We start from the raw sequence: 112,697 nt of genomic DNA, 5'->3' as shown, positions 1-112,697 counted from the left end.
GATCTTCATCATCACCGACATGCTCTGCGCCACGGATATCTTCAGCTTCGTCAAATGCGTGCGCTGAGGCCCGGCTACCTTGCTCTGGCGGGCCTGGCCCTGCTGCTGGTCGGCTGTGCCGGGCCGGTTCGTCTGCCGCCGCAGAGCGAGCGCCTGCCCGAGCGGGTGGAGCTGCATGAGGTGCCGTTCTTTGCTCAGGACGACTACCAGTGCGGCCCCGCGGCGCTGGCCACCCTGCTGGTGCAGCGCGGGGTGAACACCTCGCCCGAGGCCCTGCGCCCGCAGGTCTACCTGCCGGGGCGCAAGGGCAGCCTGAAGCTGGAGCTGGTCGCCGCCGCGCGCCAGCACGGGCTGCTGGTGTACCCGCTGCAGCCGCAGCTGGATGCCCTGCTGGCCCAGGTGGCGGCGGGCAACCCGGTGCTGGTGATGCAGAACCTGGGCTTCGACTGGTACCCGCAGTGGCATTTCGCCGTGCTGGTCGGCTATGACCGGCCGCGCGGCGAACTGATCCTGCGCTCGGCGACGGTCAAGCGCTGGACCACCGACTTCAGCAGCTTCGACAGGACCTGGGCGCGCGCCGAGCGCTGGGCGGTGGTCACCCTGCCGGTGGAGCGGCTGCCGGCAGAGGCCCGCCTGCCGGCCTGGCTGCAGGCGGCCAGCGACCTGGAGGAAACCGGCCAGCGCGCTCTCGCCGAGCGGGCCTACCGCACGGCGGCGGCGCACTGGCCGAGCGAGCCGCTGCCGGCCTTCGCCCTGGGCAATGCGCGCTACGCCGCCGGCGATCGGGACGGCGCCGAGGCGGCGCTGCGCGACAGCCTGCGTCGCCAGGGGGATTTTGCCGTGGGCTGGTTCAACCTGAGCGAGCTGCTCAACGAGCGCGGTTGCCCGCAGCAGGCCAGTGCCGCGCGGGCCTGCGTGCGGCGCCTGGCGCCGGACGATCCGCGCTTCGCGGTGCCGCTGGCACCGGCTCAGGCAGGCACTGGTCGCTGCGCCAGCCCGCCGAGTTGCCCGCCGCGCTGAGTCGAGTGGTCTGGCTTCCCCAGGCGGCGGGCTTGGCGCAGGTCGCCTTACAGCGCGACGTCGAGGCCGAAGCGTTTCTTCAGGGTGGCCTCCAGCCAGCGCCGCGGCAGCCAGCGCGCCAGCAGCGGCAGGCTGTGGCAGCCATGGCCGAGGCGCAGCAGGGCGGGGCGCCTGGGGCGTTGCACGGCGGCCAGCAGGTCGGCGGCGAACTGGTTGGCCGGGGTCGGTTTGTCCTGGGAGGCATTGGCGCGGGCGCGGATGCCGTCGCGCAGCGGCCACCAGGGCGAGCGCTCGCTGAGCAGCTGTTCGGCGGCCTGGCTGGCGTTGCTGCCGAAGCTGGAGGCGATGGCCCCCGGCTGCACTTCCATGACCTCGATGGCAAAGGGTGCCAGCTCCATGCGCAGGGCATCGGACAGCGCGTGCACGGCTGCCTTGGAGGCGCAGTAGGTGCCGGCGAAGGGGGTCACCAGCACGCTGGAGATGCTGCCGATATTCACCACCAGGCCCCGGCTGGCGCGCAGCAGCGGGAAACAGGCGCGGGTCAGTTCGACCAGGCTGAACACGTTGGTCTCGAACTGCTGGCGCATGCCCTCGGCGCCGCCGTCGAGCAGCGGACCCATGGCGCCGTAGCCGGCATTGTTGATCAGCACATCGAGGCGCCCGGCGTCCTGTTGCAGGCGCGTGGCCGCCTGCTGCACGGCCGCGGCATCGTTGACGTCCAGCTGTACCGCGACGAAGCCGGCGACGCTCAGCGCGCTCAGGTCGGCGGCTTTGCGCGCACAGGCCCAGACCCGGTAACCGGCGCCGTGGAAGGCGTCGGCCAGGGCGCGGCCAATGCCGCTGGAACATCCGGTGATCAGTACGACGGGCTGGCTCATGCTGGCTCCTTGTTGTTATAGGCGGGCGTTCTGCCATGCCGGCATCCTACACAAGGGCCTTGCCGTCTGTACTTGCCTTGCGGGCCAGAGTGAGTGGCCTGGCGTGCCGGCGCGGGCACCGCGGCACCATTGATGTCTCGGGACATCTGGTGCGCATGGCGCACCCTACGGCCTTGCTCCGGCGATTATTCCGGCGGCTGGTCGCGCAGGAATACCAGGCTGTCGGGCTTGGACTGCTCGGCGCTGTAGCGGTAGCCGGCGTAGGCGAAGTCCTTGAGGCCGGCCGGGTCGCGCAGGCGTTCCTTGATCACGTAGCGGGCCATCAGGCCGCGGGCCTTCTTGGCGTAGAAGCTGATGATCTTGTACTGGCCGTTCTTCAGGTCCTTGAACTCGGTGTCGATGACCCGCGCATTCAGGGTCTTGCGCTTGACCGCGCCGAAATACTCGTTGGAGGCCAGGTTGAGCAGTACCTCGTCGCCCTGTTCGGCCAGGGCGTCATTGAGCCAGGCGCTGATGCGCTCACCCCAGAAGTCGTAGAGGTTGTTGCCGCGGGCGTTGGCCAGTTTGGTGCCCATCTCCAGGCGGTACGGCTGCATCAGGTCGAGCGGGCGCAGCACGCCGTACAGGCCGGAGAGCATGCGCAGGTGGCTTTGTGCGAAGTCGAAGTCGGCCTCGCTGAAGTCCTCGGCATTGAGCCCGGTGTACACGTCGCCCTTGAACGCCAGCAGCGCCTGCTTGGCGTTGGCCGGGGTGAAGTCCGGGTGCCAGCTGCCGTAGCGCGCCACGTTGAGGGCGGCGAGCTTGTCCGACAGGTGCATCAGTTCGCCGATCTGCTGCGGGCTCATCTCGCGCAGCTGGCCGATCAGCTCCTGGGCATGGTCGAGGAACTGCGGCTGGGTGAAGCGCGCGGTGGCCGGCGGCGTCTCGTAGTCCAGGGTCTTGGCGGGGGAAATCACCATCAGCATCGGAGCGTCTCCATAAAACGTGGCGGCGATTCTAGGGGCTGAGGCCGATGGGCACCACCTATGGGTGCGATTGGCGATGGGTCACAGACGGTTCACCGGGCAGCGGTTATAGTACTCGCCGCGCGGCTGATCGGCCGCGCCTTCCATTCATCGCTCTGACAAGGAGGTCGCAGTGAGTTATCTCCCTCGCGCCATCGCATCCCTGCTGTTCGCATCCACCGCTGCCCTAGCCCAGGCCGAGCAGCTGCCCATCGAAGTACTGAGTGCCGTGGTCAAGGACCAGCGCATCGCCGACGCCGAAGTACTGGTGCAGAAGAACGGCGCGCAGAGCGTGGTCGGCAAGACCAACGCCCAGGGCCAGGTCAGCCTGACCACGGCCTTCCCCGATGACGCCGCCAGCTTGCTGATCATCAAGAAGGCCGGCTACTCCAACCTGGTCGCCAAGTGCCCGTGCAAGGGCATGACCTACGCCATCAGCCCGGTGATGCAGAGCCTCGATGGCATGCGCGTGGTGCTCAGCTGGGGGCAGGCGCCCGCCGACCTCGATTCGCATATCGCCTACCCGGGCAACCATGTCTTCTTCGGCGAGAAGCTGGGCGAGCAGGCCAACCTGGATGTCGACGACACCAACAGCTACGGCCCGGAAACCATCACCCTGCAGAAGAAGCGCTTCGGCGAGACCTACGTGTACGCCGTGCATGACTTCATCAACAGCACCACCCCGTCGGCCAATGCCCTGAGCGCCAGCCAGGCCAAGGTGTTCGTCTATGTCGGCCAGTCGCTGGTGCGCACCTACTACGTGCCGCAGGGCCAGCGCGGCAACCTGTGGACGGTGTTCCGCATCACCGGCAACGGCGACTTCCAGGACATCAACCAGCTGCAGGGCATCAGCGGCGAAAGCGCCGCCATCGGCGGCATCCTCCAGCCGCTGCAGAACGAAGGCCAGAGCATCGCCAGCCTGACCGCCACGCAAGCCGCCCAGGGCGACGCCAAGGCGCTCAACCGCCAGGGCGAGACGGCCTACCATGCCGGCCAGCTGGATCAGGCCATCGACTTCTACCGCCAGGCCATCGAACTGGACGCCAACTACGGCCAGGCCTACGGCAACCTCGGCCTGGCCTACCAGAAGGCCGGGCGCACCGCCGAGGCGATCTGGGCCAACCGCAAGGCCATCGCCCTGGCCAGCGGCGCCAGCGCGGCCACCGTGCGGGCCGGCTCCTACTACAACATCGCGCGCATCTACGAGGCGGCCGAGCAGTTCGACGACGCCCTGCGCCACTACCACCTGGCCAAGGAACAGAAGGCCAACCCGGTGTACGACAAGGCCATCCTGCGGGTGCAGGATCGCAGTTGATCCATCGCCGATCCGGACAACGCGCTCCTCAGGGGCGCGTTTTTCATTCAAGGAAGACAATTTATGTTGATCAGAACTCTTTTCCTCGGGCTCGGTCTGCTGGTCGGCAGCGTCCAGGCCGCCGGCCCCGCGACCTTCGCCACCCTCGACCGCGGCACCTGGCCCGAAGCGCTGCACAGCCAGGCCGCCTTCGATAGCGCTTCGCGGGCGGAAATCCTCATGTTCGCCCAGGCCCTGCAGGCCAGCGAAGGGCTCGACGAAACCGCCTGGAAATCCCGTCTGGGGCTGAAATCGGCCAATCTGCAGTCGATCGCCCAGGTGCGCGAACGCTTCTGGCAGCGCCTGCTGGAGAACTACCGCTTCGCCCGGCAGAGCTGCACGCCGGCCAGCGATTTCTGCGCACCGGTCGAGGATGTCGCCGGTCTGCGCGAGCAGGCCCGGCAGCTGGTGATCGCTCCCGACTCGCGCTACTTCGCCTGGGCCGAGGCCAGCCAGCGTTTCCACCTCGGCTACCTCAACGAGCAGATGCGCCTGGCCGCGCTGTTCCCGCGGATCAGCAGCGAGATCGCGCTGTTCTCCAGCCGGGAGCGCAACGGCGACGAACTGGCCGATATGCAGTTCCTGCTGACCTTCGACGACGGCCCCACGGCGCCCGGCGGCAACAGTGACAAGCTGGCCACCTGGCTGCGCCAGCAGGGGCTCAACGGCACTTTCTACGTGCTCGGCAGCAACCTGCAGCAGCGCCTGCAGAAGACGTCGGCCGCGTCCCTCAACCAGCTGTATGCCGGCCAGTGCGTGGCCTCCCACGGCTGGGAGCACAAGTCCCACGCCGGCTGGGCCGACTGGCAGGGCTCGGTGAGCCGCACCCGTGAGCTGCTGCAGCGTGAACTGCCGGATCTTTACGTGCCGTTGTTCCGCCCGCCCTATGGCCAGCGCCAGGCCGACAGCCAGGCATTCTTCGCCGGCCAGGGCCTGCAGGTCGCGCTGTGGCAGATCGACTCCCAGGACTGGAGCAGCAAGGTCGGCGCCGAAGCGGCCGGCCAGCGCGTGCTGACCCTGATGCTGCTGTGGCGTCGTGGCGTCGTGCTGTTCCACGACATCCACAACAAGGCGGCCGGCGCCTTGCCCTGGCTGCTGCAGGCCAGCAGCGGGGCCGGGGTGAACTGGCTGGATTGCCGCGACTATCGCTGAGTCGGGCGCCGCATCGAGGGCGTGTTCGGGGGTGTGTCGCGGGGGCTTGGCGAGCGGGGCGGAGCGGGCTCGCCGAGGGGCATGACTTCCGACTTTAACGGTGGCTTTCGGGTACGCCAAGGGTTATTCGTCGAACCGATAAAAAAGTCTGGCCACGATGAAAAAGTTCTTTTTTCTGTCATCCCGAATGGAGTATTAACGAAGACAGACCGTCGAACCCTGCAGCACAGGTGGCGGCTTCAGGCCATCACCTTTGCGCGCACTTTTCCGGCTCTGGCCGGGAGGCCGACGGCCCTTCGACGGAGCGCTTTGCCGGCTCCGCATGGCCCGCAGATAAGGTGACCGAGTATGGATGATCACGGACACAGCCGTTCCACCCAGCCCACTCTCTACGTCCTCGACACCAACGTCCTGATCCACGATCCCAACGCGCTGCTGAACTTCCAGGAACACCACGTCACCATCCCCATGACCGTGCTCGAGGAGCTGGACAAGCTCAAGGCCGGCAAGCATTCCGTCGCTGCCGAATGTCGCCAGGCCATCCGCCTGATCGACCAGGTGCTGGGCGAGGCCAGCCCGGAGGAAGTGGAAAAAGGCGTACCGATCCAGCGTGGCAAGAGCGGGCCTTGCGGCAGCCTGTCGATCCTCATGAGCAAGCGTGCCGAGCCGCTGACCTGGCTGCCGGAAGACCTCAACGACAACAAGATCATCAACCAGCTGGTCGACCTGCGCAGCCGCAATCCGGGCGTGCGCGTGGTGCTGGTGACCAAGGACATCAACATGCGCCTGAAGGCGCGCGCCTGTGGCATCGCCTCGGAGGACTACCACACCGACCAGCTGGTCGACGACGTCAACCTGCTGTCGCGTGGCTACCACACCATGACGGGCTCGTTCTGGGACCGGGTGAACAAGGTCGAGACCCGCCAGGGCCATGGCCGTACTTGGCACCAGGTGCAGCTCACCGACAACCTGCCGGCCGTGCACGTCAACGAGTTCATCATCGACGAGCAGGGCTTCGTCGGCTGGGTCAAGGGCATCGACGGACGCACCCTGACCATCCTCGACCTGCACCAGGAGCCGCTGCTGCACCAGGAAGCCTGGGGCCTCAAGCCGCGCGACATCTACCAGTCGCTGGCGCTGTTCGCCCTGCTCGATCCCGACATCCACCTGGTCAACCTGTCCGGCGCCGCCGGCTCGGGCAAGACCATCCTGGCGCTGGCCGCGGCCATTGAGCAGACCATGGTCAGCAAGCGCTACCGGCGGATCATCGCCACCCGCAGCGTGCAGGGGCTGGACGAGGACATCGGCTTCCTGCCGGGTACCGAAGCAGAGAAGATGGAGCCCTGGCTGGGCGCCATCACCGACAACCTGGAAGCGCTGCACATGGACGACGAGAGCACCCACGGCAGCGTCGACTACATCCTGCAGAAGGTGCCGCTGCAGTTCAAATCGCTCAACTACATCCGCGGGCGCAGTTTCCAGCACAGCCTGATCCTGATCGACGAGTGCCAGAACCTCACCCCGCACCAGATGAAGACCATCATCACCCGCGCCGGTAGCGGCTCCAAGGTGATCTGCCTGGGCAACCTGGCGCAGATCGATACGCCTTACCTGTCCGCCACCAGTTCGGGCCTGACCTACCTCACCGAGCGCTTCAAGGACTTCGAGCACGGCGTGCATATCACCCTGCAGGGTGTGCCGCGTTCGCTGCTGGCCGAGTACGCGGAAACCCACATGTAAATCACGCGGTATTCCCCTCTCCCATTCGGGGGAGGGGATGCGCGCTGCGGCTGCGAGCGGCGTTACAATGGCCGCATCTCTTCCGGAGCAAGACCGTGCTGACCCATCTCGATTCCCAAGGCCGCGCCAACATGGTGGATGTCACCGACAAGTCGGTGACCTCCCGCGAGGCCGTGGCCGAAGCCCGCGTACGCATGCTGCCCGCCACCCTGCAGCTGATTGCCAGCGGCGGCCATCCGAAAGGCGACGTGTTTGCCGTGGCGCGTATCGCCGGCATCCAGGCGGCGAAGAAGACCTCCGACCTGATTCCGCTGTGCCACCCGCTGCTGCTGACCAGCGTCAAGGTCGAGCTGGAGGCCTGCGGCGACGATTGCGTGCGCATCCAGGCGCGCTGCAAGCTGGCCGGGCAGACCGGGGTGGAAATGGAAGCCCTGACCGCCGCCAGCGTCGCCGCGCTGACGATCTACGACATGTGCAAGGCGGTGGACCGCGGCATGGTCATCGAGTCGGTGCGCCTGCTGGAGAAACTCGGTGGCAAGAGTGGTCACTTCGTTGCAGGGGAACAGGCATGATCCGCGTGCAGTATTTCGCCCGTTACCGCGAGGTGCTGGGCATCGATGGCGAGCAGTTGCAGCTCGCTGCACTGAACAGCCTCGAACAGCTGCGCCAGCACCTGCTCAGCCGTGGCGGCGTGTGGCAGGTGCTGGCCGAGCCGAACCTGATGTGCGCGCGCAACCAGGAGCTGTGCAGTCTGGACAGCGAGCTGGCCGATGGCGATGAAGTGGCCTTCTTTCCTACCGTAACGGGAGGGTAGAGGATGGCCGTTCGCGTCGAACCCGCAGCTTTCGACCCCGGCGCCGAGCTGAACGCCCTGCATGCCGCCCAGCTGGGCATCGGCGCGGTGGTCGGTTTCGTCGGCTATGTGCGTGATTTCAATGACGGCCAGGACGTGCGCGGCATGTTCCTCGAACACTACCCGGGCATGACCGAAAAGGCCCTGGAGAAGATCGTGGTGGAAGCCGAACAGCGCTGGCCGCTGCTGCGGGTGGAAATCGTCCACCGCGTCGGCCAGCTGCCGCCGGGCGAGCCGATCGTCTTCGTCGGCACCGCCAGCGCCCATCGCCAGGCGGCCTTCGACGCCTGCAACTTCATCATGGACTACCTCAAGACCCGCGCGCCGTTCTGGAAGAAGGAAGACACCCCAGAAGGTGCGCGCTGGGTGGAAGGGCGCTGCAGCGACCAGGATGCGGCCGGGCGCTGGGCCAAGTCCTGAGCGCCGCTTGGCGATCATTCGATCTGGTCGGCGGCGAGGCAGCCGTTACCTGTTGCATCCGTCATCGAGCTTTTGGTGGGAGCGGATTTATCCGCGATAAACAGGCCATCCGGAGCGGGCCCTGATCGCGAATGAATTCGCTCCCACGCACAGCCAGAGCTGCCGCACGCCCCTACGGCATCAGGCCTGGGCGGCTTCTTCCGCGGCCAGGCGCTGGATATAGCGGGCGAAGCCTGCGTCCTCGCCGCGCAGCAGTTCCGGCAGGCGCTGGCGGAAGTCTTCGCGGCGGCTCCATTCGCGCATGTAGTCCTCCCAGGAGTGCCAGCGGCGCAGCTTCTTCTTGTCCATGTTGTCTTCGTAGACCAGCAGGTAGGCGCGTTCGAACAGCGAGATGAGCATGTCGAAGATCACCCACATGCGTTCGCGCTGCTCGTCGCTGAGGTCGGAGGTGGCGCGCTGGCTGCGCAGGCGCAGGTCCGGATTGTTCAGCACCACTTCGAGAAAATCGATGTAGGCATCGGAGATCTGCTGCCAGGTGGCTTCTTCCTCGTTCTCGCGCTCCTTGCGCTGCTCGAAGATGAACACCGCGATGGCGAAGGGCAGGGCCACCACGGTGACGATGTAGGACAGCAGTTCCCAGGTTTCGGTAGACATGGCGGACTCGCGGGGCTGTGTGGCGCGGGTAGGCAGCGGCGCTCGGCTGGTGCGTGGCTGCTGCGCCCATGGGCTGAGGCTGGCGAGTGTGCCGCAAGTTAACGCGGGCGGGAAGGCGCGAGCATCACGGCGCCCAGGCCGGCGGCGGCGAACCGCTGCGCCGTTTAGGGGCAGCGTTTTTGGCGAGCTCATACATAGCCATGGAGTATGCATAACATAATAAATATGCATTTGATAAATGCCTGGGGCGGGCGGATTCTTGGATCGCGGCGGTGACCGGGTGGTCATCCAGTGCGATGTGAAGTGGCTTGCGGCTGACGGCCAGCTTCACAGCGAACCCCGATTCCAGAGGAAAACAAAATGTATAAGACTCTCCGCTCCCTGTTGCTCTGCGCCAGCCTCGGTGCCCTGCCGTTCGCTGCCGCCCAGGCCGCCGAAGGCCCGACCCTGCGCATCGCCACCGAAGGCGCCTACCCACCCTTCAACTACTACACCGCCGACGGCCAGCTGGCCGGCTTCGATATCGAGATCGGCCAGGCCCTGTGCCAGCGCATGCAGGCCAAGTGCAGCCTGGTGGCCCAGGACTGGGACGGCATCATCCCCGGGCTGCTGGGGGGCAAGTACGATGTGGTGATTGCCTCCATGTTCATCACCGAGGAGCGCAAGCAGAAGGTCGCCTTCAGCAACCCCTACCAGAAGTCGGCGATGACCTTCGTGGTATCCAAGGATTCCGAACTCAAGGATTTCAGCCCGGCCGCGATGGCCGGCAAGACCATCGGTGCCCAGGGCGCGACCACCCAGGCCGACTACCTGATGGCCATGTTCCCCGAGTCCGACGTGCGCCTGTATCCGACCCAGGATGCGGTGAACCTGGACATGGCTTCCGGGCGCCTGGATGCCCAGGTCGGCGACATGATTCCGATGCTCGACTGGACCCTGAAATCCGAGGACGGCAGCTGCTGTCGCCTGGCCGGCGAGCCGATCAGTGACCCCAAGTACAGCGGCGAGGGTGTCGGCATCGCCCTGCGCAAGGAAGACGAGCAGCTGCGCCAGCAGCTGAACGAGGCGCTGGCGGCGATCATCGCCGATGGCACCTACAAGGCCATCAACGACAAGTTCTTCTCGGTCAATCTGCTGACCCTGGAACGCTGAGCCGCATGCGGTCGATCTGCTGAGCGAGAAGAGGAACTGTTATGGACTGGCTCACCTACCTGAGTTTCGGTAGTGGTGGCTGGGGCGACGAGTTGCTGCAGGGCCTGGGTGTCACCCTGGCCCTGGCGCTGACCACTCTGCCGGTCGGGCTGCTGCTCGGCCTGCTGGTGGCGGCGCTGGCACTGTTCGGCGGGCGCCCGGCGCGCGCCCTGGCCCTGGCCTTCAGCACCACCCTGCGCGGCCTGCCCGAGCTGCTGACCCTGTTTATCATCTACCACGGCGTGGGCATGGGCCTGAACGCCCTGCTGCGCTGGTACAACCCGGCGGCTGCTCATCTTGAACTGAGCCCCTTCATTGCCGGGGTGCTGGCCCTGGGCCTGGTCTTCGCCGCCTATTCCAGCGAAGTCTGGCGCGGCGCCTGGCAGGCCCTGGACGGCGGCCAGCGCGAGGCGGGGCAGGCCATGGGCCTGCGCCGGCTGACCATCTTCCGGGTGATCGAGCTGCCGCAACTGCTGCGCCTGGCCCTGCCGGGCCTGGGCAACCTGTGGGTCAACCTGCTCAAGGACACCGCCCTGGTCTCGGTGATCGCCTTGAGTGACCTGATGCGCATGGCCAATATCGCCGTGGGCACCACCAAGAAGCCGTTTCTGTTCTTCCTCGTGGTGTGCCTGGCCTACTGGCTGGTGTGTCTGCTCTGCGAATGCCTGCTGGGGCGCATGGAGCGCCGTGCCGGCCGCGGTTACCGCACGGGAGGGCAGGCAGCATGATGGATATCCTCACGCGGTTTTCCGCCCAGCTGCTCTCCGGTGCCGGCCTGACCCTGCAACTCACCGCGATCGCCGCGCTGCTGGCCTGCGCCCTGGCGCTGCCCCTGGCCATCGGCCGTTGCAGCGAGTGCGTTGCCCTGCGCTGGCCGATCCGCCTGTTCGTCTCGTTCTTCCGTGGCACGCCGCTGCTGGCCCAGCTGTTCCTGGTCTACTACGGCTCCGGCCAGTTCCGTGCCGAGCTGAACCAGCTGGGGCTGTGGTGGTTCTTCCGCGACCCCTACTACTGTGCGCTGCTGACCTTCGTCCTCAACTCCACGGCCTACCAGGTGGAAATCCTCCGCGGCGGCCTGCGCGCGGTGCCTTACGGGCAGATCGAGGCGGGCGTGGCCATGGGCCTGTCGCGCCTCGACCAGTACCGCAAGATCATCCTGCCCAATGCCTACCGCATCGCTTTTCCGGCCCTGGGCAACGAGATCATCCTGCTGCTCAAGGGCAGTGCGGTGGTCAGCGTGATCACCCTGTTCGATGTGATGGGGCAGACCCGGCGCATCTTCTCGCAGACCTTCGACCTGTCCGTGTACCTGTGGGCGGCCGTGCTCTACCTGCTGATGACCAGCGTTTTCGTCTGGCTCTGGCGTCGCCTGGAGCTGTGCCTGACCCGCCACCAGCGGGCACGCCAAGCCCCATCCACCGCTACCTTGCCCGCCGCCAAGCGGGTCTCCGCCGGAGTGTCGCCATGACTGCACGCAACCCCCAGACCGCTGCCCTGCAGGTGGAAGACCTGCACAAGACCTTCGCCGGTATCGAGGTGCTCAAGGGCGTCTCGCTGACCGCCGAGAAGCACGACGTGATCAGCATCATCGGCTCCAGCGGCTCGGGCAAGAGCACCTTGCTGCGCTGCATGAACCTGCTGGAGTTCCCCGACAGCGGCCGCCTGCGGGTGCACGGCGAGGAGCTGGAGCTGACCCCCAACCACCGCGGCGTGCGCTCGCGGCGTTTCCAGCGGCAGATCGAGCGGGTGCGTTCGCGCCTGGCCATGGTCTTCCAGTCGTTCAACCTGTGGTCGCACATGACCGTGCTGGAGAACGTGATGCTCGGCCCCTGCCTGGTACACAAGCGCAACCGCACGGATGTGGAGGCCCAGGCGAAGAAGCTGCTGGCCCGGGTCGGCATGCTGGACAAGTGCCAGATGTACCCCGAGTGCCTGTCCGGCGGGCAGAAGCAGCGGGTGGCCATCGCCCGCGCCCTGGCCATGGACCCCGAGGTGATGCTGTTCGACGAGCCCACCTCGGCCCTGGACCCGGAGCTGGTGGGCGAGGTGCTCAAGGTCATCCGCGAGCTGGCCGAGGAGGGCCGCACCATGATCATGGTCACCCACGAGATGCGCTTCGCCCGCGAGGTGTCATCCAAGCTGGTGTACCTGCACCGGGGCCGCATCGAGGAGCAGGGCAGCCCCGAGCAGCTGTTCAGCGCCCCGCAATCGGACAACCTGCGCCGCCTGCTGGCCAGCCAATACTGATTTTGTTGGGTGCGCCCTGCGCACCACCGGCAATGACGCGATGGTGCGTACGGCGCACCCGACCTGTTAATTGAGAGAACAATACCCATGAGCCAAGTCGTCTCCCTGTCCCCCTGGAAAAGACCGCAGCACCTCGAGAGTGCCGACAACCAGCTGCTGATCGATGGGGTGAGCGCCCTCGAACTGGTCGAGCGTTATGGATCACCGCTGTTCGTCTACTCGGAAAGCCGGCTGCGGGAAAACGCCCGGGATATCCTGGACAACTTCCGCCGCGTGCATGCCAATACCCGGGTCTGCTTCGCCAGCAAGGCCTGCGCCAACCTGGCGGTGCTCAAGGTGTTCAAGGACTGCGGTCTAGATCTGGAGGTCAACTCTGGCGGCGAGTTCTACAAGGCGCAGGTCGCCGGCTTCGTCCCGGCGCAGCTGGTGTTCAACGGCGTGGCCAAGCAGGTGAACGAGCTGCGCGAAGTGATAGGCGCCGGGATCAAGGCGATCAACGTCGACTCGCTGTCGGAGCTGGCGCGCATTCTCGCGGTGGCGACCGAGCTGGGCCAGCAGGCGCGGGTCAGCCTGCGCATCATCCCGGAGATCCAGGGCGGCGCCGCTGCCGGCTGGCAGACCGGTACCTCCACCTCCAAGTTCGGCATGACCGCCGCCGAGCAGAGTGATGCCATCGAACTGATCCTTGAGCACCCGCAGGCACTCAAGCTGGTCGGCGTGCATGCCCATATCGGCACCCAGATCACCGATATCGCGGTGTACCAGGCCGAGGCGCAGTTTCTGATCGACTACGTGCGCCAGGTGGCCGAGCGTCTGCCTTATGCCCTGGAGCATGTGAACCTGGGCGGCGGCTTCCCGAAGAACTACAGCAGCGCCGAGGCCAACTTCGACACGGTGGCGCCGCACTACCGCGCCAACTACCGCACCACGGTCGACTTCAGCCTGCTCGCCGAACAGCTGATCAAGCCCATGGCCCAGGCCCTGGGCGAGCAGGTCGAGCTGATCGTCGAGCCGGGGCGCAGCATGGTCAGCGACAGCGCCATCCTGCTGACCCGCATCGAGGCCCGCAAGGAGCGCCAGGGGCGCCCGGTGTTCTACCTGGACGCCGGCTACAGCGTGCTGTTCGACCTGTACAACGGCTGGTACTTCCACATGCTCAACGCCTCCCGCGCCGATGACCGGGACACCCGCCACTGCCGCATGGCCGGGCCGCTGTGCGACAGCAGCGACACCTACTACGACATCGAGGGCGAGGGCGCGGTGGCGGACCTGATCGCCGAGGAACCGGCCCTGGCCCAGCATCGCGCGGTGCTGGAGCAGGTGCTGGTGCACCAGCCCAACCTGCGCGAGCTGCCGGCGGCCACTGACCTGGGCGATGTGATCGCCCTGCTGGACGTGGGTGCCTATGCCCTGGAGATGATGAGCCAGTATTGCGGCCGCCAGTCCGCCGCCGCGGCACTGGTGGATCTGCAGCAGGGCAGCCGGCTGATCCGTCGCCGTGGCGAGTATGCCGACCTGCTCAGCCACGATGTCGACTGAGCGCAACGGCGTGTCGCCTCAGGGGCAGTCCCGCACTGCCCCTTGGGTGGGCGGCAATGCTAAGGTCTGCCCGGAGCCGTCACCATGACGGCCTGTCTGGGAGAGCTATCGATCATGCTGTCGCCCCGCGAGCGCCTGTTGCGCAACCTGGACTGGAACCTGCTGTACACCTTCCTGGTGATAGTCGAGGAAAGCAGCATCACCGGCGCGGCGCGCAAGCTGTCGCTCAGCCAGCCCAGCGTCAGCAATGCGCTCAAGCGTCTGGAAGAACACCTGGGCATGCGCCTGATCCAGCGCAAGAAGGGCATGTTCTCCCTGACCGAGCAGGGCTTGCGGGTCTACGAGTACATTTCCTCGGCCGGCAGCATCATCGGCAAGATGGCCGAGCAGTACGCCGGCGAGGCCGGCGCGGTGCTCGGCGAGCTGCATATCCAGGTCGCCAGCCATGTCAGCTGTCAGCCCTTCGACGACAGCCTGGCCGAGTTTCACCGCCTCTACCCCAATGTGCTGATCAGCCTCAGCTCCCAGCCCAGCGCCGATATCGTCGACGCGGTGGCTAGGGGTGACCTGCATATCGGCATCAGCAACAAGAAAACCGCCCAGACCGGCCTGCACTTCGACCTGCTCGGCTACGAGCAGATGGCCTTCTACTGCGGCCCGCGCCACCCGCTGTTCGGCCGCCAGGAGCTGACTGCCGCGGACCTGCGCGGCCTGGCCTATGTCTCCTTCGAGAGCGACCAGCCCGGCGAAGGCCTCAGCGCGGTCAACTCGGTGCGCACCGCACAACAGTTCTGGGGCCGCCTGGTGGCGGTGTCGCCCAACGAAGAGGAGGTGCGCCGCCTGATCCTCGCCGGCCTTGGCTTCGGCGCCCTGACCGTGGAGGGGGCCAAGCCCTTCGTGGCGCAGAAGCTGCTGTTCCAGCTGCCGCCCTATGACCAGTTGCCGGTCAACGAGGTCTACCTGGTCACCCCGGAAAACCAGCTGCTGAGTGACGTGGAGCAGTTGTTTATCGGCCTGCTGCGCGAGGCCACCGTGGCGGCGGTCCGCGAGCGCTATTTCAAATAGGGTACGCCCTGCGCAGCAGACTTTGCGCAGGTTCTCAGATCGCCTTGTCGCGGCGCAGCTGGGCAATCTGCTCGGCGCTGTAGCCGAGGCGGCCGAGCACCGCCGCGTTGTGCTCGCCCAGGGTCGGGCCGGTCCATTCCACGCCACCCGGCGTGTCGGAGAGCTTGGGCACTATGCCGGGCATCTTGAACGGCTTGCCGTCCGGCAGCTTGGCCGAGAGGAACATCTCGCGGGCGAGGAATTGCGGGTCCCTGAACATGTCCTCGGCCGAGTAGATGCGACTGGCCGGCACCTCGGCACTCATCAGGGTCGCCTCCACTTCGCTCAGCGGCAGGCTGGCGGCCCAGCGGTCGATCACTCCGTACAGCTCGTCGCGGCGCGCATCGCGGCCGGCGTTGTCGACCAGGTCCGGCGCATCGGCCAGATCCGCACGGTCTATCGCGCGCATAAAGCGCTGGAAGATCGCATCGCCATTGGCGCCGATCTGGATGTGCTTGCCGTCGGCGCAGGTGTGGATGGAGGAGGGCGTGATGCCGGGCATGATGTTGCCGGTGCGCTCGCGGATGAAACCGAACACGTCGAACTCCGGCACCATGCTCTCCATCATGGCGAAGATCGCCTCGTACAGCGCCACGTCCACCACCTGGCCCTGGCCGCCGTTGACCTCGCGGTGCCGTAGCGCCATCAGCGCGCCTATCACCCCCCACAGTGCGGCGATCGAGTCGCCGATGCTGATGCCGGTGCGCACCGGCGGACGGTCCTCGAAACCGGTGATGTAGCGCAGCCCGCCCATGGATTCGCCCACCGCGCCGAAGCCCGGCTGGTCCTGCATCGGCCCGGTCTGGCCGAAGCCAGACAGGCGCACCATCACCAGCTTCGGGTTCAGTGCATGCAGCACGTCCCAGCCGAGGCCGAGCTTTTCCAGCACACCGGGGCGGAAGTTCTCGATCAGGATGTCCGCCTCGGCCAGCAGCTTCTTCAGCACCTCGCGGCCGGCCTCGTGCTTGAGGTTGAGGGTGATCGACTGCTTGTTGCGCGCCTGCACGAACCACCACAGCGAGGTGCCCTCGTACAGCTTGCGCCACTTGCGCAGCGGGTCGCCGCCATCCGGCGACTCGACCTTGACCACCTCGGCGCCGAATTCGGCGCAGATGCGCGAGGCGAAGGGGCCGGCGATCAGGGTGCCGAGCTCGACCACTTTCAGGCCGGCGAGGGGTTTGCTGGGGATCATGATGGCTCCGGGGCAGAAGGGCAGCGCATAAGCCTATGCCATTGTGGGCCGGCTGGGGAGCGCGGGGCGGCTGACCAGGCTGTTGTGCGCCGGCATTGTGCGGTTAAATCGCCGGCGCACGCACAGATTGACTGGATCATGGAGCACAACGGAAGGTGAAAGCCTGGATAGTCCCGCGCCTGCAGCTACTGCTCGGCATCGCCGCCCTGATGCTGGCGCTGCAGCTGGTCAACAGCCTCAGCGGCAATGCCCTGAATGCCTGGGGCGTGCTGCCGCGCGATCCGGCCAGCCTGCCGGGCATCCTCGCCGCGCCCTGGCTGCATGCCGGCTGGCTGCACCTGCTGAACAACCTGCCGGGGCTGCTGGTGCTGGGCTGGCTGGTCAGCCTGGGCTCGTTACGGCGTTTGGTCGGCGCCAGCGCCTTCATCATCCTCGGCAGCGGCCTGCTGGTCTGGCTGTTCGCCCGCCCGGGCATGCACCTGGGCGCCAGTGGCTGGCTGTTCGGCCTGTGGGGCCTGCTGCTGGCCCAGGCCTGGTTCCAGCGCAGCCTGGGCAACCTGCTGGTCGCCGTGCTGGTGCTGTTCTACTACGGCGGCTGGTGGTTCGGCCTGTTGCCGAGCCAGGGCGTGTCCTTCGAATACCACCTGTTCGGCGCGCTGTGCGGGGTGCTGTATGCGGCCCTGCAGCAGCGCCTGGCCAGCCGTGGCGAGGAACCCTAGGCGGCGGAGCCGCGGCCATGCTGACCGATTGCTCAGGTCTTTTGTTACAGTGCTGGCTAAGTAGCACTACCACCGAGTCCGCCGCTCAGGGAGCAGAGCCTTTCCCCATGTTGCAGTTGCACATTCCGACCCTGCTGCTGGCCAATGCCTGTGTGGTCATTCTCTGCGGCCTGCTGATGCTGTTCAGCTGGTGGCGCGGCCGCCATGAACGCACCCTGCTGTGGGGCGGTGGCATGTTGCTGCTGGCCGCGGTCGGGCTGGTGCTGAACTCGCTACGCGGGATGGGGCTGGACTGGCTGTCGATTATCCTCGGCAATATGGTTCTGCAGTTCTGCGTGGCGATGAACTGGGCGGCGGTGCGCGCCTTCTGCGGTCGTGCCACGGCATGGCCCTGGATGTTCCTGGGCCCCCTGCTGTGGCTGCTGCTGTGCCTGTGGCCGGCGTTCTATGGCGAAATCCGCTGGCGGCTGCTCGCCTATACCCTGTTGATGACCCTGTACATGCTGGCGTCCATGGCCGAGCTGTGGCGCAGCCGCCACGCGCTGGGTGTGTCCAGCCTGCCCGCATTGCTGCTGATGGGCGCCCACACCCTGTTTTACCTGGTGCGCATGCTGGTCGATCCCGCGCCGTCGGCAGGCGCTGCGGGCGCCGCGCCCAGCCCGCTCTTCGCCATGCTGCTGGTCGAGAGCATGCTGTATGCGGTGGGCATTGCTTTCCTCTTGCTGTCCATGGTCAAGGAACGGGCCGAGCAGCAGTACCGGGTGGCCGCCTATTCCGACCCGCTGACCGGCATCGGCAACCGCCGCGCCTTCCTCCGCGCCGGCGAGCGCCTGCTGCGCCTGTGCGCCGAGCAGCACCAGCCGGTGGCCCTGCTGCTGTGCGACCTCGACCATTTCAAGGCGATCAACGATAGGTACGGCCATTCGGCAGGCGACCTGGTGCTGCAGCAGTTCAGCGCCGGGGTGGCGGTGCAGTTGCGCAAGAGCGATGTGTTCGGCCGCATCGGCGGCGAGGAGTTCGCCTGCCTGCTGGTGGGCACCCAGGCCGATGCCCTGGCCCTGGCCGAGCGCATCCGCCTGGCGTTCGCCGCCGCGGCACCGGCCCATCGCCCGCAGAGCGTGAGCATCGGCGTGGCGAGCAGCCTGCAGGCCGGGTATGACCTGACGCGCCTGCTGTCACTGGCCGACCAGGCGCTGTACCAGGCCAAGGGCGGCGGGCGCAACCGGGTGCAGGCCTATGCCGAGGGGTGCCAGGCGCTGCCCGATTGAACGGCCCGGCGACCGGAAGCCGCCCCAGGCCGGCGCTATTCGCGCTAGACCTGCGCTCCTGCCGACCTGCAAGCTGCACCGTACAGCGTCGATCCGAACCTTGCTGACCTCGGCGCGCAACGCCTACGAAAAACTGGCTTGATCGCCGCGAGCATGTTGGGAAACCGAGCCCCGTTCGTGTGTGCGGCTGATCGCCTATGCACTGCAGGGCGTTGACGAGTCGGCGCTCTGGTACGGCACGTCAGCGGATGTTTGCACCACCTTGCAGCGACTGGGTGCCGGCCTTATCCGGCGGCCTGTTGCGGCAGCAGGCCGTTGCTCAGGGTATCGAGCAGTTGCTCATGCAGCTCGCGAGCGCGTGCTGGTGCTTGTTGTTCGATGGCCTGGCGCAGAGGCGTCAGGAGGTTGCGACCGCCGAGCAGAAGGCTGCAGTCAAGCGCACCGATCGCCTCGGCCAGGCGCTGGTGGCGAATGTGGTTAAGCAAGATGCCTTGTGACAACTCATGGCTGCAGGCCCCCTGGGTGTTCAGCTCATTGCGCAGGGCAATGGCGGGCAGGTGCTGGTCGATACTCAGATAGCTGTGTGCGACATCTTTCAGGTTCAGCTGATGGTCGTATTCATCGTCATCCTCGTCGGGATGATCCTTGAGTTGTTGCACCAGCTCGTCCAGCAGTTTCCCGGCCGCCGTATTCTGGCCGAGGGCATGCAGCAGCTTGGCCTGGGCGCTGTAGCGCAGCAGTTTGTCTGACGTGCTCAGTTGGCTGTTGAACCGGGTGATCTGTTCCAGGCTAGTACGGATCAGCGTCTGGTCGCGGCGGGGCGCAGATAGCTGGGTTTGAGCTTGCAGTCGGGCCTCCAGGGTCAGCAGCTGATACCAGCCCTCGTGCTCCTTGCCACGTAGTTGCTTCAGATGGTGCTCGGCCTGCTGCAGCTGCGCTGCACTCCAGCTCGGTTGATGCTCATGGCTGTGGGCAAATAGCTGGAGTCGCAACTCGATGTGCTGCTCGGAGCTCTGCACTCGTTTCTGCAACAAGGCATCGACCGCCGCAGTTTCGCTATGTTGCAGGTGCCAGCGCATAAGACTCAGGAGTAATTCGTCGGCGGCATGGGTGGCCACGAAGTCAATCAGGTGCAAGGCCTTGTCTGGCTGATTGGCGTTGAGGGCAATGTTCAGCAGTTGGTCGTAGGTGTCGACGGGGATGTCACTGCCGCTTTCGCTCAGCAGAGCAAAGGCCGGCTCCAGCTCACCGGCCTCGAACAGCACGCTGGCGGCGCTGGTTTTGTAGGATGCGGGCAGTTGTTCGGCCAGCTCTATGACCCGGTCGCTGCCGTCCTGCTGGAAAAACTCCTGGAGAATGGCGCGTAGCTCATCCCGCGACAATTCACCGTCCGCTCCCAGAGTGGCCCAGGCCCAGGCAATGCTCAGGGCGGCGGCCTCTTTCATGTTGAAGCGGCGCTGCAGGCGGGCAACCTCCAGGCTGTCGGCTCGGGAAAGCGTGTAGACACCCGCGACTGCCTGCAGTTCGCAGACGTCTTTGAGGGATTTCAGGGCTTCCTGCTCTTTGCCATTAGCCAGATCCAGTTGGATGCTGACGACATGCCCGTCGATCGGCAGCTGTGCATTGGCATTTTGCAGCAGCGTTTGGGCCGCCTGCGATTCGCCCTGTTGCAGCATCACTTCCAGGATGGTTTTCAGCGGCTCGGATTTGTTGGCTTTGCTCAGCTCGGCGAAGGCTTGCTCGCCTGCCGAGCGGTGGCCTGCCTTGATCAGCTCCGGTGCCACGATTTGCATGGCCAGTTGCCGCGCGTGACCGTCCAGGTGCTGGGCCATCTCCAGCGCCAGCCGGGGCTCGCTCATGGCGACCAGGGTGACACGGTTGATCTGCGCAGACTCTTGCGGGGTCAGCCGCAATGCCAGGGCTTTCCTGTAACGATAAAAGAGGTAGATCGCCAGTACGGCGACCCCGATGACCATCCCTGCATACACTTCCATGGGCTTCCTTTCCATTCGTCGCTGGCCGGTCCGCGGGTTGCGCACCGCCCTGGATCGCGCGGGTTATAAGTGCCAGGCGTGGGTGTGGCAACCCTGATGGGCAGTTTGTGGGACTCCTGCCGCAGTCGCCGATGTGCCGAACGGGCGCATGGCAGCCGGGCAGGGCGAGAGGTTTCGGGGTAGACTTGGCGGCTTTCCAGAACATCAAGAAGCCCGCCCATGGCCCTGCAAGCCACGCCCTACAAAGTCGACCTGAACCTCACCGATATCGATCGCAGCATCTACGAGAGCCTGCGTTTCACCGTGGCCAAGCACCCCTCGGAAACCGAGGAGCGCCTGTGCGTGCGGCTGATCGCCTATGCGCTGTGGTACCACGAGCAGCTGGCCTTCGGCCGCGGCCTGTCGGATATCGACGAGCCGGCGCTGTGGGAGAAGAGCCTGGACGACCGCGTGCTGCACTGGATTGAAGTCGGCCAGCCGGATGCCGAGCGCATCACCTGGTGCTCGCGGCGCACCGAGAAGTTCAGCCTGGTGGCCTACGGCAACCTGCGCGTGTGGCAGAGCAAGGTGCTCGACAGCGTGCGCAACCTGAAGAACATCAACGTGGTCGGCGTGGACCAGGAAGCCCTGGAAAACCTCGCCCGCGACCTGCCGCGCACGGTGAGCTGGAGCGTGATGATCAGCGACGGCGAGCTGTTCGTCACCGACGAGCGCGGCCAGCACGAGATTCCCCTGGAGTGGCTGGTCGGCGAACGCTGATCGCCCTGCAGGCTGGATGTCGCCTTGCCCATCCAGCGCTCCCGGTGGAAAACGCTTCGTGGTTTTCCACGGGCTGGCTTCCACTCTATGGGTCGCCCCCTGGCCCGCCTAGAAGAACGACCGGAATACCCATGCGCATCGACCCCCGCCCGCTTCCCGCCAACCTGCCCGACCTCGGCGACCTGCCGCCGCTGCTGACCCGCCTGTACGCGGCGCGCGGCGTGCAGTCCGCTGCCGAGCTGGACAAGGGCCTGGCGCGGCTGCTCCCGTACCAGCGGCTGAAGGGCATCGACGCCGCGGTCGAGCTGCTGGTGCAGGCCCTGCAGCAGCGCCAGCGCATCCTCATCGTCGGCGACTTCGATGCCGACGGCGCCACCGCCAGTTCGGTGGGGGTGCTCGGCCTGCGCATGCTCGGTGCGGCGCATGTCGATTACCTGGTGCCCAACCGTTTCGAATACGGCTACGGCCTGACCCCGGAAATCGTCGCCGTGGCCCTGCAGCGCCAGCCCGACCTGCTGCTGACCGTGGACAACGGCATCTCCAGCGTCGAGGGCGTGGCCGCAGCCAAGGCCGCCGGGCTGACCGTGCTGGTCACCGACCACCACCTGCCGGGCCCGGAATTGCCGGCGGCGGATGCCATCGTCAATCCCAACCAGCCGGGCTGCGAATTCCCGAGCAAGGCGCTGGCCGGGGTCGGGGTGATGTTCTACGTGCTGCTGGCCCTGCGCGCCAAGCTGCGCGAAATCGGCTGGTTCGCCAGCAGCGGCGTGGCCGAACCCAACCTGGGCGAACTGCTCGACCTGGTGGCCCTGGGCAGCGTCGCCGACGTGGTGCCGCTGGACGCCAACAACCGCATCCTGGTGCACCAGGGCCTGGCGCGCATCCGCGCCGGCCGCGCCCGTCCGGGCCTGCGTGCGGTGCTGGAAGTGGCGGGGCGCCAGCACGGGCGGATCACCTCCACCGACCTCGGCTTTATCCTCGGCCCCAGGCTCAATGCTGCGGGGCGTCTGGACGACATGAGCCTGGGCATCGAATGCCTGCTGTGTGACGACGAGGGCCTGGCCCGCGACATGGCCCAGCAGCTCGACGAACTGAACAAGGACCGCAAGGCCATCGAACAGGGCATGCAGCGCGAGGCGCTGGCCCAGCTCAAGGACCTGCCGCTGGACAGCCTGCCGTTCGGCCTGTGCCTGTTCGAGCCAGACTGGCACCAGGGGGTGATCGGCATCCTCGCCTCGCGCCTGAAGGAGCGTTACCACCGCCCGGCCATCGCCTTTGCCGATGCCGGCGACGGCCTGCTCAAGGGCTCGGCGCGTTCGGTTCCGGGCCTGCATATCCGCGATGCGCTGGACGCGGTGGCGGCCAAGCATCCGGGGCTGATCAGCAAGTTCGGCGGGCACGCCATGGCCGCCGGCCTGTCGCTGCCCCAGGAAAACTACGGCGCCTTCGCCGCGGCCTTCGATGCCGAAGTGCGCCGCCAGCTGACGGAAGACGACCTGACCGGGCGCCTGCTGTCCGACGGCCAGCTGGGCGTGGAGGAATTCCACCTGGAACTGGCCAAGGCCCTGCGCCACTCCGGGCCTTGGGGCCAGCATTTCCCCGAGCCGCTGTTCCATGGCGTGTTCCAGATCGTCCAGCAGCGCCTGGTCGGCGACAAGCACCTCAAGCTGGTGCTGAAGACCGAGTGCGGCGGACAGACCCTGGACGGCATCGCCTTCAATATCGACCGCGAGGTCTGGCCCAATCCCAATGTGCGCTGGGTCGAGCTGGCCTACAAGCTGGACGTCAACGAGTACCAGGGCCGCGAGAGCGTGCAGCTGATGGTGGCGCATATCGCGCCGCGCTGAGGCCCGGCTTGCTTCTGCTTGGTTATGTACCTGTTACGCGTTGCTCTGGCTGTTCGTGGGAGCGAATTCATTCGCGATCGGGGCCTGCGCCGAGCGGCCTGTTTATCGCGGATAAATCCGCTCCCACTCAAGCTCGAAGGCCTGTGCAACACGGAACCGGCACATAGCCTTCTGCTTAGCCCTGCGGTGCCGGCTGCGTCGAGCCATCGACCAGGGCGCGGGCGCTGACCTCCTGCCAGCGCGACAAGAGCTGCGGCGACTGGCTTGACTGGCGCTGCGGCGCGCTGCCGAGAAAGATCCCGTGGTTGTTGAAGGCATACACCGGCAGCAGGTCGCGGCGCTGGCTGGCCGGGCGGATCTGCTGTTGCAGGTTGTCGAGCAGCAGCGGTTCGGCACTCGGGCTGGGGTAATAGGCCAGCACCATGTGTGCGCGGTTGAGCCGCAGGGCCTTGACGAAGGTCAGGCGCAGCTTGGCGCTGGGCACGCCCAGGCGAACCAGGCTGAAGTACTTGGCGATGGCGATGTCTTCGCAGTCGCCGCGCCCCTGGCTGAGGGTTTCCAGGGGCGTGGCCCAGTAGTCGGCGCTGCCCCAGAGCTGCTGGTCCTCGGTGTAGACGATGCTGCGGTTGATGAAGCGGTTGACCGATTCCAGGCGGGCCTGCTCGTCGCTGCCGGCCGATTGCCGCAGCAGCTGCTGCCAGCTGCTCAGGCGCGTCTCGCGCAGGGCCTCGGCCAGGGCCGTCGGCGCGCGGCTGTCCGCGGCATGGCCCGGGGTGCCGGCCAGGCACAACAGCAGGCTGCTGGCGCAGAGCAACAGGCGGCGCAGGGCAGGCGCACCGCGGAGGGGCTGTTCGGGCATGGTGGCTGGGTCGCTTCTGGCTTATTGGCTGGCCGGGGTGGCCGCCGTTTATCGTTATGCCGCCATGCTATCGACGCCCACTCGCCAGCGCCTAGGCCCGCGTTGTGACGCCGGCCGCCTTTTGCACAAGATTCCGCCGACAAAGCGGCGAGCTATCACGCATAAACGCACAACCCCGGCGCCGGGCCGGGGTTGTTTGCTGCAGACGAGGCTTACCAGCCGAGCTGCTTGTTGAAGCCGAGGGCGTCGTAGTAGTCGCCCTGGTAGGCGATCTTGCCGTCCTTGATGCGCACGAAGCTGACCCCTTCGAACTTCACCGGTTTGCCGGTGGCCGGGGTTTCCGCGCTCCAGGCGCCCGTGTTGGTACCGCTGAAGACCCACTGGAAGGCGATGCCGTCGGCGCTGACGATGGGGGCGCCGGTCATTTCCCACTTGAGATCGGGGATCGCCCCGACAAACACCTTGATCACGTTGTCGCGGGCAGCGGCGCGGCCTTTCTGCGGGGTGCCGACGGTCACGTCGTAGTACTCGGCGTCTTCGGCGAGAAACTCCCCGGCCTTGTTGGCATCGTGGGCGTTCCACGCCGCCATGTAGCCGTCGACTATGGCCTTGGCGTCATCCGCCGCCTGGGCCAGGCCGGCGAGGGCGAACAGGGCGAGAAAACCGATATTGCGCAGTGCATTTTTCATTGTTATTGCTCCAGCTCGTTGTGGGGATTCGTAGGGTAGATGTCGTTTTTTACATCCACCATGAGCGCGCCGAGGTGGATCGATGAAGCGCGATCCACCCTACTCATGACTCCGTTAGTGCTTGAACATCACATGGCGGATCGCCGTGTAGTCTTCCAGGCCGTACATCGACATGTCCTTGCCATAGCCGGACAGCTTCATGCCGCCGTGGGGCATCTCGCTGACCAGCATGAAGTGGGTGTTGACCCAGGTGCAGCCGTACTGCAGGCGCGCGGCCATGCGGTGGGCGCGGCCGACGTCGCGGGTCCACACCGAACTGGCCAGGCCGTAGTCGGAGGCGTTGGCCCAGGCCAGGGCCTGCGCCTCGTCGTCGAACGGGGTGACCGAGACCACCGGGCCGAACACCTCGCGCTGGACGATCTCGTCGCTCTGCCGGGCACCGGCCAGCACGGTCGGCAGGAAGAAGAAGCCGTTGCCGGCTGGCGCCTTGCCGCCGGTGACCACTTCGATGTGCGGCACGGCGCTGGCGCGCTCGACGAAGCCGGCCACGCGCTGGCGGTGCACCTCGGTGATCAGCGGGCCGAGCTCGGTGCCGGCGTCGTCCTGCAGGCCGTGCTTGATGCTGCCCACGGCGGCGCCGAGGGCGGCGACGAACTTCTCGTAGACGCCTTTCTGCGCGTAGATGCGGCAGGCGGCGGTGCAGTCTTGCCCGGCGTTGTAGAAGCCGAAGGTGCGGATGCCTTCCACGGCGGCGTCGATGTCGGCGTCGTCGAAGATGATCACCGGGGCCTTGCCGCCCAGTTCCATGTGCATGCGTTTAACCGAGGCGGCGGTGCTGGAAATGATGTTGGCGCCGGTGGGAATGGAGCCGGTCAGCGACACCATGCGTACCTTGGGGTGGGTCACCAGCGGCTCGCCGACGCTGGCGCCGCGGCCGAACACGATGTTGACCACGCCGGCCGGGAAGATCCCGGCGATCAGCTGGCCCAGGCGCAGGGCGGTCAGCGGGGTCTGCTCGGAGGGCTTGAGCACCACGCAGTTGCCGGCGGCCAGGGCCGGGGCCAGCTTCCAGGCGGTCATCATCAGCGGGTAGTTCCACGGCGCGATGGAGGCGACCACGCCGATCGGGTCGCGGCGGATCATCGAGGTGTGGCCGGGCAGGTACTCGCCGGCGGCCGAGCCCTGCAGGCAGCGCGCAGCGCCGGCGAAGAAGCGGAACACGTCGGCGATCGCCGGCAGCTCGTCGCCCCGCGCGGCGGCGTAGGGCTTGCCGCAGTTCTGCGACTCCAGGCGGGCCAGTTCGTCGGCGTTGGCGTCGATGGCGTCGGCCAGGGCCAGCAGCAGGGCGGAGCGCTGCCCCGGGGTGGTCTGCGACCAGCCGTCGAAGGCGGCGTCGGCGGCACGCACGGCGGCGTCGATCTGCTCCGGGGTGGCTTCCGGGATCTGCACCAGTACCGTGCCCAGGGACGGGTTGAGCACCGGCTGCGCGGCGCCGAGGCCGTCGACCAGTTCGCCGTTGATCAGCAGTTTGCTTTGCATCGCTTTTCCCTCGTCATTTAGGTGTAGGTGTTGAGGTGTGTATCGAGCCTGTGGGGCGAACTTACTTGCCGCTGCCGGCCACGCCTTCGCCGCCCTTGGTCAGGTAGTAGGCGCCGAGGATCGGCAGCATGGTCACCAGCATCACCAGCATCGCCACCACGTTGGTCACCGGCACGTCGCGCGGGCGGGCCAGCTGGTTGAGCAGCCACAGCGGCAGGGTGCGTTCGTGGCCGGCGGTGAAGGTGGTGACGATGATCTCGTCGAACGACAGGGCGAAGGCCAGCATGCCGCCGGCCAGCAGGGCCGAGCCGAGGTTGGGCAGGACGATGTAGCGGAAGGTCTGCCAGCCGTCGGCACCCAGGTCCATGCTGGCCTCGATCAGGCTGTGGCTGGTGCGGCGGAAACGGGCGATGACGTTGTTGTAGACGATCACCACGCAGAAGGTGGCGTGGCCGATGACGATGGTCAGGAAGCCCGGCTCGATGCCGAAACTCTTGAACGCCGCCAGCAGCGCCAGGCCGGTGATGATGCCGGGCAGGGCGATCGGCAGGATCAGCAGCATGGAGATGCTTTCCTTGCCGAAGAAGTCGCGACGGTACAGCGCGGCGGCGGCCAGGGTACCGAGGATCATGGCGACCAGGGTGGCCAGGCAGGCGATCTGCGCCGACAGCTTGATCGCCTCCAGCACATCCGGGCGCGCCAGGGCGATGCTGAACCAATGCAGGGTGAAGCCCTGGGGCGGGAAGCTGAAACCCGAACTCTCGGTGTTGAAGGCGTACAGGAGGATGATCAGGATCGGGAAGTGGAGGAACAGCAGCCCGCCCCAGGCCGCCAGCTTCAGGCCCCAGGAGGCTTGATCCCCGTGTTTTTCGGCTTTAGAGCGCATCGAAGGCCCCCAGGCGTTTGACGATGGACAGGTAGATGGCGATCAGCACGATCGGCACCAGGGTGAAGGCGGCGGCCATCGGCATGTTGCCGATCGAGCCCTGCTGGGAATACACCATGTTGCCGATGAAGAAGCCGGGCGGCCCCACCAGCTGCGGCACGATGAAGTCGCCCAGGGTCAGGCTGAAGGTGAAGATCGAGCCGGCGGCGATGCCCGGCACCGACAGCGGCAGGATCACCTGCATGAAGGTCTGCCGCGGCTTGGCGCCCAGGTCGGCCGAGGCCTGCAGCAGCGACGGCGGCAGGCGTTCCAACGACGCCTGGATCGGCAGGATCATGAACGGCAGCCAGATGTAGACGAACACCAGGAAGCGCCCCAGGTGCGAGGTCGACAGGGTATTGCCGCCCACGCCCGGCACTTCGAGGATCAGTTGCAGCAGCGGCTGCAGGTGCAGCGCCTGGATGAACCACATGGCCACCCCGCCCTTGGCCAGCAGCAGGGTCCAGGCATAGGCCTTGACGATGTAGCTGGCCCACATCGGCAGCATCACCGCGATGTAGAAGAACGCCTTGGTCTTGCCGGTGGTGTAGCGCGCCATGTAGTAGGCGATGGGGAAGGCCACCAGGGCGCTGGCGATCGACACCGCCACGGCCATGCCGACGGTGCGCAGGATGATGTCGAAATTGGCGGCCTGGAACAGTGCGGCGAAGTTGGCCAGGGTGAGGTCCGGGGTGACCGTCATGCTGAAGTCGTCGAAGGTGTAGAAACCTTGCCACAGCAGGGTCAGCAGCGAGCCCAGGTACACCGCGCCGAACCACAGCAGCGGCGGGATCAGCAGCAGCGACAGGTACAGCGTCGGCTTGCGGTAGAGCAGGTCGGACAGCCGGCGCATCGGGCCGCCGCCGGCGCTGGCGAGGGTGAGAGTCTGGCTGCTCATGTCACACGTCCTCGCGCAGGCCGACCATGGCGCCGCGGGCCCAGCGCGCGCTGACCCGCTGGCCCGGCTGCAGCGGCGCTTCGCCCAGTTGCCATTGGTTGTTGGCCTGGCTGACGGAGAAGTTCTGGCCGTTGTCCAGCTGGATCTCGAAGCGGGTGGCGGCGCCCTGGTACTGGATGTCGTGGAGCAGGCCGCTGATTTCCACCTCGTCGCTGCCCAGCGCCTCGCCATTGCCCAGGCGGGTGTGCTCGGGGCGGATCGACACCGGCAGCGGCGAGCCGGTGATCTGCGCGGCCAGTTCGCCCTTGAGCACGTTGGAGGTGCCGACGAATTCGGCGACGAACGGCGTGGCCGGCTTCATGTACAGGTTGCGCGGGGTGTCGACCTGCTCGATGCGGCCCTTGTTGAACACCGCCACGCGGTCCGACATGGACAGCGCTTCGCTCTGGTCGTGGGTGACGAAGATGAAGGTGATGCCGAGCTGGCGCTGCAGTTTTTTAAGCTCGCTCTGCATCTGCTCGCGCAGCTTGAGGTCGAGGGCACCGAGTGGCTCGTCGAGCAGCAGCACCCGCGGGCGGTTGACCAGGGCGCGGGCCAGGGCCACGCGCTGGCGCTGGCCGCCGGACAGCTGCACCGGCTTGCGCGCGCCGTAGCTGCCGAGGGCGACCATGCCCAGGGCATCCTCGGCACGGGCCAGGCGCTCGGCCTTGCCCACGCCCTTGACCTTGAGGCCGTAGGCCACGTTGTTGAGGACGTCCATGTGCGGGAACAGGGCGTAGTCCTGGAACACCGTGTTGACGTCACGGCGGTAGGGCGGCAGACCGGCGGCCTCCACGCCATGAATACGGATGGAGCCGGCGCTGGGCTGCTCGAAGCCGGCAATCAGGCGCAGGCAGGTGGTCTTGCCCGAGCCGGAAGGGCCGAGCATGGAGAAGAATTCGCCATCCTGGATGTCGATGGACACCCGGTCGACGGCTTTGACGTCGCCGAACGCGCGGGACACATCGGTAAACTGCACTGCAAGGGTCATGGCAAAGCTCCAGGATATAAGCCATCCACCACCGACTCGTCCGGGTTGGGTTTGCCGACACAAGACGGGCGAGTCGGTGGTGGATGTACAACGGTTAACCGCTGCGGCGTGCCGCAGCGCAGGGTGGATGGCGCTCTGGCCATCCACCGGCGGTGTCGGTTGGTGGGCGAATAGGCGTCGTCCACCCTGCAAACTGTTGCCGGGGCGTGCCGGCGTACGCAGCACCCGTGGGAGCGGCTTCAGCCGCGAAACTGGCGTTTCGCGGTGCATCGCGGCTGAAGCCGCTCCTACAAGGCGGCTCGATGCCCGGGTATGGGGCTACTCGGCCCGGTTACCTGCCGCCCATGATGGCGATGTAGTCCTGGGTCCAGCGGCTGTAGGGCACGTACTTGCCACCCTCGGCCTGCGGGGTTTTCCAGAAGGCGATCTTGGCGAAGTTGTCGAAGCCGTTGGTCTTGCAGCCTTCGGCGCCGAGCAGTTCGTTGCCCTGGCAGGCGGCCGGCACGGCCGGCACCGAGCCGAACCAGGCGGCCAGGTCGCCCTGCACCTTGGGTTGCAGCGACCAGTCCATCCACTTGTAGGCGCACACCGGGTGCTTGGCCTCGGCGTGCAGCATGGTGGTGTCGGCCCAGCCGGTGGCCCCTTCGACCGGTACGGTGGAGGCGATCGGCTGCTTCTCCAGCTGCAGGGCGTTGACCTGATACGGCCAGGAGCCGGAAGCCATCACGCCTTCGTTCTTGAAGTCGCTCATCTGCACGGTCGCGTCGTGCCAGTAGCGGTGGATCAGCGGCTGCTGGGCGCGCAGCAGCTCCAGCACGGCGGCGTACTGTGCCTCGCTCAGCAGGTAGGGGTCGGTGATGCCCAGCTCCGGCTGGGTGGCCTTCAGGTACAGCGCGGCGTCGGCGATGTAGATCGGGCCGTCATAGGCCTGCACGCGGCCCTTGTTGCTCTTGCCGTCCGGCAGGTTCTGTTCCTTGAACACCACCGACCAGCTGGTCGGGGCTTGCTTGAACACGTTGCTGTTGTACATCAGCACGTTCGGGCCCCACTGGTAGGGCGTGCCGTAGTGCTGGCCGGCCACGGTGTGCCAGGCGGCATCCTTGAGGCGGTCGTCGACGTTCTTCCAGCTGGGGATCAGGTCGATGTTGACCGGCTGCACGCGCTTGCCGGCGATCAGGCGCAGGGAGGCGTCGCCGGAGGCGGTGACCAGGTCGTAGCCGCCCTTGGCCATCAGGCTGACCATCTCGTCGGAGGTGGCGGCGGTCTTGACGTTGACCTTGCAGCCGCTGTCCTTCTCGAACTGGGTCACCCAGTCGTAGTTCTTGTCGGTCTCGCCGCGCTCGATGTAGCCGGGCCAGGCGATGATGTCGAGTTGGCCTTCGGCGGCGCCGAGGGTCTTGAGTGGTTCGGCGGCCTGGGCGGCGCCTGCGGCGAGCAGAGCGGTGGCCAGTGCGCTGAGCGCTGCGGTTTTGTGCGCGGACATCGGGATTCCCTCTTCTTTTGGACTGTTATTGGGGCAGCAAAATGTCGGCGATACCGCTGCCGAACGGGTGTAATCAGTCAGTCTAGTTGTAGTCCGTGGCGCGCCATGATGTGGCGCACCACGCTGTAGTCCTGCAACGAGTCGCTGGACAGGTCCTTGCCGTAGCCGGAGCGCTTGAGGCCGCCGTGGGGCATCTCGCTGGCCAGCATGAAATGGGTGTTGATCCAGGTGCAGCCGTACTGCAGGCGCGCGGCCACCTGCATGGCCTTGTCCAGGTTCTGCGTCCACACCGAGCTGGCCAGGCCGTACTCGGAGTCGTTGGCCCAGTCCACGGCCTGGCTCAGCTGGTCGAAACGGGTGACGGTGACCACCGGGCCGAACACTTCGCGCTGGACGATCTCGTCGCCCTGCTTGCAGCCGGCCAGCAGGGTCGGCTGGTAATAGAAGCCGGCGCCGGAGTGCACGGCGGCGCCGGTGACCCGCTCAATATGCGGCTGGCCGAGGGCGCGCTCGACGAAGCTGGCCACGCGGTCGCGCTGGCGGGCGCTGATCAGCGGGCCGATCTCGTTGTCGGCGTCCTTCTTGCGGGCGAAGCGCAGGCTGGCCACCGCGTCGCCCAGCTCCGCCACCAGGCGGTCGTGGATGCCGGCCTGGGCATAGATGCGGCAGGCGGCGGTGCAGTCCTGGCCGGCGTTGTAGTAGCCGTGGGTACGGATGCCCTGGACCACGGCGTCGAGGTCGGCGTCGTTGCAGACGATCACCGGGGCCTTGCCGCCCAGTTCCAGGTGGGTGCGTTTCAGGGTGCGGGCCGCGCTTTGCAGGATCTTCTGCCCGGTGACGATATCGCCGGTCAGCGACACCATGCGCACCCGTGGGTGGCCGACCAGCTGGCTGCCGACGCCTTCGCCGCCGCCACAGACGATGTTCAGCACACCTGGCGGGAGGATCTGCGCCAGCGCCGGGGCCAGGGCCAGAATCGACAGCGGCGTGTGTTCCGAGGGTTTGAAGATCAGCGTGTTGCCGGCCGCCAGGGCCGGGGCGATCTTCCAGGCGGCCATCATCAGCGGGTAGTTCCACGGCGCGATGGAGGCGACCACGCCGACCGGATCGCGGCGCACCATGCTGGTGTGGCCGGGTACGTATTCGCCGGCCAGCTGGCCCTGCTGGCAGCGCACGGCGCCGGCGAAGAAGCGGAACACGTCGGCGGTGGCGGGAATGTCGTCCTGGCGCGCCAGGTGCAGCGGCTTGCCGCAGTTCAGCGACTCCAGGCGGGCCAGCTGCTCGGCGTTCTGCTCGATGGCGTCGGCGATGGCCAACAGGACCGTGGCGCGCTGTGCCGGGGTAGTCCGAGACCAGCCGGCGAAGGCGCGGTAGGCGGCCTGCACGGCGGCCTCGACTTGCTCCAGCGAGGCTTCGGCGATGGCGGTGAGCACCTCGCCGCAGGCCGGATTGATGATGGCTTCGGCCAAACCTTCCCCGGCGACCAACTGGCCGTCGATCAGCAATGCGCTGTACAGGGTGGGTTCGGACATCTTCGGACTTCTTCTTTTGCTTTCTGCCTGCATGGCGGCTCCAGTACTGCGCGGAACGCCTGCGTCCATAAGGAACTGAGACTAGGCCCCGGCACAGAGGTCGACAAATTCTAAATATTGAAAGCTGCGTTCGATTAAATCGAAACCTTGCGGTTGTGGGGCTGTTCGCGCGCCACGCTGAGGAACGGATCGACCAGCGCAGGCCGCGCCGTACCCCGGCGCCAGGCCAGGCCGACATCCAGCGGCTCGCTCAGGTCGGCCAGCGGCAGGGCCTCGATGATGTCGCCTTCCAGCGACCAGGGGCGGTAGGTCATGTCCGGCTGGATCGACAGGCCGAGGCCGGCAGCCACCAGGCTGCGCACCGCTTCCACCGAGGCGGTGCGCAGGGTGACGTGCGGCGTCAGGCCGGCGCGGCTCCAGATGCGCTGGGTGTGCAGGCCCATCTCGTCGGCGTTGAGCTGGATCAGCGGCTCGCCGGCCACATCGGCCAGGCTGATGCTGTCGCGCTCCAGCAGCGGATGCCGCGCCGGCAGCCACAGGCGGTGCGGCGAGTGGGTCAGCACCTCGGTCTGCAGGGCGTGGCGGTCTTCCAGGTTGGACAGGATCAGCACGCCGACATCGATCTCGCCGCTGACCAGCAGGTGCTCGATATAGGGGCGCTCGTCCTCCACCACGCGGGTCTGCACATTGGGGTAGGCGCGCTGGAAGCGGGTGATCAGGTCGGCCAGGTAGTAGCCGGCAACCAGGCTGGTGACGCCGATGGTCAGGCTGCCGGCAACCTGGTCGGTGCTCTGCTGCAGGCTGCGCTTGGCGTTGTCCACGGTGGCCAGGATCAGGTGCGCCTGGCGCAGGAACTGGTGGCCCTGGTGGGTCAGGCTCATGCCCTTGGCATGGCGGTTGAACAGGCTGACGCCGATCTCCTCCTCCAGCTGCTGGATGGCCAGGGTCAGGGTCGACTGGGAGATGAATACCGCCTGGGCGGCGGCGGAGATCGAGCCGGTTTCGGCGACGGCGATGAAATGGCGGATCTGGCGCAGGGTCATCATGGCGGGGCATCCGGTGCGGGGCAGTCAGCATTATGGTTAGTCGATAATGGAGGAAAGCCTTCTTTTTTATCGAATTTACAGGGCAATCCCCCGTGAGTGCCGGGCCGCTGGCGCTGCGCCGCCCGGTCGCAATATCTCGAAGCACTCTGCCGGCCGCGGCCCGGCAACCCGTCTGGTTAGAATCGGTCAGTAGCCAGGAACGGCAACAACTCACAGGAGATGCTCATGAATACCCGCGGTTTGCTCGATCAACTGCTGAAATCCGGCCAGGACCTGCTGCAACAGAAGTCCGGCGGCTCATCTGCCGGCGGCCTGGGTGATGCGCTGGGTGGTCTGCTCGGCGCTGGCAAAAATGCCGGCAAGGGCGGGCAGGGCGGCGGTGATCTCGGCACCCTGCTCAAGGGCGCCGGCGGCGGGGCGCTGGCCGCCGGCGCGCTGGCCCTGCTGCTGGGCAACAAGAGTGCGCGCAAGGTCGGCAGCCAGGTGATTACCTACGGTGGCCTGGCCGCCCTCGGAGCAATCGCCTACAAGGCCTATGGCAACTGGCAGGCCCAGCAACAGCAGGGTGGCACGCCGCAGCCGGCCCACGAGCCGCAGACCGTGGATCGCCTGCCGGCGCCACAGGTCGAGTTGCACAGCCAGGCCATCCTCAAGGCGCTGGTGGCGGCGGCCAAGGCCGATGGCCATGTCGATGCCAAGGAGCGCCAGCTGATCGAGGAACAGATCGGCCAACTGGCGGGCGACCCGCAACTGATGCGCTGGCTGGATGCCGAGCTGAACAAGCCGCTCGATCCGGCCGAGGTGGCGCGGGCGGCGACTACTCCGGAAATGGCGGCGGAGATGTATATCGCCAGCGTGCTGATGGTCGACGAGGAGCACTTCATGGAGCGCGCCTACCTGGAAGAGCTGGCCCGCCAGCTCAAGCTCGATCCGGCGCTCAAGGTCGAGCTGGAAGCCCAGGTGCGCCAGACCGTGGCGGTCAACTGATGGAGTGCGCCAGCCGCTGACAAGTCCCGGCTGGCTACTCTTGCGTAGGGTGCGCCATGCGCACCGCCAGCTGCGCATAGGCCCTTGGTGCGCGCGGCGCACCCTACGCAAGCGCTATTCAATTGCTGCTCAGGGCGTCCAGTCGACCTGGTAATCGGCCAGGTAGGCGTCGACCGCGGCGCCGACGGTGGGGTGGATGCGCTGTTCCTCTTCCGGCTTGAGCAGGCCGAAGCGGCGCAGCTTGTCCTTGACCGGCCCCTTGACCTCGGCGAAGTGGAAGTCGATGCCGGCAGTGGCTAGGGTCTGCCCCAGCTCGGCCAGCATATCGGCCGAGGTGATGTCGATGCTGGTCACCGGTTCGGCCGCCACCACCAGGCGGCGCACGCGGGTGGGCGATTGCGCCAGGGTCCTGAGCACGCATTGCTGGAACAGCTCGGCGTTGGCGAAGAACAGCGGGGCATCCCAGCGCAGCAGCACCAGGCCGGGCACCAGGCGGGCATCGGGATGCCGGGCGATATCGTGGAAACCGCGGATGCCCTCGACCCGGCCGAGCACGGCGTAGTAGGGGCGCCAGCCGTCCCAGAGAAATTCGATCACCGCCAGCACCACGGCGATGCCGATGCCGGGGATGGCGCCGAACACCGCGACGCCGGCGAAGCAGGTCATCGACAGCCAGAACTCCCATTGCTGCACCTTGAAGATGCGTTTGAGGTCGGCGAACTCGAACAGGCCGATGGCGGCGGCGATCACCACGGCGGCCAGGGCGCTGTTGGGCAGGAACTCCATCAGGTTGGGCGCCACCAGCAGCAGGATGGCCACGCAGAGGGCGCCGACCACACCGGTGAGCTGGGTCTGCGAGCCGGCGGCTTCGGCCACCGGGGTGCGCGAGGAACTGCTGCTGATCGGGAAGCCCTGGAACAGGCCGCCGATCAGGTTGGCCGCGCCCAGGCCGAGCATTTCCTGGTTGGGATCGACATAGCTGCGCGTGCGTGCGGCATAGGTGCGCGACAGCACGCTGGTATCGGCGAAGGCCACCAGCGCCGCCGCCACGCCGCCGAGGGCCACGGCAGCCAGGTCGACGCCGCTGAGCCAGGGCAGGACGAAGCTGGGCAGGCCCTGGGGCAGTTCGCCGAGGACCTTCACCCCCTGCGCGCCGAGGTCGAACAGACCGACGGCGACGGTGGCCAGAACCACGGCGATGAGGATGGTCGGCAACTGCTGGAAACGCTTGAAGGCGAGGATCAGCGCGAGGGTGCCGCCGCCGACGGCGAAGCTGTACCAGTTGGCCTGGCCATCCAGCAGCGCCTGGCCGAGCAGCCAGACATCGCGGATCGGGCCGTCGCCGTCGACGGAAATGCCGAACAGCTTGGGTGCCTGGCTGATCAGTACGGTGAGGGCGATGCCGTTCATGTAGCCGTAGCGGATCGGCTTGGACAGCAGTTCGGTGATGAAGCCCAGGCGCAGCAGGCCGGCGAGGATGCACACCAGGCCGGCGACCACCGCCATCATGCTGGCCAGGATCACCGCGCGCAGCGGGTCGCCACCGGACAGCGGCAGCACCACGGCGAGGATCAGCGCCGCCAGTGCCGAATCCGGGCCGAGTACCAGGATGCGGCTGGGGCCGAACAGGGCATAGGCCAGCAGCGGCACGATGGTCGCGTACAGGCCGTAGATGCCGGGCACGCCCGAAGCCTCGGCATAGGCGATGCCCACCGGCACCAGCATGGTGGTCAGCACCAGGCCGGCGGCGATGTCCTTGGGCAGCCAGGCCAGTTGATAGTTTTTCAGCATCAGCAGGCCCGGCAGCCAGCGCAGCCAGCCGCTCGGCGGGGTGACGATGGGCAGGTCGGGGTTCTGCGGGCTTGGCGATTCAGTCTGCATAGACGAGCGCTCGCGGGTCAGGGTGCGGAAGTGACGGGGATGAAGAAGAAGGCCATGCCGAACACCAGGTAGACGGCCAGCAGCTGCACGCCCTTGAGCCAGTCGGAACGGCCATCGCCGGCCACCTGGCCGGTGATCAGCACGGACAGCATCACGGTCAGGGTCAGGCCGGCGGTGAAGGCCAGGTCCATCGGTTCCGGGCCGATCACCAGGCTGGCCAGCACCAGTACCGGAGCGACGAACAGGGCCACCTGCAGGCTGGAACCGATGGCGATCGACAGGGCCAGGTCCATGCGGTTCTTCATGGCGGCGGTGATGGCCGTGGCGTGTTCGGCGGCGTTGCCGAGGATGGCCACGACGAACACGCCGATGAACAGGTTGCTCAGGCCGAAGGCCTCGGCGCTGGGCTCGATGGCGCCGACCAGGATCTCGCTGACCCAGGCGATCAGGCCGGTGGCCACCGCCAATACGCCGATGGCCTTGCCCATCGGCCAGATATCCGTCGCTTCGCTCTCGTTCTCGCGACTGCCGGCGAACAGCGCCTTGTGGGTGACCAGCGAGTAGTAGAGGAACAGGCCGTAGGCGAGCAGCAGCACCACCGAGATCGCGTTGCTCAGGTGCTGCACCTTGCCCAGCAGCTCCGGCACTTCCTGGGCCCGCGTCATGTACACCGCCGGCAGCACCAGGGCGATGGCGGCCAGGGTTAGCAGGCTGGCTTCGGCCCGCGCGCCCTCGGAGTTGAAGTGTTGCTCCTTGAAGCGCAGGCCGCCGCAGAGCATGGCGGCGCCCAGCACCAGGAGGATGTTGCCGATGATCGAGCCGGCCAGCGAAGCCTTGACCACGTCATGCAGGCCGGCACGCAGGGCGGCGATGGCGATGATCAGCTCGGTGGCATTGCCGAAGGTGGCGTTGAGCAGACCGCCGACGCCCTCGCCGCAACGCTCGGCCAGCTGCTCGGTGGCTTTGCCCAGCCAGCCGGCCAGGGGAATGATCGACACGGCGGCGGCGATGAAGATCGCCAGATGCTGCTGGGGAGCCAGGTATTCCAGCGCCAGGGTCAGTGGCACACACAGTAGAAGCCAGTTGAGCATGGGGTTGCCATCCCTAGGCAAGTGACAGGAATTACACTCTGTCAGCATGGCTTATCGGCTGGAAACGGCAATTGACTGGAGTCTATGTTTGCCAGGCTGCCGCTATCCGTAAGAACCGGGCTGCCGGGGCGATACAGGCCTGCTCGGCCAGCTCCAGAGCTTCGTCGAGACGACATGGTCCGGTGGCGCAGTATGCGCCGACAGTTTCTGGCGTCTGTACGGGTTTAGAATCCGCGGATCGTAAAGGGAGCCTGCAGGCATGCAAGCCAGTTCCAGTATTGCTCTGTCAATTTTTCTGCTGTCCGTGGCTGGAGCCGGTGCGCAGGCGGCCGAATTGCCGCTCAGCCAGCGCAGCCTGCTGCTCGACGACAGCCGCCTGCCGCGCGAGGCGGCGCTGGATCGCATGCAGCAGATCCGCTTCGCCTTCCGCGAGCGGCCGGCGCCGGCCGGCCAGCTGCAGGGCTGGACCCGCGCCTCCGGCGGCCATGGCTCCTGGGATGGCAGCAGCGACTCGGCGCGCCTGGAACGGCGCAGCGCGGCGTGGCTGGTCGGTGTCGACCGGCCGCTGACGGGCATGTGGATGGCGGGCGCGCTGGCCGGGGTCAGTCGCAGCGAGCTGCAGGCGGATGAGGGTGGCGACAGCGATGTCGACAGCTATCACCTGGCGGCCTATGCGACGACCCGCTATTACCAGCTGGGCTTCAAGCTCGGTGCCGCCTACAGCTGGCACGAGCTGGACAGCCGGCGCCGCAGTGCCGGGCAACGCCTGCGCGGCGACAGCCAGGCCGCCAGCACCCAGTTGTTCGGCGAAGCCAGCTACCCCCTGGATTTCCGTGAGTTCACCCTGGAACCCTTCGCCGGCCTGGCCTACATCCATCTGGATGCTGACAGCCTGCACGAGACCGGCGGTGCCGACGCCCTGCAGCTGAGCGGCGAACAGCAGGATGGCGCCTACCTGACCCTGGGCTGGCGCCTGGCCAGTGCCTGGCAGGTGCGCGAGCGGCGCCTGGTCGGGCGTGCCAGTCTGGCCGCGCGGCATGGCTTCCTCGATGACCGAGCCACGGCGCAGGCCTGGCTGCCGGCGACCGGGCAGAGTTTCGAGCTGCGCGGCCGCGAATTCGAGCGCGATCAACTGCGCCTGGACCTGAGCCTGGACTACCAGTTGAGCGAGCAGTTGTACCTGGGCCTGACCTACGCCGGCCAGTACGCCGACGATGCCCGCGACAACCAGCTGGGTGCTCGTTTCAGCCTGCAATTCTGAGGTTTCCGCCGGTCAGGCCGGGCCTCGCCAGCCGCCTTGGCGGGCTGCCCGCACGGCGCGGACTCGGGTATACTCGCCGGCTTTTCTGCAACTTCGGGGTCACGGCCTGTCGCCGTGCCCGGTCAGCGGCCGTCCAGGCTGGCTCGCCGGGCCGCACGGGGCCGCTGCGTCCCTCTTTCGCCTGCGAGTGCTGACAGCCATGGAAATCAACCCGATCCTCAACAGCATCAAGGACCTGTCCGAGCGGACCCAGACCATTCGGGGGTATCTTTGACTACGATCACAAGCATGATCGTCTGGTCGAAGTAAACCGCGAACTCGAAGACGCCAGCGTCTGGAACAACCCCGAATACGCGCAGAACCTGGGGCGCGAGCGCGCCATGCTGGCGCAGATCGTCGAAACCATCGACGACCTCACCGGCAGCCTGGCCGATTCCCGCGACCTGCTCGACATGGCCGTCGAGGAGAATGACGAAGGCGCGGTGAGCGACATCGTCAGCGAAGTCGAACGCCTGCGTGGCATCCTCGAGCAGCTGGAATTCCGTCGCATGTTCAGCGGCGAAATGGACATGAACAACGCCTATCTGGATATCCAGGCCGGCTCCGGCGGTACCGAGGCCCAGGACTGGGCCAACATCCTGCTGCGCATGTACCTGCGCTGGGCCGACAAACGCGGCTTCAGTGCCGAGATCGTCGAGCTGTCCGCCGGCGAAGTCGCCGGGATCAAGGGCGCCACCGTGCACATCAAGGGCGAATACGCCTTCGGCTGGCTGCGTACCGAGATCGGTGTGCACCGCCTGGTGCGCAAGAGCCCGTTCGACTCCGGCAACCGGCGCCACACCTCGTTCTCCGCGGTGTTCGTCTCGCCGGAAATCGATGACAACATCGAGATCGAGATCAACCCGGCCGACCTGCGCATCGACACCTACCGCTCCTCCGGTGCCGGTGGTCAGCACGTCAACACCACCGACTCGGCGGTGCGTATCACCCACGTGCCGACCAACACTGTGGTGGCCTGCCAGAACGAACGCTCGCAGCACGCCAACAAAGACACCGCGATGAAGATGCTGCGTGCCCGTCTGTACGAGCAGGAAGTGCAGAAGCGCAACGCCGCGTCCCAGGCGCTGGAAGAGACCAAGTCGGATATCGGCTGGGGTCACCAGATCCGCTCCTACGTACTGGATGCCTCGCGGATCAAGGATCTGCGCACCAACATCGAACGCAGCGACTGCGACAAGGTGCTCGACGGTGATATCGACGAATACCTCGAAGCCAGCCTCAAGCAAGGCCTGTAATACCTTTCGATTCCGCTCTCCAGAGGAGGGCGGCAACGACCCCGTGACGGAAACCGATGACCATGAGCGACCAACAACTCGACCACCACGAACTGCTGCAGGAAGAAAACAAGCTGATTGCCCAGCGCAAGGAAAAGCTTGCAGCCATCCGTGAGCAGGGCAATGCTTTCCCCAACGACTTCCGCCGCGACAGCTACTGCGCCGACCTGCAGAAACAGTACGCCGAGAAGACCAAGGAAGAGCTGGAAGCGGCCGCGATTCCGGTCAAGGTGGCCGGGCGCATCATGCTCAACCGTGGTTCGTTCATGGTGATCCAGGACATGACCGGGCGCATCCAGGTCTACGTCAACCGCAAGACCCTGGCGGAAGAGAAACTCGCCGAGGTCAAGCACTGGGACATGGGCGACATCATTTCCGCAGTCGGCACCCTGGCCCGCTCCGGCAAGGGCGACCTGTACGTGGAAATGACCGACGTGCGCCTGCTGACCAAGTCGCTGCGCCCGCTGCCGGACAAGCACCACGGCCTGACCGACACCGAGCAGCGCTACCGCCAGCGCTACGTCGACCTGATGGTCAACGAGGAGGTGCGCGAGACCTTCCGCGTGCGCTCGCAGGTCATCGCCCATATCCGCAGTTTCCTGATGAAGCGCGACTTCCTCGAAGTGGAAACGCCGATGCTGCAGACCATTCCCGGCGGCGCCGCGGCCAAGCCGTTCGAGACCCACCACAACGCCCTGGACATGCAGATGTTCCTGCGTATCGCCCCGGAGCTGTACCTCAAGCGCCTGGTGGTCGGCGGCTTCGAGAAGGTCTTCGAAATCAACCGCAACTTCCGTAACGAAGGCGTTTCGACCCGGCACAACCCCGAGTTCACCATGCTCGAGTTCTACCAGGCCTACGCCGACTACGAAGACAACATGGACCTGACCGAGGAACTGTTCCGCGAGCTGGCCCAGCTGGTTCTGGGGACCACCGACGTGCCCTACGGCGACAAGGTGTTCCACTTCGGCGAGCCGTTCGTGCGCCTGTCGGTGTTCGACTCGATCCTCAAGTACAACCCTGAACTGACCGCCGCCGACCTGACCGACATCGACAAGGCCCGCGAAATCGCCAAGAAGGCCGGCGCCAAGGTGCTCGGCTTCGAAGGCCTGGGCAAACTGCAGGTGATGATTTTCGAGGAGCTGGTCGAGCACAAGCTGGAGCAGCCGCACTTCATCACCCGCTACCCGTTCGAAGTCTCGCCGCTGGCCCGCCGCAGCGACGATGATCCGAGCGTCACCGACCGCTTCGAGCTGTTTATCGGCGGCAGGGAGATTGCGAATGCCTACTCCGAGCTCAACGACGCCGAAGACCAGGCCGCGCGCTTCATGCAGCAGGTGGCCGACAAGGACGCCGGTGACGACGAGGCCATGCACTACGACGCCGACTTCGTCCGCGCCCTGGAGTACGGCATGCCGCCGACCGCCGGCGAGGGTATCGGTATCGACCGCCTGGTCATGCTGCTGACCAACTCGCCATCGATCCGCGATGTGATTCTGTTCCCGCATATGCGTCCGCACGCTTGATTGCAGTGCCCGCAACGGGCACTGTGCGGAACTCGCGGCATGGCACATGGCTATCACTGTGTGCCGGTGTCGAAAAAGGAGGGTCTGCCCATGGCAGGCCCTGTTTTTTGTCCGCAATTCGTGGGGGATTCAGCCGTAGTGACTCTCAGCTCCGTCCTTGCCTGCCCGGCCCAGCTGGCCGGTGAACTCGCCGACAGTGTCCAGTACCAGGGCCGCAAGGCCAGCCGCCAGGGCAGCGAGCAGCGCCGCCTGAGCATCCTCGATGCGGCCCTGCGCATCATCGTGCGCGACGGCCTGCGCGGCGTGCGCCACCGCGCCGTGGCCGCCGAGGCCGGCGTGCCGCTGTCGGCCACCACCTACTACTTCAAGGACATCCGGGACCTGATCAGCGACAGCTTCGTGCTGTTCGTCGAGCGCAGCTCGGCCAGCCTGGCGCTGCTCTGGGCCGATATCGCCCGCGACTTCCAGCGCATGGCCGGGGAGGTCGACGCCAATCCGCTGCTGCGCCAGCAGATGGCCGAACAGCTGATCGAGCTGACCGTCGCCCATGTCCAGGCCAAGGTCCGCGACGGCAATGCCGAGCTGCTCGCCGAACTGGCCTTCCGCCAGGAGGCGCTGACCAACCCGACCCTGACCCCGCTGGCCATGGCCCACCAGCAGCTGCGCCTGCAGTTCGCCGAGCTGGCCTTGCGCGCCCTGGGCTCGGCGGCACCGGTCGAGGATGCGCAGGTGTTGACTACGCTTATTTTGCGGATGGAATATCATGCCCTCGTCTATGGCGCGGATCAGCTGGACATGCCGGGCCAGAGCGCCGTGCTGCGGCGCTTTCTGAACCTGGCCAGCGGGCTGTAGGATTGGCAGGTAGTTTCTCAACCGCCTGTTAGAACAGGCCAGGCCCCGCTGTTGCGGGGCTCGCTGTTTCTGCAGCCGGCAAAGCCGCTGCCGACCTTGGCCCAACGGATCTCACAAGGAGTGCGTAATGAATGCCTGGCGCTTTGCGGTAGCTGCCTTCGCCTGTCTGCTGGTGAGTGGCTGTCTGGTCACCTTCAAGGACCCGATTCCGGCCAACGAGGCCGCGCCGATACCGCTGCTCGGCGACTGGGAGCGCCAGGACGAGTGGGGCGAGCGCCAGTTCCTGGCGATCAGCCGCGCCGGCGCCAATGTCTACAAGGCGCGCACCTGGGTCGACAGCGAGGACAACCTCAAGAGCCTCGAGGAGTACGGCTTCACCGTGGCCCACCATGGCCGCCGCTGGTACATCTCCGCCGGGCTGCCCAAGCGCCTGGGTGCGAACTTCGCGATTGCCGGCTTCGAACTGACCGCCGACAACGAGCTGGTGATCTACAACCTGGATGTCGAGCGCATCCTGCAGGACATGCAGAGCGGCACCCTGCAGGGCCAGCCGGTGGAAACCCCGGAAGGCGAGGGCGTGCTGGTCAGCAGTTCGCTGGATCAGGTGTTCCGCTACCTGGATGACCAGGCCAATGCCGACGTGTTCGTCGAAGTCGCGCGCTACCAGCGCAGCAGCGGGCAGTAACGGAGCAGGCCGATGAGCAGACGCAAGACGCCGGACGACTACCACGCCACCATTCGCGCCCTGTCCGATCGCCTGGTCGAGGCGCAGACACCGATTCGCGTGCTCGATGCGATCAAGTGGGACGACAGCATCCGCCAGGGCTTCATCAAGGCCAAGGGCAAGGCCATGCCGGCGGTCGACCGCAGCTACTACGACAGCCGCCCGCTGAGCTTCGACTCGACGGCGAAGAAGCTGGAATTCCAGAACATCGAGCGCGACATCACCCGCCAGCTCGGCCAGTTCAACCCGGTCGGGCAGATCATGCGGCGCATGTGCAAGGAATACCGCATGGTCATCCGCATGCTCGAAGCACGCGGCACCGCGGATTTCGGCCTGATCTCCCAGGAACTGTACGGCGCCACGTCCGACGCCTTCCATGCCGGCGATCCGACCCTGGCCGACCTCGGCCTGATGCTCTCCGACTACCTGAACAACATCGCCGCCCGCGGTGATCTGGAAGACGAAGCCAAGACCCTCACCGCCAAGGACGCCGTGGCGATCCTGCAGGAACGCCTGGCCGCGGTGTTCGGCGACGACACCATCCGCGTGTTCGAGTCCGACGGCATAGTTGCCGATGCGGCGGCCGGTGCCGACTACATCAAGGTGCGTGCCGATGCGCTGTTCAACCAGCGCGATGTGCGCGCCCTGGAAGTGCACGAGGGCATGGTGCATGTCGGCACCACGCTGAACGGCCTGAGCCAGCCGATCTGCACCTTCCTGGCCAAGGGGCCGCCCTCGTCGACGGTGACCCAGGAAGGCCTGGCGATCCTCATGGAAGTGATCGCCTTCGCCTCCTACCCGACCCGTCTGCGTAAGCTGACCAACCGCACCCGCGCCATCCACATGGCCGAGGAGGGCGCCGACTTCCTGCAGGTCCACGAGTTCTACCGCGAGCAGGGCTTCAGCCTGGAAGAAAGCTACGGCAACGCCAGCCGCGCCTTCCGCGGCTCGACCCCGGACGGCCTGCCGTTCACCAAGGACCTGTCCTATCTCAAGGGCTTCATCCTGATCTACAACTACATCCAGCTGGCCGTGCGCAAGGGCAAGCTGGAGCAGATCCCCCTGCTGTTCTGCGGCAAGACCACCCTGGAAGACATGCGCACCCTGCGCCAGCTGGTCGACGAAGGCCTGGTCACACCGCCCAAGTACCTGCCGCCGCAGTTCCGCGACCTCAACGCGCTGTCGGCCTGGATGTGCTTCTCCAACTTCCTCAATCACCTCAGCCTGGACCGTATCGAAGCGGACTACGCCAACATTCTCTGACCTTCGCGTTGGGCTTCGCTGCGCTCAACCGCAACCTACGGAGGTTTGTCCAATTGTAGGTTGGGTTGAGCCGCGCAGCGGCGAAGCCCAACACCGCCAGCCAAGGAGCCCCGCATGCCCAGCCACACACTCGACTACGAAATCCTCGGCGCCTCGGCGCAGACCGTGGAAATCATCCTCGATCCGGGCGAGACGGTGATCGCCGAGGCCGGGGTGATGAACTACATGACCGAAGGCATCCGCTTCGAGACGCGCATGGGCGATGGCTCGGCCAGCGGCGTGCTGGGCAAGCTGTGGGGCGCCGGCAAGCGCCTGCTCACCGGCGAGTCGCTGTTCATGACTCACTTCAGCAATGAAGGCAAAGGCCCGCAGCGGGTCGGCTTCGCCGCGCCCTATCCGGGCAGCGTGGTGCCCATCGAGCTGAGCCAGGTCGGCGGCAAGCTGATCTGCCAGAAGGACGCCTTCCTCTGCGCGGCCCACGGCACCGAGATCGGCATCAGCTTCAACAAGCGCATCGGCGCCGGCTTCTTCGGCGGCGAGGGCTTCATCCTGCAGAAGCTGGAGGGCGATGGCCTGGCCTTCGTGCATGCCGGCGGCACGGTGATCCGCAAGGAGCTGAACAACGAAACCCTGCGCCTGGACACCGGCTGCCTGGTGGCCTTCACCAGCGGCATCGACTACGACATCGGCCTGGCCGGCGGCCTGAAGAGCATGCTGTTCGGCGGCGAGGGTATCCTCCTGGCCACCCTCAAGGGCAGCGGCACGGTGTGGATCCAGAGCCTGCCGTTCTCGCGCCTGGCCGAACGCATCTACGATGCGACCTTCAGGGCCCGCGAGGAAGTCCGCGCCGGCGGCAAGTCCTGAGAACCTGTTTACGATCTGCTGCGCGTCGGCCATCCGGCGTTAAAAACAGCCTCGGAAAGCCGCTTGCGGCTAACGCGCTTCAGCGCGACCCGAAGGGCGAGTGAAACGAGTCATGCTCATTTACAGCTCGTAAACTCCGCTTCCTCGGCGTTTTGACCAGCCGGAGGCTGTTACTGACGTAGCGCCTTGTCTGGCTCTAGCTCGCGAGATCGTAAACAGGTTCTGAGCCTCTGCCACAGGTCTGTGTGGCGGAGCACCCCGTGGCAATGCTGCACTGGCCGCAGCGGCTTTCGGTCGCGCCCTCTTGCCAATGGCGTACGCCTGTATCAGGCTGCGCCGCCATTGGCTGCCGGCAGCCAAGTCCCCTTTCAGTCAGTTCGAGCAGTGAACAACGCCATGAGTGAAGAACGCAACGCCATCCCCCTGATCCTCACCGGTATCGCCAGCATCGTCGGCACCATCGCGGTGCTGTGGTTCTACGGCTACCTGCATTTCGCCAAGGAAGAGGACGCCCTGCTGCTGGCCGAGTTCACCATGCTCAAGACCATTCCGGGCGAGGACTACAAGCTCTCGGTGAAACCGGCCAACCAGGTGGCGCACTGCATCGATGGTGTGCTGGTGCTGTTCGATACCCAGCAGAAGGGCCTGACCGGCGTGCTGGTGGACGACAAGAAGCAGGCCGTGCGCTGCATGGGCGAGGAAACCCCGCCGGCCGCGGCGGCCCAGTAAGACCGGGCACAGCCATGCAGCTAGAGGTCTGGCAGGGCGACATCACCCGTCTGGCGATGGATGCCATCGTCAATGCGGCGAATGGCTCGCTGCTCGGCGGCGCCGGCGTGGATGGCGCGATTCATCGCGCCGCCGGCCCGCAGCTGCTGGCCTTCTGCCGCGGCCTGGGCGGTTGCCCGACCGGCGCGGCAAAGCTTTCCCCCGGTTTTCGCCTGCCCGCGCCGCATGTGATCCATACGGTCGGGCCGATCTGGCAGGGTGGCAACGCGGGCGAGGCCCGGCTGCTGGCGGACTGTTACCGCAACAGCCTGGCCCTGGCCGAAGGCGCCGGGTTGCGCAGCATCGCCTTCCCGGCGATCAGTTGCGGCGTCTACGGCTATCCCCGCGAGGCCGCCGCGCAGGTCGCCGTCGGCGAGCTGCGCCGTCCGCGTGCGGCCGGCAGCAGCCTGCAACGGGTCGTGCTGGTGGCCTTTTCGGCCGAGATGGCTGCGCTGTACCGCAGTCTGCTCGGCCAGCCCTAATGCTTGGCGCCGTCCTGTGCGGCGCTGAGCGTCTGCAGGTAGCGGCGCGACAGGGCGAGAAAGCGCGGCGTCGGGCCGATGTCCTCGTACAGCGGGTCGCCCTGTTCGTCGGTGGCCACCACCTTGCTGCCCTTGACGTAGGGCAGGCTGGCTTCCAGTTCTTCCAGGGCGGCGCTGATCAGTTCGCCGATCAGCTCCTCGCTGCTGCGCTTCGGATACATCTCGGCCAGCGCGGCCAGGCGCGCGGCGGACTCCAGGTCCAGGTGGATCTGATAGTGGCTGGGAGTCAGGCGGCCCTTGGCGTTCTGCTCCCAGTGGCGGGCAAGCTCACGGATTTTCATAAACACCTCTACAGGCCCATTCGTGGTGGGCGACGGTACTGGCCGGGCACGGCACGGGTCCGACCGGCGGGCGCTTTTGACGACCGTTATGTTCAGCCTAGCTCGCGCTCGCCGGCCGTATCGCCATTCGTCGTGGACTTGTCAGAAATCGCCATGCTGGGCAAGCTGAAGCCTCTACCCCTGGGGAGTGCTCGGCCATGGCGGAAATCGATGCGCGCCTGCGCGAAGAAGTGCACCTGCTCGGCGAGTTGCTCGGCGACACCATACGCAGCCAGCGCGGCGAGGCGTTCGTCGACAAGATCGAGCTGATCCGCCAGGGCGCCAAGGCCGGACGCCAGGGCTCGGCCGCCGGCGAGCAGCAGCTGCGCGCCACCCTCGACGGCCTCAGCGACGACGAGCTGCTGCCGGTGGCGCGGGCCTTCAACCAGTTCCTCAACCTGGCCAATATCGCCGAGCAGTACCACCGCATCCGCCGGCGCCGGCCGGGCGAGGCCGAGCCGTTCGAGAATCGCGTGCTGGCCGAGCTGTTGCAGCGCCTGCAGGGCGACGGGCACAAGCCCGAGCAGCTGGCCCGCCAGCTGGCGCGGCTGGACATCGAGCTGGTGTTGACCGCCCACCCGACCGAAGTGGCGCGGCGCACCCTGATCCAGAAATACGATGCGATCACCGCGCAGCTGGCGGCGCTGGATCACACCGACCTGTCCGCCAGCGAGCGCGGCCTGCTGCAGCAGAAACTGCGCCGGCTGATTGCCGAGGCCTGGCACACCGAGGAAATCCGCCGCAGCCGGCCGACCCCGGTGGACGAGGCCAAGTGGGGCTTCGCCGTCATCGAGCATTCCCTGTGGCAGGCCGTGCCGAGCTTCCTGCGCCGCGCCGACCAGGCCCTGCAGGCCGCCACCGGGCTGCGCCTGCCGCTGGAGGCGGCGCCGATCCGCTTCGCCTCGTGGATGGGCGGCGACCGCGACGGCAACCCCAACGTCACCGCCCAGGTCTCGCGTGAGGTGCTGCTGCTGGCGCGCTGGATGGCGGCCGACCTGTACCTGCGCGACATCGAGCAACTGGCCGGCGAACTGTCCATGCAGCAGGCCAGCGACGAGCTGCGCCGGGTGGTCGGCGTGCATCCGGAACCCTACCGGGCCCTGCTCAAGCAACTGCGCGAGCGCCTGCGCGCCACCCGCACCTGGACCGAGGCGGCGCTGGCCGGCGAAGTCGCCCCCGGCCCCGAGGTGCTGCACGACAACCGCGAGCTGCTCGAACCCCTGGAGCTGTGCTACCACTCGCTGCACGCCTGCGGCATGGGCGTGGTCGCCGAGGGCGCGCTGCTCGACAGCCTGCGCCGCGCGGCCACCTTCGGCCTGTTCCTGCTGCGCCTGGACATCCGCCAGGATGCCGCGCGACATACCGCCGCGCTCAGCGAGATCACCGATTACCTGGGGCTGGGCCGTTATGCCGAGTGGGACGAGGACACCCGCCTCGGTTTTCTCCTGCGCGAGCTGGACAACCGCCGCCCGCTGCTGCCGCCGCAGCACCGGCCCTCGGCGGAGACTGCCGAGGTGCTGGCCACCTGCAGGGTGGTGGCCGGCGCGCCGGCGGCGGCGCTGGGCTCCTACGTGATCTCCATGGCCGGCGCGCCCTCGGACGTGCTGGCCGTGCAACTGCTGCTCAAGGAAGCCGGCCTGCAGCGGCCGATCCGCGTGGTGCCGCTGTTCGAGACCCTGGCCGACCTGGACAATGCCGCGCCGGCCATCGACCGCCTGCTCGGCCTGCATGGCTACCGCGCGCGCCTGCACGGCCCGCAGGAGGTGATGATCGGCTATTCCGACTCGGCCAAGGACGCCGGTACCCTGGCCGCCGCCTGGGCCCAGTACCGCGCCCAGGAGGCGCTGGTCGAGGTGTGTCGCCGGCACGAAGTCGAGCTGCTGCTGTTCCACGGGCGCGGCGGCACGGTCGGCCGCGGCGGCGGCCCGGCCCATGCGGCGATCCTTTCGCAGCCGCCGGGCTCGGTGGCCGGGCGCTTCCGCACCACCGAGCAGGGCGAGATGATCCGCTTCAAGTTCGGCCTGCCGGACCTGGCCGAGCAGAACCTCAACCTGTATCTGGCGGCTGTGCTGGAAGCCACCCTGCAACCGCCGCCGGCGCCCGAGCCGGCCTGGCGCGCGGCCATGGATCGGCTGGCCGCCGACGGCCTGGCCGCCTACCGCGCGGTGGTGCGCGAGCACCCGCAGTTCGTCGAATACTTCAGCCAAGCCACCCCGGAACAGGAGCTCGGCCGCCTGCCGCTGGGCAGTCGCCCGGCCAAGCGTCGGGCCGGCGGGGTGGAGAGCCTGCGGGCGATCCCGTGGATCTTCGCCTGGACCCAGACCCGCCTGATGCTGCCGGCCTGGCTGGGCTGGGAAACGGCGCTGGGCCAGGCCCTGCAGCGCGGCGAAAAACCGCTGCTGGCGCAGATGCGCGAGCAGTGGCCGTTCTTCCGCACGCGCATCGACATGCTCGAGATGGTCCTGGCCAAGGCGGACAGCAGCATCGCCGCGCTCTACGACCAGCGCCTGGTTGGTGACGATTTGCGACCGCTGGGCGCACATTTACGCGACTTATTGTCGCAGTCGTGCGCCATCGTCCTCGGCCTGACCGCTCAGTCGGAGCTGCTCGCCCACAGTCCGGAGACCCGCGAGGCGATCACCGTGCGCAACATCTACCTGGACCCGCTGCACCTGCTGCAGGCCGAGCTCCTGGCCCGTTCCAGGCAGCGCCAGGGGCCGGTGGACAGCCCTCTGGAACAGGCTTTACTGGTGACTGTCGCAGGCATTGCCGCGGGCCTGCGCAACACCGGCTGAGGCCTTTCGGACTGCTACTTTGGGTGGCTTGTGTGGCAGGGGGCTGCTGTGTATCTTGGTCAACCTTTTGGCCGCTCAGTGACGCCGAAACCCGAATATTGAGATTGGCCCCACGAGGCGAATCCGACGATTTCTAGTCATTTCTTGAGGAGCACATCGATGCGCGTGATTCTGCTGGGGGCGCCCGGTGCCGGCAAAGGTACCCAGGCTGGTTTCATTACCAAAAAATTTGGTATTCCACAGATCTCCACCGGCGACATGCTGCGTGCAGCGGTCAAGGCCGGCACCGAGCTGGGTCTGAAGGCCAAGAGCATCATGGAAAGCGGTGGTCTGGTCTCCGATGACCTGATCATCAACCTGGTCAAGGAGCGTATCGCCGAGGCCGACTGCGCCAAGGGTTTCCTCTTCGACGGGTTCCCGCGCACCATTCCCCAGGCCGAAGCCCTGAAGGAAGCCGGCGTGGTCATCGACAACGTGCTCGAAATCGCCGTCGACGACGAAGAAATCGTCCAGCGCATCGCCGGTCGTCGGGTGCACGAGGCCAGCGGCCGCGTCTACCACATCGTCTACAACCCGCCGAAAGTCGAGGGCAAGGACGATGTCACCGGCGACGACCTGGTGCAGCGCAAGGACGACACCGAAGAGACCGTGCGTCACCGCCTGTCCGTGTATCACTCGCAGACCAAGCCGCTGGTGGATTTCTACCAGAAGCTGGCGGCCGTCGACGGCACGCCGAAGTACAGCGCCATCGCCGGCGTCGGCTCGGTGGACGAGATCACCGCCAAGGTGCTGGCCGCTCTGAGCTGAGCCAGCCACCCTGGATGAACCAACGGCCCGCTTGCGGGCCGTTGGCGTTTATACTGCCCACCCATTTTTGCCTGACCGGATTGCCCCGATGACCACCCTGCTGGCCCTGGATACCGCCACCGAAGCCTGCTCCGTTGCCCTGCTGCACGAGGGCAGGGTGCTCAGCCATTACGAGGTGATCCCGCGCCTGCACGCCCAGCGCCTGCTGCCGATGATCCGCAGCCTGCTCGACGAGGCCGGGGTCGAGCTGGCGGCGCTGGATGCCATCGCCTTTGGCCGCGGGCCGGGCGCGTTCACCGGCATCCGCATCGCCATCGGCGTGGTCCAGGGCCTGGCATTCGCCCTGGACAAGCCGGTGCTGCCGGTGTCCAACCTGGCCGTGCTGGCCCAGCGCGCACTGCGCGAACAGGGTGCGCGGCAGGTGGCCGCGGCCATCGATGCGCGCATGGATGAGGTGTACTGGGGCTGCTACCGCGAGGAACAGGGGGAAATGCGCCTGCAGGGCGTCGAGGCGGTGCTGGCGCCGGAGCAGGTCAGCCTGCCACGCGGCGCCACGGGCGACTGGTTCGGCGCCGGTACCGGCTGGGGCAGCTACGCCGCGCGCCTGGCGGTGACGCCGGCCGGCCAGGACGCTGGCATGCTGCCGCACGCCGAGGATCTGCTGCAGCTGGCTCGCTTCGCCTGGGCCCGCGGCGAGGCGCTGCCGGCCGACCAGGCGCTGCCGGTCTACCTGCGCGACAAGGTGGCGACCCCCAAGGCGGCGCCGTAACCCGGCGCCCGCCGGCAATTGCCAATTGCCGGCGGCGTCGTTAAATTGCCCCTATGTAGTTCGAGCAGTAACCGATGCGCATCGATGGCTTCACCTCCTCTTATTCGCTGGACCGCACGCCCCGCCCGGGCAGTGCGGTAACGCCCTATCGCGAAAGCCAGCGCGAAGTCGAGGTGCGCCGCGAGCTGCCGGCCAGCCCGGCCAGCAGCCAGGGCTTCGAGCAGACGCCGCAGCTGCGCCGGGTGCAGTCCAGCAGCGCCAGCAGCGACAGCTTGCCGGCGCGCAGCCAGGACGTGCTCAGTCAGCAGCGCCCGCCGAATGCCAGGGCCAGCCAGGCCCTGGCCGCCTATGGCAGTACCGCCAGCTTCACCAGCGAGCGGGATGCCGCCGAAGTGCTCGGCCTCGATCTCTACGCCTGACCCCGTGCTGCCCTATTTCCTCGGCTGCCCGTCCTGGAGCGAGCCGGCCTGGCGCGACTCGCTGTATCCCGATAGCGCCCGCAGCGGCGACTTCCTCGCGAACTATGCGCAGCTGTTCAATGCCGTGGAAGGCAACACCACCTTCTATGCGCGGCCTTCCAGCGAGACCGTGGCGCGCTGGGCGCAGCAGATGCCGGCCGGCTTCCGCTTCTGCGCCAAGTTGCCGCGCGATATCAGCCATGGCGGCGATCTGCGCGAGCAACTGAGCGCCGCCGAGGCCTTCGTGGGCCTGCTGCGGCCGCTGGGCGCGCGCTGTTCGCCGTTCTGGCTGCAATTGCCGGCCAGCTTCGGCCCCGCGCGCCTGGCCGAGCTGCCGGCGCTGCTCGACACGCTGCAGGGCAAGGTGGCGGTGGAAGTGCGCCACCCGGCGTTCTTCGCCAGGGGCGAGGAGGAGCGGGCGCTCAATCGCCTGCTCCACGCGCGCCAGGTGGAGCGCATCTGCCTGGACTCGCGGGCCCTGTTCAGCTGCGTCTCCAGCGATCCGGCGGTGCTGCACGCGCAGGCCAAGAAACCGCGCCTGCCGCCACGCCCCACCGCCTTCAGCGGGCAGCCGCAGCTGCGCTTCATCGGCCACCCGGAGCTGGCGGCCAACGATGCGTTCATGGCGCCCTGGCTGGACAAGGTGGCGGTCTGGATCGAGGCGGGGTTGCAGCCGTTCGTGTTCCTGCATACCCCGGATAACCTGCGGGCGCCGCACCTGGCGCTGCGTTTTCACCAGCAGCTGGGCGAGCGCCTGCCGGGCCTGCCGGCGCTGGCGTTTGCCGACCTGCAGGCGCAGGAGATGCAGCTGGGGTTGCTCTAGCAGGCCTTTGCCAAGGCTATGTCTCAGTAGCGTGTTGCAAAGGCGATGAATCGTAGGTTGGGTTGAGGCGCAGCGCGACGAAGCCCAACGACCCTGCCCCGGTCGTTGGGCTTCGCTGTGCTCAACGCCAACCTACCCACCCAGGCGCGCCGCGCAATACAGGGCAATCCTCGTTCGCCACCCGATACAACACATAAGAAGCCTGCCAGAGGCTGGCTTCAGCGCTGCGCCAGGAGCAGGTCGGCGGCCTGGCCGCGGCGCCCGTCGGCGAAATCGAAACTGCCGAGCTGGGCGATTTCGTCATAGGCGCCGAGGGCCTGCCGGACGTCGCGGGCCTGCAGCTGGATGGCACCGACCCCGGCCTCACCCAGGCTCTGTTGCTGCTGCCGACCACTGGCGTCGAAGCGCAGCAGGCGCAGGCGTTCGAAGATGGCGTCCTGGGCGTCGATGCGCCCATCACGGTTATCGTCGTACCTGGCCAGCTCGGCGAAGCCGTTGGCGGCGCCATGCTGGTCGCCGAACAGCTCGCGGCCATCGTCGATGCGGCCATTGCCGTTGCGGTCCAGGGCCAGCAGGGCGTCGTCGCCGCTGGGCGCGCTGATGCGGTCGGTGCGGCCGTCGGCATCCAGGTCGAAGCGCACGGCATCGTTCAGGCCGCGGGTGCTGAAGCCGTTGCCGGCCAGATCCAGGGCCAGCGGGTCGCTCTTCTGCGGCGGCGGATTGGCGGTGACGTTCAGCTCCAGCTCGCGCTGCTGCAGGACCTGCTGGAAGCTGGCGAGCTGCGCGCCGGCCTCGACCGGCGGCGTCGCCGCACTGGCCTGGGCGCTGTCGGGCTCGTTGGCGGCGCTGGCTGCTGGCGGTGCGGCCGGTAGCGGCTCGTCGGGCATCAGGGTGCGCCGCAGGATTTGGTAATCCAGCGAGTCGCGCAGGCCGGCCTCCAGGCTTTCGTCCAGATTGTCGCGGCGCGGCGGGTGGGCGGCGCCATGGGGCGCGGAAACTACGGCAAACATGATCAACTCGATGCGGCTTGCGGCCACGGCGTCTGGCAAAATGCGGCGTCATGCCTGTATCGGCTGCCAAGCGGTCGATTTGAACAATTTTTGAGCATATTTCTCGATGAGCGACGAGCGGCATATGGCCAGAATCCGCGCCGAGGCCCTGGCGCCAACCTACCAGGCGGCCTGTGCCGAGTGGGCGCAGCGCCTGGGCTTGCCCCTGGATGGCGAGGCCGAGTTCGCCTTGCAGCTGGGCGGCGAAGGCCTGCAGCTGGCGGAGCTGGGGCCGCAGGCGCCGGGGCCGGTGCGGGTCGACTTCGTCGAAGGGGCGGTGGCGCACCGGCGTCTGTTCGGCGGCGGCAGCGGGCAGATGATCGCCAAGGCGGTCGGCGTGCAGCCCGGGGTGCGTCCCGTGGTGCTGGATGCCACGGCGGGTCTGGGCCGTGATGCCTTCGTCCTGGCCAGCCTGGGCTGCCAGGTGAGCCTGATCGAGCGCCAGCCGATCATCGCCGCCCTGCTCGAAGACGGCCTGGCGCGCGCCAGACAGGATGCCGAGGTGGCGCCGATCGCCGCGCAGATGCGCCTGCTCGGTGGCAATGCCATCGAGCTGATGGGGCAGTGGCAGGGCGAGCCGCCGCAGGTGATCTACCTCGACCCGATGTTTCCCCATCGCGACAAGAGCGCCCTGGTGAAGAAGGAGATGCGCCTGTTCCGCCCGCTGGTGGGCGACGACCTGGATGCCCCGGCGCTGCTGCAGGCCGCGCTGGCCCTGGCCAGCCACCGGGTGGTGGTCAAGCGCCCGCGCAAGGCGCCGGTGATCGAGGGGGCCAAGCCCAGCTACGCCCTGGAAGGCAAGTCCAGCCGCTATGACATCTACCCGAAGAAGGCGCTGAAACCTTGAGTGGTTGCTTGCTCCCCAGCCCACTCCCGTAAACGCGAGTGGGGGCAGAAGCCGTGCTGCCTGCGCTCAGGCCCGATAGGCGCGCAGGAACAGGCTGACGATCTCGCGCACATGCTGCTCGGCCGCCGCCTCGTCGGCAAAGCTGGCGCCGCAGCCGATCAGCTGGCGGAAGTTGCAGCCGCCCTTGATCAGGCTGAAGAAGTGCTCGGCGGCGTGTTGCGGGTTGTCCACGCGCAGCTGCTGGTGGGCATTGGCCTGTTCCAGCAGGTGCTGCATGGCGTCCAGCATGCGCTGCGGCCCGGCGTTGTAGAACAGCTCAGACAGGCGCCGGTTCTGGGTGGCCTGGGCGATCATCAGGCGCAGCATGGCCACCGATTCCTCGTTGTTGACCAGGCTGTTGAGGCCGCGGCCGATGGCCAGCAGGGCCGCCTCGATGGGGGTGTCCGGCTGCAGGGTGAAGAACAGCTGGGGCAGCTGTTCCTCGCATTTCGATTCCACCGCGCAGGCGAACAGCGTCTCCTTGTCGGTGAAGTGGCTGTACACCGTGAGCTTGGAAACCCGCGCCTCGGCGGCTATCGCATCCATGCTGCTGCCGTCATAGCCGTGGCGCATGAACAGGCGCTTGGCGGCTTCGAGTATGGCCAGACGTTTGGCCGGGTCCTTGGGCCGTCCGGGGCCGCTGGATGACTGCAACAGTTTGTCGGACATTTCGCGTTTTAATACTGGACTGGTGAGTTTGCTATTTTTACTATACCGCTCAGTATAAGTATTCCAAGCGTTTCTTTGCGAAAGGTCACTCACCATGTTCCGCCATGCCTTGTCCCTCGCTGTGCCCGTATGCCTGATTCCCCTGCTGGTTGCCTGTGGCAACGGTGAGCCCGTCGAGGCGCCGGCGCGTCCGGCCATGGTGGTGCAGCCACAGCCGGCCGGGGACGCCGTGGAGACCTACCCGGGCGAGGTGCGCGCGCGCTTCGAGCCGGAGCTGGCCTTCCGCATCGGCGGCAAGATCAGCAAGCGCCTGGTGGATGCCGGGGCGCGGGTGAAGAAGGATCAGCCGCTGGCCGAACTGGACCCCGAGGACGTCAAGCTGCAGCTGGAAGCCGCGCGCGCCCAGGTGGCGGCGGCGGAGGCCAACCTCAAGCTGGTGCGCACCGAGCGTGATCGCTACAAGACCCTGCTGGCCCGCCAGCTGATCAGCCAGTCGCAGTACGACAACGTGGAAAACCAGTACCGCGCCGGCGAGGCGCGGGTCAAACAGATCCAGGCCGAGTTCAACGTGGCCAACAACCAGGCCGGCTACTCGGTGCTGCGCGCCTCCCAGGATGGCGTGGTGGCGCGGCGCCTGGCCGAGGTCGGGCAGGTGGTGGCCGCCGGGCAGACGGTGTTCACCCTGGCCACCGATGGCGAGCGCGAAGTGCTGATCAGCGTGCCGGAACATGCCTTCGAGCGGTTCCGCATCGGCCAGGAGGTCAGCGTCGAGCTGTGGTCGCAGCCGGGCAAGCGTTTCCCCGGACGCATCCGCGAGCTGTCGCCGGCCGCCGACGCGCAGTCGCGCACCTTCGCCGCGCGGGTGGCCTTTGCCGGCGGCGCGATGAAAGCCGAGCTGGGGCAGAGCGCCCGCGTGGCGATCAAGGCCGAGGGCGAGGTGCCGCTGTCGGTGCCGATGTCGGCGCTCAGTGCCGAGAAGGACGTGCCCTTCGTCTGGGTGGTCGATCCCAAGGAATCCAAGGTGGTGCGCACCGCCGTGCGTATCGGCCGCTATGGCCAGGAGCGGGTGTCGGTGCTCGAAGGGCTGAAGGAGGGCGACTGGGTGGTCGCCGCCGGCGTGCAGATGCTGCGTGACGGGCAGAAGGTCAAACCGGTGGACCGCGACAATCGCACCGTCCAGCTGGTCGCCGGGGAGTAAGCGCATGTCCTTCAACCTCTCCGAATGGGCGCTGCGCAATCGCGCGGTGGTCCTCTACTTCATGCTGGTGATCGCCGTGGTCGGCGCCATCTCCTACACCAAGCTGGGGCAGAGCGAGGACCCGCCCTTCACCTTCAAGGCCATGGTCATCCGCACCGACTGGCCGGGCGCCACCGCCGAGCAGATCTCGCGCCAGGTCACCGAGCGCATCGAGCGCAAGGTCATGGAAACCGGCGACTACCAGATGGTCATGTCCTACTCGCGTCCCGGCGAGTCGGTGGTCACCTTCATGGCCCGCGACAACATCCTGTCGAAGAACATTCCCGATCTCTGGTACCAGATCCGCAAGAAGGTCGGCGACATCCGCCACACCCTGCCGCCGGACGTCCGTGGGCCGTTCTTCAACGACGAATTCGGCACCACCTTCGGCAACATCTACGCCCTCACCGGCGAAGGCTTCGACTATGCCGTGCTCAAGGACTACGCCGACCGCCTGCAACTGCAGCTGCAGCGGGTCAAGGACGTGGGCAAGGTCGAGCTGATCGGCCTGCAGGACGAGAAGATCTGGATCGAGCTGTCCAACGTCAAGCTGGCCACCCTCGGCCTGCCGCTGGCAGTCGTGCAGCAGGCGCTGGAAGAGCAGAACGCGGTGGCTTCCTCGGGATTCTTCGAAGCCACCACCGACCGCGTGCAGCTTCGCGTGTCCGGCAGCTTCGAGACGGTCGACGAGATCCGCGACTTCCCCATCCGCGTCGGCGACCGCACCTTCCGCATCGGCGATGTGGCCGAGGTGCATCGCGGCTTCAATGACCCACCCGCGCCGCGCATGCGCTTCATGGATCAGAACGCGATCGGCCTGGCCGTGTCGATGAAGGCCGGTGGCGACATCCTGGTCCTCGGCGAGGCGCTGGAGCAGGAGTTCGCCCGCCTGCAGCAGACCCTGCCGGTCGGCATGGAGCTGAGCAAGGTCTCCGACCAGCCGGCGGCGGTGAAAACCGGGGTTGGCGAGTTCATCCGAGTGCTGGTCGAGGCACTGATCATCGTACTGTTGGTGAGTTTCTTCTCCCTCGGCCTGCGTACCGGCCTGGTGGTGGCGTTTTCGATTCCGCTGGTGCTGGCGATGACCTTCGCCGTGATGCACTACTTCGGCATCGGCCTGCACAAGATTTCCCTCGGCGCCCTGGTGTTGGCCCTCGGCCTGATGGTGGACGACGCGATCATTGCCGTGGAGATGATGGCGATCAAAATGGAGCAGGGCTACGACCGGCTCAAGGCGGCCAGCTTCGCCTGGACCAGCACGGCCTTCCCGATGCTCACCGGCACCCTGATCACCGCCGCCGGCTTCCTGCCGATCGCCACCGCGCAATCCGGCACCGGCGAGTACACCCGCTCGATCTTCCAGGTGGTGACCATTGCCCTGGTGGTGTCCTGGGTCGCCGCCGTGGTGTTCGTGCCGTACCTGGGCGATCGGTTGCTGCCGGACCTGGCCAAGCTGCATGCGAAGAAGCACGGCGGCAGCGCCAGCGGCCATGATCCCTACTCGACCACCTTCTACCAGACGGTACGCGAAGTGGTGGAGTGGTGCGTGCGCCGCCGGCGCACGGTGATCCTGGTCACCGTCGGCCTGTTCGTCGCCTCGGTGGTGCTGTTCCGCTTCGTGCCGCAGCAGTTCTTCCCGGCATCCGGCCGCCTCGAACTGATGATCGACCTCAAGCTCACCGAGGGCTCGTCGCTCAAGGCCACCGAGGAGCAGGTCAAGCGCCTGGAGGCGCGCCTCAAGGAACACGACGGCATCGAGAACTACGTGGCCTATGTCGGCACCGGTTCGCCGCGCTTCTACCTGCCGCTGGACCAGCAGCTGCCGGCGACCCGTTTCGCCCAGGTGGTGGTGCTGGCCAAGTCGATCGAGGACCGCGAGGCGCTGCGTGTCTGGCTGATCGACGTGCTCAACGACGAGTTCCCGACCCTGCGCACCCGCGTCTCGCGCCTGGAGAACGGCCCGCCGGTGGGCTACCCGATCCAGTTCCGCGTCTCCGGCGAGCATATCGACGAGGTGCGTGCGATTGCCCGCCAGGTGGCCGACAAGGTGCGCGAGAACAGCCAGGTGTCCAACGTGCACCTGAACTGGGAAGAGCCGAGCAAGGTGATCTACCTGAACATCGACCAGGAGCGCGCCCGGGCCCTGGGGGTGAGCACCGCCGATGTCTCGCGCTTCCTGCAGAGTTCGCTGTCCGGTTCCAGCGTCAGCCAGTTCCGCGAAGGCAACGAGCTGATCGAGATCCTCCTGCGCGGCACCGTGCGCGAGCGCCAGCAACTGGAGCTGCTGCCGAGCCTGGCGGTGCCGATCAGCAACGGCAAGAGCGTGGCGCTGTCGCAGATCGCCACCCTGGAGTACGGTTTCGAGGAAGGCGTGATCTGGCACCGCGACCGCCTGCCGACCGTCACCGTGCTGGGCGACATCTACGGCGGCGAGCAGCCGGCCGGCCTGGTCAAGCAGATCCTGCCGACCCTGCAGCCGATCCGCGATGCGCTGCCCAGCGGCTACCTGCTGGAGGTCGGCGGCACGGTCGAGGACTCGGCGCGCGGGCAGAAGTCGGTTAACGCCGGGGTGCCGCTGTTCATCCTGGTGGTGATGACCCTGCTGGTGCTGCAACTGAAGAGCATCTCGCGCTCGGTGATGGTGTTCCTCACCGCGCCGCTGGGGCTGATCGGCGTGACCCTGTTCCTGCTGGTGTTCCAGCAGCCGTTCGGCTTCGTCGCCATGCTCGGCACCATCGCCCTGGCGGGGATGATCATGCGCAACTCGGTGATCCTCATCGACCAGATCGAGCAGGACATCGCCGCCGGCCAGGACCGCTGGCACGCCATCATCGAGGCCACGGTGCGGCGCTTCCGGCCGATCGTGCTGACCGCCCTGGCGGCGGTGCTGGCGATGATCCCGCTGTCGCGCAGCGTGTTCTTCGGGCCGATGGCGGTGGCCATCATGGGCGGCCTGATCGTCGCCACGGCACTGACCCTGCTGTTCCTGCCGGCGCTGTACGCGGCCTGGTTCAAGGTCAAGGAAGTCGAGGCGTAAGCCTGATCAGGCAAGAAAAAGCCCCGCCAGAGTGCGGGGCTTTTTGTTGGGGCTTAAACGATCAGAGCGCGCCAAATACCTTCTTGGCCAGGCTGGTCGCCGCTTCGGCCGGGTTCTCGCGGATGCTCGCTTCCTGTTCGGCGATCATCTTGAACAGGCCGTCCAGCGCCTGCTCGGTGACGTAGTTCTCGACGTTGGCGCTCTTCGCATCGACCACGCCGAAGGCGGCTGCCTGGCCGGCGAAGCTGTTGTACTGCTGGACCAGGCCGACCTGGTCGGTGGCCCGCTTGACGATCGGCAGGAACTTGGCGCGGATCTGCTCGCGGCTGGTCTTGTTCAGGTACTGGGTGGCGGCATCGTTCGGCCCGGCGAGGATGCTTTTGGCGTCGCTGACCGTCATCTTCTTCACCGCATCCACCAGCAGCGCCTGGGCCTGCGGCACGGCCGCCTCGGCGGCCTGGTTCATGCTGGCTTCGAGCTGGTCGACCTGCTCGCCCATGCCCATCATCTTCATGGTCTTGGCCGCCTTGCCGAGCTTGCCCGGCAGTTCGATGCGCACCTCCTCGTTGTCGCTGAAGCCGCCGGGCTTGCCCAGTTGCTGCACGGCGACCTGCGCGCCCTGGGTCAGGGCATCCTTGAGCCCGCTGCTGGCGTCGGTCTGGCTGAGGTCGGCGAGGGACAGGGCGAAGGCATTGGCGGACAACAGCAGGCCGGCAGCCAGGGCGGTGAGGCGGAGCATGGGGCTTTCCTTATGGCGGTGGGAATCAGGCGAGCTTAGCGGACTGGGGCGGCGGCGCCAAACCGCCAGGCTCAGGGGGCGGCGGCCTCGGCAGGCGGCAGGTGGGTGAAGACCAGGACCTTCAGGGCGCTGTCGGCGCTGATGTCGGCGAACTCCGGCGGGTTGTCCAGGCGTTCGACGAAGCGCAGGCCCGGCGCCTCGCTGGCCATGCCGTCGATCAGGAACTCGGGGCCGATGCTCGGGTCGTTGAAACAGGCCAGTACGCTGCCGCTGGCGCCGAGCAGATCCGGCAGGCGGCGCAGGATCTTCTGGTAGTCCTTGCTCAGGACGAAGCTGCCCTTTTGGAACGAGGGCGGGTCGATGATGATCAGGTCGTAGGGCGCGTACTTCTTCAGCTTGCTCCAGGACTTGAACAGCTCGTGGCCGAGGAAGCTGACGCGGCTGAGGTCATGCCGGTTCAGCCGGTGATTGTCCCGGCCGCGGCTGAGGGCCGCCTTGGCCATGTCCAGGTTGACCACCTGCTCGGCGCCGCCGGCGATGGCGGCGACGGAGAAGCCGCAGGTGTAGGCGAAGAGGTTGAGCACGCGCTTGCCCGCCGCCTGTTCCTGGACCCAGCGCCGGCCATGGCGCATGTCGAGGAACAGTCCGGTGTTCTGCCAACGGCCCAGGTCCAGCTGGAAGCGCAGGCCGTTCTCGACCACCACGCAGCCCGCCAGCGGCTCGCCCAGCAGCCATTGCGCGCCGTTGTCCTGGCGGTAGCGGTGCTGCAGCAGCAGGCTGTGCGCCCCGCACTGTTGCCAGGCGGGGGCGGCGCTCAGCGCCAGCAGCATGGCCTCCAGGGCGCTCAGCTCGTCCGCTTCGGGCTGGCGAAACAGCGCCACCAGCAGCACGCCCTGCAGCCAGTCGACGGTCAGCTGTTCGAGCCCCGGCCAGCAGCGGCCGCGGCCGTGGAACAGGCGCCGCACTTCGGCGGGCGGCGGGCTCAAGGCCGAGAGCAGGTGCTGGTGCAGGGTGGCGAGGGCGGCTGGGTTCATTGCTGATCGTTACCGGTGTCTGAGGTGAGGGGGCTGTAGAAGCGACAAGGGCCGCAGCGGCGGCCCTTGTTTCTGGCAGTGGCGGATCAGGCCGCGTCGTCGCCATCCTCGCCGCGCTCCAGCGCCACCTGGCGGATCGACAGGCGGATCTCCGCCGGTAGCACGCGCTTGGCCGCGCCTTCGGCCAGTTCGGCCAGCTGCGGGTGGTGGCTGAGCTTGCCGGCGCTGTCCTGGCGCAGCACGCCTTCGTCCAGCAGGGTCTGGATGAAGTGGCGGAATAGGCTCTTGTCGAAGAACTCCGGGGCATTCAGGCCATGCAGGATAGACAGGCGCTGGGCCATGACCACGCAGAGGTTCTCCAGCTCCTCGGCCGACAGCACGTTCTGCCCGGCGTTGCTCAGCAGGGCGGTGGCCATGTAGAAGCGCTGCAGGGTCTGCACGATGGCGCGGGCCAGCAGGGTGAGCAGGACGAACTGGCGCGAGCTCGGCGCCGGGCGGATGTACACATCCTCTTCCTGGCGCAGCAGGCCCTGTTCGACGAAGGCCGCCAGCCACCGGTCGACCACGCCTTCCAGCTCCTCGCGCGACCAGCGAATGAACAGCTCGGACTGCAGGTAGGGATACAGCGCCGTGGTGTAGCGCAGGATCTGTTCGCGGCTCATCCGCGAGCTGCTCTGGAAGAAGCTGGCCAGCAGCGCCGGCAGGGCGAAGATGTGCAGCACGTTGTTGCGGTAGTAGGTCATCAGGACAGCATTCTGCTCGTCCAGATAGAGGATCTTGCCCAGCGCATCCTTCTGCTCGGCCAGCAGGTCCATGCTCTGCACGTAGCGGATCAGCGCGGCGCCATCGCCTTCCGGCAGGGTCGCGTGGGGCGAGTAGGGCACCTGGCGCAGCAGGGCCAGGTACAGGTCGAGCACCCGCACCAGGCTCTTCTCGTCCAGCGCCAGCTTGGCTGTCGAGAGCAGGGCTAGGCCGACCAGGTTGACCGGGTTGACCGCCGCCGCCTCGTTGAGGTGTTGCGCCACGCGCTCGCCGAGGCGGTTGGTGGTGCTGTTCAGCCAGTCCGGGCGGAACTGCGGGCCATGGTCCTGGCTGCGCCAGTCCGGCTGCTCGGCGTCGAGGAACTCGGCTAGCTTGATCGGCTCGCCGAAGTTGACCCAGACGCTGCCAAAGCGCTGTTTGCGGATGGCGCTGATGACCTTGAAGATGTCGAAGATCGACTCCTTCTTCTTCGCCGCGCCGCGCAGCTCGCCGAGGTAGGTGCGGCCTTCGAGCACCCGCTCGTAGCCGATGTAGACCGGCACGAACACCACCGGCAGGCGGCTGGAACGCAGGAAGCTGCGCAGGGTGATGGCCAGCATGCCGGTCTTCGGCTGCAGCATGCGCCCGGTACGCGAGCGCCCTCCCTCGACGAAGTACTCCACCGGGAAGCCGCGGCTGAACAGGGTGTGCAGGTATTCGTTGAACACCGCGGTGTACAGCGGGTTGCCCTTGAAGGTGCGGCGCATGAAGAAGGCGCCGCCGCGGCGCAGCAGGCCGCCGATCACCGGCATATTGAGGTTGATCCCGGCGGCGATATGCGGCGGGGTCAGGCCGTTGCGGAACAGCAGGTAGGACAGCAGCAGGTAGTCGATGTGGCTGCGGTGGCAGGGCACATAGATCACCTCGTGGCCGTGGGCCACTTCGCGCACGGCGTCGATATGGTTGACCTGGATGCCTTCATACAGCTTGTTCCAGAACCAGCTCAGCACCAGTTCGAGGAAGCGGATGGCGGTGTAGGTGTAGTCCGAGGCGATCTCGTTGCCGTAGCGCAGCGCCTGGGCCTCGGCCTTCTCCACGCTGATCTTCTCGCGCTCGACTTCGTCCTGGATCGCCTGGCGTACCTGCGGGCCATGCACCAGGCCCTTGACCAGGTTGCGTCGGTGCGACACGTCCGGGCCGATCACCGCCGCCTTCTGGTTGCGGAAGTGCACGCGCAGAATGCGCTGGGCCATGCGCTGGGTGCGCTGCAGGCCCTTGTCCTGGGCCAGCAACTCGCGCAGGTGGATCGGCGCGGAGAACTGCACGCGGGTCTTGCGGCCGAGGATCAGGATGCTGACCAGCTTGCGCAGACGCCCGGTAACCGCCCAGCTGTCGGCGAACAGCAGTTTCCACGGGCTGGTCTCGCGGTCCGGCGACTGGCCCCAGAACACGCTGACCGGGACGATCTGTGCGTCGTCCACCGCGTTGCGTTCGAGGGCGGCCAGGGTGCGCACCAGCGCCGGCGGCGCGCCGCGCTTGTCATGCCCGCCGAACCAGCCCGGCTCGGGGGTCAGGTAGAAGAAAGCGGCCGGTTCGATCTGCTCGCCGATCGCCACCGGCAGCACCGGGCGTGGCAGGCCGGCCTTGCGGCATTCCGTGTCGACCACCGCCAGGTCGCTCGCCGAGGGCTGCTGCAGCACGTAGAACACCGGCTTGCTGCGGTCCAGCTTGAGGGTGAAGGCGGACTGGTTGATGGTTTCCGAGCGCACCCACAGATAGAGGACGCGGCGCAGGGCACCAAAGGCGAGACGGCGGAAGGGCGAGCGGGTCATACGGACTCTGCGGGGCAATCAAGCGAGCATTTGCTCGGGGGCGCTAGTTTGCCGCATCACCCGCCCCGCGGCAAAACCGATATGGCGCCGGCAGGCGGGAAAAAACCGGCAACTTTTCGCGAACAATGCGGTCTTGCATTGCCGACGACCGACTCCTTATAGTCCGGCCGGCATTTATCGGGCCCGTTTCCCGCGCGGCGTGGCGCGGCGGGCCTTTATCGCGATGGTGAGAGGCCATGATCGAAATAAGAAACCTGACCAAGCGTTTTGCGGGACACACGGCCGTCGACGGCCTGTCGTTCAACGTCCAGCAGGGGGAAGTGCTGGGCTTTCTCGGCCCCAACGGGGCCGGCAAATCCACCACCATGAAGATGTTGACCGGCTTTCTCGCACCGACTTCCGGCACGGCGAGCGTCCTTGGTTACGACATCCAGCGCCAGACCCTCAAGGCCCAGCAGCAGATCGGCTACCTGCCGGAAGGCGCGCCGTGCTACGGCGACATGACGGTGCGTGGCTTCCTCGAATTCATCGCCGAAGTCCGCGGCTATCGCGGCGCCGAGAAGCGTTCGCGGGTCGCGCGCGCGGTCGGCCAGGTGGAGCTGGACAAGGTCCTCGGCCAGTCCATCGACACCCTGTCCAAGGGCTTCAAGCGCCGTGTCGGCCTGGCCCAGGCGATCCTGCATGACCCCAAGGTGCTGATCCTCGACGAGCCCACCGACGGCCTCGACCCGAACCAGAAACACCAGGTGCGCGGGCTGATCCAGAGCCTGGCCCAGGACAAGATCGTCATCATTTCCACCCATATCCTCGAAGAAGTCAGCGCCGTGTGCACCCGCGCCGTGGTGATCGCGGCCGGCAAGCTGGTCGCCGACGGCACGCCGCTGGAGCTGGAAAGCCGCTCGCGCTACCACCAGGCCGTCACCCTGGTCAGCCGCGGCGAGCTGGACCAGGCCGCGCTGGCGGCCCTGCCGGGCGTGGCCGGGGTCGAGGAGAATCGCAGCGAGCACAGCCTCACCGTGCTGGCCCAGCCGGGCCAGGTGATCTTCCCGCAGGTCAACGCGCTGATTCACCAGCGTGGCTGGCACGTCGAGGAGCTGGACGTGGAACGTGGTCGCCTCGATGAAGTATTCCGCAGCCTGACCCGGGGAGAAGCGGCATGAAGCAGCTACCGGTAGTCTTCAAGCGCGAGCTGGCCAGCTACTTCGCTACCCCTCTTGCGTACGTGTTCATCCTGATCTTCCTGGTCCTGTCCGGGGTCTTCACCTTCTACCTGGGCGGCTTCTACGAAGGCGGCCAGGCCGACCTCAAGGCCTTCTTCGGCTTCCACCCCTGGCTCTACCTGTTCCTGGTGCCGGCCCTGGCCATGCGCCTGTGGGCCGAGGAGCGCAAGTCCGGCTCCATCGAGCTGCTGATGACCCTGCCGATCACCCGTTTCGACGCGGTCACCGGCAAGTTCCTCGCCGCCTGGGTGTTCGCCGGCATCGCCCTGCTGCTGACCTTCCCGATGGTGCTCACGGTCAACTACCTGGGTGAGCCGGACAACGGCGCCATCGTCACCGCCTACCTGGGCAGCTGGCTGCTGGCCGGGTCGTATCTGGCCATCGGCTCGTGCATGTCGGCCCTGGCGAAGAACCAGGTGATCGCCTTCATCCTCGCCGTCAGCGCCTGCTTCCTGTTCATCGTCAGCGGCTTCCCCATGGTGCTGGATGCCTTCACCGGCTGGGCGCCGCAGTGGCTGCTGGATGCGGTGGCCTCGCTGAGCTTCCTGACCCGCTTCGACGCGATCAGCAAGGGCGTGATCGACCTGCGCGACCTGCTCTATTTCATCACCCTGATGGCCGCCTGGCTCGCCGCCACCGCCATCGTGGTCGATCTGAAGAAGGCTGACTGAAGATGAAAAAACTGATGTATTCCGGCGCCGGCCTGCTGCTGATCGCCGCGGCCTTCCTGGCGTTCAACCTGTTCGCCGGGCTGACCCTGAACAACGCCCGTCTCGACCTCACCGAGCAGAAGCTCTACACCATCTCCGCCGGCACCGAGCAGATCCTCGGCGAGCTGGAAGAGCCGATCGACCTGTACTTCTTCTATTCCGACAAGTCGGCCCGCGACCTGGCCGTGCTGCGCAACTACGCCACCCGCGTACAAGAGCTGCTCGAGGCCTACGAGCGCGCGGCCAAGGGCAAGATCACCCTGCACGTGGTCGACCCCGAGCCGTTCTCCGAGGACGAGGACAAGGCCGCCAGCTTCGGCCTGCAGGCCGTGCCGGCGAACCAGGACGGCGCGCAGATCTACTTCGGCCTGGCCGGCACCAACAGCCAGGATGGCAAGCAGATCATCCCGTTCTTCCCGCTGGACCAGGAAGAGCTGCTCGAATACCAGGTCAGCCAGCTGGTGCAGACCCTGGCCGCCCCGCAGCGGCCGGTGGTCGGCGTGCTTTCCGGGCTGCAGATCAATGGCGGCTTCGACATGGCCAGCCGGCAGCCGACGGCGCCCTGGATGGTGATGGAGGAAGTGCGCCAGCTGTTCCAGATCGAGAGCCTGAAGATCGGCGTCGACCAAATCCCGGAGAAGGTCTCGGTGCTGTTGCTGGTGCACCCCAAGCAGCTGCCGGAGCAGACCCTGTACGCCATCGACCAGTTCGTCCTGCGCGGCGGCAAGCTGATGGTGTTCGTCGACCCCTACAGCGAGGCCGACACCGGCATGCCGATGCTGCCGGGCGATGGCGCCGAGAAGTCCTCGGATCTCGAGCCGCTGTTCAAGGCCTGGGGCCTGCGCCTGCAGCCGGGCAAGGTGCTCGGCGACGGTTCCTACGCCATGGCGGTGGGCATGGGGCAGGGCCAGCGTCCGGTGCGCCATGCCGGCTGGCTGGGTCTGCAGGCCCGGGCGCTGAACCAGGACGACGTCAGTACCGCCGGCCTGGAAAGCATCAACGTCGCCACCAGCGGCATTCTCGAGCCGCTCGAAGGCGCCAAGACCCAGTTCCTGCCGCTGCTGCAGAGCTCGGAATACGCCATGCCGTTCGACGCCGAGCGCTTCGCCATGCTCAACAACCCGGAGGAGCTGCTGCGCGATCTGCAGCCGACCGGCGAGCGCTATGCCATCGCCGCGCGCATCAGCGGCCCGGTGCAGAGCGCCTACCCGAACGGCATCGAAGGGCGCAAGGACGGCCTCAAGGCGGCGGACAACATCAACGTCATCGCCGTGGCCGACACCGACCTGCTGACCGACCGCATGTGGGTGCAGGTGCAGGACTTCTTCGGCCAGCGCGTGCCGCAGCCGTTCGCCGACAACGCCGGTTTCGCCATAAATGCCCTGGATAACCTGTCCGGCAGCGACGCGCTGATCAGCGTGCGTTCGCGCGGCCGCTTCAGTCGCCCGTTCGAGGTGGTCGAGGCGCTGCAGCGCGAGGCCGAGGCACAGTTCCGGGTCAAGGAAGAAGACCTGCAGAAGCGCCTGGGCGAGACCGAGCAGAAGCTCGCCGCCCTGCAGCAGAACCAGGACCCGAGCAAGGCCATGGAACTGACCCCGGAACAGCAGGCCACCGTGCAGCAGTTCCTCGCCGAGAAGGTGCGCATCCGCAAGGAGCTGCGCGAGGTGCGTTTCCAGCTCAACTCGAAGATCGAGGAACTGGGTGGTGTGCTCAAGTTCGTCAACATCGCCCTGGTGCCGCTGCTGCTGACCCTCGGCGTGCTGGCCCTGTGGTTGTGGCGCCGGCGCAAGGCCGCCTGACAGACCGTTCGGGGTTCGTGAGCCGGGCGCCTGGCCTGGCTCAACGGTGAATAACGCTGTGCTTATCCACCCTAGGGGCTGTTCGGGCTCTGCCGCGCAGAGTCCGAGCCGTCGCGGCTGCTGGCGAATAAACCTGACCGATCCGCTGGCTGCTTACTCTCGGTAAAGCGCTGCAGGCCATGTGCTGCGTGCCCTGCAGGCTGTTCTGAATTATTTCTTGGCAGACAAAACCCTTGTTTTATACTCGGTTGGCGGTTGCACCAGGTACTCCTTCAGCACTCCGTCCCATGCTTGTCTGGTGTGTGGACGCAGAGCGTGAGAGGGCGCCAGTGGCACCGGCACAGTCCATCCGGGCAATAACAATAATGTGAGTCGAGGGAAGTACGAATGGCAGATCGTGAGACCGGAACCGTCAAATGGTTCAATGATTCCAAGGGCTATGGCTTCATCCAGCGTGGCAGCGGGCCGGATGTGTTCGTCCACTACCGCGCGATCCGTGGCGAGGGCCATCGCTCGCTGGTCGAGGGCCAGCAGGTCGAGTTTTCCGTGATCCAGGGCCAGAAGGGTCTGCAGGCGGAAGACGTCTCCCAGCTCTGATCCAGGCAACTCACCGCATGCAAAAGGCCCGTCAGTGACGGGCCTTTTGCTTTTCCGGGGCGGCGTGGTCGATGGCTCGTGGTTGCCTGTCTATCGCGGATAAATCCGCTCCCACGGGATTTGTGCGGGGCTGGTGGCAGCGGTGCTGGAGCTGGCAGTGTGTGGGAGCGAATTCATTCGCGATTGGGATGGCTCGTGGTTGCCTGGCTATCGCGGATAAATCCGCTCCCACGGGATTGGAGTGGGGCTGGTGGCCGGGGTGCTGGAGCTGGCTGTGTGGGAGCGAATTCATTCGCGATGGGCTGATCGCTCCCACAGAAGAGTCAGGGGCTGTTAAGCCGCGCTATTGCGCGGGTGTTTCAGTCGGTGCGCCAGATGATCTCTTCTTCGCCATCGCTGCTGATGCGGATCCAGCGGTCGGCAGTTTCGACACTTTCCTCCTCGTCCCAGCCGCCCGGGGCGCAGCGCACTTCCACGTTCAGCGCGGCGAAGGCGGCGCGGGCGCAGGCCAGGTCGTCGTCCCAAGGCGTGGCGTCGCTTTCCAGGTACAGGCTGTGCCACTTGCCCACCGCCTTCGGCAGCCAGGTCACCGGCACGTCGCCGGCGCGGCACTTGAAGGTCTGGCCCTGCTGGCGCCATTCGCTGACCGGGCCGATGGCCTGGCCCAGCCAGGCGGCGATGGCCTTGTGGTCGGCGTCCTTGAGGTAGATCTCGATATCGGGTTGGCGCATGAGTGTGTCCCTAGAGTTTCTCGATCCAATCGTAGCGAATGGCGACGGTAACTTCGAAGTCTTCGGCGATCACCGCGGCGCGGCGTTCGGCGCTGGCGCGCCAGCCGTGCGGGGTCATAGCCAGCAGGTCGGCGCGGGCCTGGCTGCTGGTCAGGTTCAGGGCAAAGCGCAGGGTTTCGCTGTGGGCCAGGCGCATGCCCGGCGGAATCAGGCCGAGGTGCTTCTGCTCATCATAGTCGCGCACCTCGTCGTAGAGCTTCTGCCGCAGCTGCATCAGGTGCTCGCCGGTCGGGCCCATGCGCAGCAGGCCGCCGTCGGGGGCGAGCAGGCGCTGCGCTTCCTGCCAGTCCAGCGGGCTGAACACGCTGGCCAGCAGGTTGCAGCTGGCATCGCTCAGCGGCACGCGGGCCATGCTCGCCACCAGCCAGGTCAGCTGCGGCGCACGTTTGCAGGCACGCTTGACCGCCTCGCGGGAGATGTCCAGGGCATAGCCGTCGGCATCCGCCAGCCGCTCGGCGAGCTGCGCGGTGTAGTAACCCTCGCCGCAGCCGATATCCAGCCAGCGCTGCGGAGCGCGCTCGGCGGCCAGCTCGGCCAGGCGCCGGGCCAGCGGCGCGTAGTGGCCACCATCGAGGAAACGCCGGCGGGCCTCGACCATGGCGGCGTTGTCGCCCGGGTCGCGGCTGTTCTTGTGCTGCACCGGCAGCAGGTTCAGGTAGCCCTGGCGCGCGCGGTCGAAGCGGTGGTTGGCCGCGCAGGCCACGCCGTTGTCGACGATGCTCAGCGGCTGCTGGCAGATCGGGCAGATCAGACTCATGCGAGCAGGTTGACCAGGGTCTGATAGTAGATTTCGGTCAGCACATCCAGGTCGCTGGCCAGCACGCGCTCGTCGATCTGATGGATGGTGGCGTTGACCGGGCCCAGCTCGACCACCTGGGTACCCAGGGTGGCGATGAAGCGGCCGTCCGAGGTGCCGCCGGAGGTGGAGGGGGTGGTCTCGCGGCCGGTGACCGTCCTGATGCTGGCGGCCACGCCATCGAGCAGCTCGCCCGGCTGGGTGAGGAACGGCAGGCCAGACAGCGCCCAGTCCAGCGTGTAGTCCAGGCCATGCTTGTCGAGGATGGCGGCGACGCGCTGCTGCAGGCCCTCGACCGTGGATTCGGTGGAGAAGCGGAAGTTGAACACCGCCCTCAGTTCGCCGGGGATCACGTTGGTGGCGCCGGTGCCGGCGTTGAGGTTGGAGACCTGGAAACTGGTCGGCGGGAAGTAGGCATTGCCGTTGTCCCAGTGCTCGGCGGCCAGTTCGGCCAGGGCCGGGGCGGCCAGGTGGATGGGGTTGCGGGCCAGGTGCGGGTAGGCCACGTGACCCTGCTTGCCGCGTACCGTGAGGGTGCAGCCGAGGGAGCCGCGGCGGCCGTTCTTGACCACGTCGCCGACCAGGGTGGTGCTCGACGGCTCGCCGACGATGCACCAGTCCAGGCGCTCGCCGCGCGCGCGCAGGCGCTCGACCACGGCCTTGGTGCCGTGCTGGGCCGGGCCTTCCTCGTCGCTGGTGATGAGGAAGGCGATCGCGCCCTTGTGCTGGGGGTAGTCGGCGACGAAACGCTCGACGGCGATGATCATCGACGCCAGGCTGCCCTTCATGTCCGCCGCGCCACGCCCACAGAGCATGCCCTGCTCGTCGATCAGCGCATCGAACGGCTGGTGCTGCCAGGACTGCAGCGGGCCGGTCGGCACCACGTCGGTATGCCCGGCGAAGCACAGTACCGGGCCGTCGCCACCGCGGCGCGCCCAGAAGTTGTCCACCTCCTCGATGCGCATCGGCTCCAGGGCGAAGCCGGCGGCGGCCAGGCGGCGCATCATCAGCTCCTGGCAGCCTTCGTCGACCGGGGTGACGGACGGGCGGCGGATCAGGTCGCAGGCAAGCTCGAGGGTGGGGGAGAGGGGGGTCATTGCAGCTCCGGAACAGCGGAATTCAGAAAGGCCGCCATCTTAAAGCAAAACGGCGGCCCGAGGCCGCCGTTTCGACAGGCAGAGCCCACTCAGACCGGGGCCGTGGCCTCGTCTTCGGTCGCTTCCACTGGCTTGGGCAGGGACGACAGCAGGGCCATGATCAGCGCCGCCAGGTACGGCAGCGACTGCACCAGGAGCATGGCCACCCAGAACTTCACGTCGGCGCTGGGCAGGCCCTGGACGATGCCGATGCCCAGGGCCGCGCCCCACAGCAGGAGCATGATGAACACTTCCTCGCGGGCCTCGGCCAGGGCCACCAGGATGCCGTGGTTGCTGGCCATTTTCGGCGTGCGGAAGAACGGGATGGTCTTGGTGAACGCCCCGTACAGCACGGCCTTGGCGATGGTGTGCGACAGCGCCAGGCCGGCGATGGCCGCCTGGAACGAGCGCACCAGATCGACGCCCACCGCGCGGCGGTAGAGGAACAGGATCTTGCCGAACTTGAAGAAGAACAGCGCCAGCGGCGGGATGGCGAAGATCATCAGCGGCGGGTCGACCCGCTGCGGCACGATGATCATGGCCGCCGACCAGAGCAGGGCGCCGATGGTGAAGAAGATGTTCAGGCCGTCGGCGATCCACGGCAGCCAGCCGGCGATGAAGTGGTAGCGCTGGCCCGGCTGCAGCTCGGAGTCCTTGCCGAGGAACAGGCTGCGCGCATGGCCCTTCATGATCTGGATGGCGCCGTAGGCCCAGCGGAAGCGCTGCTTCTTGTAGTCGATGAAGGTGTCCGGCATCAGCCCCCGGCCGAAGCTCTGGTGGGCGTAGGCGGCGGCGTAGCCCTTCTCGAACACGCGCAGGCCGAGCTCGGCGTCTTCGCAGATGGTCCAGTCGGCCCACTGCAGCTCGTCCATCACCGTGCGGCGGATCATGGTCATGGTGCCGTGCTGGATGATCGCGTTGCGGTCGTTGCGGGTGACCATGCCGATATGGAAGAAGCCCTTGTACTCGGCGTAGCAGAGCTTCTTGAAGGTGCTCTCGTTGCCGTCGCGGTAGTCCTGGGGTGACTGCACCACGGCGATCTTCGGGTCACTGAAGTGCGGCACCATGTGCTTGAGCCAGTTCTTGTCGACGCAGTAGTCGGAGTCGATCACCGCCACCACTTCGGCATCCGGCGCGGTGTGCGGCAGGATGTAGTTCAGCGCGCCGCCCTTGAAACCGTGCAGCGGCGCCACGTGGAAGAAGCGGAAGCGCGGGCCGAGTTGCTCGCAGTAGGCCTGCACCGGCTCCCACACGGCCGGGTCCTTGGTGTTGTTGTCGATGATCAGGACTTCGTAGTCCGGATAGTCGAGGGCGGCCAGGGCGTCGAGGGTCTGCTTCACCATCTCCGGCGGCTCGTTGTAGCAGGGCACGTGGATCGACACCTTGGGCCGGTAGGCGGTGTCGGTCAGCACCGGCAGGAAGGGGCGGCGGCGGGTGCGGGTCCAGGCGGTCTCGGCCAGTTCATGGGCCTCGGTGATCAGCACGATGAACACGCCGAAGGCGCCGATGCCCAGCAGCAGGCCGACTATGGTGCTGAACCAGGTGCTGTACTGCTGGCTGTAGTCGTAGCCGATCCACACCAGCACCGAGCCGCCGGCGAAGGCGACGAAGGTCAGGAAGGTGCGCCCGCGCTGGCGCAGGGCGCTGCCGTCGATCAGCATCAGGGCCAGGGTCAACAGGGCCAGGACCACCGAGGCGATGGCCAGCAGGCGCCACTGCGGAATGGCCACCACCGGCCCTTCGAAGGCGAACTTGGCCTGGCGGTCGAGGTTGTACACGCCCCAGTAGGCGCCGACCGAGCCTTCGTCGCTGGCCTTCCACGGCTGGTCGAAGGCTTCGATGACGAAGTAGTTGTAGCCCTTGGCGTTCAGCGCGTTGACCAGGGTGCGCAGGTAGATGGCCTGGTCCGCCTGGGAGGCGTCGGCGCCGCCGCGCATGCGGCCGTTGCTCGGCCAGCCCACTTCGGAGAGCAGCAGGGGCTTCTTCGGGAACAGTTTCTTCAGGTCCTTGGCGCGTTCGAGGACGAACTCGGTGGAGTCCTCCATCGGCACGAACTCCCAGTAGGGCAGCACGTGGGCGGCGATCAGGTCGGTGTGCTTGGCCAGCTGCGGGTATTCCTGCCAGATGTGCCACTGCTCGGAGGTGGTCACCGGCACCTTGACCGCGGCGCGCACCCGGTCGAGGTAGGCGATCAGGTTCTCCGGGGTCACTTCGCGGCGGAACAGGGCTTCGTTGCCGACCACCACGCGGACCACGCTGCGCGAGTCGTTGGCGATCTCGATGGCCTTGGCGATCTCGCGCTCGTTGCGTTCCAGGTCCGGGCTGATCCAGATGCCGAGGGTCACGCGCAGGCCGAATTCTTCGGCCAGGTAGGGGATCTTGGCCAGCTCGCCATCCACCGAGTAGGTGCGGATGTTGTCGGTCTGGCTGCTCAGCAGTTCCAGGTCGGCGCGGATCTGCGCATCGCTCGGGTAGGTGTTCTGCTGGGGGTTCTGCCCGGCACGGAAGGGCGAGAAGGAATAGCCGGAGATCTGTTCGGGCCAGTCCGGGGCGCTGACCGGGCGGTTGTAGAGCGCCCAGATGCCAGTGAACAGGGCGGCGACCGCCACGAAGACTGCCAGATTGAGTCCGAATTTACGCGTTGGCATAGCTGTTTTCAGGTTCCGCAGGGTGGAACAGGGGAGTTTCCGGCGAACGCCGGTCGGCGCGCATGCTACTCCGCCGCCTGTTAGCTGTATAGCACCGGCCGGGCCCGCTGTTGGCGGGGCTTTGCCGTTGGGCAACAGCCGTCCGGAAATGTTCGCTGGGCACGGCGCGCAACGCACTCGCACAGTGCGCGGCGCAGGTGAGTCTGGCGCCCGGGGCCCTTATAATGCCGGCCGGTTTGCGAGGGTGGTGGCATGGCGACAGATGATCAGCGTTTCGGTGGGATTGCCCGCCTTTATGGGCACGAGGGCCTGCAACGCCTGCAGGCGGCGCATGTGGCCGTGGTCGGTATCGGCGGCGTGGGCTCCTGGGCGGCCGAGGCGCTGGCGCGTTCGGGGGTCGGCGAGATTTCCCTGTTCGACCTGGACGACGTCTGCCTCACCAACACCAACCGCCAGGTACATGCCCTGACCGGCGCGGTGGGCAAGGCCAAGGTCGAGGTGATGGCCGAGCGCATCCGCGCCATCAATCCGGCCTGCGTGGTGCATGCGGTGGCCGATTTCGTCACCCGCGAGACCATGGCCGAGTACATCACCGAGGAACTGGATGCGGTGATCGACTGCATCGACAGCGTGGCGGCCAAGGCGGCGCTGATTTCCTGGTGCAAGCGGCGCAAGATCCAGATCGTCGCCACCGGCGGCGCCGGCGGCCAGGTCGACCCGACCAAGATCGAGATCGCCGACCTCAACAAGACGGTCAACGACCCGCTGATCGCCAAGGTGCGCTCGCTGCTGCGCCGCGACTACAACTTCTCGCGCACCCCGGGACGTACCTACAGCATCACCTGCGTCTACTCGCGCGAGCAGCTGCGCTACCCCTTGCCCGACGGCAGCGTGTGCCTGAGCAAGGTCATGCCCGGCGACGGCACCCGTCTGGACTGCGCCGGGGGCTTCGGTTCGGCGATGATGGTGACCGCCAGTTTCGGCATGGTCGCCGCGGCGAAAATCATCGACAAGCTGGTGGCCGGGGCGCGGCGTCCGGCGGAGCGGGCGGGAAAACCCGCGTAACGCGCGGTTTTTCTGCCGCGCGGGGCGACGCCAGGCCCTATAATCGCCGCTTGCCCGCCTGCCGGATTCCCCGCGCCCAGCCTACCTATGTGGCTGCGGCCTGAACGAGATGCTCCCATGATCAACAACGATGTGCTGCGCAGCCTGCGCTACCTGCTGGATGTCAGCGACGCCAAGCTGGTGGAAATCTGCCAGCTGGCCGACTACCCGCTGAGCGAGGCCGATGTGGCGGCCTTCCTGCTCAAGGATGACGAAGAGGGCCATGTGCCGTGCAGCGACGAGGTGCTGGCGCATTTCCTCGATGGCCTGGTGTTCTTCAAGCGCGGCAAGGACGACAGCCGCCCGGCGTTGCCGGTGGAGAAGCGCCTGACCAACAACACCATCCTGAAGAAGCTGCGGGTGGCCTTCGAGCTGAAGGACGACGACATGCACGCCATCCTCCAGGCCGCCGACCTGCCGATGACCAAGGCCGAGCTCAGCGCCCTGTTCCGCAAGCCGGGCCACAAGAACTTCCGCCTGTGCGGCGACCAGGTGCTGCGCAACTTCCTGCGTGGCCTGACCCAGCGCCAGCGCGGCTGAGAGCCTGCTTGAAGGTGGATAAGCACAGCCTTGTCCACCAATGGTTCTGAGGCGTGGCTCTAACTTTGCGTCAGCTCGCGCATGCGCTGCAGCACGGCGTTGAGGCCGTTGCTGCGTGACGGCGACAGCTGGCGGGCCAGGCCCAGCTGGTTGAACCAGTCGGCCAGGTCGACGCCCTGCAGTTCGCCGCCGTCCAGGCCATTGACTCGCGCCAGCAGCACGGCCAGCAGGCCGCGGATCAGCCGGGCGTCGCTGGCGGCGCGGAACTGCCAGCCCCCATCACGGCATTCGCCGACCAGCCAGACCTGGCTGTCGCAGCCATGCACGCGGTTGGCTTCATTTCTTTCGCTGTCGTTCAGGGCTGGCAGGCCTTCGCCCCACTGCATCAGCAGGCGCGCGCGCTGTTCCCAGCCGGGGCACTGGCCGAAGGCGTCCAGCGCTTCGCGGGCGGCGGCGGGCAGGCTCATCGCAGCAGCTCCAGGCTTTTGTCCAGGGCGGCAAACAGGCGTTCCAGGTCGCCACCGTCGTTGTACAGGCCCAGGGACACGCGGATCGCCCCGGGCAGGCCGAGGCTTTTCAGCAGCGGCATGGCGCAGTGATGGCCGGCGCGCACGGCGACGCCCTGTTCGCTGAGCAGGTGGGCCAGGTCGGCGCTGTGCACGCCGTCCACCACGAAACTGGCCAGGGCCACCTGGGGCGTGCCGAGCAGGCGCACGCCCGCGCGGGCGGCCAGGCCGGCCAGAAGCTCGGCGTGCAGGGCCGCCTCGTGGCCGGCGACGGCTGCCTGATCCAGGCCGGCCAGGTAATCCAGGCTGGCGCCAAGGGCGATGATGCTGGAGATCGCCGGGGTGCCGGCCTCGAAGCCCAGCGGTGCGGGGCGGAACCGGGCGTGCCGGTAGTCGGCCTCCAGCACCATTTCGCCGCCGAACTGCCAGTGGTGCAGCTGCGCCAGGGCCTCGCGGCGGCCGTAGAGCAGGCCGACGCCGTCCGGGCCATAGAGCTTGTGGCTGGAGCAGGCGTAGAAGTCGCAGCCCAGGGCCTGCACGTCATGGCGGCCATGCACCACGCCCTGGGCGCCGTCGACCACCGTCAGCGCGCCTTGCGCCTGGGCCAGGGCGATCAGCTCAAACACGGGCTGCCAGCGGCCGAGCACGTTGGACAGTTGCGATACGGCCAGCAGGCGGGTGCGCGGGCCGATCAGCGTGGCGGCCTGCGCCAGGTCGATCCGGCCCAGCTCGTCCAGGGGCAGTACCACCAGCTTGAGGCCGCGGCGCAGCGCCAGTTGCTGCCAGGGCAGCAGGTTGGCGTGGTGCTCCAGGGCGCTGATGGCGATTTCGTCGCCGGCGGCGAACCGGTGCTCCAGGCCATAGGCCAGCAGGTTGAGGGATTCTGTGCTGCCGCGGGTGAAGACGATCTCCTCGCTGCTGGCCGCGTTGAGCCAGTGCGCCGCCTGGCTGCGGCTGGCCTCGAAGGCGCGGGTGGCGCGCTCGCCCGGCAGGTGCTGGGCGCGGTGCACGTTGGCCGCGCCGCCGGCGTAGTAGCCCAGCAGACTGTCGAGCATGGCCTGCGGCTTCTGCGCGGTGGCAGCGCTGTCCAGGTAGGTCTGGCCTGCGCCGTCGAGGGCCAGGATGCCCGGAAAATCGGCGCGCCAGGGGGAAATCAGTGACATGGGCTTCGGCACCGCTGAAATGTCTGCTGAGTATAAATAGACAGGCCGGGCATGGGCCCGGCCTGTTCACTATCACGCGGCCGAAAATCGGAGCTGAAGCGTTGCGAGCGACGGCCAGGCAAGGCGAAATCAGGCGAGGGCGCGGAGTTTACTGAGTGTAAATGAGCAGCCCGAGCCTGATTTCAACGCCGCATGGCCTAGCGCAGCAGCTTCAGACCGATTTTCAGTTGTGGGCGTGCAGCGCCTCGTTCAGCTCGATGGCCGTTTTGTTGGTCTTGCACTCCACCGCGCCGGTCTGCGAGTTGCGGCGGAACAGCAGGTCCGCCTGGCCGGCCAGTTCGCGGGCCTTGATCACCTTGACCAGATTGTTGGCGTCGTCGAGCAGGGCGACCTTGGTGCCGGCGGTGATGTACAGGCCGGACTCCACGGTGCTGCGGTCGCCCAGCGGGATGCCGATGCCGGCGTTGGCGCCGATCAGGCAGCCTTCGCCGACGCTGATGATGATGTTGCCGCCGCCGGACAGGGTGCCCATGGTCGAGCAGCCGCCGCCCAGATCCGAGCCCTTGCCGACGAACACGCCGGCGGACACGCGGCCTTCGATCATGCCCGGGCCGGCGGTGCCGGCGTTGAAGTTGACGAAGCCTTCGTGCATCACCGTGGTGCCTTCACCGATGTAGGCGCCCAGGCGCACGCGGGCGCTGTCGGCGATGCGCACGCCGGCCGGCACCACGTAGTCGGTCATTTTCGGGAACTTGTCCACCGAGAACACTTCCAGCAGCTCGCCCTTCAGGCGCGCTTCCAGCTGCAGTTCGGCCAGCTCGGCCAGGTCCACGGCGCCCTGGCTGGTCCAGGCCACGTTGGGCAGCAGCGGGAAGATGCCGGTCAGGTTCAGGCCGTGCGGCTTGACCAGGCGGTGCGACAGCAGGTGCAGCTTGAGGTAGGCCTCGGGCGTGCTGCTCAGGGCGATGTCGGCATCGAGGAAGGTCGCCACCAGCGGCTTGTGGCTCTCGGCCAGACGGGTGAGCAGGGCGGCCTGGGCGGCGTCGATGCCTTTCAGGGCTTCGGCCAGTTCGGCGGCCTGCTGGGTGGTGAAGGCGATGGCCTGGTTGCCGCCGGTGTAGCCGAGCTTCTGCGCAACCTTGTCGGACAGGGCCGCGGCCGGGTGCAGCAGCGGCTGGGCGTAGAAGACTTCCAGCCAGTTGCCCTGGCGGTTCTGGGTGCCGACACCGAAGGCGATGCTGAACAGTTGGGTAGACATGGCAATTCCTCTTGCTGAATCGGGTTGATGCCGGCGCATCAGCAGCCAGGCGAATTCGTGGGTGGATCAGTTCAGGGCGGCGGCGTACAGCTCGGGCTTGAAGCCGACCAGGGTCTTGCCGCCCAGGTCGAGGACCGGGCGCTTGATCATCGACGGTTGCGCCAGCATCAGTTCGATGGCGCGGGCCTGGTCGAGATCGGCCTTGCGCGCCTCGTCGAGCTTGCGGAAGGTGGTGCCGGCACGGTTGAGGACGGTTTCCCAGCCGTGTTCGGCACACCATTGCTGTAGGCTGGCGCGGTCGATGGCGGCGGCCTTGTAGTCGTGGAAGGCATAGCTTACGCCGTGCTCGTCGAGCCAGGTACGGGCCTTCTTCATGGTGTCGCAGGCCTTGATGCCGTACAGGGTGATGCTCATGGTTAGAGTCCTTTGACGAAGGCGCGGATGCGTTCGGCCGCTTCCACACATTCGGCCAGCGGCGCGACCAGGGCCAGGCGCACGCGGCCGGCGCCAGGGTTCTCGCCGCCCACTTCGCGCGACAGGTAGGAGCCGGGCACCACGGTCACGTGCTGCTGGGCGAACAGTTCGCGGGTGAAGCTCTGGTCGTCGCCCGGGGTTCTGGCCCACAGGTAGAAGCCGCCGTCGGGGCGCTGCACGTCGAGCACCGGGCCGAGGATGTCGAGCACGGCGGCGAACTTCTCGCGGTACAGGTCGCGGTTGGCGCGTACGTGGGCCTCGTCGTTCCAGGCGGCGACGCTGGCCAGCTGGGTCTGCACCGGCATGGCGCAGCCGTGGTAGGTACGGTACAGCAGGAAAGATTTCAGAATGTCGGCATCGCCGGCGACGAAGCCGGAGCGTAGGCCCGGCAGGTTGGATCGCTTGGACAGGCTGTGGAACACCACGCAGCGCGCAAAATCGCTGCGGCCCAGTTCGGCGCAGGCGCTGAGCAGGCCCGGCGGCGGATTGTCTTCGTCGAAGTACAGCTCGCTGTAGCACTCGTCGGCGGCGATGACGAAATCGAATTTGTCGGCCAGGGCGATCAGCTGCTTCAGGGTTTCCAGCGGGATCAGGGCGCCGGTGGGGTTGCCCGGCGAGCAGAGGAAGAGGATCTGGCAGCGCTGCCAGACATCGTCGCTGACCGCGGCGAAATCCGGGTTGAAGCCATGTTCCTGCAGGCACGGCAGATAGTGCGGGGTGGCGCCGGCGAGCAGGGCCGCGCCTTCGTAGATCTGGTAGAAGGGGTTGGGGCTGACCACCAGGCCGCCGACATCACGCTGCACCACGGCCTGGGTGAAGGCGAACAGTGCCTCGCGGGTGCCGTTGACCGGCAGCACGTGGCGGGCGGCATCCAGCCAGCCGCTGGGCACGCCGAAGCGGCGCTCGCACCAGGCGGCGATGGCTTCGCGCAGGGCCGGCAGCCCCAGGGTGGTGGGGTACACGGCCAGCTGGTCGAGGTTGTCCGCCAGGGCCCGGGCGACGAAATCCGGCGACTTGTGCTTGGGTTCGCCGATGGACAGGGCGATCGGTCGCTTGTCGGCCGGCGGCTGGGCGCCGGCCAGCAGGGCGCGCAGTTTCTCGAAGGGGTAGGGCTGCAGTTGGGTCAGGGCGTGGTTCATAACGTCTCTTGGTCGCGTGCGGGCCGGGCGGCGCGGGGCCCGGCCGGGTTCATATGCTGATCGAGCCGAGGCCGACGGTTTCCCCGTTGGCCTGCGACAGCTGCTGGACGATGGCGTCCTGCAGGCGCGCGCACAGCTCGGGGTCGGACAGCGGCTGGTTGTGGGCGTCGGTGATGAAGAACACGTCTTCCACCCGCTCGCCCAGGGTGGCGATCTTGGCGTTCTGCAGGGACAGGTCGAAGTCCAGGAAGATCTTGCCGATCCGCGCCAGCAGGCCGGGGCGGTCCGGCGCGGTGATGTCGAGCACGGTCACCGGGCGCTGGGCATCGTTGTGGATGGTCACCTGCGGGGCGAAGGCGAAGTGCTTGAGCTGGCGCGGCACGCGGCGCTGGATGATCGCCGGGTACTCGTCCGGGTTTTTCAGCGCTTCGACCAGGCCGTCGCGGATCTGCTTGATCCGTGCCGGGCTGTCGCCGATGCGCCCGCCGTCGGCATCCAGGACGATGTAGGTGTCGAGGGTGAACTGGCTGGTGGAGGTGATCACCCGGGCGTCGTGGATGTTCAGGTTGAGCTGGTCCATGGCCGCCACGGTCACGGCGAAGAAGTCGTGCTGGTCCGGGGCGTAGATGAAGATCTGGGTGGCGCCCTCGAACTCGCGCTGGGCGGTTTCTCTGATCAGCACCAGCGGGTCCTTGCCGGCCGGGTGCTGGAGGATCGCCTCGGTGTGCCAGGCCACGTCGGCCGCGGTGTGGCGCAGGAAGTAGTCGTCGCCCAGTTGCGACCAGAGCTGTTCGGCGTCGTCCTGGTCGGTACCGCCGCGCACCAAGATGTCGATGGCCGAGCTCTGGGTCTGGCGGATCTGCTCCTCGCGGTCCAGCGGGTTTTCCAGGCCGCGGCGCAGGGCGCGCTTGGTCTCGGTGTACAGCTGGCGCAGCAGGCTGGCGCGCCAGGAGTTCCACAGGCTGGGGTTGGTGGCGTTGATATCGGCCACGGTCAGCACGTAGAGGTAGTCCAGGCGGGTCTGGTCGCCGACCTGCTGGGCGAAGTCGAAGATCACCTGCGGGTCGGAGAGGTCCTTGCGCTGGGCGGTGGTCGACATCACCAGGTGGTTCTGCACCAGCCAGGTGATCAGCCGGCTGTCCCAGTTGGGTAGCTGATGGCGGGCGCAGAAGGCTTCGGCATCCACCGCGCCGAGCTCGGAGTGGTCGCCGCCGCGGCCCTTGCCGATGTCGTGGTAGAGCCCGGCCAGGTAGATCAGCTCGGGCTTGGGCAGCTTGTCGATCAGCTTGCTGGCCAGCGGGAATTTCTCCGCCAGCTCCGGGCGCTTGAGCTTGCGCAGGTGCTTGATCAGGTTGAGGGTGTGCGCATCGACCGTATAGATGTGGAACAGGTCGTGCTGCATCTGCCCGACTATATGGCCGAACTCCGGCAGGTAGCGGCCGAGAATGCCGTAGCGGTTCATCCGCCGCAGGTTGCGGTGGATGCCCTGGGTCGACTTGAACAGCTCGATGAACAGGCTGGTGTTGCGGATGTCGCGGCGGAAGTCGTCGTCGATCAGGTGCCGGCTGTCGCGCAGCAGGCGGATGGTGTCGGCGCGCACGCCCTTGATCTCCGGGTGCTGGGCCATCAGCACGAAGACTTCGAGGATGGCGAACGGGGTGCGCTGGAACACCTTGGCATGGGTGACTTCGAGGTAGCCGTCGCGCAGCTGGAAGCGGCTGTTCAGCGGTTGTGCCGGGCCCGGTTCGCCGGCGCGCAGGATCACTTCCTCGAAGTGCTGGTTGATCAGGTCGCTGAGTTCGGCGACGCCCATCACCACCCGGTAGTACTTCTGCATGAAGTTTTCCACCGCCAGCTTGCCGTCGCCGTCCTTGAAGCCGAGCAATGCGGCGATCTTGCCCTGGTGGTCGAACAGCAGGCGGTCTTCGGCGCGCCCGGCCAGCATGTGCAGGGCGTAGCGCACCTTCCAGAGGAACTCCTGGCTGGAGGCGAGCATGCCGTACTCGCTGTCGACCAGGAAACCCTGCTGCACCAGCGAGTGCAGGTTGAGGCTGCCGAACTGGCGGCGCGCCACCCAGAGGATGGTCTGGATGTCGCGCAGGCCGCCGGGGGAGCCCTTCACATTGGGCTCCAGGTTGTATTCGGTGTCGTTGTACTTGGCGTGGCGCGCCTGCTGTTCCTTGCGCTTGGCCAGGAAGAAGTGCTTGCTCGGCCACATGCGCTCGGCGCTGGTGACCTCCTGCATGCGCAGGCGCAGGCGCTCGGGGCCGGCGATGGTGCGGCTTTCCATCAGGTTGGTGATCACCGTCAGGTCGGCGCGCGCCTCTTCGGCGCATTCATCCACTGAACGCACGCTCTGCCCGACTTCCAGGCCGATGTCCCAGAGCAGGGTGAGGAAGCCTTCGATGGGGCTGCGGAAGACTTCGTGGTCGGCGCTGTCGAGCAGGATCAGCAGGTCGATGTCGGAGTTGGGGTGCAGCTCGCCGCGGCCGTAGCCGCCGACCGCCAGCAGGGCGATGTCGGCGTCTTCGCTCCAGTCGAAGCGATCCCAGGCGCAGCGCAGGATCTGGTCGACGAACCAGGCGCGGTCCTCGATCAGGCGGCGGATGTCGCGGCTCTCGCGGAAACGCCCGTCGAGCACCTCGCGCGCCTGCTTGAGGACCTTCTTGAACGCGGCGATGGGACTGGACTTGAGCGCCAGTTCGGCCTGGAACTGGCCGCGATCAAACAACTCCGGATCCATCTGCGGCATGCGGCCTACCTTCTATATGCTCAGGCTGAGGTGCGCGCGATGGTGTCGTCGCTGCGCAGGGTGAGGATCTCGTAGCCGCCCTCGGTGACCAGCACGGTGTGTTCCCACTGCGCGGACAGCTTGCGGTCCTTGGTGATGGCGGTCCAGCCGTCACCGAGCAGGCGGGTTTCCGGGCGGCCCTGGTTGATCATCGGCTCGATGGTGAAGGTCATGCCCGCCTTGAGTTCCATGCCGGTACCGGCGCGGCCGTAGTGCAGCACCTGCGGCTCTTCGTGGAACACCGCGCCGATGCCGTGCCCGCAGTATTCGCGGACCACGGAGAAACCGTGCTTCTCGGCGTGCTTCTGGATCACCTCGCCGATGTCGCCCAGGCGCGCGCCCGGCTTGACCAGGGCGATGCCCTTGTACATCGACTCCTGGGTGACCTGGGCCAGCTTGACCGCCCACTCGGCAACCTTGCCGACCATGAACATCTTGCTGGTGTCGCCGTGGTAGCCGTCCTTGATCACGGTGACGTCGATGTTCAGCACGTCGCCGTCCTTCAGCGGCTTGTCATTGGGGATGCCGTGGCAAACCACGTGGTTGAGCGAGGTGCAGATCGACTTGGGGAAACCCGGGCGGCCGGGGGCGGCGCCGTAGTTGAGCGGCGCCGGGATGGCCTTCTGCACGTTGACGATATAGTCGTGGCAGATGCGGTCGATCTCTTCGGTGGTGACGCCGGGCTTGACGTGTTCGCCGATCATTTCCAGCACTTCGGCGGCCAAGCGGCCGGCGATGCGCATTTTTTCGATTTCTTCCGGCGACTTGATGGTGACGGTCATATGGGCTCTCGGGCGCAGGCAGGACAAGGGCGCATGTTAACAGCTTCGGGCTGCAAGCCATAAGCGCCATGCGCGCGGCGAGTCGAGGTGGGTAGCTTGTGGCGCCGTTCTGTGATATAAAATGCGCCGCTTTACGGGCTGTGGGCTCGTGAAGCTTTAATCCGCACACGTATCGACACGTTATCCTGGGTGCCTGCAAGGGTTGGATAGCGGGATGCGTGGAGGCCTAACCCGACTTATCAAGGAACTATCATGTCCCAAGTCAATATGCGCGATATGCTGAAGGCCGGTGTGCACTTCGGCCACCAGACCCGTTACTGGAACCCGAAAATGGGCAAGTTCATTTTCGGCGCGCGCAACAAGATCCACATCATCAACCTGGAAAAAACCCTGCCGATGTTCAACGAGGCTCTGTCCTTCGTTGAGAAACTGGCTGCGGGCAAAAACAAGATCCTGTTCGTGGGCACCAAGCGTTCCGCCGGCAAGATCGTGGCTGACGAAGCCGCACGTTGCGGTTCGCCGTACGTCGATCATCGCTGGTTGGGCGGCATGCTCACCAACTACAAGACCATCCGTGCTTCGATCAAGCGCCTGCGCGAACTGGAAGTCCAGTCCCAGGACGGCACCTTCGCCAAGCTGACCAAGAAAGAAGCCCTGATGCGTTCGCGCGATCTGGAAAAACTGGATCGCAGCCTGGGCGGTATCAAGGACATGGGCGGTCTGCCGGACGCTCTGTTCGTGATCGACGTCGACCACGAGCGCATTGCTATCACCGAAGCCAACAAGCTGGGCATCCCGGTCATCGGCATCGTCGATACCAACAGCAGCCCGGAAGGCGTTGACTACATCATCCCGGGTAACGACGACGCCATCCGCGCCATCCAGCTGTACATGGGTGCCATGGCCGACGCCGTGATCCGTGGTCGCAACAACGCTGCCGGTGGCGCCGACGAGTTCGTCGAAGAAGCTTCCTCCGAGGCCAGCGAAGGCTGATAGCGGGCGACTGAGGTCACCCGTTGCGCAAGAAGGGGGCTAGGCCCCCTTTTTGCCACTTACGAATTTGTACCCGGTATCCGGGTTGATTGGTTGACTACCGATTCAAGAGGATCAAGAACATGGCAGAAATTACTGCAGCCCTGGTTAAAGAACTGCGCGAGCGCACCGGCGAAGGCATGATGGATTGCAAAAAGGCCCTGACCAAGGCCGGCGGCGACATCGAAAAAGCCATCGACGACATGCGTGCCTCGGGCGCCATCAAGGCCGCCAAGAAGGCTGGCAACATTGCCGCCGAAGGCGCCATCGCGATCAAGGACGACGGCAAGTCCGCCGTTCTGCTGGAAGTCAACTCGCAGACCGACTTCCTGGCCCTGCAGGATGACTTCAAGGCCTTCGTCGCCGCCAGCGTCGACCAGGCTTTCGCCGACAAGCTGACCACCGTCGAGCCGCTGATCGAAGCCCGTGAAGCCGATCGTCTGATCCTGGTCGGCAAGACCGGTGAAAACGTCAACATCCGTCGTCTGGCGCGTGTTGAAGGCGACGTGCTGGGTTCCTACCTGCACGGCAACAAGATCGGCGTGGTCGTGGCCCTGAAAGGCGGTTCCGTCGAGCTGGCCAAGGACATCGCCATGCACGTGGCTGCCAGCAACCCGGAATTCCTGCTGCCGACTCAAGTCTCCCAGGAGGCCATCGAGCGCGAGAAGAACGTGTTCATGTCCCTGAACGAAGACAAGATGAAGGGCAAGCCGGCCGAGATCGTCGAGAAGATGATTGCCGGTCGTATCAGCAAGTTCCTGGCCGAAGCCAGCCTGGTTGAGCAAGCCTTCGTCAAGGATCCGGAAATCACCGTCGGTGCCCTGGCCAAGAAAGGCGGCGCTGAAATCGTTTCCTTCACCCGTTTCGCGGTCGGTGAAGGCATCGAGAAGCCGGTCGACAACTTCGCTGACGAAGTTGCTGCTCAAGTGGCTGCCGCCAGCAAGCAGTAAGACGGTTCTGCACTGCCGTACCGAAGAGGCTGCCCGCTTGCGCGTGCAGCCTCTTTTGCAAAGCGCGGCATAATCGTTCGTCGCGCCGCACCAATTCACCGGGCAGTTGTCTGACTGCCGGGTAAAAATACGAAGCCGCAGCGCTTCGACTAGAAAACAACGCCGCAGGAGAGATACGCATGGCTCAGCAGGTGAGTGGTCGCCAACCTCGCTATAAACGCATTCTGCTCAAACTTAGCGGCGAGGCCCTGATGGGCTCGGAAGAGTTCGGCATCGATCCCAAGGTGTTGGATCGCATGGCGCTGGAAGTCGGTCAGTTGGTCGGCATCGGCGTGCAGGTCGGGCTGGTGATCGGCGGTGGCAACCTGTTCCGCGGCGCGGCGCTGTCCGCTGCCGGCATGGATCGGGTCACCGGCGACCACATGGGCATGCTGGCTACCGTGATGAACGCCCTGGCCATGCGCGATGCGCTGGAGCGCTCGAACATCCCGGCCACGGTGATGTCGGCGATTTCCATGGTCGGGGTGACCGATCACTATGATCGGCGCAAGGCGCTGCGCCACCTGGCTACCGGGGAAGTGGTGATCTTCGCCGCCGGCACCGGCAACCCGTTCTTCACCACCGACTCGGCGGCCTGTCTGCGTGCCATCGAGATCGATGCCGACCTGGTGCTCAAAGCCACCAAGGTCGATGGCGTGTACACTGCCGATCCTTTCAAGGACCCGAACGCGGAGAAGTTCGAGCGCCTGACCTATGACGAGGTGCTCGACCGCAAGCTGGGCGTAATGGACCTGACGGCCATCTGTCTGTGCCGCGACCACAAGATGCCGCTGCGGGTCTTCAATATGAACAAGCCGGGCGCCCTGCTGAATATCGTGGTGGGCGGCGCGGAAGGAACCCTGATCGAGGAGGAAGCACAATGATCAACGAGATCAAGAAAGACGCCCAGGAGCGCATGGTCAAATCCCTGGAGTCCCTGGGGCGCAACCTGGCCTCCATTCGTACCGGTCGGGCGCATCCGAGCATATTGGACAGCGTCAAGGTGCCTGCATACGGCAGCGAGATGCCGCTGAATCAGGTCGCTGCGATCAGCGTGGAAGATGCCCGTACGCTGAAGATCGTCGCTCACGATAAAGCCCTGAGCGCTGCGATCGAGAAGGCCATCATGACCTCCGACCTCGGCCTGAATCCGAGCAGTGCCGGTACCACCATCCGGGTGCCGATGCCGGCCCTGACCGAAGAGACCCGCCGGGGCTACACCAAGCAGGCGCGTGGCGTTGCCGAGGATGCCAAGGTGGCCGTGCGCAACGTGCGTCGCGATGCCCTGGCCGAGCTGAAGAAGCTGACCAAGGACAAGGAAATCAGCGAGGACGAGGAGCGTCGCGCCGCCGACGAGGTGCAGAAGCTGACCGACAAGTTCGTCGCCGAGGTGGAAAAGGCGCTGGAAGCCAAAGAAACCGATCTGATGGCGGTGTGACGGTCCTCTAGCCATGCTCAAGAACAAGCAGGAAGCCCCGGCGATAGTGCCGCGTCATGTGGCCATCATCATGGATGGTAATAACCGCTGGGCGAAGAAGCGCCTGCTGCCGGGCGTGGCCGGGCACAAGGCTGGCGTCGACGCCGTGCGTGCGGTGATCGAGGTCTGTGCCGAGGCGGGGGTCGAGGTGCTGACCCTGTTCGCCTTCTCCAGCGAGAACTGGCAGCGCCCGGCCGAAGAGGTCGGCGCGCTGATGGAGCTGTTCCTCGGGGCGCTGCGCCGCGAGGCGAAGAAACTTAAGGAAAACGGCATCAGCCTGCGCATCATCGGCGATCGCTCGCGCTTCCATCCGGAGCTGCAGGCGGCCATGCGCGAGGCCGAGCAGATTACCGCCGGCGAGAAGCGCTTCGTCCTGCAGGTCGCGGCCAACTATGGCGGCCAGTGGGATATCGCCCAGGCCGCGCAGCGCCTGGCGCGCGATGTGCAGGCCGGGCACCTGCAGCCGGAAGACCTGACTCCGGAGCTGCTGCAGAGCTGCCTGGCCACCGGCGATCTGCCGTTACCGGACCTGTGCATCCGTACCGGCGGCGAGCACCGCATCAGCAATTTCCTGCTGTGGCAGCTGGCCTATTCCGAGCTGTATTTCTCCGACCTGTTCTGGCCGGACTTCAAGCACGAGGCCATGCGCAAGGCGCTGGCCGATTTCTCTACCCGCCAGCGTCGCTTCGGCAAGACCAGTGAACAGGTGGAAGCCGAGGCGCGTCGCTGATGCTCAAACAACGGATCATCACGGCGCTGCTGATGCTGCCCGTCGTGCTGTGCGGTTTCTTCCTGCTCGACGGCGGGCTATTCGCCCTGTTCATTGGTGCGGTGGTGACCCTGGGAGCTTGGGAGTGGGCGCGCCTGGCCGGTTTCGCCGGGCAGGCGCAGCGCGTGGCCTATGCCGCCGCCGTGGCGGCGCTGCTCTATGGGCTCTATCTCGCTCCGGCTCTGGCTCCCTGGCTGCTCGGCGCGGCGGTGCTCTGGTGGCTGCTGGCTACCCTGCTGGTGCTGAGCTATCCCGCCAGTAGCCGGTACTGGGGCGGCCTGCCCGGCAAGCTGCTGATCGGTCTGCTGATCCTGTTGCCGGCCTGGCAGGGCCTGGTCCTGCTCAAGCAGTGGCCGCAGGCGAACCTGCTGATCATCGCCGTCATGGTGCTGGTGTGGGGGGCCGATATCGGTGCCTATTTCGCCGGCAAGACCTTCGGCAAGCGCAAGCTGGCGCCGCGGGTGAGTCCCGGCAAGAGCTGGGAGGGGCTGTATGGCGGCCTGCTGGCCAGCCTGCTGATCACCGCCGTGGTCGGTCTGCAGCAGGGCTGGCAGGGCAAGGGCTTTGTCCTGGCCATGGCCGGTGCGGCGCTGGTGGTGCTGATCTCGGTGGTCGGTGATCTGACCGAAAGCATGTTCAAGCGCCAGTCCGGGTTCAAGGACAGCAGCAACCTGCTGCCTGGTCACGGTGGCGTACTGGATCGCATCGACAGCCTGACGGCGGCCGTACCGGTATTCGCCGTGCTGCTGTGGCTGGCCGGCTGGGGCACGCTGTGAGTCGGGTGCAGCAGATCACCGTGCTAGGGGCGACCGGCTCCATTGGCCTAAGTACCCTGGATGTGATCGCGCGTCATCCCGAGCGCTACCAGGCCTTCGCTCTCAGTGGTTTCACCCGCCTGGTCGAACTCCAGGCCCTGTGCGTCAAGCATCGGCCGCGCTATGCCGTGGTTGCCGATGCGCCGGCCGCCGAGGCGTTGCAGGCGGCGCTGCAGCAGGCCGGGCTGCCGACCCGGGTGCTGGTTGGCGAGGGCGGTCTGTGCGAAGTGGCGGCGCATCCCGAAGTCGATGCGGTGATGGCGGCGATCGTCGGCGCGGCTGGCCTCAAGCCGACCCTGGCGGCGGTCGAGGCCGGCAAGAAGGTGCTGCTGGCCAACAAGGAAGCGCTGGTGATGTCCGGCGACCTGTTTATCCAGGCGGTGCGCCGCAGCGGCGCGGTATTGCTGCCGATCGACAGCGAGCACAATGCGATCTTCCAGTGTCTGCCGGGCGACTATGCCCGCGGCCTGGGGGCTGTCGGGGTACGGCGTATCCTGCTGACCGCCTCCGGCGGCCCGTTCCGCGAAACCCCGCTGGCCGAGCTGGAACAGGTCAGTCCCGAGCAGGCCTGTGCCCATCCCAACTGGTCGATGGGGCGCAAGATCTCGGTCGATTCGGCGAGCATGATGAACAAGGGCCTGGAGCTGATCGAGGCGTGCTGGCTGTTCGACGCCAGGCCGAGCCAGGTCGAGGTGGTGATCCACCCGCAAAGCGTGATCCATTCGCTGGTCGACTATGTCGATGGCTCGGTGCTGGCGCAGCTGGGCAATCCGGATATGCGCACGCCGATCGCCCATGCCCTGGCCTGGCCGCAGCGGATCGACTCCGGCGTGGCGCCGCTGGATCTGTTCGCCGTGGCGCGTCTGGACTTTCAGCGTCCGGACGAGCAGCGCTTCCCCTGTTTGCGTCTGGCGCGGCAGGCGGCGGAGGCGGGCGGCAGTGCGCCGGCGCTGCTCAACGCGGCCAATGAGGTGGCGGTGGCGGCCTTCCTCGAGCGGCGCATCCGCTTTCCCGAGATCGCGCGTATCATCGATGAAGTATTGAATCTTGCCCCGGTCACGGCGGTCGAAAACCTCGACGCGGTGCTGGCGGCCGATGCCCGGGCACGGGTGCTGGCCGGTGAATGGCTGAGTCGCCACGGGCGTTGAGTCCGGAGGAAGTAGGATGAGCGCGCTATACATGTTCTTTGGCACCCTGGTTGCGCTGGGCGTGCTGGTGACTATCCACGAATTCGGTCACTTCTGGGTGGCGCGGCGCTGCGGGGTCAAGGTCCTGCGTTTCTCCGTGGGCTTCGGCAGCCCCCTGCTGCGCTGGCAGGATCGCCAGGGTACCGAGTTCGTCGTGGCCGCCATCCCGCTGGGTGGCTACGTGAAGATGCTCGACGAGCGCGAGGGCGATGTCCCGGCCGAGCAGATCGAGCAATCCTTCAATCGCAAGTCGGTGCGCCAGCGCATCGCCATCGTCGCCGCCGGGCCTATCGCCAACTTCCTGCTGGCCATCCTGTTCTTCTGGGTCCTGGCCATGCTCGGCAGTCAGCAGGCCAAGCCGGTTATCGGCGCCGTGCAGGCGGACAGCTTGGCGGCGGCGGCGGGCCTGCGGGCCGGGCAGGAGATCCTGGCCGTGGATGGCGAGCCGACTGCCGGTTGGGGGGCGGTCAACCTGCAGCTGGTGCGGCGTCTCGGCGAGAGCGGCATGCTCGAGCTGTTGCTGCGCGAGCCCGATTCGACGGCGCAGAGCACTCGCCAGCTGGTGTTGCGTGATTGGCAGAAGGGGGCCGAGCAGCCTGATCCGCTGCAGTCGCTGGGTATTCGCCCGTGGCGCCCGGCCATGGCGCCGATTCTGCAGGAGATCGACCCCGAGGGGCCGGCGCAGGCGGCGGGCGTGCGCAAGGGCGATCGCCTGCTGCTGATCGGCGAGCAGCGCATCGATGACTGGCAGCAGGTGCTGGATGTGCTGCGCGAGCTGCCGGGTCAGCAGGTGCGCCTGCTGGTCGAGCGCGACGGGCGCGAGCTGGAATTCACGGTGAATCTTGCCGTGCGCGGCGAAGGTGAGGCGCGCGGCGGTTATCTCGGCGTCGGTGTCGGCGCTATCGAGTGGCCGCCGCAGATGCTGCGCGAAGTCCGCTACGGTCCGCTGGATGCGCTGGGCGAGGGGCTGCGGCGGACCTGGCACATGACCCTGCTGACCTTCGATTCGGTACGCAAAATGCTGGTCGGTGAGCTGTCGGTAAAAAACTTGAGTGGGCCGATAACCATTGCTAAAGTGGCGGGCGCTTCAGCCCAGTCGGGAGTGGGGGATTTCCTCTATTTCCTGTCCCTGCTGAGCATTAGTTTGGGGGTTCTCAACCTGTTGCCCATCCCTGTGCTGGATGGGGGGCATCTGCTGTTCTACCTGATCGAGTGGGTGCGGGGTCGCCCGCTGTCCGAGCGGGTGCAGGGTTGGGGCATGCAGGTGGGCATCAGTCTGGTGCTCGGGGTGATGTTGCTGGCCCTGATCAACGACTTGGGCCGTCTGTAACAAATCGCTGAATTGCGAAGCTGCCGCCCATTGCGGCGGCTTCTTTATTGTCAGTTGGAATAAGAAAGGACTTCATGAAACGTCTGCTGCTACCTGCGGTGCTCGCCGCATTGATGATCGCCGAAGTTCACGCCGAGTCCTTCACCATCTCAGATATTCGCGTCAACGGCCTGCAGCGGGTTTCCGCGGGCAGCCTGTTCGGCGCCCTGCCGCTCAACGTCGGTGAGCAGGCAGATGACGGTAGCCTGGTCGAGGCTACCCGTGCACTGTTCAAAACCGGTTTCTTCCAGGACATCCAGCTCGGTCGCGATGGCGACGTGTTGGTCATCACCGTAATCGAGCGTCCGTCGATCTCCGGCGTGGAGATCGAAGGCAACAAGGCGATCAGCACCGAAGACCTGATGAAGGGCCTGGAACAGTCCGGCCTGGCCGAGGGCGAAATCTTCCAGCGCGCCACCCTCGAAGGCGTACGCAACGAACTGCTGCGCCAGTACGTGGCCCAGGGCCGCTATTCGGCCAGCATCGAAGCCGAAGTGATTCCGCAGCCGCGTAACCGCGTGGCACTGAAGATCGACATCAACGAAGGCTCGGTTGCCGCCATCCAGCACATCAACGTGGTGGGTAACACGGTCTTCTCCGATGAGGACCTGATCGGCCTGTTCGAACTGAAGACCACCAACTGGCTGTCCTTCTTCAAGAACGACGACAAGTACGCCCGCGAGAAGCTGTCCGGCGACCTGGAGCGTCTGCGCTCCTACTACCTGGATCGCGGCTACATCAACATGGATATCTCCTCCACCCAGGTATCCATCACCCCGGACAAGAAGCACGTCTACGTCACCGTCAACGTCGACGAGGGCGACAAGTACAGCGTCAGCGAGGTCAAACTCTCCGGTGACCTGAAAGTGCCGGAAGAAGAGGTCAAGAAGCTGCTGCTGGTCAAGCAGGGTCAGGTCTTCTCGCGCAAGGTGATGACCACTACCTCCGAGCTGATCACTCGCCGCCTGGGCAACGAGGGCTACACCTTCGCCAACGTCAACGGCGTGCCGCAGCCCAACGACGAAGACAAGACCGTCGCCATCACCTTCGTGGTCGATCCGGGCAAGCGTGCCTACGTCAATCGCATCAACTTCCGTGGCAACACCAAGACCGAAGACGAAGTGCTGCGCCGTGAAATGCGCCAGATGGAAGGTGGCTGGGCCTCGACCTACCTGATCGACCAGTCCAAGACCCGTCTCGAGCGCCTGGGCTACTTCAAGGAAGTCAACGTCGAGACCCCGCAGGTACCGGGCACCGACGACCAGGTGGACGTCAACTACAGCGTCGAGGAGCAGGCTTCCGGCTCGATCACCGCCAGCGTCGGCTTCGCCCAGAACGCCGGCTTGATCCTCGGTGGTTCGATCAGCCAGAACAACTTCCTCGGTACCGGCAACAAGGTCAGCCTCGGCCTGACCCGCAGCGAATACCAGACCAGCTACAACTTCGGCTTCGTCGACCCCTACTGGACCGCCGATGGCGTCAGCCTGGGCTACAACGCCTTCTACCGCACCACCGACTATGATGACCTGGATGTCGACGTATCCAGCTATGCGGTTGATAGCTATGGTGCCGGGGTGAGCATCGGCTACCCGATCAGCGAGGTCTCGCGCCTGACCTATGGCCTGACCATCCAGCAGGACAGCATCGACACCGGCGCCTACACCGTCGACGAAATCATGGATTTCCTCGAGGAGGAGGGCGAGGACTACCTGAACCTGAAAGCCTCGATCGGCTGGTCCGAGTCCACGCTCAACCGTGGTGTGCTGGCCAACCGTGGCCACTCCCAGAGCCTGGTGCTGGAAAGCACCGTGCCGGGTAGCGACCTGTCGTTCTTCAAGCTGGACTACCGCGGCCAGTTGTTCAAACCGGTGACCGACAACTACACCCTGCGCTTCCATACCGAGCTGGGCTATGGCGACAGCTACGGCTCCACCTCCGACCTGCCGTTCTACGAGAACTACTACGCCGGTGGTTTCAACTCGGTACGCGGTTTCGAGGACAGCTCGCTCGGGCCGCGCAGCACGCCCAGCGTGGCGCGCAAAGCCGATGGCAGCATTATCACCGACGGCAGCGCCGGGGCCGATGGTCGCTACACCGACCCGGACCAGGACCCGTTGCCCTTCGGCGGCAACGTGCTGATCCAGGGGGGCGTGGAAATGCTGTTCCCGATGCCGTTCGTCAAGGATCAGCGCTCCCTGCGCACCTCGCTGTTCTGGGACGTGGGTAACGTCTACGACACCAATTGCTCCACCGCCCAGAAAGAGAATGGCAACACCTGCGACCTGGACATTGGCGAGTTGGCCAGTTCCGTGGGTGTCGGCGTGACCTGGATCACGGCCATGGGCCCGCTGAGCTTCAGCCTGGCGGCGCCGATCAAGAAACCGGATGATGCGGATACCCAAGTCTTCCAGTTCTCTCTGGGTCAGACCTTCTAATTGCTTGATAAATGACAACAGTCTTTGTTGCGGGAGTGCATCGTGCGTAAGTTGACTCAATGGGTACTGATCACCATGGCCTTGGTGGCGACTCCGGCGTTTGCCGAGATGAAGGTGGCGGTACTGAACTATCAAATGGCCTTGCTTGAGTCCGACGCAGCGAAGAAGTACGCCGTGGATGCCGAGAAGAAGTTCGGTCCGCAATTGAACAAGCTCAAGCAGCTGGAAACCGATGCCAAGCGCATCCAGGACCGTCTGGTCAAGGAAGGCGAGCGCATGCAGCAGGCCGAGCGCGAGCGTCTGGAACTCGAATTCAAGCAGAAGGCGCGCGACTTCCAGTTCCAGTCCAAGGAGCTGAACGAGGCCAAGGCGATTTCCGATCGCGACATGCTCAAGCAGCTCAAGCCGAAGCTGGACAAGGCTGTCGAGGAAGTAATCAAGGGCGGCAGCTTCGACCTGGTGCTGGAGCGCGGCGCGGTGATCGATGTCAAACCGCAGTACGACATCACCCGCCAGGTCATCGAGCGCATGAACAAGCTGCGCTGATCATGAGCGCCGTGTCGTTTACCCTCGGTCAGCTGGCTGAGCGTCTGGGGGCCACCCTGCGTGGCTCCGCGGACAAGCCGGTGCGTGGCCTGGCCTCCCTGCAGGATGCCCGCGGCGACCAGCTGAGCTTCCTGGCCAACGCCCAGTACCGCAAGTTTCTTGCTGCCACCGAGGCGGCGGCGGTATTGCTGACGCCGGCCGATGCCGAAGGCTACGCGGGCGATGCCCTGCTGGTGGCCAATCCCTATCTGGCCTATGCCCAGCTTTCCCATCTGTTCGATCGCAAACCGGTCGCCGCGGCCGGAATTCATCCGACTGCCGTGGTGGCGGCCGATGCCCAGGTCGATGCGACTGCCAGCATCGGTGCCTATGCGGTGATCGAAAGCGCTGTGCAGATCGGCGCTGGCGTGACCATCGGCGCGCATTGCTCGATAGGTGCGCGCAGTTCCATCGGCGAGAATGGCTGGCTGGCGCCGCGCGTGACCCTGTATCACGACGTGCACATCGGCAAACGCGTGGTCATCCAGTCCGGTGCCGTACTCGGTGGCGAAGGCTTCGGCTTTGCCAACGAGAAGGGCGTCTGGCGCAAGATCGCGCAGATCGGTGGCGTGACCCTGGGCGACGATGTCGAGATCGGTGCCAACACCACCATCGACCGCGGTGCCCTGGCCGATACGCTGATCGGCAACGGGGTCAAGCTGGATAACCAGATCATGATCGCGCACAACGTGCAGGTCGGTGACAACACCGCGATGGCAGGCTGCGTGGGCATTTCCGGCAGCACCAAGATCGGCAGCAACTGCATGATCGCCGGCGGTGTCGGCATGGTCGGGCACATCGAGGTGTGCGACAACGTGTTCGTTACCGGGATGACCATGGTCACCCGTTCGATTACCGAGCCCGGGGCCTATTCCTCGGGCACGGCGATGCAAACTGCGGCCGACTGGAAGAAGAGTGCCGCGCGCATTCGCCAGCTGGACGATATGGCACGACGCCTGCGCGATATGGAAAAGCGCCTGGCTGCCGTGACCCCGAGCGACGATGCCTCATCAGATGCCTGACCCGCGTCCGACGCACGCTCCCATTCTTTAGAACAGGCTTTCCGTACATGATGGACATCAACGAGATTCGCGAGTATTTGCCGCACCGTTACCCCTTCCTGCTGGTGGATCGGGTGGTGGACCTGGATGTTGAAGGCAAGAAGATTCGCGCCTACAAGAATGTCAGCATCAACGAGCCGTTCTTCAACGGCCACTTTCCCCAGCACCCGATCATGCCGGGCGTGCTGATCATCGAAGCCATGGCTCAGGCCGCCGGCATCCTCGGCTTCAAGATGCTCGATGTGAAGCCGGCCGACGGCACGCTGTACTACTTTGTCGGCTCGGACAAGCTACGCTTTCGCCAGCCGGTGCTGCCGGGCGACCAGCTGATCCTGGAAGCGCGCTTCCTCAGCTGCAAGCGCAGCATCTGGAAGTTCGAGTGCCAGGCCAGCGTCGATGGCAAGGAAGTCTGCTCGGCGGAAATCATCTGTGCGGAACGCAAACTATGAGTTTGATTGACCCTCGCGCCATCATCGATCCGTCGGCCAAGCTGGCGGATGACGTTCAGGTCGGCCCCTGGTCGATCATTGGGCCCGATGTGGAAATTGGCGAGGGCACAGTGGTCGGCCCGCACGTGATCGTCAAGGGCCCGACCAAGATCGGCAAGCACAACAATATCTACCAGTTCTCTTCGGTCGGTGAAGACACCCCGGACCTGAAGTACAACGGCGAGCCGACCCGCCTGGTGATCGGCGACCACAACGTGATCCGCGAGGGGGTGACCATCCACCGCGGTACCGTGCAGGACCGCTCGGAAACCACCATTGGCGACCACAACCTGCTGATGGCCTATGTGCATATCGGCCACGACAGCGTGATTGGCAACCACTGCATCCTGGTCAACAACACCGCCCTGGCCGGGCATGTGCATATGGACGACTGGGCGATCCTCTCCGGCTTCACCCTGGTCCACCAGTTCTGCCGCATTGGCGCGCACAGCTTCTCCGGCATGGGCACGGCCATCGGCAAGGATGTGCCGGCCTATGTCACCGTGTTCGGCAACCCGGCCGAGGCGCGCAGCATGAACTTCGAGGGCATGCGCCGGCGCGGTTTCAGCACCGAGGCCATCGCCGCCCTGCGCCGCGCCTACAAGGTGGTGTATCGCCAGGGGCTGACCGTCGAGCAGGCGCTGGCCGAGTTGGCCGAGTCCTCCGCGCAATTTCCGGAAGTGGCGGTGTTCCGCGACTCCATCCAGGCCTCGACCCGCGGCATCACCCGCTAAGTCATGGCCCGTCCCTTACGCATAGCGCTGGTCGCCGGTGAGGCTTCCGGCGACATCCTCGGCGCCGGTCTGATGCAGGCGCTCAAGGCGCGGCATCCGCAGGTCGAATTCATCGGTATCGGTGGCCCGCGCATGCAGGCCGAAGGCCTGGCGTCCTACTTTCCCATGGAGCGTCTGGCGGTGATGGGGCTGGTCGAGGTGCTCGGCCGCTTGCCAGAGCTGCTGGCCCGGCGCAAGCGCCTGATCCGCACGCTGAGCGACGCCAAACCGGATGTGTTCATCGGTATCGATGCGCCGGACTTCAACCTGACCCTCGAACTCAAGCTACGCCAGGCCGGGATCAAGACCGTGCACTACGTCAGTCCGTCGGTCTGGGCCTGGCGGCAGAAGCGCGTGCTGAAAATTCGCCAAGCCTGCGACCTGATGCTGACCCTGTTTCCCTTCGAGGCCAAGTTCTACCTCGACCATCAGGTACCGGTGCGTTTCGTCGGGCATCCCTTGGCCAATACCATCCCCTTGCAGGCCGATCGCCAGGCGGCTCGGACAGCCCTGGGCGTACCTCTCGAGGCGCCGCTGGTGGCGCTGCTGCCGGGTAGCCGTGGCGGCGAGGTGGCGCGTCTGGGCGAACTGTTCCTCGATACGGCGCAGCGCCTGCGTGCGCTGCGTTCGGGCGTGCAGTTCGTGCTGCCCTGCGCCAGCGCCGAGCGACGGGCCCAGCTGGAGGCATTGCTGGCCAGTCGCGACCTGCCGTTGCTGCTGCTCGATGGCCAGTCCCACGAGGCGCTGGCGGCCTGCGATGCGGTGCTGATCGCCTCCGGTACGGCGACCCTGGAGGCGCTGTTGTACAAGCGGCCGATGGTGGTGGCCTACCGCGTGGCGCCGCTGACCTACCGGATTCTCAAGCGCCTGGTGAAAAGCCCGTACATTTCCCTGCCCAATCTGCTGGCCGAGCGCATGCTGGTGCCGGAACTGATCCAGGATGCCGCCACGCCCGACGCCCTGGCCCAGGCCCTGGTGCCGCTGCTCGACAATGGCGTGGAGCAGACCCAGGGCTTCGATGTGATTCATCGCGCGCTGCGCCAGGACGCCTCGCAGCAGGCCGCCGATGCGGTGCTCAAACTGGCGGGGCAGGCCTGATGCAGCTGGGTCTGGATTTCAGCCTGGTCGAGGAGCTGGTCGCCGGCGTCGACGAGGTCGGTCGCGGCCCCTTGTGCGGCCCGGTGGTTACGGCGGCGGTGATTCTCGACCCGGCGCGGCCGATCCTCGGCCTCAACGACTCGAAGAAACTCAGCGAGGCGCGCCGCGAGAAACTGTTCGACGAGATCCGCGAAAAGGCCCTGGCCTGGTGCATCGCCCGCGCCGAGGTGGAGGAAATCGACCGCCTGAATATCCTGCATGCCACCATGCTGGCCATGCAGCGCGCGGTCGAAGGCCTGCAGGTGACGCCGCGCTTGGCGCTGATCGACGGCAATCGCTGTCCGCGCCTGGCGGTGCCCAGTGCGCCGGTGGTCAAGGGTGACAGCCAGGTGCCGGCCATTGCTGCCGCCTCGATCCTGGCCAAGGTCAGCCGCGACCGCGAGATGCAGGAGTTGGAAGCCTTGTATCCCGGTTATGGCATCGGTGGGCACAAGGGTTACCCCACGCCGGTGCACCTGGAAGCGCTCAAGCGCCTGGGCGCCACACCGATCCACCGGCGCTCCTTCGCCCCGGTGCGCGCGGTGCTGGAAGGAGTCGACTAGCGACAGTCTCAAGCTGTCGTTTGAGTGCGGGCCCGGTACAATCCGGGCCTTATTGTTTTTGTGTTCTGTACAGGATCGTCATGACCGCCACCTTCGTCCATCTGCGTTTGCACACCGAGTTTTCCCTGGTCGATGGACTGGTGCGGGTCAAACCCCTGGTCAAGGCGGTGGCCGCTGCCGGCATGCCGGCGGTGGCGGTGACCGACCAGAGCAACATGTGCTCGCTGGTGAAGTTCTACAAGGCGGCCATGGGCGGCGGGATCAAGCCGATCTGCGGTGCCGACATCTGGCTGGCCAGCGCCGAGGAAGATGGCCCGCTGACGCGCATGACCCTGCTGGCGATGAACCCCAAGGGCTATCGCAACCTCACCGAGCTGGTGTCCCGCGGCTGGAGCGATGGGCAGAGCAACGACCTGGTGATCATCCAGCGCGACTGGGTCAAGGAAGCGGCCGAGGGCCTGATCGCCCTGTCCGGCGCGCGCGACGGCGAGATCGGTCATGCCCTGCTGGCCGGCGAACAGGCCCGCGCCGAGGAGTTGCTGGGCGAATGGCGGGCGGTGTTCCCCGAGCGTTTCTACCTGGAGCTGCACCGCTGCAACCGGATCAACGACGAGGAGCATGTGCATGCTGCCGTGGCCCTGGCCGAGCGCTGTGGTGCGCCGCTGGTGGCGACCAATGACGTGCGCTTCCTCAAGCAGGGCGACTTCGAGGCCCACGAAACCCGCGTGTGCATCGGCGAAAGCCGCACCCTGGATGATCCGCGCCGGCCGCGCACCTATTCCGATCAGCAGTACCTGAAGACCCCGGCCGAGATGGCCGAGCTGTTCAGCGATATCCCCGAGGCGCTGGCCAACACCGTGGAGATCGCCAAGCGCTGCAACATCGAGGTGCAGCTGGGCAAGTACTTCCTCCCCGATTTCCCGGTGCCGGCCGGCATGACCATGGACGAGTACTTCCGCAAGGTCTCCTTCGACGGCCTGGAGGAGCGCCTGCAGGTCCTGCTGCCCAAGGACACCCCGGACTACGAGGCGAAGAAGCAGGTCTACATCGACCGGCTGAATTTCGAGCTGGATATCATCATCCAGATGGGCTTCCCCGGTTACTTCCTGATCGTCATGGACTTCATCCAGTGGGCCAAGAGCAACGGCGTGCCGGTCGGCCCGGGCCGGGGCTCGGGTGCCGGTTCGCTGGTGGCCTACGTGCAGAAGATCACCGACCTCGACCCGCTGGCCTACGACCTGCTGTTCGAGCGTTTCCTCAACCCCGAACGGGTCTCCATGCCCGACTTCGACGTCGACTTCTGCATGGACGGCCGCGACCGGGTGATCGACTACGTGGCCGAGAAATACGGGCGCAACGCGGTGAGCCAGATCATCACCTTCGGCACCATGGCGGCCAAGGCGGTGGTGCGCGACGTGGCGCGGGTGCAGGGCAAGTCCTACGGCCTGGCCGATCGCCTGTCGAAGATGATCCCCTTCGAAGTCGGCATGACCCTGGAGAAGGCCTACGAGATGGAGGAGCCGCTGCGCGAGTTCCTCAAGGTCGACGAGGAGGCGGCGGAAATCTGGGAGATGTCGCTCAAGCTCGAGGGCATCTGCCGCGGTACCGGCAAGCACGCCGGCGGCGTGGTGATCGCGCCGACCAAGCTCACCGACTTTGCGCCCATCGCCTGCGATGAGGAAGGCGGCGGCCTGGTCACCCAGTTCGACAAGGATGACGTGGAGGCGGCCGGCCTGGTCAAGTTCGACTTCCTCGGCCTGCGCACCCTGACCATCATCAAGTGGGCGATGGAAACGATCAACCGCGAGCAAGCGAAGAAGGGCCTGCCCGACGTCAACATCGATTTCATCCCGCTGGATGACAAGAAGACCTACGACATGCTGCAGAAGGCGGAGACCACCGCGGTCTTCCAGCTCGAATCGCGCGGCATGAAGGAGTTGATCAAGAAGCTCAAGCCGGACTGCCTGGAAGACATGATCGCCCTGGTGGCGCTGTTCCGCCCGGGGCCGCTGCAGTCGGGCATGGTGGACGACTTCATCAACCGCAAGCACGGCCGCGAGCAGCTGTCCTACCCGCACCCGGACTACCAGTACGCGGGCCTGGAGCCGGTGCTCAAGCCGACCTACGGCATCATCCTGTACCAGGAACAGGTGATGCAGATCGCCCAGGTAATGGCCGGCTACACCCTCGGCGGCGCCGACATGCTGCGCCGCGCCATGGGCAAGAAGAAGCCGGAGGAGATGGCCAAGCAGCGCGGCGGCTTCATCGAGGGTTGTGCCAACAACAACATCGATGCCGACCTGGCGGGCAACATCTTCGATCTGGTGGAAAAATTCGCCGGCTATGGCTTCAACAAATCCCACTCGGCCGCCTACGGCCTGGTTTCCTACCAGACTGCCTGGCTGAAAGCCCATCACCCGGCGCCTTTCATGGCCGCGGTGCTGTCGGCGGATATGCACAACACCGACAAGGTGGTAATCCTCATCGAGGAATGCCGCAACATGAAGCTGCGCATCGATGCGCCGGACGTGAACACCTCGGAGTTCAAGTTCACCGTCAACGACGACGGGCGCATCGTCTACGGCCTGGGCGCGGTCAAGGGGGTCGGTGAGGGGCCGGTGGAGGCCATCGTCGAGTGCCGCGCCGAAGGCGGGCCGTTCAAGGACCTGTTCGACTTCTGCAACCGCGTCGACCTCAAGCGCATCAACAAGCGCACCCTGGAGGCGCTGATCCGCTCGGGCGCACTGGATCGCCTCGGTCCCTACTACCAGGACGAGCTCAAGGCCTACCAGGCCGGCATCGACCTCAATCGCGCGGTGCTGCTGGCGGCCATGGAGGAGGCCGTGCAGGCTGCTGAGCAGACCGCACGCAGCCACGACAGCGGCCACATGGACCTGTTCGGCGGCCTGTTCGCCGAGCCGGAGGCGGACGTCTACGTCAACCACCGCAAGGTCCGCGAGCTGTCGCTGAAGGAGCGCCTGAAGGGCGAGAAGGACACCCTCGGCCTGTACCTGACCGGCCACCCGATCGACGAGTACGAGGGCGAGGTGCGCCGCTTCGCCCGCCAGCGCATCGTCGAACTGCGCGCCGCCCGCGACACCCAGACCATCGCCGGGCTGATCGTGGCGCTGCGGGTGATGAAGAACAAGAAGGGCGACAAGATGGGCTTCATCACCCTCGACGACCGTTCCGGGCGGATCGAGGCCTCGCTGTTCGCCGACGCCTTCGCCAGCAACCAGGCGCTGTTGCAGAGCGATGCGCTGGTGGTGGTCGAGGGCGAGGTGAGCAACGACGACTTCTCCGGCGGCCTGCGCCTGCGCGCCAAGCGGGTGATGAGCCTGGAAGAGGCGCGCACCGGCCTGGCGGAAAGTCTGCGCCTGCGTGTCGGTCGCGAGGCGCTGCAGGGCGATCGCCTGCGCTGGTTGGGTGAATTGCTCGGCAAGTACCGCGGCGCCTGCCCGCTGACTCTGGACTACAGCGGCAGCGAGGCCAAGGCCCTGTTGCAGTTCGGTGAGCAATGGCGCATCGACCCGGCCGATGGTCTGATCCAGACCCTGCGTGACCAGTTCGGCAAAGACAACGTCTTCCTCCAATACCGCTGAGGGGCAGGCCACAGGCTTGCCTTCTCGGCCTCGACCCTGGGCGCCTTATCCCTTAAGGTAATGCGCCAGATGGAACCAGCCGCCCGGCCATTCGGCCGCCGACGCATGACGGACGCCTATGAACCCGAACTTTCTCGATTTCGAACAGCCGATCGCCGACCTGCAAGCCAAGATCGAAGAGCTGCGCCTGGTCGGTAACGACAATGCGCTGAACATCAGCGACGAGATCTCCCGCCTGCAGGACAAGAGCAGCACGCTGACCGAAAGCATTTTCGGCAATCTCAGCAGCTGGCAGATTTCCAAGCTGTCGCGCCACCCGCGCCGGCCCTACACCCTCGACTACATCGAGCACATCTTCACCGAGTTCGACGAGCTGCATGGCGACCGCCACTTCTCCGACGATGCGGCCATAGTCGGCGGCGTTGCCCGCCTGGACGACCAGCCGGTGATGATCATCGGTCACCAGAAGGGCCGCGAAGTGCGCGAGAAGGTCCGTCGCAACTTCGGCATGCCGCGCCCGGAAGGCTACCGCAAGGCCTGCCGCCTGATGGAGATGGCCGAGCGCTTCAAGCTGCCGATCCTCACTTTCATCGATACCCCCGGCGCCTACCCGGGCATCGACGCCGAGGAACGCAACCAGAGCGAGGCGATCGCCTGGAACCTGCGGGTGATGGCGCTCCTGAAGACGCCGATCATCGCCACCGTGATCGGCGAGGGCGGTTCCGGCGGCGCGCTGGCCATCGGCGTCTGCGACCAGCTGAATATGCTGCAGTACTCCACCTATTCGGTGATCTCGCCGGAAGGCTGCGCCTCGATCCTGTGGAAGACCTCCGAGAAGGCGCCGGAAGCGGCCGAAGCCATGGGCATCACCGCCGAGCGCCTGAAGGGCCTGGGTATCGTCGACAAGGTGATCGCCGAGCCGCTGGGCGGCGCCCACCGCGACCCGCAAGCCATGGCGGCGAGCATCCGCAAGGCGCTGCTGTCGCAGCTCAAGGACCTGCAGAAGCTGGATGCCGACAAGCTGCTGGAGCGTCGCTACCAGCGCCTGATGAGCTACGGCATCGCCTGATCATCCTGCAGCACGCACAACGGGCCTTCGGGCCCGTTGTTGTTTAAGCTAGGCCGATGATCTCTCTCGAAAGCCGACTGCACGCAGCGCTGCAACCCTGGCTGGCCGCGCCGGCCTGGCGGGTGGCGCTGTCCGGTGGCCTGGATTCCACCGTGCTGTTGCACCTGCTGGTGCGCCTGCGCGAGCGCGAGTCGTTGCCGGCGCTTGGCGCCATCCATGTCCACCATGGTTTGCAGGCGGCGGCCGATGCCTGGCCGGCTCACTGTCGGCAGCTGTGCGCGGCATTGGGTGTGCCGCTGCGGGTCGAGTACGTCCAGGTCGAGGCCGGGGCCAGTCTCGAACGGGCCGCCCGCGAGGCGCGTTATGCCGCGTTCGCGCGCCACCTGGGCGCGGGCGAGCTGCTGCTCACCGGTCAGCACCGCGATGATCAGGCCGAGACCTTGCTCTTTCGTCTGCTGCGCGGTGCCGGCGTGCGTGGCCTGGCCGGCATGCCGGCGCGGCGGGCGCTGGGCCGCGGCCAGTTGCTGCGGCCGCTGCTGGGTGTGTCGCGCGCCGAGCTGCAGGCCTATGCCGAGCAGCAGGGGCTGCGCTGGGTGGAGGACCCGTCCAATGCGGATAGCCGCCTGGCGCGCAACTTCCTCCGCCACGAGGTGCTGCCGCCGCTGGCGCGGCACTGGCCGCAGGCGCTGCAGAATCTGGCGCGCAGCGCGGCTCATCTGCGCGAGGCGCAGGACCTGCTGGATGAGTTGGCGGTCGGCGACCTGGCGCCTGCGCGGCTGGCGGGCGAGTTCGCCTGGCTGAACCTGCCCGCGCTGCGGCTGGCGGCGTTGCGCGAGTTGTCGCCGTCGCGCCAGCGCAATGCCCTGCGCCACTGGCTGGCGCCCCTGACGCCCTTGCCGGACAGCGCCCACTGGGCCGGCTGGGATGCCTTGCGCGATGCCGCTGCCGATGCGGCACCGATCTGGCGCCTGGCCGCCGGTGAGCTCAGGCGTGCCGACGAACGGTTGTGGTGGCTGGCCGGCGACTGGCTGCGCCAGCCATTGGCGCCGGGGGCGTGGGATATGCCGGCTCAACCATTGGCGTTGCCCGGCAATGGCTGGGCCAGCCTGCAGGGCAGTGGACCGCGGCAGGGGCTGCAGATTCGCTACCGCACCGGCGGCGAAGTGCTGGCGCTCCCCGGGCGCGGCCATCGCGACCTCAAGCGCCTGCTCAACGAGCGCGGCGTGCCGGCGTTTGTCCGCGGCCGTTTGCCGCTGCTCTATCGCGGCGAGGCGCTGCTGGCCGTGGCCAACCTGCCGGGAATCGATGGCTCGCAGCTGGGCGACTGGCGCTTGTGCTGGCAGCCGCCGACCAACGCGCAAGGTTTGAGCTGAAAGGGCCTTTCCGGTAGACTACGCTCCCGTCTTGTTACTGCTTTCTGCGGATTCCCTTGGAGCCCGCAGTGGCTTGCTTATTTCAGGTTGGCCGAGTGTGCCGGCCTCGCTTTCACCCCGGCGGCGCTGACCGCTTGAACGCAGACTTCTAGGATTTTTCATGACGCGCTACATCTTCGTCACGGGTGGTGTTGTTTCTTCATTGGGGAAAGGCATCGCTTCGGCTTCACTGGCGGCCATCCTGGAGGCGCGGGGCCTGAAGGTCACCATGCTCAAGCTGGACCCCTACATCAACGTCGATCCGGGCACCATGAGCCCGTTCCAGCACGGTGAGGTGTTCGTCACCCACGACGGCGCCGAGACCGACCTGGACCTGGGTCACTACGAGCGCTTCATCCGCACTCGCATGACCCAGAACAACAACTTCACCACCGGCCGCGTCTACGAAGACGTGCTGCGCAAGGAGCGCCGTGGCGACTACCTGGGCGCGACCATCCAGGTGATCCCGCACATCACCGACGAGATCAAGCGGCGCATCATCAAGGGCGCCGGCGATGCCGACGTGGCGATGGTGGAAGTGGGCGGTACGGTCGGCGACATCGAGTCGCAACCCTTCCTCGAGGCGATTCGCCAGCTGCGCGTGGAAGTCGGCGCCAAGCGCGCGATGCTGATGCACCTGACCTTGGTGCCGTACATCGCCACCGCCGGCGAAACCAAGACCAAGCCGACCCAGCACTCGGTCAAGGAGCTGCGCTCCATCGGCCTGCAACCGGATGTGCTGGTCTGCCGCTCCGACCACGAGATCGACCTGTCCTCGCGGCGCAAGATCGCCCTGTTCACCAACGTCGAAGAGCGTGCGGTGATCAGCCTGCCGGACGCCGACACCATCTACCGCATCCCCGGCATCCTGCATGCCCAGGGCCTGGATGATTTCGTCGTGGAGCGCTTCGGCCTCAGCTGCGAGGGTGCCGACCTGTCCGAGTGGGAGCGCGTGGTCGATGCCAAGCTGCACCCGGAGAAGGAAGTCACCATCGCCATGGTCGGCAAGTACATGGAGCTGCTGGATGCCTACAAGTCGCTGATCGAAGCGATGAGCCATGCCGGCATCCAGAACCGCACCAAGGTCAACCTGCGCTACATCGACTCGGAAGACATCGAGAACAAGGGCACCGGCCTGCTCGAAGGCGTCGATGCCATCCTGGTGCCCGGCGGTTTCGGCCTGCGCGGCGTGGAAGGCAAGATCACCACCGTGCAGTACGCCCGCGAGAACAAGATTCCCTACCTGGGCATCTGCCTGGGCATGCAGGTGGCGGTGATCGAATTCGCCCGCAATGTGCTGGGCTGGAAGGACGCCAACTCCACCGAATTCGACCAGGCCAGCGCGCATCCGGTGGTCGGCCTGATCACCGAGTGGGAAGACGCCACCGGCGAAGTGGAAAAGCGCAGCGAAAACTCCGACCTCGGCGGCACCATGCGCCTGGGTGCGCAGGACTGCCAGCTGGAAGCCGGCTCGCAGGTACGCGCCTGCTACGGCCAGGACGTGATCGTCGAGCGTCATCGTCATCGCTACGAGGTCAACAACAAGCTGCTGCCGCAACTGCAGGCCGCCGGTCTGAAAGTTTCCGGCCGCTCCGGTGACGGTGCCCTGGTCGAAGTGGTCGAAGCGCCGGATCACCCGTGGTTCGTCGCCTGCCAGTTCCACCCGGAGTTCACCTCCACCCCGCGCGACGGGCATCCGCTATTCAGCGGCTTCGTCAACGCGGCATTGGCCCAGAAAGCGAAGAAGGCATAAGGACATGGCACAGAAGATCATCAAGGTTGGCGGCATCGAGATCGCCAATGACAAGCCGTTCGTGCTGTTCGGCGGCATCAACGTCATGGAATCGCGCGACCTGGCGATGCAGGCCTGCGAAGAGTACGTGCGGGTCACCGAGAAACTCGGCATCCCCTACGTGTTCAAGGCCAGCTTCGACAAGGCCAACCGCTCCTCGATCACCTCCTTCCGCGGCCCGGGCCTGGAAGAGGGCATGAAGATCTTCGAGGAAGTGAAGAAGACCTTCGGCGTGCCGGTGATCACCGACGTGCATGAGTCTTACCAGGCCGCGCCGGTGGCCGAGGTGTGCGACATCATCCAGCTGCCGGCCTTCCTCTCGCGGCAAACCGACCTGGTGGTGGCCATGGCCAAGACCGGCGCGGTGATCAACATCAAGAAAGCCCAGTTCCTCGCCCCCCAGGAGATGAAACACATCCTGGCCAAGTGCGAGGAGGCCGGTAACGACCAGCTGATCCTCTGCGAGCGTGGTTCCTCCTTCGGTTACAACAACCTGGTGGTGGACATGCTCGGCTTCGGCATCATGAAGTCGTTCGAGTACCCGGTATTCTTCGACGTCACCCATGCCCTGCAGATGCCGGGCGGGCGTGCCGACTCCGCCGGCGGCCGCCGCGCCCAGGTCACCGACCTGGCCAAGGCCGGCATGAGCCAGGGCCTGGCCGGGCTGTTCCTCGAGGCCCATCCGGACCCGGACAACGCCAAGTGCGACGGCCCTTGCGCCCTGCGCCTGGACAAGCTGGAACCCTTCCTCACCCAGCTCAAGCAGCTGGATGATCTGGTCAAGAGTTTTGCACCGATTCAGACGGCTTAAGCCTCGCTTGCGGATCGCATCTTTCAACTGTTGGAGCTAACAAGAATGGCAAAAATCGTCGACATCAAGGGCCGTGAGGTTCTCGACTCCCGTGGCAACCCCACCGTAGAAGCCGATGTAATCCTCGACAACGGCATCATCGGCAGCGCCTGTGCGCCGTCCGGTGCTTCCACCGGTTCGCGCGAAGCGCTGGAACTGCGTGATGGCGACAAGAGCCGTTACCTGGGCAAGGGCGTGCTGAAGGCCGTGGCCAACATCAACGGCCCGATCCGTGAGCTGCTGCTGGGCTTCGATGCCCGCGAGCAGAAAGCCCTCGACCTGGCCATGATCGACCTGGACGGCACCGAGAACAAAGGCAAGCTGGGCGCCAACGCCATCCTCGCCGTGTCCCTGGCCGCCGCCAAGGCTGCCGCCCAGGCCAAGGGCGTGCCGCTGTACGCGCACATCGCCGACCTCAACGGTACCCCGGGCGTCTACTCCATGCCGGTACCGATGATGAACATCATCAACGGCGGCGAGCACGCAGACAACAACGTCGACATCCAGGAGTTCATGGTCCAGCCGGTTGGCGCCAAGACCTTCGCCGACGCCCTGCGCATGGGTGCCGAGATTTTCCATCACCTGAAAGCCGTGCTCAAGGCTCGTGGCCTGAACACCGCCGTGGGTGACGAGGGCGGCTTTGCGCCGAACCTGGCTTCCAACGAAGACGCCCTGGCCGCCATCGCCGAGGCCGTGGCCAACGCCGGCTACAAGCTGGGCACCGACATCACCCTGGCCCTGGACTGCGCATCGAGCGAGTTCTTCAAGGACGGCCAGTACGACCTCGAAGGCGAGGGCAAGGTGTTCAGCGCCGAAGGCTTCGCCGACTACCTGGCCGGCCTGACCCAGCGCTACCCGATCATCTCCATCGAAGACGGCATGGACGAGTCCGACTGGGCCGGCTGGAAAGTGCTGACCGACAAGATCGGCGAGAAAGTGCAGCTGGTCGGCGACGACCTGTTCGTCACCAACACCAAGATCCTCAAGCGCGGCATCGACGAGAAGATCGGCAACTCGATCCTGATCAAGTTCAACCAGATCGGCTCGCTGACCGAAACCCTGGAAGCCATCCAGATGGCCAAGGCTGCCGGCTTCACCGCGGTGATCTCGCACCGCAGCGGTGAGACCGAGGACAGCACCATCGCGGATCTCGCCGTCGGCACCGCCGCCGGCCAGATCAAGACCGGCTCCCTGTGCCGTTCCGATCGCGTGTCCAAGTACAACCAGCTGCTGCGTATCGAAGAGCAGTTGGGCGGCAAAGCCCCGTACAAGGGTCGTGCCGAGTTCCGCGGCTGAAAACTGCTGCGCCTGGCCTGATCGTCGCTCGCGACGTTTTCAGTAGTTAGGTAAGAAATGGTAAAAGGGCAGCGCAAGCTGCCCTTTGCTTATGGATTCCGAGTTCGATGGCTAAAGCTCCCTACTGGTTGTTCCTCGCGCTGCTGCTGGTGCTCTCCGGCCTGCAGTATCGCCTGTGGGTGGGCGATGGCAGTCTGGCCCAGGTGGCCGAGCTGAAGCGCCAGATCGCCGATCAGAAAGGTGAGAACGAGCGCCTGCTGGAGCGCAATCGCATTCTCGAAGCCGAGGTCATGGAGCTCAAGCAGGGCACCGAGACCGTCGAGGAGCGCGCGCGCCACGAGCTGGGCATGGTCAAAGAGGGCGAGACCCTCTATCAGCTGGCTGAATGAGCAGCGCGACCCTGCCGCCGTTCTGGGTGGTGATTCCCGCCGCCGGCATCGGCTCGCGCATGCGCGCCGACCGTCCCAAGCAGTACCTGCAGCTGGCCGGACGGAGCATTCTCGAACACACCCTCGATTGTTTTCTCGATCATCCGCAGCTCAAGGGCCTGGTGCTCTGCCTGGCGGCGGACGATCCCTACTGGCCGGCACTCCCGGGCGCCCGTGATCCGCGCATCCAGCGGGTCGAGGGTGGCGCCGAACGGGCCGACTCGGTGCTCAATGGCCTGCTGCAGCTGCTCGAACTGGGCGCGCAGGAGGGCGACTGGGTGCTGGTGCACGATGCGGCGCGGCCCAACCTGGCGCGTGCCGACCTCGACCTGCTGCTGGCCGAGCTGGCCGACGACCCGGTCGGCGGCCTGCTGGCGGTGCCGGCGCGCGACACCCTCAAGCGCGTCGGGGCGGATGGCCGGGTGCAGGAGACGGTCGACCGCAGCGTGATCTGGCAGGCCTTCACCCCGCAGATGTTCCATTTCGCCGCGCTGCATCGGGCCCTGGCCGATGCCCTGGTCGCCGGCGTGGCGGTGACCGACGAGGCCTCTGCCCTGGAGTGGGCCGGCCTGGCGCCGCGCCTGATCGAGGGGCGGGCGGACAATCTGAAGATCACCCGCCCGGAAGACCTGGAGTGGCTGCGCCAGCGCTGGGCGCACAAGGCCTGAGCTAAGTGCTCAAGGCGGGGCAGGGCGCCCCGCCCATCGCCTCGCTTACACCCTGAACTGATTGATTAGCCGCCGCTGCTGCTCGGCCAGCTTGGTCAGCTCGGCGCTGGCCTGGCTGGCCTCGTCGGCGCCACCGGCCACTTCTCCGGCGACCTGACCGATATTGGTGACGTTGCGGTTGATGTCCTCGGCCACCGCGCTCTGTTCCTCGGCGGCGCTGGCGATCTGGGTGTTCATGTCGTTGATCACCGACACCGCCTGGGTGATCGATTCCAGCGCCTGGGCGGCGGCAGCGGCCTGCTGCACGCTGTCGTCGGTGCGCGCCTGGCTCTGCTCCATGACGCTGACCACTTCGCGGGTGCCGTGTTGCAGCTGCTGGATCATCGCCTGGATTTCTTCGGTGGCCTGCTGGGTCTTCTGCGCCAGGTTGCGCACCTCGTCGGCGACCACGGCAAATCCGCGGCCTTGCTCGCCGGCCCGGGCCGCCTCGATGGCCGCGTTGAGGGCGAGCAGGTTGGTCTGTTCGGCGATGCCGCGGATGGCCACCAGGATGGCGTTGATGTTCTCGCTGTCCTTGGCTAGGGTCTGCACCACGCCGGTCGCGCGGCCGATCTCGGTGGCCAGCGAGGCAATTGCGCTGGAGGTCTTCTGCACGATGTGCTTGCCGTCGTTGGCCGAGCGGTCGGCATGGTTGGCGGCTTCGGCCGCCTGGGTGGCGTTGCGCGCTACGTCCTGGGCGGTGGCGGTCATCTCGTGCACGGCGGTGGCGACCTGGTCGATCTCGGCCATCTGCTTCTGCACGCCCTGGTTGGTGCGGATGGCGATGTCGGCGGTGTGTTCCGACGAGTCGCTGACCTGCTGTACCGAGGTGACCACGTCGCGGATCATGTGTTGCAGCTTGTCGAGGAAGGTGTTGAATCCCTTGGCGATCTGCCCCAGCTCGTCGGCGCGGTCCACCTGCAGGCGCTTGGTCAGGTCGCCGTCACCCTTGGCGATGTCGTCGAGCATGCCGACCATCTGCCGCAGCGGGTGGGCGATGCCGTAGCCGACGAACCAGATCACCAGCAGGCCGAGGCTGGCGACCAGTAGGCCGACCAGGGTCATGCCCAGGGTGTCTTCCCGGGCCTGCTCGGCCAGGCCCGATTGCAGCTTCTGCAGGTCGGCGAATACCGCCGCGGTCGGCAGCTCGATGGCCAGCGTCCAGCGTGTGCTGGTGCCGGCCACCTTGAACGGCAGCAGCAGCTGGAACTGTTGCTGGTCGTCGTCGAGATGGAGGATCGGCTGTTCGTCGCTGCTTTGCTTGAGCTGGTCCAGCAACTCGCCCTGCAGGGCCTTGCTGGCGGGTTGGCCGATCAGCCCGGCATCCTTGGTCGCGGCGATCAGGGTGCCGTTGGCGGCGATCAGCGCCAGCTCCCCGGCGCCCTGGTAGAGCCCGCTCTTGGCCTGGCCGAGCAGGCCCTGGATGAAGTCCAGGGCCAGGTCGTTGCCCACCGCACCCTTGAACTGGCCGTCGACCAGGATGGGCGCGTTGAAGGAGGCGACCAGCACCTGCTTGCCGCCGAAATCGTAGGCGGCCGGGTCGACCACGCAGGGCTGCTTGCTGGTTTTCGGGCACAGGTAGAATTCGCCTTCGCGCACGCCGGTGGGCAGCATCTTCTCGCTTTCCATCAGGCCGGCTGTCAGCGGCTCCAGCTTCAGGACGTTGCCGTCGCGGTACCACCAGGGCATGAAGCGACCGCTCTCGTCGTAGCCGCCGTCCTTCTGCCCGGCGTACAGGTCGTCGTCCTGGTCGAAGGCATTGGGCTCCCAGCCGATGTACAGGTCGATCAGTTCGGGGTGCTTGCCCAGGTAGACGCCGGTCAGGGCGGACAGCTCTTCACGGCTCAGGCTGACGGCCGGTGTGCCGTCGGCATTGGCGCTCATCTGGCTGCTGAGGGTGGCCAGGGACTTGGACAGGTTCATCGGCGCTTCGAACTGTTGCTGCAGGCTGCCGACCTGGGCCTGGGCCAGGGCGATCAGGCGCTGGTCGATCACCTGTTCGAGCAATACCCGGGTGCGCTCATGCACCAGTTCCTGGGTGCGCGAGCCGGCGAACAGGGCGTACAGCACCAGGGCGATGACGACGGCGAGCACGCTGGCGCCGGCCAGCACGACCACGGAAAACTGGATGGACTTGAAGCGCATAGGGACTCCACAACGATCGAGTTGTAACCTGTCCCTGGCTTATCGGCCGCGCGGGGTTAAAGCATTAGCGCGGCCATGCAACTAGCAAAGATCGCCGCGGGTCATAGTGCAAGCGGCGCGGGTTGTCCCGCGGCCGAGGCCGACCTAGCATGAGCCACCTGTGATGACGGAGGAACACCATGATTACCCCATTGCGCCTGGCTGGAGTGGCTGTTTGCGGATTGCTCGCAGCCTGTCAGGCGGTCAACACCACCAGCGGCGGCGCCGTTGGGGTCGAGCGCAAGCAGTACATGTTCAGCATGCTGTCGACCCAGCAGGTCAACCAGATGTATGCGCAGTCCTACCAGCAGACCCTGGGGGAGGCCACGACCAAGGGCGTGCTGGACAAGAGCAGCCAGAATGCCCGGCGCCTGCAGGCGATTGCCGACCGCCTGATCCGCCAGGCGCCGATCTTCCGCGCCGATGCGGCGCAGTGGCAGTGGGAGGTCAACCTGATCGACAGCCCGGAGCTGAACGCCAACTGCGGCCCCGGCGGCAAGATCATCTTCTACAGCGGCCTGATCGAGAAGCTGCGGCTGTCCGATGACGAAATCGCCGCGGTGATGGGCCACGAGATCGCCCATGCCCTGCGCGAGCACAGCCGCGAGGCGATGTCCAAGGCCTACGGCGTCGAGCTGGCCAAGCAGGGCGCCGGCGCCTTGCTGGGGCTGGGGTCCGACAGCATGGTCCTGGCCGATGCCGCGGTGGAGTACGGCATGACCCTGCCCAACAGCCGCGGCAACGAGAACGAGGCGGATATCATCGGCCTGGAGCTGGCGGCGCGCGCCGGCTTCGACCCCAATGCGGCGATCAGCCTGTGGCAGAAGATGAGCAGTGCCGGTGGCGGCGCTCCGCCGGAGTTCATGAGCACCCACCCGTCCTCCGGCAGCCGCATCGCGGCCTTGCAGGCGGCGATTCCCAAGGTCATGCCGCTGTACCAGCAGGCCCGGGGCCGGCAGTAACAGCACGCACCGGCGCTGTTGCGCGCCGGTTCGTCAGGAGGGGCTCAGGGCAGGGCTTTCTCGGTGAACGGCTGGGTCTGCAGGCCGAGCTGGGAGCGAAAGCTTTCCATGTCGAACATGGTGCAGATCTCGCGGATATCGCCGGCCGGGGTCAGGCTCCAGAAGGCCATGGCCGAGATGCTCATCACCTTGTCGCTCGGCGGATAGCCCAGGGCAGGCTTCTGGATGGTGCCGATCAGGGTGCTCCAGGTCACCACCTTGTGGCCTTCGGCGATGCATTCCTCGAGCACCACTTCCAGGTCGGGCATGGCGCTGCGGATGTCCAAGACCATCTGCACGTAGGCCGCGCTGTTCAGCGGCCGGCCGATGAACGAGCTCTTGTAGAGAAAGTCCGGGCTGTGCAGCTGCTCGGCCAGGGCCAGCCGACCCTTGTTCCATGACAGGTCGATGTGCTGGCGTACGCGCTTCTTCATCTCTTCCAGTGACATGTACTGCTCCTCAGTCAGGCAGGGACTGTGCAACTCCTTGCACAGCTTACCAGCCCGATCCGGGGCGGTGACTGGCGCTGCCGGCGGCTCCCGGCGCGGCTTTTTCTCAGAGACCGCCGACCAGGCCCAGTGCTTGACAGGCTGCGTAGATCGCCAGGGCCAGGAAGCAGGCGGCGGCGAGGCGATGAATGAGCGTCAGCGGCAGACGATCGGCAGCGAAATGCCCGGCCAGGACCACCGGCACGTTGGCCAGCAGCATGCCCAGCGTGGTGCCGGCGACCACCATGAACAGGTGCTGGTATTGGGCGGCCAGCATCACGGTGGCGATCTGGGTCTTGTCGCCCATCTCGGCGATGAAGAAGGCGATCAGCGTGGTGAAGAACGGGCCGTAGCGCTTGAGGGCGGAGGTTTCGTCGTCGTCCAGCTTGTCCGGGATCAGGGTCCAGACGGCCACGGCGGCGAAGCAGGCGGCGAGGATCCAGCTCAGGGTGGTGGGCGAGAACAGCCCGGCGACCCAGTGCCCGACCGCGCCGGCGACGAAGTGGTTG

The 112,697-nt window shown here is 66.3% G+C and carries 102 protein-coding genes and 1 pseudogene (2 of these 103 running past the window's edge); 66 read left to right on the top strand and 37 right to left on the bottom strand.

The window, feature by feature from the left end:
* Together F3I16_RS17090 and F3I16_RS17085 are read left to right on the top strand one after the other, a co-directional pair.
* On the top strand, positions 1-67 hold the 3' end of the coding sequence (locus tag F3I16_RS17090) for a PA2779 family protein (RefSeq protein ID WP_160494758.1). Its footprint begins 329 nt before the window's first position; the window shows 67 of its 396 coding nt (coding positions 330-396); its start codon lies beyond the left edge, outside the window; it ends in the stop codon at positions 65-67.
* Positions 55-1,020, top strand: a complete 966-nt coding sequence (locus tag F3I16_RS17085; protein WP_160494757.1) for a PA2778 family cysteine peptidase — start codon at positions 55-57, stop codon at positions 1,018-1,020. The genes F3I16_RS17090 and F3I16_RS17085 overlap by 13 nt, the downstream gene beginning before the upstream one ends.
* A 47-nt stretch (positions 1,021-1,067) precedes the next feature.
* Here F3I16_RS17085 and F3I16_RS17080 read toward each other — a convergent pair whose 3' ends face one another.
* Together F3I16_RS17080 and yaaA are read right to left on the bottom strand one after the other, a co-directional pair.
* Positions 1,068-1,898, bottom strand: a complete 831-nt coding sequence (locus tag F3I16_RS17080; protein ID WP_160494756.1) for an SDR family oxidoreductase — start codon at positions 1,896-1,898, stop codon at positions 1,068-1,070.
* Positions 1,899-2,083: 185 nt separating this feature from the next.
* Positions 2,084-2,863 carry a peroxide stress protein YaaA gene (gene yaaA, locus F3I16_RS17075; RefSeq protein ID WP_160494755.1) on the bottom strand — a complete coding sequence of 260 codons (780 nt, stop codon included), beginning with the start codon at positions 2,861-2,863 and terminating at the stop codon, positions 2,084-2,086.
* 193 nt (positions 2,864-3,056) lie between these two features.
* On the opposite strand from yaaA, the gene F3I16_RS17070 reads away from it, so the two are divergent.
* The 6 genes from F3I16_RS17070 (at position 3,057) to moaE (ending at position 8,421) form a co-directional block, all read left to right on the top strand.
* Positions 3,057-4,217 (top strand): tetratricopeptide repeat protein, encoded by a 1,161-nt coding sequence (locus F3I16_RS17070; protein ID WP_160494817.1) that lies wholly within the window; start codon positions 3,057-3,059, stop codon positions 4,215-4,217.
* A 63-nt stretch (positions 4,218-4,280) separates the two neighbouring features.
* Positions 4,281-5,408, top strand: a complete 1,128-nt coding sequence (locus F3I16_RS17065) for a polysaccharide deacetylase family protein (RefSeq protein ID WP_160494754.1) — start codon at positions 4,281-4,283, stop codon at positions 5,406-5,408.
* A 348-nt stretch (positions 5,409-5,756) separates the two neighbouring features.
* Positions 5,757-7,148 (top strand): PhoH family protein, encoded by a 1,392-nt coding sequence (locus F3I16_RS17060; RefSeq protein WP_160494753.1) that lies wholly within the window; start codon positions 5,757-5,759, stop codon positions 7,146-7,148.
* Positions 7,149-7,243: 95 nt separating this feature from the next.
* Positions 7,244-7,720, top strand: coding sequence for a cyclic pyranopterin monophosphate synthase MoaC (moaC, locus tag F3I16_RS17055; RefSeq protein WP_160494752.1), 477 nt, complete (start codon positions 7,244-7,246; stop codon positions 7,718-7,720).
* The gene (locus tag F3I16_RS17050; RefSeq protein WP_160494751.1) at positions 7,717-7,962 is read left to right on the top strand and encodes a MoaD/ThiS family protein; all 246 of its coding nucleotides are present in this window, start codon (positions 7,717-7,719) and stop codon (positions 7,960-7,962) included. The genes moaC and F3I16_RS17050 overlap by 4 nt, the downstream gene beginning before the upstream one ends.
* 3 nt (positions 7,963-7,965) lie before the next feature.
* A complete protein-coding gene (moaE, locus tag F3I16_RS17045) occupies positions 7,966-8,421 on the top strand; it encodes a molybdopterin synthase catalytic subunit MoaE (RefSeq protein ID WP_160494750.1) in 456 nt (151 codons plus the stop codon).
* Between the two features lie 180 nt (positions 8,422-8,601).
* Here moaE and F3I16_RS17040 read toward each other — a convergent pair whose 3' ends face one another.
* Positions 8,602-9,075 carry a hypothetical protein gene (locus F3I16_RS17040; RefSeq protein WP_160494749.1) on the bottom strand — a complete coding sequence of 158 codons (474 nt, stop codon included), beginning with the start codon at positions 9,073-9,075 and terminating at the stop codon, positions 8,602-8,604.
* A 360-nt stretch (positions 9,076-9,435) separates the two neighbouring features.
* Between F3I16_RS17040 and F3I16_RS17035 the strand changes: the two genes are divergently transcribed.
* The 6 genes from F3I16_RS17035 (at position 9,436) to F3I16_RS17010 (ending at position 15,117) form a co-directional block, all read left to right on the top strand.
* Complete coding sequence (locus F3I16_RS17035) at positions 9,436-10,227, top strand: ABC transporter substrate-binding protein (protein ID WP_160494748.1); 792 nt, start codon at positions 9,436-9,438, stop codon at positions 10,225-10,227.
* A 41-nt stretch (positions 10,228-10,268) separates the two neighbouring features.
* The gene (locus F3I16_RS17030) at positions 10,269-10,994 is read left to right on the top strand and encodes an ABC transporter permease (RefSeq protein WP_160494747.1); all 726 of its coding nucleotides are present in this window, start codon (positions 10,269-10,271) and stop codon (positions 10,992-10,994) included.
* Positions 10,991-11,734, top strand: a complete 744-nt coding sequence (locus F3I16_RS17025) for an ABC transporter permease (RefSeq protein ID WP_160494746.1) — start codon at positions 10,991-10,993, stop codon at positions 11,732-11,734. Before F3I16_RS17030 ends, F3I16_RS17025 begins: the two co-directional genes overlap by 4 nt.
* Positions 11,731-12,513, top strand: a complete 783-nt coding sequence (locus tag F3I16_RS17020; RefSeq protein ID WP_160494745.1) for an ATP-binding cassette domain-containing protein — start codon at positions 11,731-11,733, stop codon at positions 12,511-12,513. The genes F3I16_RS17025 and F3I16_RS17020 overlap by 4 nt, the downstream gene beginning before the upstream one ends.
* Before the next feature lie 87 nt (positions 12,514-12,600).
* Positions 12,601-14,052: a diaminopimelate decarboxylase gene (lysA, locus tag F3I16_RS17015; protein ID WP_160494744.1), complete on the top strand. Its 1,452-nt coding sequence runs from the start codon at positions 12,601-12,603 to the stop codon at positions 14,050-14,052.
* 114 nt (positions 14,053-14,166) lie between these two features.
* Complete coding sequence (locus F3I16_RS17010; RefSeq protein WP_160494743.1) at positions 14,167-15,117, top strand: LysR family transcriptional regulator; 951 nt, start codon at positions 14,167-14,169, stop codon at positions 15,115-15,117.
* A 34-nt stretch (positions 15,118-15,151) separates the two neighbouring features.
* On the opposite strand, the gene F3I16_RS17005 is transcribed toward F3I16_RS17010, so the two are convergent.
* Positions 15,152-16,348 (bottom strand): CaiB/BaiF CoA-transferase family protein, encoded by a 1,197-nt coding sequence (locus F3I16_RS17005; RefSeq protein WP_160494742.1) that lies wholly within the window; start codon positions 16,346-16,348, stop codon positions 15,152-15,154.
* Between the two features lie 155 nt (positions 16,349-16,503).
* On the opposite strand from F3I16_RS17005, the gene F3I16_RS17000 reads away from it, so the two are divergent.
* Positions 16,504-17,067, top strand: coding sequence for a rhomboid family intramembrane serine protease (locus F3I16_RS17000; RefSeq protein ID WP_372239643.1), 564 nt, complete (start codon positions 16,504-16,506; stop codon positions 17,065-17,067).
* A gap of 107 nt (positions 17,068-17,174) precedes the next feature.
* Positions 17,175-18,335, top strand: coding sequence for a GGDEF domain-containing protein (locus tag F3I16_RS16995; RefSeq protein WP_160494741.1), 1,161 nt, complete (start codon positions 17,175-17,177; stop codon positions 18,333-18,335).
* A gap of 284 nt (positions 18,336-18,619) precedes the next feature.
* On the opposite strand, the gene F3I16_RS16990 is transcribed toward F3I16_RS16995, so the two are convergent.
* Positions 18,620-20,329 (bottom strand): hypothetical protein, encoded by a 1,710-nt coding sequence (locus tag F3I16_RS16990; protein ID WP_160494740.1) that lies wholly within the window; start codon positions 20,327-20,329, stop codon positions 18,620-18,622.
* 219 nt (positions 20,330-20,548) lie between these two features.
* On the opposite strand from F3I16_RS16990, the gene F3I16_RS16985 reads away from it, so the two are divergent.
* Together F3I16_RS16985 and recJ are read left to right on the top strand one after the other, a co-directional pair.
* A complete protein-coding gene (locus tag F3I16_RS16985; RefSeq protein ID WP_160494739.1) occupies positions 20,549-21,088 on the top strand; it encodes a YaeQ family protein in 540 nt (179 codons plus the stop codon).
* 131 nt (positions 21,089-21,219) lie between these two features.
* Complete coding sequence (recJ, locus tag F3I16_RS16980) at positions 21,220-22,935, top strand: single-stranded-DNA-specific exonuclease RecJ (protein ID WP_160494738.1); 1,716 nt, start codon at positions 21,220-21,222, stop codon at positions 22,933-22,935.
* A gap of 175 nt (positions 22,936-23,110) precedes the next feature.
* Here the strand turns inward: recJ and F3I16_RS16975 are convergent, their stop codons facing one another.
* The 9 genes from F3I16_RS16975 to F3I16_RS16935 form a co-directional block, all read right to left on the bottom strand.
* Positions 23,111-23,794, bottom strand: coding sequence for a transglutaminase-like cysteine peptidase (locus F3I16_RS16975; RefSeq protein WP_160494737.1), 684 nt, complete (start codon positions 23,792-23,794; stop codon positions 23,111-23,113).
* 212 nt (positions 23,795-24,006) lie between these two features.
* On the bottom strand, positions 24,007-24,483 hold the full coding sequence (locus F3I16_RS16970; RefSeq protein WP_160494736.1) for an ester cyclase: 477 nt from the start codon (positions 24,481-24,483) through the stop codon (positions 24,007-24,009).
* 114 nt (positions 24,484-24,597) lie between these two features.
* Complete coding sequence (locus F3I16_RS16965) at positions 24,598-26,022, bottom strand: gamma-aminobutyraldehyde dehydrogenase (RefSeq protein ID WP_160494735.1); 1,425 nt, start codon at positions 26,020-26,022, stop codon at positions 24,598-24,600.
* A 61-nt stretch (positions 26,023-26,083) separates the two neighbouring features.
* Positions 26,084-26,908, bottom strand: coding sequence for an ABC transporter permease (locus F3I16_RS16960; protein WP_160494734.1), 825 nt, complete (start codon positions 26,906-26,908; stop codon positions 26,084-26,086).
* The gene (locus F3I16_RS16955) at positions 26,898-27,845 is read right to left on the bottom strand and encodes an ABC transporter permease (protein WP_160494733.1); all 948 of its coding nucleotides are present in this window, start codon (positions 27,843-27,845) and stop codon (positions 26,898-26,900) included. The genes F3I16_RS16960 and F3I16_RS16955 overlap by 11 nt, the downstream gene beginning before the upstream one ends.
* A 1-nt stretch (position 27,846) precedes the next feature.
* A complete protein-coding gene (locus F3I16_RS16950; RefSeq protein WP_160494732.1) occupies positions 27,847-28,875 on the bottom strand; it encodes an ABC transporter ATP-binding protein in 1,029 nt (342 codons plus the stop codon).
* Between the two features lie 331 nt (positions 28,876-29,206).
* Positions 29,207-30,358 carry a putative ABC transporter substrate-binding protein YdcS gene (ydcS, locus tag F3I16_RS16945; RefSeq protein ID WP_160494731.1) on the bottom strand — a complete coding sequence of 384 codons (1,152 nt, stop codon included), beginning with the start codon at positions 30,356-30,358 and terminating at the stop codon, positions 29,207-29,209.
* 77 nt (positions 30,359-30,435) lie between these two features.
* The gene (locus tag F3I16_RS16940; protein WP_256670214.1) at positions 30,436-31,890 is read right to left on the bottom strand and encodes a gamma-aminobutyraldehyde dehydrogenase; all 1,455 of its coding nucleotides are present in this window, start codon (positions 31,888-31,890) and stop codon (positions 30,436-30,438) included.
* 134 nt (positions 31,891-32,024) lie between these two features.
* The gene (locus tag F3I16_RS16935; protein ID WP_160494729.1) at positions 32,025-32,936 is read right to left on the bottom strand and encodes a LysR family transcriptional regulator; all 912 of its coding nucleotides are present in this window, start codon (positions 32,934-32,936) and stop codon (positions 32,025-32,027) included.
* Between the two features lie 225 nt (positions 32,937-33,161).
* Between F3I16_RS16935 and F3I16_RS16930 the strand changes: the two genes are divergently transcribed.
* Positions 33,162-33,923: a tellurite resistance TerB family protein gene (locus F3I16_RS16930; protein ID WP_160494728.1), complete on the top strand. Its 762-nt coding sequence runs from the start codon at positions 33,162-33,164 to the stop codon at positions 33,921-33,923.
* Positions 33,924-34,052: 129 nt separating this feature from the next.
* On the opposite strand, the gene F3I16_RS16925 is transcribed toward F3I16_RS16930, so the two are convergent.
* Positions 34,053-35,804, bottom strand: a complete 1,752-nt coding sequence (locus F3I16_RS16925) for a SulP family inorganic anion transporter (RefSeq protein WP_160494727.1) — start codon at positions 35,802-35,804, stop codon at positions 34,053-34,055.
* Between the two features lie 17 nt (positions 35,805-35,821).
* Entirely contained in the window at positions 35,822-36,895 is a 1,074-nt protein-coding gene (cax, locus tag F3I16_RS16920; protein WP_160494726.1) for a calcium/proton exchanger, read from the bottom strand.
* 259 nt (positions 36,896-37,154) lie between these two features.
* On the opposite strand from cax, the gene F3I16_RS16915 reads away from it, so the two are divergent.
* The 9 genes from F3I16_RS16915 to F3I16_RS16875 all read left to right on the top strand — a co-directional run bounded on the left by F3I16_RS16915 (position 37,155) and on the right by F3I16_RS16875 (position 45,969).
* The gene (locus F3I16_RS16915) at positions 37,155-38,156 is read left to right on the top strand and encodes an autotransporter domain-containing protein (protein WP_160494725.1); all 1,002 of its coding nucleotides are present in this window, start codon (positions 37,155-37,157) and stop codon (positions 38,154-38,156) included.
* A gap of 199 nt (positions 38,157-38,355) precedes the next feature.
* Positions 38,356-39,451, top strand: a protein-coding gene (gene prfB, locus F3I16_RS16910; RefSeq protein ID WP_160494724.1) for a peptide chain release factor 2 whose coding sequence is annotated in 2 segments (ribosomal slippage) — positions 38,356-38,427 and positions 38,429-39,451 — 1,095 coding nt in all. Because the reading frame shifts where the segments join, the coding sequence is not laid out codon by codon here.
* A gap of 62 nt (positions 39,452-39,513) precedes the next feature.
* Entirely contained in the window at positions 39,514-41,016 is a 1,503-nt protein-coding gene (gene lysS, locus F3I16_RS16905) for a lysine--tRNA ligase (protein WP_160494723.1), read from the top strand.
* Positions 41,017-41,154: 138 nt separating this feature from the next.
* The gene (locus F3I16_RS16900) at positions 41,155-41,868 is read left to right on the top strand and encodes a TetR/AcrR family transcriptional regulator (RefSeq protein WP_372239642.1); all 714 of its coding nucleotides are present in this window, start codon (positions 41,155-41,157) and stop codon (positions 41,866-41,868) included.
* A 127-nt stretch (positions 41,869-41,995) separates the two neighbouring features.
* Entirely contained in the window at positions 41,996-42,553 is a 558-nt protein-coding gene (locus F3I16_RS16895) for a hypothetical protein (protein ID WP_160494721.1), read from the top strand.
* Between the two features lie 12 nt (positions 42,554-42,565).
* A complete protein-coding gene (locus tag F3I16_RS16890; RefSeq protein WP_160494720.1) occupies positions 42,566-43,855 on the top strand; it encodes a flavohemoglobin expression-modulating QEGLA motif protein in 1,290 nt (429 codons plus the stop codon).
* A 114-nt stretch (positions 43,856-43,969) separates the two neighbouring features.
* On the top strand, positions 43,970-44,719 hold the full coding sequence (locus F3I16_RS16885; protein ID WP_160494719.1) for a TIGR00266 family protein: 750 nt from the start codon (positions 43,970-43,972) through the stop codon (positions 44,717-44,719).
* Between the two features lie 396 nt (positions 44,720-45,115).
* Entirely contained in the window at positions 45,116-45,448 is a 333-nt protein-coding gene (locus F3I16_RS16880) for a hypothetical protein (RefSeq protein WP_160494718.1), read from the top strand.
* Positions 45,449-45,462: 14 nt separating this feature from the next.
* Complete coding sequence (locus F3I16_RS16875) at positions 45,463-45,969, top strand: O-acetyl-ADP-ribose deacetylase (protein WP_160494717.1); 507 nt, start codon at positions 45,463-45,465, stop codon at positions 45,967-45,969.
* On the opposite strand, the gene F3I16_RS16870 is transcribed toward F3I16_RS16875, so the two are convergent.
* The gene (locus tag F3I16_RS16870) at positions 45,966-46,310 is read right to left on the bottom strand and encodes a pilin assembly protein (protein WP_160494716.1); all 345 of its coding nucleotides are present in this window, start codon (positions 46,308-46,310) and stop codon (positions 45,966-45,968) included. The two genes, F3I16_RS16875 and F3I16_RS16870, sit on opposite strands and share 4 nt — an antisense overlap.
* A 197-nt stretch (positions 46,311-46,507) precedes the next feature.
* On the opposite strand from F3I16_RS16870, the gene ppc reads away from it, so the two are divergent.
* From ppc to F3I16_RS16845, 5 genes are all read left to right on the top strand, one after another.
* Positions 46,508-49,144 carry a phosphoenolpyruvate carboxylase gene (gene ppc / locus F3I16_RS16865; protein WP_160494715.1) on the top strand — a complete coding sequence of 879 codons (2,637 nt, stop codon included), beginning with the start codon at positions 46,508-46,510 and terminating at the stop codon, positions 49,142-49,144.
* 159 nt (positions 49,145-49,303) lie between these two features.
* The gene (adk, locus tag F3I16_RS16860) at positions 49,304-49,951 is read left to right on the top strand and encodes an adenylate kinase (RefSeq protein ID WP_160078691.1); all 648 of its coding nucleotides are present in this window, start codon (positions 49,304-49,306) and stop codon (positions 49,949-49,951) included.
* An 88-nt stretch (positions 49,952-50,039) separates the two neighbouring features.
* Positions 50,040-50,720 (top strand): tRNA (adenosine(37)-N6)-threonylcarbamoyltransferase complex dimerization subunit type 1 TsaB, encoded by a 681-nt coding sequence (gene tsaB, locus F3I16_RS16855; protein WP_160494714.1) that lies wholly within the window; start codon positions 50,040-50,042, stop codon positions 50,718-50,720.
* A 74-nt stretch (positions 50,721-50,794) separates the two neighbouring features.
* Positions 50,795-51,139 carry a hypothetical protein gene (locus tag F3I16_RS16850; RefSeq protein ID WP_160494713.1) on the top strand — a complete coding sequence of 115 codons (345 nt, stop codon included), beginning with the start codon at positions 50,795-50,797 and terminating at the stop codon, positions 51,137-51,139.
* A complete protein-coding gene (locus F3I16_RS16845; protein ID WP_160494712.1) occupies positions 51,102-52,001 on the top strand; it encodes a DUF72 domain-containing protein in 900 nt (299 codons plus the stop codon). The genes F3I16_RS16850 and F3I16_RS16845 overlap by 38 nt, the downstream gene beginning before the upstream one ends.
* 218 nt (positions 52,002-52,219) lie before the next feature.
* Here F3I16_RS16845 and F3I16_RS16840 read toward each other — a convergent pair whose 3' ends face one another.
* Entirely contained in the window at positions 52,220-53,011 is a 792-nt protein-coding gene (locus F3I16_RS16840) for a hypothetical protein (RefSeq protein WP_256670213.1), read from the bottom strand.
* 124 nt (positions 53,012-53,135) lie between these two features.
* On the opposite strand from F3I16_RS16840, the gene F3I16_RS16835 reads away from it, so the two are divergent.
* Positions 53,136-53,897, top strand: a complete 762-nt coding sequence (locus tag F3I16_RS16835) for a class I SAM-dependent methyltransferase (protein WP_178116686.1) — start codon at positions 53,136-53,138, stop codon at positions 53,895-53,897.
* A 66-nt stretch (positions 53,898-53,963) separates the two neighbouring features.
* On the opposite strand, the gene F3I16_RS16830 is transcribed toward F3I16_RS16835, so the two are convergent.
* On the bottom strand, positions 53,964-54,605 hold the full coding sequence (locus F3I16_RS16830) for a TetR/AcrR family transcriptional regulator (protein ID WP_160494710.1): 642 nt from the start codon (positions 54,603-54,605) through the stop codon (positions 53,964-53,966).
* 94 nt (positions 54,606-54,699) lie between these two features.
* On the opposite strand from F3I16_RS16830, the gene F3I16_RS16825 reads away from it, so the two are divergent.
* Positions 54,700-55,803: an efflux RND transporter periplasmic adaptor subunit gene (locus tag F3I16_RS16825; protein ID WP_160494709.1), complete on the top strand. Its 1,104-nt coding sequence runs from the start codon at positions 54,700-54,702 to the stop codon at positions 55,801-55,803.
* A 4-nt stretch (positions 55,804-55,807) separates the two neighbouring features.
* Positions 55,808-58,879, top strand: a complete 3,072-nt coding sequence (locus F3I16_RS16820; protein ID WP_160494708.1) for an efflux RND transporter permease subunit — start codon at positions 55,808-55,810, stop codon at positions 58,877-58,879.
* Positions 58,880-58,940: 61 nt separating this feature from the next.
* Here F3I16_RS16820 and F3I16_RS16815 read toward each other — a convergent pair whose 3' ends face one another.
* The 3 genes from F3I16_RS16815 to plsB all read right to left on the bottom strand — a co-directional run bounded on the left by F3I16_RS16815 (position 58,941) and on the right by plsB (position 63,225).
* A complete protein-coding gene (locus tag F3I16_RS16815; protein WP_160494707.1) occupies positions 58,941-59,618 on the bottom strand; it encodes a DUF4197 domain-containing protein in 678 nt (225 codons plus the stop codon).
* A 71-nt stretch (positions 59,619-59,689) separates the two neighbouring features.
* Entirely contained in the window at positions 59,690-60,652 is a 963-nt protein-coding gene (locus tag F3I16_RS16810; RefSeq protein ID WP_160494706.1) for a class I SAM-dependent methyltransferase, read from the bottom strand.
* 86 nt (positions 60,653-60,738) lie between these two features.
* Positions 60,739-63,225 carry a glycerol-3-phosphate 1-O-acyltransferase PlsB gene (gene plsB, locus F3I16_RS16805; protein ID WP_160494705.1) on the bottom strand — a complete coding sequence of 829 codons (2,487 nt, stop codon included), beginning with the start codon at positions 63,223-63,225 and terminating at the stop codon, positions 60,739-60,741.
* 236 nt (positions 63,226-63,461) lie between these two features.
* Here plsB and F3I16_RS16800 point away from each other — a divergent pair, with 236 nt between their 5' ends.
* The 4 genes from F3I16_RS16800 (at position 63,462) to F3I16_RS16785 (ending at position 67,551) form a co-directional block, all read left to right on the top strand.
* Positions 63,462-64,385: an ABC transporter ATP-binding protein gene (locus F3I16_RS16800; protein ID WP_160494704.1), complete on the top strand. Its 924-nt coding sequence runs from the start codon at positions 63,462-63,464 to the stop codon at positions 64,383-64,385.
* Positions 64,382-65,116: an ABC transporter permease gene (locus tag F3I16_RS16795; protein ID WP_160489949.1), complete on the top strand. Its 735-nt coding sequence runs from the start codon at positions 64,382-64,384 to the stop codon at positions 65,114-65,116. The genes F3I16_RS16800 and F3I16_RS16795 overlap by 4 nt, the downstream gene beginning before the upstream one ends.
* A 2-nt stretch (positions 65,117-65,118) precedes the next feature.
* Positions 65,119-66,954 carry a Gldg family protein gene (locus tag F3I16_RS16790; protein ID WP_160494703.1) on the top strand — a complete coding sequence of 612 codons (1,836 nt, stop codon included), beginning with the start codon at positions 65,119-65,121 and terminating at the stop codon, positions 66,952-66,954.
* A gap of 387 nt (positions 66,955-67,341) precedes the next feature.
* Complete coding sequence (locus tag F3I16_RS16785; RefSeq protein WP_160078711.1) at positions 67,342-67,551, top strand: cold-shock protein; 210 nt, start codon at positions 67,342-67,344, stop codon at positions 67,549-67,551.
* A 359-nt stretch (positions 67,552-67,910) separates the two neighbouring features.
* Here the strand turns inward: F3I16_RS16785 and F3I16_RS16780 are convergent, their stop codons facing one another.
* The 4 genes from F3I16_RS16780 to F3I16_RS16765 all read right to left on the bottom strand — a co-directional run bounded on the left by F3I16_RS16780 (position 67,911) and on the right by F3I16_RS16765 (position 72,922).
* Complete coding sequence (locus F3I16_RS16780) at positions 67,911-68,282, bottom strand: hypothetical protein (protein WP_160494702.1); 372 nt, start codon at positions 68,280-68,282, stop codon at positions 67,911-67,913.
* A gap of 10 nt (positions 68,283-68,292) precedes the next feature.
* On the bottom strand, positions 68,293-69,099 hold the full coding sequence (locus F3I16_RS16775; RefSeq protein WP_160494701.1) for a putative RNA methyltransferase: 807 nt from the start codon (positions 69,097-69,099) through the stop codon (positions 68,293-68,295).
* Positions 69,096-70,235 (bottom strand): succinyl-diaminopimelate desuccinylase, encoded by a 1,140-nt coding sequence (gene dapE / locus F3I16_RS16770; RefSeq protein WP_160494700.1) that lies wholly within the window; start codon positions 70,233-70,235, stop codon positions 69,096-69,098. The genes F3I16_RS16775 and dapE overlap by 4 nt, the downstream gene beginning before the upstream one ends.
* Before the next feature lie 89 nt (positions 70,236-70,324).
* Positions 70,325-72,922 (bottom strand): glycosyltransferase, encoded by a 2,598-nt coding sequence (locus F3I16_RS16765; RefSeq protein ID WP_160494699.1) that lies wholly within the window; start codon positions 72,920-72,922, stop codon positions 70,325-70,327.
* 252 nt (positions 72,923-73,174) lie between these two features.
* Here F3I16_RS16765 and tcdA point away from each other — a divergent pair, with 252 nt between their 5' ends.
* Positions 73,175-73,987 (top strand): tRNA cyclic N6-threonylcarbamoyladenosine(37) synthase TcdA, encoded by an 813-nt coding sequence (gene tcdA, locus F3I16_RS16760; protein ID WP_160494698.1) that lies wholly within the window; start codon positions 73,175-73,177, stop codon positions 73,985-73,987.
* Positions 73,988-74,104: 117 nt separating this feature from the next.
* Positions 74,105-74,566 (top strand): DUF1456 family protein, encoded by a 462-nt coding sequence (locus F3I16_RS16755; protein WP_160494697.1) that lies wholly within the window; start codon positions 74,105-74,107, stop codon positions 74,564-74,566.
* 59 nt (positions 74,567-74,625) lie between these two features.
* Here the strand turns inward: F3I16_RS16755 and F3I16_RS16750 are convergent, their stop codons facing one another.
* From F3I16_RS16750 to map, 7 genes are all read right to left on the bottom strand, one after another.
* The gene (locus F3I16_RS16750) at positions 74,626-75,033 is read right to left on the bottom strand and encodes a SufE family protein (protein WP_160494696.1); all 408 of its coding nucleotides are present in this window, start codon (positions 75,031-75,033) and stop codon (positions 74,626-74,628) included.
* Positions 75,030-76,235, bottom strand: a complete 1,206-nt coding sequence (locus F3I16_RS16745; RefSeq protein ID WP_160494695.1) for an aminotransferase class V-fold PLP-dependent enzyme — start codon at positions 76,233-76,235, stop codon at positions 75,030-75,032. The genes F3I16_RS16750 and F3I16_RS16745 overlap by 4 nt, the downstream gene beginning before the upstream one ends.
* Before the next feature lie 223 nt (positions 76,236-76,458).
* Entirely contained in the window at positions 76,459-77,493 is a 1,035-nt protein-coding gene (dapD, locus tag F3I16_RS16740) for a 2,3,4,5-tetrahydropyridine-2,6-dicarboxylate N-succinyltransferase (protein ID WP_160494694.1), read from the bottom strand.
* 66 nt (positions 77,494-77,559) lie between these two features.
* Entirely contained in the window at positions 77,560-77,907 is a 348-nt protein-coding gene (locus F3I16_RS16735) for an ArsC family reductase (protein ID WP_160494693.1), read from the bottom strand.
* 2 nt (positions 77,908-77,909) lie between these two features.
* Positions 77,910-79,106, bottom strand: a complete 1,197-nt coding sequence (gene dapC, locus F3I16_RS16730) for a succinyldiaminopimelate transaminase (protein WP_160494692.1) — start codon at positions 79,104-79,106, stop codon at positions 77,910-77,912.
* A 49-nt stretch (positions 79,107-79,155) separates the two neighbouring features.
* Positions 79,156-81,858, bottom strand: a complete 2,703-nt coding sequence (locus tag F3I16_RS16725) for a [protein-PII] uridylyltransferase (protein ID WP_160494691.1) — start codon at positions 81,856-81,858, stop codon at positions 79,156-79,158.
* A 20-nt stretch (positions 81,859-81,878) separates the two neighbouring features.
* Complete coding sequence (gene map, locus F3I16_RS16720) at positions 81,879-82,679, bottom strand: type I methionyl aminopeptidase (RefSeq protein ID WP_160494690.1); 801 nt, start codon at positions 82,677-82,679, stop codon at positions 81,879-81,881.
* Positions 82,680-82,931: 252 nt separating this feature from the next.
* On the opposite strand from map, the gene rpsB reads away from it, so the two are divergent.
* The 23 genes from rpsB (at position 82,932) to ispD (ending at position 108,476) form a co-directional block, all read left to right on the top strand.
* Complete coding sequence (gene rpsB / locus F3I16_RS16715; protein ID WP_160078725.1) at positions 82,932-83,672, top strand: 30S ribosomal protein S2; 741 nt, start codon at positions 82,932-82,934, stop codon at positions 83,670-83,672.
* A 122-nt stretch (positions 83,673-83,794) separates the two neighbouring features.
* Complete coding sequence (gene tsf / locus F3I16_RS16710) at positions 83,795-84,661, top strand: translation elongation factor Ts (RefSeq protein WP_160494689.1); 867 nt, start codon at positions 83,795-83,797, stop codon at positions 84,659-84,661.
* Between the two features lie 179 nt (positions 84,662-84,840).
* Positions 84,841-85,584 carry a UMP kinase gene (gene pyrH / locus F3I16_RS16705; RefSeq protein WP_160078727.1) on the top strand — a complete coding sequence of 248 codons (744 nt, stop codon included), beginning with the start codon at positions 84,841-84,843 and terminating at the stop codon, positions 85,582-85,584.
* A complete protein-coding gene (gene frr / locus F3I16_RS16700; protein WP_160078728.1) occupies positions 85,581-86,138 on the top strand; it encodes a ribosome recycling factor in 558 nt (185 codons plus the stop codon). The genes pyrH and frr overlap by 4 nt, the downstream gene beginning before the upstream one ends.
* A gap of 13 nt (positions 86,139-86,151) precedes the next feature.
* Positions 86,152-86,907, top strand: a complete 756-nt coding sequence (uppS, locus tag F3I16_RS16695) for a polyprenyl diphosphate synthase (RefSeq protein WP_160494688.1) — start codon at positions 86,152-86,154, stop codon at positions 86,905-86,907.
* Positions 86,907-87,722 carry a phosphatidate cytidylyltransferase gene (locus F3I16_RS16690; protein WP_160494687.1) on the top strand — a complete coding sequence of 272 codons (816 nt, stop codon included), beginning with the start codon at positions 86,907-86,909 and terminating at the stop codon, positions 87,720-87,722. The genes uppS and F3I16_RS16690 overlap by 1 nt, the downstream gene beginning before the upstream one ends.
* Positions 87,719-88,909: a 1-deoxy-D-xylulose-5-phosphate reductoisomerase gene (gene ispC, locus F3I16_RS16685; RefSeq protein WP_160494686.1), complete on the top strand. Its 1,191-nt coding sequence runs from the start codon at positions 87,719-87,721 to the stop codon at positions 88,907-88,909. Before F3I16_RS16690 ends, ispC begins: the two co-directional genes overlap by 4 nt.
* A gap of 16 nt (positions 88,910-88,925) precedes the next feature.
* Positions 88,926-90,278, top strand: coding sequence for an RIP metalloprotease RseP (gene rseP, locus F3I16_RS16680; protein WP_160494685.1), 1,353 nt, complete (start codon positions 88,926-88,928; stop codon positions 90,276-90,278).
* 74 nt (positions 90,279-90,352) lie between these two features.
* Positions 90,353-92,752, top strand: a complete 2,400-nt coding sequence (gene bamA / locus F3I16_RS16675) for an outer membrane protein assembly factor BamA (RefSeq protein WP_160494684.1) — start codon at positions 90,353-90,355, stop codon at positions 92,750-92,752.
* A gap of 42 nt (positions 92,753-92,794) precedes the next feature.
* Positions 92,795-93,298, top strand: coding sequence for an OmpH family outer membrane protein (locus tag F3I16_RS16670; RefSeq protein ID WP_160489971.1), 504 nt, complete (start codon positions 92,795-92,797; stop codon positions 93,296-93,298).
* On the top strand, positions 93,298-94,359 hold the full coding sequence (gene lpxD / locus F3I16_RS16665; RefSeq protein WP_160494815.1) for a UDP-3-O-(3-hydroxymyristoyl)glucosamine N-acyltransferase: 1,062 nt from the start codon (positions 93,298-93,300) through the stop codon (positions 94,357-94,359). Before F3I16_RS16670 ends, lpxD begins: the two co-directional genes overlap by 1 nt.
* Before the next feature lie 47 nt (positions 94,360-94,406).
* A complete protein-coding gene (fabZ, locus tag F3I16_RS16660; RefSeq protein WP_160494683.1) occupies positions 94,407-94,847 on the top strand; it encodes a 3-hydroxyacyl-ACP dehydratase FabZ in 441 nt (146 codons plus the stop codon).
* Positions 94,844-95,620, top strand: coding sequence for an acyl-ACP--UDP-N-acetylglucosamine O-acyltransferase (gene lpxA, locus F3I16_RS16655; RefSeq protein ID WP_160494682.1), 777 nt, complete (start codon positions 94,844-94,846; stop codon positions 95,618-95,620). The genes fabZ and lpxA overlap by 4 nt, the downstream gene beginning before the upstream one ends.
* A 3-nt stretch (positions 95,621-95,623) precedes the next feature.
* The gene (gene lpxB, locus F3I16_RS16650) at positions 95,624-96,757 is read left to right on the top strand and encodes a lipid-A-disaccharide synthase (RefSeq protein ID WP_160494681.1); all 1,134 of its coding nucleotides are present in this window, start codon (positions 95,624-95,626) and stop codon (positions 96,755-96,757) included.
* Positions 96,757-97,359, top strand: coding sequence for a ribonuclease HII (gene rnhB / locus F3I16_RS16645; RefSeq protein WP_160494680.1), 603 nt, complete (start codon positions 96,757-96,759; stop codon positions 97,357-97,359). The genes lpxB and rnhB overlap by 1 nt, the downstream gene beginning before the upstream one ends.
* 80 nt (positions 97,360-97,439) lie before the next feature.
* Positions 97,440-100,961 (top strand): DNA polymerase III subunit alpha, encoded by a 3,522-nt coding sequence (gene dnaE, locus F3I16_RS16640; RefSeq protein WP_160494679.1) that lies wholly within the window; start codon positions 97,440-97,442, stop codon positions 100,959-100,961.
* Positions 100,962-101,079: 118 nt separating this feature from the next.
* Entirely contained in the window at positions 101,080-102,030 is a 951-nt protein-coding gene (locus F3I16_RS16635; RefSeq protein ID WP_160494678.1) for an acetyl-CoA carboxylase carboxyltransferase subunit alpha, read from the top strand.
* 56 nt (positions 102,031-102,086) lie between these two features.
* Complete coding sequence (tilS, locus tag F3I16_RS16630) at positions 102,087-103,403, top strand: tRNA lysidine(34) synthetase TilS (protein ID WP_178116685.1); 1,317 nt, start codon at positions 102,087-102,089, stop codon at positions 103,401-103,403.
* A 160-nt stretch (positions 103,404-103,563) separates the two neighbouring features.
* On the top strand, positions 103,564-105,195 hold the full coding sequence (locus F3I16_RS16625; RefSeq protein WP_160494677.1) for a CTP synthase: 1,632 nt from the start codon (positions 103,564-103,566) through the stop codon (positions 105,193-105,195).
* A gap of 4 nt (positions 105,196-105,199) precedes the next feature.
* The gene (kdsA, locus tag F3I16_RS16620) at positions 105,200-106,045 is read left to right on the top strand and encodes a 3-deoxy-8-phosphooctulonate synthase (RefSeq protein ID WP_160494676.1); all 846 of its coding nucleotides are present in this window, start codon (positions 105,200-105,202) and stop codon (positions 106,043-106,045) included.
* Positions 106,046-106,090: 45 nt separating this feature from the next.
* Complete coding sequence (gene eno, locus F3I16_RS16615; RefSeq protein ID WP_160494675.1) at positions 106,091-107,380, top strand: phosphopyruvate hydratase; 1,290 nt, start codon at positions 106,091-106,093, stop codon at positions 107,378-107,380.
* Between the two features lie 107 nt (positions 107,381-107,487).
* On the top strand, positions 107,488-107,769 hold the full coding sequence (gene ftsB, locus F3I16_RS16610) for a cell division protein FtsB (RefSeq protein WP_160489981.1): 282 nt from the start codon (positions 107,488-107,490) through the stop codon (positions 107,767-107,769).
* The gene (ispD, locus tag F3I16_RS16605; RefSeq protein ID WP_160494674.1) at positions 107,766-108,476 is read left to right on the top strand and encodes a 2-C-methyl-D-erythritol 4-phosphate cytidylyltransferase; all 711 of its coding nucleotides are present in this window, start codon (positions 107,766-107,768) and stop codon (positions 108,474-108,476) included. Before ftsB ends, ispD begins: the two co-directional genes overlap by 4 nt.
* A 45-nt stretch (positions 108,477-108,521) precedes the next feature.
* On the opposite strand, the gene F3I16_RS21445 is transcribed toward ispD, so the two are convergent.
* Both F3I16_RS21445 and F3I16_RS21440 read right to left on the bottom strand, forming a co-directional pair.
* Positions 108,522-109,265 (bottom strand): methyl-accepting chemotaxis protein, encoded by a 744-nt coding sequence (locus F3I16_RS21445; protein WP_372239645.1) that lies wholly within the window; start codon positions 109,263-109,265, stop codon positions 108,522-108,524.
* Between the two features lie 114 nt (positions 109,266-109,379).
* Positions 109,380-109,580, bottom strand: a pseudogene (locus F3I16_RS21440) (HAMP domain-containing protein); the annotation flags it as partial.
* Positions 109,581-110,839: 1,259 nt separating this feature from the next.
* Here F3I16_RS21440 and F3I16_RS16595 point away from each other — a divergent pair.
* Positions 110,840-111,661: a M48 family metallopeptidase gene (locus tag F3I16_RS16595; RefSeq protein ID WP_160494672.1), complete on the top strand. Its 822-nt coding sequence runs from the start codon at positions 110,840-110,842 to the stop codon at positions 111,659-111,661.
* 44 nt (positions 111,662-111,705) lie between these two features.
* Here F3I16_RS16595 and F3I16_RS16590 read toward each other — a convergent pair whose 3' ends face one another.
* Both F3I16_RS16590 and F3I16_RS16585 read right to left on the bottom strand, forming a co-directional pair.
* Positions 111,706-112,149, bottom strand: a complete 444-nt coding sequence (locus F3I16_RS16590) for an ester cyclase (RefSeq protein ID WP_160494671.1) — start codon at positions 112,147-112,149, stop codon at positions 111,706-111,708.
* Positions 112,150-112,255: 106 nt separating this feature from the next.
* On the bottom strand, positions 112,256-112,697 hold the 3' portion of the coding sequence (locus F3I16_RS16585) for a TMEM165/GDT1 family protein (RefSeq protein ID WP_160494813.1). The gene runs 140 nt beyond the window's last position; the window shows 442 of its 582 coding nt (coding positions 141-582); the start codon falls outside the window, past its right edge — the gene reads right to left on this strand; its stop codon occupies positions 112,256-112,258.

This window comes from Pseudomonas sp. L-22-4S-12 (assembly GCF_009799935.1).
In the GTDB taxonomy this organism is placed as follows: domain Bacteria; phylum Pseudomonadota; class Gammaproteobacteria; order Pseudomonadales; family Pseudomonadaceae; genus Aquipseudomonas.
The sequence above is the reverse complement of the archived record's forward strand: the minus strand, read 5'-3'. Positions and strand labels throughout refer to the sequence as shown.

Excerpts from the sequence above, each read along its gene's own strand:
- F3I16_RS16590 (WP_160494671.1), bottom strand. The coding sequence starts at position 112,149 with ATGTCACTGGAAGAGATGAAGAAGCGCGTACGCCAGCACATCGACCTG.
- F3I16_RS17025 (WP_160494746.1), top strand. The coding sequence starts at position 10,991 with ATGATGGATATCCTCACGCGGTTTTCCGCCCAGCTGCTCTCCGGTGCC.
- dapE (WP_160494700.1), bottom strand. The coding sequence starts at position 70,235 with ATGACCCCCCTCTCCCCCACCCTCGAGCTTGCCTGCGACCTGATCCGC.
- cax (WP_160494726.1), bottom strand. The coding sequence starts at position 36,895 with ATGCTCAACTGGCTTCTACTGTGTGTGCCACTGACCCTGGCGCTGGAA.
- F3I16_RS16830 (WP_160494710.1), bottom strand. The coding sequence starts at position 54,605 with ATGTCCGACAAACTGTTGCAGTCATCCAGCGGCCCCGGACGGCCCAAG.
- F3I16_RS16785 (WP_160078711.1), top strand. The coding sequence starts at position 67,342 with ATGGCAGATCGTGAGACCGGAACCGTCAAATGGTTCAATGATTCCAAG.
- F3I16_RS16845 (WP_160494712.1), top strand. The coding sequence starts at position 51,102 with ATGCCGCCGAAGTGCTCGGCCTCGATCTCTACGCCTGACCCCGTGCTG.
- uppS (WP_160494688.1), top strand. The coding sequence starts at position 86,152 with ATGCTCAAGAACAAGCAGGAAGCCCCGGCGATAGTGCCGCGTCATGTG.
- F3I16_RS16880 (WP_160494718.1), top strand. The coding sequence starts at position 45,116 with ATGAGTGAAGAACGCAACGCCATCCCCCTGATCCTCACCGGTATCGCC.
- F3I16_RS17080 (WP_160494756.1), bottom strand. The coding sequence starts at position 1,898 with ATGAGCCAGCCCGTCGTACTGATCACCGGATGTTCCAGCGGCATTGGC.
- F3I16_RS16775 (WP_160494701.1), bottom strand. The coding sequence starts at position 69,099 with ATGAGTCTGATCTGCCCGATCTGCCAGCAGCCGCTGAGCATCGTCGAC.
- moaE (WP_160494750.1), top strand. The coding sequence starts at position 7,966 with ATGGCCGTTCGCGTCGAACCCGCAGCTTTCGACCCCGGCGCCGAGCTG.
- F3I16_RS16765 (WP_160494699.1), bottom strand. The coding sequence starts at position 72,922 with ATGCCAACGCGTAAATTCGGACTCAATCTGGCAGTCTTCGTGGCGGTC.
- F3I16_RS16800 (WP_160494704.1), top strand. The coding sequence starts at position 63,462 with ATGATCGAAATAAGAAACCTGACCAAGCGTTTTGCGGGACACACGGCC.
- dapD (WP_160494694.1), bottom strand. The coding sequence starts at position 77,493 with ATGTCTACCCAACTGTTCAGCATCGCCTTCGGTGTCGGCACCCAGAAC.
- fabZ (WP_160494683.1), top strand. The coding sequence starts at position 94,407 with ATGATGGACATCAACGAGATTCGCGAGTATTTGCCGCACCGTTACCCC.
- ppc (WP_160494715.1), top strand. The coding sequence starts at position 46,508 with ATGGCGGAAATCGATGCGCGCCTGCGCGAAGAAGTGCACCTGCTCGGC.
- tsaB (WP_160494714.1), top strand. The coding sequence starts at position 50,040 with ATGACCACCCTGCTGGCCCTGGATACCGCCACCGAAGCCTGCTCCGTT.
- F3I16_RS16935 (WP_160494729.1), bottom strand. The coding sequence starts at position 32,936 with ATGATGACCCTGCGCCAGATCCGCCATTTCATCGCCGTCGCCGAAACC.
- pyrH (WP_160078727.1), top strand. The coding sequence starts at position 84,841 with ATGGCTCAGCAGGTGAGTGGTCGCCAACCTCGCTATAAACGCATTCTG.
- F3I16_RS16990 (WP_160494740.1), bottom strand. The coding sequence starts at position 20,329 with ATGGAAGTGTATGCAGGGATGGTCATCGGGGTCGCCGTACTGGCGATC.
- F3I16_RS16780 (WP_160494702.1), bottom strand. The coding sequence starts at position 68,282 with ATGCGCCAACCCGATATCGAGATCTACCTCAAGGACGCCGACCACAAG.
- F3I16_RS17050 (WP_160494751.1), top strand. The coding sequence starts at position 7,717 with ATGATCCGCGTGCAGTATTTCGCCCGTTACCGCGAGGTGCTGGGCATC.
- F3I16_RS17010 (WP_160494743.1), top strand. The coding sequence starts at position 14,167 with ATGCTGTCGCCCCGCGAGCGCCTGTTGCGCAACCTGGACTGGAACCTG.
- F3I16_RS17065 (WP_160494754.1), top strand. The coding sequence starts at position 4,281 with ATGTTGATCAGAACTCTTTTCCTCGGGCTCGGTCTGCTGGTCGGCAGC.
- F3I16_RS16930 (WP_160494728.1), top strand. The coding sequence starts at position 33,162 with ATGAATACCCGCGGTTTGCTCGATCAACTGCTGAAATCCGGCCAGGAC.
- F3I16_RS16635 (WP_160494678.1), top strand. The coding sequence starts at position 101,080 with ATGAACCCGAACTTTCTCGATTTCGAACAGCCGATCGCCGACCTGCAA.
- F3I16_RS16870 (WP_160494716.1), bottom strand. The coding sequence starts at position 46,310 with ATGAAAATCCGTGAGCTTGCCCGCCACTGGGAGCAGAACGCCAAGGGC.
- F3I16_RS16750 (WP_160494696.1), bottom strand. The coding sequence starts at position 75,033 with ATGAGCCTGCCCGCCGCCGCCCGCGAAGCGCTGGACGCCTTCGGCCAG.
- F3I16_RS16735 (WP_160494693.1), bottom strand. The coding sequence starts at position 77,907 with ATGAGCATCACCCTGTACGGCATCAAGGCCTGCGACACCATGAAGAAG.
- lpxB (WP_160494681.1), top strand. The coding sequence starts at position 95,624 with ATGGCCCGTCCCTTACGCATAGCGCTGGTCGCCGGTGAGGCTTCCGGC.
- F3I16_RS16940 (WP_256670214.1), bottom strand. The coding sequence starts at position 31,890 with ATGTCCGAACCCACCCTGTACAGCGCATTGCTGATCGACGGCCAGTTG.
- ydcS (WP_160494731.1), bottom strand. The coding sequence starts at position 30,358 with ATGTCCGCGCACAAAACCGCAGCGCTCAGCGCACTGGCCACCGCTCTG.
- recJ (WP_160494738.1), top strand. The coding sequence starts at position 21,220 with ATGCGCATCGACCCCCGCCCGCTTCCCGCCAACCTGCCCGACCTCGGC.
- F3I16_RS16895 (WP_160494721.1), top strand. The coding sequence starts at position 41,996 with ATGAATGCCTGGCGCTTTGCGGTAGCTGCCTTCGCCTGTCTGCTGGTG.
- F3I16_RS16915 (WP_160494725.1), top strand. The coding sequence starts at position 37,155 with ATGCAAGCCAGTTCCAGTATTGCTCTGTCAATTTTTCTGCTGTCCGTG.
- kdsA (WP_160494676.1), top strand. The coding sequence starts at position 105,200 with ATGGCACAGAAGATCATCAAGGTTGGCGGCATCGAGATCGCCAATGAC.
- F3I16_RS16835 (WP_178116686.1), top strand. The coding sequence starts at position 53,136 with ATGGCCAGAATCCGCGCCGAGGCCCTGGCGCCAACCTACCAGGCGGCC.
- F3I16_RS16595 (WP_160494672.1), top strand. The coding sequence starts at position 110,840 with ATGATTACCCCATTGCGCCTGGCTGGAGTGGCTGTTTGCGGATTGCTC.
- F3I16_RS16625 (WP_160494677.1), top strand. The coding sequence starts at position 103,564 with ATGACGCGCTACATCTTCGTCACGGGTGGTGTTGTTTCTTCATTGGGG.
- F3I16_RS16955 (WP_160494733.1), bottom strand. The coding sequence starts at position 27,845 with ATGAGCAGCCAGACTCTCACCCTCGCCAGCGCCGGCGGCGGCCCGATG.
- F3I16_RS16790 (WP_160494703.1), top strand. The coding sequence starts at position 65,119 with ATGAAAAAACTGATGTATTCCGGCGCCGGCCTGCTGCTGATCGCCGCG.
- F3I16_RS16840 (WP_256670213.1), bottom strand. The coding sequence starts at position 53,011 with ATGTTTGCCGTAGTTTCCGCGCCCCATGGCGCCGCCCACCCGCCGCGC.
- F3I16_RS16755 (WP_160494697.1), top strand. The coding sequence starts at position 74,105 with ATGATCAACAACGATGTGCTGCGCAGCCTGCGCTACCTGCTGGATGTC.
- F3I16_RS16890 (WP_160494720.1), top strand. The coding sequence starts at position 42,566 with ATGAGCAGACGCAAGACGCCGGACGACTACCACGCCACCATTCGCGCC.
- map (WP_160494690.1), bottom strand. The coding sequence starts at position 82,679 with ATGACCGTCACCATCAAGTCGCCGGAAGAAATCGAAAAAATGCGCATC.
- F3I16_RS16965 (WP_160494735.1), bottom strand. The coding sequence starts at position 26,022 with ATGCAAAGCAAACTGCTGATCAACGGCGAACTGGTCGACGGCCTCGGC.
- F3I16_RS16885 (WP_160494719.1), top strand. The coding sequence starts at position 43,970 with ATGCCCAGCCACACACTCGACTACGAAATCCTCGGCGCCTCGGCGCAG.
- F3I16_RS16925 (WP_160494727.1), bottom strand. The coding sequence starts at position 35,804 with ATGCAGACTGAATCGCCAAGCCCGCAGAACCCCGACCTGCCCATCGTC.
- F3I16_RS16970 (WP_160494736.1), bottom strand. The coding sequence starts at position 24,483 with ATGAAAAATGCACTGCGCAATATCGGTTTTCTCGCCCTGTTCGCCCTC.
- adk (WP_160078691.1), top strand. The coding sequence starts at position 49,304 with ATGCGCGTGATTCTGCTGGGGGCGCCCGGTGCCGGCAAAGGTACCCAG.
- F3I16_RS16960 (WP_160494734.1), bottom strand. The coding sequence starts at position 26,908 with ATGCGCTCTAAAGCCGAAAAACACGGGGATCAAGCCTCCTGGGGCCTG.
- dnaE (WP_160494679.1), top strand. The coding sequence starts at position 97,440 with ATGACCGCCACCTTCGTCCATCTGCGTTTGCACACCGAGTTTTCCCTG.
- lysA (WP_160494744.1), top strand. The coding sequence starts at position 12,601 with ATGAGCCAAGTCGTCTCCCTGTCCCCCTGGAAAAGACCGCAGCACCTC.
- rseP (WP_160494685.1), top strand. The coding sequence starts at position 88,926 with ATGAGCGCGCTATACATGTTCTTTGGCACCCTGGTTGCGCTGGGCGTG.
- F3I16_RS21445 (WP_372239645.1), bottom strand. The coding sequence starts at position 109,265 with ATGGCCGAGATCGACCAGGTCGCCACCGCCGTGCACGAGATGACCGCC.
- F3I16_RS16850 (WP_160494713.1), top strand. The coding sequence starts at position 50,795 with ATGCGCATCGATGGCTTCACCTCCTCTTATTCGCTGGACCGCACGCCC.
- ispD (WP_160494674.1), top strand. The coding sequence starts at position 107,766 with ATGAGCAGCGCGACCCTGCCGCCGTTCTGGGTGGTGATTCCCGCCGCC.
- bamA (WP_160494684.1), top strand. The coding sequence starts at position 90,353 with ATGAAACGTCTGCTGCTACCTGCGGTGCTCGCCGCATTGATGATCGCC.
- rpsB (WP_160078725.1), top strand. The coding sequence starts at position 82,932 with ATGTCCCAAGTCAATATGCGCGATATGCTGAAGGCCGGTGTGCACTTC.
- F3I16_RS16995 (WP_160494741.1), top strand. The coding sequence starts at position 17,175 with ATGTTGCAGTTGCACATTCCGACCCTGCTGCTGGCCAATGCCTGTGTG.
- tsf (WP_160494689.1), top strand. The coding sequence starts at position 83,795 with ATGGCAGAAATTACTGCAGCCCTGGTTAAAGAACTGCGCGAGCGCACC.
- yaaA (WP_160494755.1), bottom strand. The coding sequence starts at position 2,863 with ATGCTGATGGTGATTTCCCCCGCCAAGACCCTGGACTACGAGACGCCG.
- rnhB (WP_160494680.1), top strand. The coding sequence starts at position 96,757 with ATGCAGCTGGGTCTGGATTTCAGCCTGGTCGAGGAGCTGGTCGCCGGC.
- F3I16_RS16985 (WP_160494739.1), top strand. The coding sequence starts at position 20,549 with ATGGCCCTGCAAGCCACGCCCTACAAAGTCGACCTGAACCTCACCGAT.
- F3I16_RS16950 (WP_160494732.1), bottom strand. The coding sequence starts at position 28,875 with ATGACCCTTGCAGTGCAGTTTACCGATGTGTCCCGCGCGTTCGGCGAC.
- tilS (WP_178116685.1), top strand. The coding sequence starts at position 102,087 with ATGATCTCTCTCGAAAGCCGACTGCACGCAGCGCTGCAACCCTGGCTG.
- tcdA (WP_160494698.1), top strand. The coding sequence starts at position 73,175 with ATGGCGACAGATGATCAGCGTTTCGGTGGGATTGCCCGCCTTTATGGG.
- F3I16_RS17035 (WP_160494748.1), top strand. The coding sequence starts at position 9,436 with ATGTATAAGACTCTCCGCTCCCTGTTGCTCTGCGCCAGCCTCGGTGCC.
- frr (WP_160078728.1), top strand. The coding sequence starts at position 85,581 with ATGATCAACGAGATCAAGAAAGACGCCCAGGAGCGCATGGTCAAATCC.
- F3I16_RS16795 (WP_160489949.1), top strand. The coding sequence starts at position 64,382 with ATGAAGCAGCTACCGGTAGTCTTCAAGCGCGAGCTGGCCAGCTACTTC.
- F3I16_RS16875 (WP_160494717.1), top strand. The coding sequence starts at position 45,463 with ATGCAGCTAGAGGTCTGGCAGGGCGACATCACCCGTCTGGCGATGGAT.
- F3I16_RS16975 (WP_160494737.1), bottom strand. The coding sequence starts at position 23,794 with ATGCCCGAACAGCCCCTCCGCGGTGCGCCTGCCCTGCGCCGCCTGTTG.
- F3I16_RS16825 (WP_160494709.1), top strand. The coding sequence starts at position 54,700 with ATGTTCCGCCATGCCTTGTCCCTCGCTGTGCCCGTATGCCTGATTCCC.
- F3I16_RS17040 (WP_160494749.1), bottom strand. The coding sequence starts at position 9,075 with ATGTCTACCGAAACCTGGGAACTGCTGTCCTACATCGTCACCGTGGTG.
- F3I16_RS16815 (WP_160494707.1), bottom strand. The coding sequence starts at position 59,618 with ATGCTCCGCCTCACCGCCCTGGCTGCCGGCCTGCTGTTGTCCGCCAAT.
- F3I16_RS16820 (WP_160494708.1), top strand. The coding sequence starts at position 55,808 with ATGTCCTTCAACCTCTCCGAATGGGCGCTGCGCAATCGCGCGGTGGTC.
- eno (WP_160494675.1), top strand. The coding sequence starts at position 106,091 with ATGGCAAAAATCGTCGACATCAAGGGCCGTGAGGTTCTCGACTCCCGT.
- ftsB (WP_160489981.1), top strand. The coding sequence starts at position 107,488 with ATGGCTAAAGCTCCCTACTGGTTGTTCCTCGCGCTGCTGCTGGTGCTC.
- F3I16_RS16690 (WP_160494687.1), top strand. The coding sequence starts at position 86,907 with ATGCTCAAACAACGGATCATCACGGCGCTGCTGATGCTGCCCGTCGTG.
- plsB (WP_160494705.1), bottom strand. The coding sequence starts at position 63,225 with ATGACCCGCTCGCCCTTCCGCCGTCTCGCCTTTGGTGCCCTGCGCCGC.
- F3I16_RS16725 (WP_160494691.1), bottom strand. The coding sequence starts at position 81,858 with ATGCCGCAGATGGATCCGGAGTTGTTTGATCGCGGCCAGTTCCAGGCC.
- F3I16_RS17005 (WP_160494742.1), bottom strand. The coding sequence starts at position 16,348 with ATGATCCCCAGCAAACCCCTCGCCGGCCTGAAAGTGGTCGAGCTCGGC.
- F3I16_RS16810 (WP_160494706.1), bottom strand. The coding sequence starts at position 60,652 with ATGAACCCAGCCGCCCTCGCCACCCTGCACCAGCACCTGCTCTCGGCC.
- F3I16_RS16745 (WP_160494695.1), bottom strand. The coding sequence starts at position 76,235 with ATGTCACTGATTTCCCCCTGGCGCGCCGATTTTCCGGGCATCCTGGCC.
- lysS (WP_160494723.1), top strand. The coding sequence starts at position 39,514 with ATGAGCGACCAACAACTCGACCACCACGAACTGCTGCAGGAAGAAAAC.
- F3I16_RS17060 (WP_160494753.1), top strand. The coding sequence starts at position 5,757 with ATGGATGATCACGGACACAGCCGTTCCACCCAGCCCACTCTCTACGTC.
- F3I16_RS17020 (WP_160494745.1), top strand. The coding sequence starts at position 11,731 with ATGACTGCACGCAACCCCCAGACCGCTGCCCTGCAGGTGGAAGACCTG.
- dapC (WP_160494692.1), bottom strand. The coding sequence starts at position 79,106 with ATGAACCACGCCCTGACCCAACTGCAGCCCTACCCCTTCGAGAAACTG.
- lpxA (WP_160494682.1), top strand. The coding sequence starts at position 94,844 with ATGAGTTTGATTGACCCTCGCGCCATCATCGATCCGTCGGCCAAGCTG.
- F3I16_RS17085 (WP_160494757.1), top strand. The coding sequence starts at position 55 with ATGCGTGCGCTGAGGCCCGGCTACCTTGCTCTGGCGGGCCTGGCCCTG.
- F3I16_RS17030 (WP_160494747.1), top strand. The coding sequence starts at position 10,269 with ATGGACTGGCTCACCTACCTGAGTTTCGGTAGTGGTGGCTGGGGCGAC.